At 65.6% G+C, this 113,395-nt stretch carries 102 protein-coding genes and 1 tRNA gene (2 of these 103 only partly in view); 55 read left to right on the top strand and 48 right to left on the bottom strand.

Features of this window, described 5'->3' with window-relative positions; genetic code table 11:
* Together LK539_RS15245 and LK539_RS15240 are read right to left on the bottom strand one after the other, a co-directional pair.
* On the bottom strand, positions 1–587 hold the 5' portion of the coding sequence (locus LK539_RS15245; protein WP_227801872.1) for a cation diffusion facilitator family transporter. The gene continues 418 nt to the left of window position 1, outside the view; the window shows 587 of its 1,005 coding nt (coding positions 1–587); it begins with the start codon at positions 585–587; its stop codon lies off the left edge, out of view.
* Entirely contained in the window at positions 584–904 is a 321-nt protein-coding gene (locus LK539_RS15240; RefSeq protein WP_227801871.1) for a helix-turn-helix transcriptional regulator, read from the bottom strand. Before LK539_RS15240 ends, LK539_RS15245 begins: the two co-directional genes overlap by 4 nt.
* A gap of 149 nt (positions 905–1,053) precedes the next feature.
* Here LK539_RS15240 and LK539_RS15235 point away from each other — a divergent pair, with 149 nt between their 5' ends.
* Positions 1,054–1,749, top strand: a complete 696-nt coding sequence (locus LK539_RS15235; protein WP_227801870.1) for a DUF1349 domain-containing protein — start codon at positions 1,054–1,056, stop codon at positions 1,747–1,749.
* A 10-nt stretch (positions 1,750–1,759) separates the two neighbouring features.
* Here the strand turns inward: LK539_RS15235 and LK539_RS15230 are convergent, their stop codons facing one another.
* From LK539_RS15230 to LK539_RS15220, 3 genes are read right to left on the bottom strand one after another with little or no spacing between them, the layout of a single operon-like run.
* A complete protein-coding gene (locus LK539_RS15230; RefSeq protein WP_227801869.1) occupies positions 1,760–4,567 on the bottom strand; it encodes a pitrilysin family protein in 2,808 nt (935 codons plus the stop codon).
* A 12-nt stretch (positions 4,568–4,579) separates the two neighbouring features.
* Positions 4,580–5,470 carry a metallophosphoesterase gene (locus LK539_RS15225; RefSeq protein ID WP_227801868.1) on the bottom strand — a complete coding sequence of 297 codons (891 nt, stop codon included), beginning with the start codon at positions 5,468–5,470 and terminating at the stop codon, positions 4,580–4,582.
* 16 nt (positions 5,471–5,486) lie between these two features.
* Positions 5,487–5,969, bottom strand: coding sequence for a nicotinamide-nucleotide amidohydrolase family protein (locus LK539_RS15220; protein WP_227801867.1), 483 nt, complete (start codon positions 5,967–5,969; stop codon positions 5,487–5,489).
* Positions 5,970–6,394: 425 nt separating this feature from the next.
* On the opposite strand from LK539_RS15220, the gene LK539_RS15215 reads away from it, so the two are divergent.
* Positions 6,395–8,440 carry an ATP-binding protein gene (locus LK539_RS15215; protein WP_227801865.1) on the top strand — a complete coding sequence of 682 codons (2,046 nt, stop codon included), beginning with the start codon at positions 6,395–6,397 and terminating at the stop codon, positions 8,438–8,440.
* A complete protein-coding gene (locus LK539_RS15210; protein ID WP_227801864.1) occupies positions 8,437–11,067 on the top strand; it encodes an EAL domain-containing protein in 2,631 nt (876 codons plus the stop codon). Before LK539_RS15215 ends, LK539_RS15210 begins: the two co-directional genes overlap by 4 nt.
* 75 nt (positions 11,068–11,142) lie before the next feature.
* On the opposite strand, the gene thiL is transcribed toward LK539_RS15210, so the two are convergent.
* On the bottom strand, positions 11,143–12,105 hold the full coding sequence (gene thiL / locus LK539_RS15205) for a thiamine-phosphate kinase (protein ID WP_227801863.1): 963 nt from the start codon (positions 12,103–12,105) through the stop codon (positions 11,143–11,145).
* A gap of 169 nt (positions 12,106–12,274) precedes the next feature.
* Between thiL and LK539_RS15200 the strand changes: the two genes are divergently transcribed.
* From LK539_RS15200 to LK539_RS15180, 5 genes are all read left to right on the top strand, one after another.
* Positions 12,275–14,602: an NADP-dependent malic enzyme gene (locus LK539_RS15200; RefSeq protein ID WP_307729108.1), complete on the top strand. Its 2,328-nt coding sequence runs from the start codon at positions 12,275–12,277 to the stop codon at positions 14,600–14,602.
* Positions 14,603–14,909: 307 nt separating this feature from the next.
* Complete coding sequence (gene gmd / locus LK539_RS15195) at positions 14,910–15,953, top strand: GDP-mannose 4,6-dehydratase (RefSeq protein WP_227801862.1); 1,044 nt, start codon at positions 14,910–14,912, stop codon at positions 15,951–15,953.
* Between the two features lie 12 nt (positions 15,954–15,965).
* Positions 15,966–16,898, top strand: coding sequence for a GDP-mannose 4,6-dehydratase (locus LK539_RS15190; RefSeq protein ID WP_227802093.1), 933 nt, complete (start codon positions 15,966–15,968; stop codon positions 16,896–16,898).
* A gap of 35 nt (positions 16,899–16,933) precedes the next feature.
* The gene (locus tag LK539_RS15185) at positions 16,934–18,034 is read left to right on the top strand and encodes a glycosyltransferase family 1 protein (RefSeq protein ID WP_227801861.1); all 1,101 of its coding nucleotides are present in this window, start codon (positions 16,934–16,936) and stop codon (positions 18,032–18,034) included.
* 9 nt (positions 18,035–18,043) lie between these two features.
* On the top strand, positions 18,044–19,213 hold the full coding sequence (locus LK539_RS15180) for a glycosyltransferase family 4 protein (RefSeq protein ID WP_227801860.1): 1,170 nt from the start codon (positions 18,044–18,046) through the stop codon (positions 19,211–19,213).
* A gap of 43 nt (positions 19,214–19,256) precedes the next feature.
* Here the strand turns inward: LK539_RS15180 and LK539_RS15175 are convergent, their stop codons facing one another.
* Complete coding sequence (locus tag LK539_RS15175) at positions 19,257–20,249, bottom strand: two-component system response regulator (protein WP_227801859.1); 993 nt, start codon at positions 20,247–20,249, stop codon at positions 19,257–19,259.
* Positions 20,246–23,599, bottom strand: a complete 3,354-nt coding sequence (locus LK539_RS15170) for an MHYT domain-containing protein (protein ID WP_227801858.1) — start codon at positions 23,597–23,599, stop codon at positions 20,246–20,248. The genes LK539_RS15175 and LK539_RS15170 overlap by 4 nt, the downstream gene beginning before the upstream one ends.
* Before the next feature lie 206 nt (positions 23,600–23,805).
* On the opposite strand from LK539_RS15170, the gene LK539_RS15165 reads away from it, so the two are divergent.
* On the top strand, positions 23,806–24,573 hold the full coding sequence (locus LK539_RS15165; RefSeq protein WP_267877679.1) for an ABC transporter substrate-binding protein: 768 nt from the start codon (positions 23,806–23,808) through the stop codon (positions 24,571–24,573).
* 1,975 nt (positions 24,574–26,548) lie between these two features.
* Here LK539_RS15165 and LK539_RS15160 read toward each other — a convergent pair.
* From LK539_RS15160 to hutC, 12 genes are all read right to left on the bottom strand, one after another.
* Complete coding sequence (locus LK539_RS15160) at positions 26,549–27,412, bottom strand: serine protease (RefSeq protein WP_227801855.1); 864 nt, start codon at positions 27,410–27,412, stop codon at positions 26,549–26,551.
* Between the two features lie 99 nt (positions 27,413–27,511).
* Positions 27,512–27,784 (bottom strand): hypothetical protein, encoded by a 273-nt coding sequence (locus LK539_RS15155; protein WP_227801854.1) that lies wholly within the window; start codon positions 27,782–27,784, stop codon positions 27,512–27,514.
* Positions 27,785–28,146: 362 nt separating this feature from the next.
* On the bottom strand, positions 28,147–29,472 hold the full coding sequence (locus LK539_RS15150) for a hypothetical protein (RefSeq protein WP_227801853.1): 1,326 nt from the start codon (positions 29,470–29,472) through the stop codon (positions 28,147–28,149).
* Between the two features lie 146 nt (positions 29,473–29,618).
* On the bottom strand, positions 29,619–30,629 hold the full coding sequence (locus tag LK539_RS24440; protein ID WP_227801852.1) for a tyrosine-type recombinase/integrase: 1,011 nt from the start codon (positions 30,627–30,629) through the stop codon (positions 29,619–29,621).
* Between the two features lie 180 nt (positions 30,630–30,809).
* Positions 30,810–30,894, bottom strand: a tRNA-Leu gene (locus tag LK539_RS15140).
* A gap of 77 nt (positions 30,895–30,971) precedes the next feature.
* Positions 30,972–31,439: a hypothetical protein gene (locus tag LK539_RS15135; RefSeq protein ID WP_227801851.1), complete on the bottom strand. Its 468-nt coding sequence runs from the start codon at positions 31,437–31,439 to the stop codon at positions 30,972–30,974.
* 240 nt (positions 31,440–31,679) lie between these two features.
* Positions 31,680–33,410 (bottom strand): glycosyltransferase family 39 protein, encoded by a 1,731-nt coding sequence (locus tag LK539_RS15130; protein ID WP_227801850.1) that lies wholly within the window; start codon positions 33,408–33,410, stop codon positions 31,680–31,682.
* 124 nt (positions 33,411–33,534) lie between these two features.
* Complete coding sequence (locus tag LK539_RS15125) at positions 33,535–33,804, bottom strand: type B 50S ribosomal protein L31 (RefSeq protein ID WP_227801849.1); 270 nt, start codon at positions 33,802–33,804, stop codon at positions 33,535–33,537.
* Positions 33,805–34,180: 376 nt separating this feature from the next.
* Positions 34,181–35,443, bottom strand: a complete 1,263-nt coding sequence (rho, locus tag LK539_RS15120; protein ID WP_005665081.1) for a transcription termination factor Rho — start codon at positions 35,441–35,443, stop codon at positions 34,181–34,183.
* A 144-nt stretch (positions 35,444–35,587) separates the two neighbouring features.
* On the bottom strand, positions 35,588–35,914 hold the full coding sequence (gene trxA / locus LK539_RS15115) for a thioredoxin TrxA (RefSeq protein ID WP_227801848.1): 327 nt from the start codon (positions 35,912–35,914) through the stop codon (positions 35,588–35,590).
* 224 nt (positions 35,915–36,138) lie between these two features.
* A complete protein-coding gene (locus tag LK539_RS15110) occupies positions 36,139–36,558 on the bottom strand; it encodes a response regulator (RefSeq protein WP_227801847.1) in 420 nt (139 codons plus the stop codon).
* Positions 36,559–36,641: 83 nt separating this feature from the next.
* Positions 36,642–37,361, bottom strand: a complete 720-nt coding sequence (gene hutC, locus LK539_RS15105; RefSeq protein WP_227801846.1) for a histidine utilization repressor — start codon at positions 37,359–37,361, stop codon at positions 36,642–36,644.
* 141 nt (positions 37,362–37,502) lie between these two features.
* Between hutC and ada the strand changes: the two genes are divergently transcribed.
* From ada to hutI, 9 genes are all read left to right on the top strand, one after another.
* Entirely contained in the window at positions 37,503–38,567 is a 1,065-nt protein-coding gene (ada, locus tag LK539_RS15100) for a bifunctional DNA-binding transcriptional regulator/O6-methylguanine-DNA methyltransferase Ada (protein ID WP_373889547.1), read from the top strand.
* The gene (locus tag LK539_RS15095; RefSeq protein ID WP_229520757.1) at positions 38,516–39,247 is read left to right on the top strand and encodes a 2OG-Fe(II) oxygenase; all 732 of its coding nucleotides are present in this window, start codon (positions 38,516–38,518) and stop codon (positions 39,245–39,247) included. The genes ada and LK539_RS15095 overlap by 52 nt, the downstream gene beginning before the upstream one ends.
* Before the next feature lie 95 nt (positions 39,248–39,342).
* Entirely contained in the window at positions 39,343–41,013 is a 1,671-nt protein-coding gene (locus LK539_RS15090) for an amidohydrolase (protein ID WP_227801844.1), read from the top strand.
* Positions 41,014–41,226: 213 nt separating this feature from the next.
* On the top strand, positions 41,227–42,930 hold the full coding sequence (gene hutU, locus LK539_RS15085) for a urocanate hydratase (RefSeq protein ID WP_227801842.1): 1,704 nt from the start codon (positions 41,227–41,229) through the stop codon (positions 42,928–42,930).
* A 9-nt stretch (positions 42,931–42,939) separates the two neighbouring features.
* Positions 42,940–44,487: a histidine ammonia-lyase gene (gene hutH / locus LK539_RS15080; protein ID WP_227801841.1), complete on the top strand. Its 1,548-nt coding sequence runs from the start codon at positions 42,940–42,942 to the stop codon at positions 44,485–44,487.
* Between the two features lie 19 nt (positions 44,488–44,506).
* On the top strand, positions 44,507–45,295 hold the full coding sequence (gene hutG / locus LK539_RS15075; RefSeq protein ID WP_227801840.1) for an N-formylglutamate deformylase: 789 nt from the start codon (positions 44,507–44,509) through the stop codon (positions 45,293–45,295).
* Positions 45,292–46,659 (top strand): formimidoylglutamate deiminase, encoded by a 1,368-nt coding sequence (locus LK539_RS15070; protein WP_227801839.1) that lies wholly within the window; start codon positions 45,292–45,294, stop codon positions 46,657–46,659. The genes hutG and LK539_RS15070 overlap by 4 nt, the downstream gene beginning before the upstream one ends.
* A complete protein-coding gene (locus tag LK539_RS15065) occupies positions 46,656–47,273 on the top strand; it encodes a HutD family protein (protein WP_227801837.1) in 618 nt (205 codons plus the stop codon). The genes LK539_RS15070 and LK539_RS15065 overlap by 4 nt, the downstream gene beginning before the upstream one ends.
* Entirely contained in the window at positions 47,266–48,486 is a 1,221-nt protein-coding gene (gene hutI, locus LK539_RS15060; RefSeq protein WP_227801836.1) for an imidazolonepropionase, read from the top strand. Before LK539_RS15065 ends, hutI begins: the two co-directional genes overlap by 8 nt.
* 268 nt (positions 48,487–48,754) lie before the next feature.
* Here hutI and LK539_RS15055 read toward each other — a convergent pair whose 3' ends face one another.
* The 4 genes from LK539_RS15055 to LK539_RS15040 all read right to left on the bottom strand — a co-directional run bounded on the left by LK539_RS15055 (position 48,755) and on the right by LK539_RS15040 (position 51,755).
* Complete coding sequence (locus LK539_RS15055; RefSeq protein ID WP_227801835.1) at positions 48,755–49,243, bottom strand: GNAT family N-acetyltransferase; 489 nt, start codon at positions 49,241–49,243, stop codon at positions 48,755–48,757.
* Positions 49,240–50,178, bottom strand: a complete 939-nt coding sequence (locus LK539_RS15050; RefSeq protein WP_227801834.1) for a DMT family transporter — start codon at positions 50,176–50,178, stop codon at positions 49,240–49,242. Before LK539_RS15050 ends, LK539_RS15055 begins: the two co-directional genes overlap by 4 nt.
* A gap of 144 nt (positions 50,179–50,322) precedes the next feature.
* Positions 50,323–50,769, bottom strand: a complete 447-nt coding sequence (locus tag LK539_RS15045; protein WP_227801833.1) for a DUF962 domain-containing protein — start codon at positions 50,767–50,769, stop codon at positions 50,323–50,325.
* 35 nt (positions 50,770–50,804) lie between these two features.
* Positions 50,805–51,755 carry a LysR family transcriptional regulator gene (locus LK539_RS15040; protein WP_227802091.1) on the bottom strand — a complete coding sequence of 317 codons (951 nt, stop codon included), beginning with the start codon at positions 51,753–51,755 and terminating at the stop codon, positions 50,805–50,807.
* Positions 51,756–51,895: 140 nt separating this feature from the next.
* Here LK539_RS15040 and LK539_RS15035 point away from each other — a divergent pair, with 140 nt between their 5' ends.
* The 6 genes from LK539_RS15035 to LK539_RS15010 all read left to right on the top strand — a co-directional run bounded on the left by LK539_RS15035 (position 51,896) and on the right by LK539_RS15010 (position 59,796).
* A complete protein-coding gene (locus LK539_RS15035) occupies positions 51,896–52,111 on the top strand; it encodes a hypothetical protein (protein ID WP_227801832.1) in 216 nt (71 codons plus the stop codon).
* The gene (locus tag LK539_RS15030; protein WP_227801831.1) at positions 52,108–52,944 is read left to right on the top strand and encodes an alpha/beta hydrolase; all 837 of its coding nucleotides are present in this window, start codon (positions 52,108–52,110) and stop codon (positions 52,942–52,944) included. The genes LK539_RS15035 and LK539_RS15030 overlap by 4 nt, the downstream gene beginning before the upstream one ends.
* A 342-nt stretch (positions 52,945–53,286) precedes the next feature.
* The gene (locus tag LK539_RS15025) at positions 53,287–54,474 is read left to right on the top strand and encodes an efflux RND transporter periplasmic adaptor subunit (RefSeq protein ID WP_227801830.1); all 1,188 of its coding nucleotides are present in this window, start codon (positions 53,287–53,289) and stop codon (positions 54,472–54,474) included.
* A 4-nt stretch (positions 54,475–54,478) separates the two neighbouring features.
* A complete protein-coding gene (locus tag LK539_RS15020; protein WP_227801829.1) occupies positions 54,479–57,670 on the top strand; it encodes an efflux RND transporter permease subunit in 3,192 nt (1,063 codons plus the stop codon).
* Between the two features lies 1 nt (position 57,671).
* On the top strand, positions 57,672–59,162 hold the full coding sequence (locus tag LK539_RS15015; RefSeq protein WP_227801827.1) for an efflux transporter outer membrane subunit: 1,491 nt from the start codon (positions 57,672–57,674) through the stop codon (positions 59,160–59,162).
* Positions 59,163–59,250: 88 nt separating this feature from the next.
* Positions 59,251–59,796, top strand: coding sequence for a DNA-deoxyinosine glycosylase (locus LK539_RS15010; protein ID WP_227801826.1), 546 nt, complete (start codon positions 59,251–59,253; stop codon positions 59,794–59,796).
* Here the strand turns inward: LK539_RS15010 and LK539_RS15005 are convergent.
* From LK539_RS15005 to LK539_RS14990, 4 genes are all read right to left on the bottom strand, one after another.
* Entirely contained in the window at positions 59,779–61,014 is a 1,236-nt protein-coding gene (locus LK539_RS15005; RefSeq protein ID WP_227801824.1) for an acyl-CoA desaturase, read from the bottom strand. The two genes, LK539_RS15010 and LK539_RS15005, sit on opposite strands and share 18 nt — an antisense overlap.
* Before the next feature lie 15 nt (positions 61,015–61,029).
* Positions 61,030–61,356 carry a helix-turn-helix transcriptional regulator gene (locus LK539_RS15000; RefSeq protein ID WP_227801823.1) on the bottom strand — a complete coding sequence of 109 codons (327 nt, stop codon included), beginning with the start codon at positions 61,354–61,356 and terminating at the stop codon, positions 61,030–61,032.
* Positions 61,357–61,431: 75 nt separating this feature from the next.
* Complete coding sequence (locus LK539_RS14995) at positions 61,432–62,604, bottom strand: tetratricopeptide repeat protein (RefSeq protein WP_227801821.1); 1,173 nt, start codon at positions 62,602–62,604, stop codon at positions 61,432–61,434.
* 72 nt (positions 62,605–62,676) lie between these two features.
* Positions 62,677–63,534 (bottom strand): HDOD domain-containing protein, encoded by an 858-nt coding sequence (locus LK539_RS14990; RefSeq protein WP_227801820.1) that lies wholly within the window; start codon positions 63,532–63,534, stop codon positions 62,677–62,679.
* A 167-nt stretch (positions 63,535–63,701) separates the two neighbouring features.
* Here LK539_RS14990 and LK539_RS14985 point away from each other — a divergent pair, with 167 nt between their 5' ends.
* On the top strand, positions 63,702–64,271 hold the full coding sequence (locus LK539_RS14985) for a DNA-3-methyladenine glycosylase (protein WP_227801818.1): 570 nt from the start codon (positions 63,702–63,704) through the stop codon (positions 64,269–64,271).
* On the opposite strand, the gene LK539_RS14980 is transcribed toward LK539_RS14985, so the two are convergent.
* Together LK539_RS14980 and LK539_RS14975 are read right to left on the bottom strand one after the other, a co-directional pair.
* Complete coding sequence (locus tag LK539_RS14980) at positions 64,272–65,984, bottom strand: methyl-accepting chemotaxis protein (protein WP_227801817.1); 1,713 nt, start codon at positions 65,982–65,984, stop codon at positions 64,272–64,274.
* 27 nt (positions 65,985–66,011) lie between these two features.
* On the bottom strand, positions 66,012–66,461 hold the full coding sequence (locus LK539_RS14975) for a cache domain-containing protein (RefSeq protein ID WP_227801816.1): 450 nt from the start codon (positions 66,459–66,461) through the stop codon (positions 66,012–66,014).
* Positions 66,462–66,713: 252 nt separating this feature from the next.
* On the opposite strand from LK539_RS14975, the gene LK539_RS14970 reads away from it, so the two are divergent.
* On the top strand, positions 66,714–68,693 hold the full coding sequence (locus tag LK539_RS14970; RefSeq protein WP_227801815.1) for an acyltransferase family protein: 1,980 nt from the start codon (positions 66,714–66,716) through the stop codon (positions 68,691–68,693).
* Positions 68,694–68,739: 46 nt separating this feature from the next.
* Here the strand turns inward: LK539_RS14970 and LK539_RS14965 are convergent, their stop codons facing one another.
* Positions 68,740–69,939 (bottom strand): transposase, encoded by a 1,200-nt coding sequence (locus LK539_RS14965; RefSeq protein WP_227801813.1) that lies wholly within the window; start codon positions 69,937–69,939, stop codon positions 68,740–68,742.
* Complete coding sequence (locus tag LK539_RS24550; protein ID WP_227801812.1) at positions 69,930–70,121, bottom strand: MerR family DNA-binding transcriptional regulator; 192 nt, start codon at positions 70,119–70,121, stop codon at positions 69,930–69,932. Before LK539_RS24550 ends, LK539_RS14965 begins: the two co-directional genes overlap by 10 nt.
* Before the next feature lie 224 nt (positions 70,122–70,345).
* On the opposite strand from LK539_RS24550, the gene LK539_RS14955 reads away from it, so the two are divergent.
* From LK539_RS14955 to LK539_RS14945, 3 genes are all read left to right on the top strand, one after another.
* On the top strand, positions 70,346–71,746 hold the full coding sequence (locus LK539_RS14955) for a KamA family radical SAM protein (RefSeq protein WP_227802090.1): 1,401 nt from the start codon (positions 70,346–70,348) through the stop codon (positions 71,744–71,746).
* 31 nt (positions 71,747–71,777) lie between these two features.
* Positions 71,778–73,061, top strand: a complete 1,284-nt coding sequence (locus tag LK539_RS14950; protein WP_227801811.1) for an MFS transporter — start codon at positions 71,778–71,780, stop codon at positions 73,059–73,061.
* Positions 73,062–73,155: 94 nt separating this feature from the next.
* Positions 73,156–74,457 (top strand): sorbosone dehydrogenase family protein, encoded by a 1,302-nt coding sequence (locus tag LK539_RS14945; protein ID WP_227801810.1) that lies wholly within the window; start codon positions 73,156–73,158, stop codon positions 74,455–74,457.
* 1 nt (position 74,458) lies between these two features.
* On the opposite strand, the gene LK539_RS14940 is transcribed toward LK539_RS14945, so the two are convergent.
* The 4 genes from LK539_RS14940 to LK539_RS14925 are packed head-to-tail and all read right to left on the bottom strand — an operon-like array spanning position 74,459 to position 78,621.
* The gene (locus LK539_RS14940; protein ID WP_227801809.1) at positions 74,459–74,788 is read right to left on the bottom strand and encodes a hypothetical protein; all 330 of its coding nucleotides are present in this window, start codon (positions 74,786–74,788) and stop codon (positions 74,459–74,461) included.
* A 2-nt stretch (positions 74,789–74,790) separates the two neighbouring features.
* On the bottom strand, positions 74,791–77,289 hold the full coding sequence (ctaD, locus tag LK539_RS14935) for a cytochrome c oxidase subunit I (RefSeq protein WP_227801807.1): 2,499 nt from the start codon (positions 77,287–77,289) through the stop codon (positions 74,791–74,793).
* Positions 77,286–78,215, bottom strand: coding sequence for a c-type cytochrome (locus LK539_RS14930; protein WP_227801806.1), 930 nt, complete (start codon positions 78,213–78,215; stop codon positions 77,286–77,288). The genes ctaD and LK539_RS14930 overlap by 4 nt, the downstream gene beginning before the upstream one ends.
* 7 nt (positions 78,216–78,222) lie before the next feature.
* Entirely contained in the window at positions 78,223–78,621 is a 399-nt protein-coding gene (locus tag LK539_RS14925) for a c-type cytochrome (protein ID WP_227801805.1), read from the bottom strand.
* Positions 78,622–78,710: 89 nt separating this feature from the next.
* Between LK539_RS14925 and LK539_RS14920 the strand changes: the two genes are divergently transcribed.
* The 3 genes from LK539_RS14920 (at position 78,711) to LK539_RS14910 (ending at position 80,525) form a co-directional block, all read left to right on the top strand.
* A complete protein-coding gene (locus tag LK539_RS14920) occupies positions 78,711–79,253 on the top strand; it encodes a cytochrome c (RefSeq protein ID WP_227801804.1) in 543 nt (180 codons plus the stop codon).
* Positions 79,250–79,603 carry a c-type cytochrome gene (locus tag LK539_RS14915; RefSeq protein WP_227801803.1) on the top strand — a complete coding sequence of 118 codons (354 nt, stop codon included), beginning with the start codon at positions 79,250–79,252 and terminating at the stop codon, positions 79,601–79,603. The genes LK539_RS14920 and LK539_RS14915 overlap by 4 nt, the downstream gene beginning before the upstream one ends.
* A 73-nt stretch (positions 79,604–79,676) precedes the next feature.
* Positions 79,677–80,525, top strand: a complete 849-nt coding sequence (locus LK539_RS14910) for a fumarylacetoacetate hydrolase family protein (RefSeq protein WP_227801802.1) — start codon at positions 79,677–79,679, stop codon at positions 80,523–80,525.
* Between the two features lie 3 nt (positions 80,526–80,528).
* Here LK539_RS14910 and LK539_RS14905 read toward each other — a convergent pair whose 3' ends face one another.
* Entirely contained in the window at positions 80,529–81,083 is a 555-nt protein-coding gene (locus LK539_RS14905; protein WP_227801801.1) for a carboxymuconolactone decarboxylase family protein, read from the bottom strand.
* A gap of 116 nt (positions 81,084–81,199) precedes the next feature.
* Here LK539_RS14905 and LK539_RS14900 point away from each other — a divergent pair, with 116 nt between their 5' ends.
* Positions 81,200–82,525 carry an aspartate aminotransferase family protein gene (locus LK539_RS14900; RefSeq protein WP_227801799.1) on the top strand — a complete coding sequence of 442 codons (1,326 nt, stop codon included), beginning with the start codon at positions 81,200–81,202 and terminating at the stop codon, positions 82,523–82,525.
* A gap of 194 nt (positions 82,526–82,719) precedes the next feature.
* Here LK539_RS14900 and LK539_RS14895 read toward each other — a convergent pair whose 3' ends face one another.
* The 3 genes from LK539_RS14895 to yjgA are packed head-to-tail and all read right to left on the bottom strand — an operon-like array spanning position 82,720 to position 84,599.
* Positions 82,720–83,388: an alpha/beta hydrolase gene (locus LK539_RS14895; RefSeq protein ID WP_227801798.1), complete on the bottom strand. Its 669-nt coding sequence runs from the start codon at positions 83,386–83,388 to the stop codon at positions 82,720–82,722.
* A gap of 10 nt (positions 83,389–83,398) precedes the next feature.
* Positions 83,399–84,016 carry a molybdopterin adenylyltransferase gene (gene mog / locus LK539_RS14890; RefSeq protein WP_227801796.1) on the bottom strand — a complete coding sequence of 206 codons (618 nt, stop codon included), beginning with the start codon at positions 84,014–84,016 and terminating at the stop codon, positions 83,399–83,401.
* Complete coding sequence (yjgA, locus tag LK539_RS14885; protein WP_227801795.1) at positions 83,997–84,599, bottom strand: ribosome biogenesis factor YjgA; 603 nt, start codon at positions 84,597–84,599, stop codon at positions 83,997–83,999. Before yjgA ends, mog begins: the two co-directional genes overlap by 20 nt.
* A gap of 107 nt (positions 84,600–84,706) precedes the next feature.
* On the opposite strand from yjgA, the gene pmbA reads away from it, so the two are divergent.
* From pmbA to LK539_RS14870, 3 genes are read left to right on the top strand one after another with little or no spacing between them, the layout of a single operon-like run.
* Positions 84,707–86,071, top strand: coding sequence for a metalloprotease PmbA (gene pmbA, locus LK539_RS14880; protein ID WP_227801794.1), 1,365 nt, complete (start codon positions 84,707–84,709; stop codon positions 86,069–86,071).
* Positions 86,072–86,092: 21 nt separating this feature from the next.
* Entirely contained in the window at positions 86,093–86,332 is a 240-nt protein-coding gene (locus LK539_RS14875) for a hypothetical protein (protein WP_227801793.1), read from the top strand.
* A gap of 6 nt (positions 86,333–86,338) precedes the next feature.
* Positions 86,339–86,767, top strand: a complete 429-nt coding sequence (locus LK539_RS14870; RefSeq protein WP_227801791.1) for a DUF1801 domain-containing protein — start codon at positions 86,339–86,341, stop codon at positions 86,765–86,767.
* A 12-nt stretch (positions 86,768–86,779) separates the two neighbouring features.
* Here the strand turns inward: LK539_RS14870 and LK539_RS14865 are convergent, their stop codons facing one another.
* From LK539_RS14865 to paaX, 3 genes are all read right to left on the bottom strand, one after another.
* The gene (locus LK539_RS14865) at positions 86,780–87,016 is read right to left on the bottom strand and encodes a hypothetical protein (protein ID WP_227801789.1); all 237 of its coding nucleotides are present in this window, start codon (positions 87,014–87,016) and stop codon (positions 86,780–86,782) included.
* Positions 87,013–88,149: a M14-type cytosolic carboxypeptidase gene (locus tag LK539_RS14860; RefSeq protein WP_227801787.1), complete on the bottom strand. Its 1,137-nt coding sequence runs from the start codon at positions 88,147–88,149 to the stop codon at positions 87,013–87,015. The genes LK539_RS14865 and LK539_RS14860 overlap by 4 nt, the downstream gene beginning before the upstream one ends.
* A 64-nt stretch (positions 88,150–88,213) precedes the next feature.
* The gene (gene paaX / locus LK539_RS14855) at positions 88,214–89,140 is read right to left on the bottom strand and encodes a phenylacetic acid degradation operon negative regulatory protein PaaX (protein WP_227801785.1); all 927 of its coding nucleotides are present in this window, start codon (positions 89,138–89,140) and stop codon (positions 88,214–88,216) included.
* Between the two features lie 93 nt (positions 89,141–89,233).
* Between paaX and paaA the strand changes: the two genes are divergently transcribed.
* The 13 genes from paaA to LK539_RS14790 all read left to right on the top strand — a co-directional run bounded on the left by paaA (position 89,234) and on the right by LK539_RS14790 (position 101,838).
* A complete protein-coding gene (paaA, locus tag LK539_RS14850) occupies positions 89,234–90,223 on the top strand; it encodes a 1,2-phenylacetyl-CoA epoxidase subunit PaaA (protein ID WP_227801783.1) in 990 nt (329 codons plus the stop codon).
* 100 nt (positions 90,224–90,323) lie between these two features.
* A complete protein-coding gene (paaB, locus tag LK539_RS14845) occupies positions 90,324–90,608 on the top strand; it encodes a 1,2-phenylacetyl-CoA epoxidase subunit PaaB (protein WP_159701094.1) in 285 nt (94 codons plus the stop codon).
* An 8-nt stretch (positions 90,609–90,616) separates the two neighbouring features.
* Entirely contained in the window at positions 90,617–91,369 is a 753-nt protein-coding gene (gene paaC / locus LK539_RS14840; protein ID WP_227801782.1) for a 1,2-phenylacetyl-CoA epoxidase subunit PaaC, read from the top strand.
* Positions 91,369–91,881, top strand: a complete 513-nt coding sequence (paaD, locus tag LK539_RS14835; RefSeq protein WP_227801781.1) for a 1,2-phenylacetyl-CoA epoxidase subunit PaaD — start codon at positions 91,369–91,371, stop codon at positions 91,879–91,881. Before paaC ends, paaD begins: the two co-directional genes overlap by 1 nt.
* A 1-nt stretch (position 91,882) precedes the next feature.
* Entirely contained in the window at positions 91,883–92,959 is a 1,077-nt protein-coding gene (gene paaE / locus LK539_RS14830; protein WP_227801780.1) for a 1,2-phenylacetyl-CoA epoxidase subunit PaaE, read from the top strand.
* A 179-nt stretch (positions 92,960–93,138) separates the two neighbouring features.
* Positions 93,139–93,930: a 2-(1,2-epoxy-1,2-dihydrophenyl)acetyl-CoA isomerase PaaG gene (gene paaG, locus LK539_RS14825; RefSeq protein WP_227801779.1), complete on the top strand. Its 792-nt coding sequence runs from the start codon at positions 93,139–93,141 to the stop codon at positions 93,928–93,930.
* A 1-nt stretch (position 93,931) separates the two neighbouring features.
* Complete coding sequence (gene paaH, locus LK539_RS14820) at positions 93,932–95,470, top strand: 3-hydroxyacyl-CoA dehydrogenase PaaH (protein WP_227801778.1); 1,539 nt, start codon at positions 93,932–93,934, stop codon at positions 95,468–95,470.
* Positions 95,463–95,900, top strand: a complete 438-nt coding sequence (gene paaI / locus LK539_RS14815; RefSeq protein WP_227801777.1) for a hydroxyphenylacetyl-CoA thioesterase PaaI — start codon at positions 95,463–95,465, stop codon at positions 95,898–95,900. The genes paaH and paaI overlap by 8 nt, the downstream gene beginning before the upstream one ends.
* Before the next feature lie 29 nt (positions 95,901–95,929).
* Positions 95,930–97,243 carry a phenylacetate--CoA ligase PaaK gene (gene paaK / locus LK539_RS14810; RefSeq protein ID WP_227801776.1) on the top strand — a complete coding sequence of 438 codons (1,314 nt, stop codon included), beginning with the start codon at positions 95,930–95,932 and terminating at the stop codon, positions 97,241–97,243.
* Between the two features lie 16 nt (positions 97,244–97,259).
* A complete protein-coding gene (gene pcaF / locus LK539_RS14805) occupies positions 97,260–98,465 on the top strand; it encodes a 3-oxoadipyl-CoA thiolase (protein WP_227801774.1) in 1,206 nt (401 codons plus the stop codon).
* 2 nt (positions 98,466–98,467) lie between these two features.
* Complete coding sequence (gene paaY, locus LK539_RS14800; RefSeq protein ID WP_227801773.1) at positions 98,468–99,067, top strand: phenylacetic acid degradation protein PaaY; 600 nt, start codon at positions 98,468–98,470, stop codon at positions 99,065–99,067.
* Positions 99,068–99,270: 203 nt separating this feature from the next.
* Positions 99,271–101,322 carry a phenylacetic acid degradation bifunctional protein PaaZ gene (gene paaZ, locus LK539_RS14795; protein ID WP_227801772.1) on the top strand — a complete coding sequence of 684 codons (2,052 nt, stop codon included), beginning with the start codon at positions 99,271–99,273 and terminating at the stop codon, positions 101,320–101,322.
* Positions 101,323–101,373: 51 nt separating this feature from the next.
* The gene (locus LK539_RS14790; protein ID WP_227801771.1) at positions 101,374–101,838 is read left to right on the top strand and encodes a cupin domain-containing protein; all 465 of its coding nucleotides are present in this window, start codon (positions 101,374–101,376) and stop codon (positions 101,836–101,838) included.
* Positions 101,839–101,844: 6 nt separating this feature from the next.
* Here LK539_RS14790 and LK539_RS14785 read toward each other — a convergent pair whose 3' ends face one another.
* A complete protein-coding gene (locus LK539_RS14785; protein WP_227801770.1) occupies positions 101,845–102,072 on the bottom strand; it encodes a hypothetical protein in 228 nt (75 codons plus the stop codon).
* A gap of 70 nt (positions 102,073–102,142) precedes the next feature.
* Entirely contained in the window at positions 102,143–102,826 is a 684-nt protein-coding gene (locus tag LK539_RS14780; protein ID WP_227801769.1) for an HAD-IA family hydrolase, read from the bottom strand.
* A gap of 267 nt (positions 102,827–103,093) precedes the next feature.
* Here LK539_RS14780 and rsgA point away from each other — a divergent pair, with 267 nt between their 5' ends.
* Positions 103,094–104,158 (top strand): ribosome small subunit-dependent GTPase A, encoded by a 1,065-nt coding sequence (gene rsgA / locus LK539_RS14775; protein WP_227801768.1) that lies wholly within the window; start codon positions 103,094–103,096, stop codon positions 104,156–104,158.
* Positions 104,159–104,302: 144 nt separating this feature from the next.
* Here rsgA and argH read toward each other — a convergent pair whose 3' ends face one another.
* Positions 104,303–105,700, bottom strand: coding sequence for an argininosuccinate lyase (argH, locus tag LK539_RS14770; RefSeq protein WP_227801767.1), 1,398 nt, complete (start codon positions 105,698–105,700; stop codon positions 104,303–104,305).
* A 140-nt stretch (positions 105,701–105,840) separates the two neighbouring features.
* On the opposite strand from argH, the gene LK539_RS14765 reads away from it, so the two are divergent.
* From LK539_RS14765 to LK539_RS14745, 5 genes are all read left to right on the top strand, one after another.
* Positions 105,841–106,446, top strand: a complete 606-nt coding sequence (locus tag LK539_RS14765; RefSeq protein ID WP_227801766.1) for a hypothetical protein — start codon at positions 105,841–105,843, stop codon at positions 106,444–106,446.
* A gap of 98 nt (positions 106,447–106,544) precedes the next feature.
* The gene (locus LK539_RS14760; protein ID WP_227801765.1) at positions 106,545–106,982 is read left to right on the top strand and encodes a GNAT family N-acetyltransferase; all 438 of its coding nucleotides are present in this window, start codon (positions 106,545–106,547) and stop codon (positions 106,980–106,982) included.
* A 67-nt stretch (positions 106,983–107,049) separates the two neighbouring features.
* A complete protein-coding gene (locus LK539_RS14755) occupies positions 107,050–108,351 on the top strand; it encodes a cyanophycinase (protein WP_227801764.1) in 1,302 nt (433 codons plus the stop codon).
* A 70-nt stretch (positions 108,352–108,421) separates the two neighbouring features.
* Positions 108,422–109,837 carry an IgA Peptidase M64 gene (locus tag LK539_RS14750; protein ID WP_227801763.1) on the top strand — a complete coding sequence of 472 codons (1,416 nt, stop codon included), beginning with the start codon at positions 108,422–108,424 and terminating at the stop codon, positions 109,835–109,837.
* A gap of 144 nt (positions 109,838–109,981) precedes the next feature.
* On the top strand, positions 109,982–110,470 hold the full coding sequence (locus tag LK539_RS14745) for a hypothetical protein (protein WP_227801762.1): 489 nt from the start codon (positions 109,982–109,984) through the stop codon (positions 110,468–110,470).
* Between the two features lie 175 nt (positions 110,471–110,645).
* Here LK539_RS14745 and parC read toward each other — a convergent pair whose 3' ends face one another.
* Both parC and LK539_RS14735 read right to left on the bottom strand, forming a co-directional pair.
* The gene (gene parC / locus LK539_RS14740; protein WP_227801761.1) at positions 110,646–112,991 is read right to left on the bottom strand and encodes a DNA topoisomerase IV subunit A; all 2,346 of its coding nucleotides are present in this window, start codon (positions 112,989–112,991) and stop codon (positions 110,646–110,648) included.
* 11 nt (positions 112,992–113,002) lie between these two features.
* Positions 113,003–113,395 carry the 3' portion of a DNA topoisomerase IV subunit B gene (locus LK539_RS14735; RefSeq protein ID WP_227801760.1) on the bottom strand. 1,605 nt of this gene lie beyond the right edge of the window, so 393 of the gene's 1,998 nt are visible here — the last part of the coding sequence; its start codon lies off the right edge, out of view; it ends in the stop codon at positions 113,003–113,005.

The raw sequence follows: 113,395 nt of genomic DNA, 5'->3' as shown, positions 1-113,395 counted from the left end.
ATGACCAGGCCCGAGATCACCACGCCCAGCGACAGCGCGGCGTCGGCCGCCATGTGCAGGTAGGCGCCGCGCACGTTCAGGTCGCCCTTGCTGCCGGCCAGGAACAGCCAGGCCGAGAAGCCGTTGATCGCCACGCCGATCGCCGCGATGATCGACACCGTCATGCCCTCGACCGGCGCCGGTTCCGCGAAGCGTTGCACCGCTTCCCAAGCGATGGCGCCGCAGGCCACCATCAGCAGCAGGCCGTTGGCCAGCGCCGCCAGGATCGACGAGCCGCGCAGGCCGTAGGTGTAGCGCCCCTTCGGCGCGCTCTTGGCCAGCACCGCGGCGCCCCAGGCCAGGATCAGGCCCAGCACGTCGGACAGGTTATGGCCGGCGTCCGCCATCAGCGCGGTGGAGTGGGCGATGAAGCCGTAGATGAATTCGATCGCCACGAACAGCGTGTTGACCCCGATCGCCAGCGCAAAGGCGCGTCCGTTGCCGGCCGGGTCGGGCATGTGGTGATGGTGGTGGCCGAAGCCGTGGTGGTGGTCGTGACCGTGGTCGTGGTGATCGTGAGCGTGGTCGTGCTTGTGCGTGGTACTCATGCGTCCATTCCGGTTGCTGGTTCGGCGATGTGCTCGAACATGTTGGCGAGCAGGCTGCTGATGTGGGCATCGGCAGCCGAATAGAAGACCTGCTTGCCCTGGCGCTCGGCCTTGACGATGCGGGCGGCGCGCAGCAGGCGCAGGTGGTGGCTGACCAGGGAACTGGACAGGTCGAGGGAAGCGGCAATGTCGCCCACCGCGGTCGGCTGCGCCAGGCAGGCGAGCACGATGCGCAGGCGGGTGGCGTCGCCGAGCAGGTGGAACAGGTCGGCCAGCTCTTCGACAGCGCCGGCTTGATATTCAGGATGATTAGTCATGTTTAACATGTGAATAGTTGTTCACATGTTAGGCGAAATCGGCGTGGAGAGCAAGGGCGGCATTTCTTGCTGAGCCTACCCAGCCAGTATTGACGCCACCGATCGATGCGATTACTTTGCAATCGATTCCACCACCCAGGGAACCGACTGTGAAACTGCCTGCCTTTGTTTTCTGTTCAATATGGGCGGCCTTGACGCCGCTGACCGCGGTCGCACAGGCCGGCGTGGGTGCTTCCACGCCGGCACAGCCCAGGGCGTCGATCGCGGCGATTCCCTATCCCTTGACCATTGCGGCACCTAGCGGTGCGGCGTCGATTGCCGCGGGTGAGTTGACCCTCAGCGCGGCAAAGGGCACTGACATGTATGCCAATGTCGACGGCAGCAAGCTCATCGACGATACCCCGCGTGTACTGTTCGCGCCGCGCGATGATTTTATTTTCTCGGCCAGGATCCAGGCCGACTTCCACAGCGCTTTCGATGGCGCTGCGCTGCTGGTGTATGCCGGTAAGGCCACGTGGGGCAAAGTGCTGTTCGAGCGTATGCCGGACGGCAGCAATGCGGTCACGACGACCATCACCAAGGGCACGGGGGACGACGCCCTCCATCAGCAGGTGGAAGGCAGCGTGGCGTATCTGAAGATCGCGCGCAAAGGCGGTGTGTACGTGTTCTACCTGTCAACCGACGGCGCCACGTGGCGCATGCTGCGCACCTTCGCGCTGCCGACGGATCAGCCGGTGCAGGTCGGCTTTTCGGCGCAGTCGCCCAAAGGCGAGCGCTTTACAGTGCGCTTCTCCGACCTGAAATGGCGCGCGCGCGGTTTCGACAACTACTGGCAGGGCGAGTAGCACGCATGCGCTAGGGCCGCGCGGGCGGCAGTTGCCCGTCGCTGTCGCGCACCTCGACACTCCCCAGCCCGAGCGGCTGCAGTTGCGGCAGGATGCGCTTGCGGTCGCCGACCGCGACCACCGTCATTCGTTCCGGCACCAGATGCTTGCGCGCCGCCGCCTGCACCTGGCCTGCAGTGACGGCGGACAGCTGGCCGGGCAGGCGCGCGTAATAGTCGAGCGGCAGGCCGTAGACGAAGATCTCGGCCAGGCTGGCGCCGATGTCGGCATTGGTCTCGAAGGCTCCCGGCAGCGACAGCACCTGCGCATCGCGCGCAGCCGTCAGCTCGGCGGACGACAGCGGCGCATTGCGCATCGCGTTCACCTCCTTGAAGATCTCGCGCACCGAGTCGCCGGTAGCGTCACGCTGCACACTGCCGGCGATGACGAAGGGACCCGGCGTGCGGTCGTAGCGGAAGTGCGAGGAGATGCCGTAAGTGTAGCCCTTGGTTTCGCGCAGGTTGTTGTTGAGGCGGCTGGAGAACATGCCGCCCAGCGCGCCGTTCATGACCTGCAGCGCCGCGAAGTCGTCGGTGTCGCGCGCCACGCCGATGCTGCCGACACGCAGCGCGGTCTGGGCCGCACCCGGCTGGTCGACCAGCACCAGGCGCGCCCGCGTGCCCGCCGGCTCTGCGCTGCCGGCGGCCGGCGCCTCGCCGCGCGGCCAGGCCGCGAAGCGCGCTTCCACCAGCGCCTTCAGCTCGGCGCGCCCGATGTCGCCCGAGACCACCAGCGCGGCGTTTTCCGGCACGTAGTGGCGGCGCCAGAAGGCCACCAGGTCGTCGCGCGTCACGGCGCGGATCGCCGGCTCGGTGCCGAGCTGGCCGTAGCCCTTCGGATGGGCGCTGCCGTACAGCGCACCCAGCGCGGCGACGGCCGCCACGGCTTCCGGATCGTCGCGCTGCTGGATCAGGTCTCCGACCCGGTCGGCGCGCTGGCGCTCGACTTCCGCAGTGGGGAAGGCGGGACGCAGCACCACGTCGGCCAGGATGTCGAGCGCCGGGGCGAAGGTCGAGCGCAGCGACAGCAGGGCCACGGTGGAGGCGTCGGCGCCGCTGCCGGTGTCGAGGAAAGCGCCGAGCTGCGCGATCTCGTCGGCGATCTGCGGCGCGCTGCGGGTGGCCGTGCCTTCTTCCAGCATCTGGGCCGTGAAGCCGGCCAGGCCGGGCATGTCGCCCGGGTTGGCGGCGCTGCCGCTGCGCACCACCAGCTCGGCCGACACCAGTGGAATGCCAGGCTTGTGGTGGTGGATCACGGTCAGGCCGTTGGCCAGCTTGAAGCTGTCGCCCTGCGGCAGCGTGAAGCGCGGCGCCGGGCCGGGCTTGGGTTGTTGCGCGCGCCAGGATTCGGGCGTGTTGATCGCCTCGATGGCGGCCGGCTTGGCTTTCGGCGCCTTTGCTTTGGACACGCGTGGGTCGTCGATGACCGGCTTGCCCGGCAGGCCGGTGACCACGGCGCGCGCCTGCCTGGCCAGGTAAGTGCGGACCGCGCGCTGCACGTCGGCCGGGGTGATGCGGCGCAGGCGCTCGACGTCCTTGCTGAGGTAGCCGGGGTCGCCCGTGTATTGGTTGTAGTGGTTGAGCTGGTCCGCCAGGCCGTCGCCGCCCAGCTTTTCGATGGTGCTCAGGAGCGCGGTCTCGAGGCTGTTGCGGGCGCGTTCGACTTCGCGCTGCGAGGGACCGTGCTCGCGCAGCTCGGCCAGCTCAAGGTCGATCGCCGCCTCGATCTCGCGCGCCTCGTGCCCAGGGCGCGCGGTGACGTCGATCACGAAGGTCGAGGTGAGGCCCTGGGAATTCTGGCTGGCGTCCACGTCTTGCGCGATCTGGCGCTCGTAGACCAGCTTCTTGTACAGGCGGCTCGACTTGCCGCCGCCGAGGATTTCCGCCGCCACCGCCAGCTCGGCGTCGCCCGGCTGGTAGGCCGGGGGCGTGAGCCAGCCCATGAACACGCGCGGCAGCTCGATGCGGTCGTGCACGACCACCCGGCGCTCGCTGGTGATCGGCGGGGTGACGACCTTCGGGCGTGCAACGGGCGGGCTGCGCCGGAAGCTGCCGAAGTAGCGCTCGACCAGGGCGCGCGTCTTCGCCTTGTCGATGTCGCCGGCGATCACGATGCTGGCGTTGTTCGGGCCGTAGTAGCTGGCGAAGAACTGGCGCACGTCCTCCAGCTTCGCGTTCTGGATGTCGGCGTGCGAACCGATGATCGAGGCATAGTAGGGGTGGCCCTTGGGGAACAGGGCATGGGCCAGCGCCTCGTGCACCAGGCCGTAGGGTTCCTCCTCGACCGTCTGGCGGCGCTCGTTGCGCACCACGTCCTGCTGGTTCTTGAGCGCCTTGTGGTCGATCACGTCGAGCAGGTAGCCCATGCGGTCGGCGTGCACCCACAGCGCCAGTTCCAGCTGGTTCGAGGGCACGGTGTCGTAGTAGGCGGTCTGGTCGTAGCCGGTGCCGCCGTTGCTGTCGGTGGCGCCGGCGCCTTCCAGCAGGCGGTCGGCCATGCCGCGCGGGATGTGGCGGGTCTGCGCGAACATCAGGTGCTCGAACAGGTGGGCGAAACCGGTCAGGCCCGGCGCTTCGTTGGCGGGGCCGACGTGGTACCAGATGTTGACCGCCACGATCGGCAGGCGCCGGTCTTCGACCAGGATCACCTGCAGGCCGTTGGGCAGGGTGGTTTTTTCAAAGGCGACGGTGGGCAGCGGCGCCGGCGCGGGTTCGGCGCCGGTAGTTGGTGTAGAGGTTGTCAGCATCAAAATAGCAAAGAGCAGCCAGAGGAGTTTCATCTCGTGCTCCGGTCAGTGGCAGGTGGCACGTCCATGGTCGAGCGTGGCGCCCGCCGGCACGCGGCCGGGGTCGGTCGGCAGGAAGCGCCACTCGTAGGCGCCGTCCAGCAGGCGCAGCGCGAGGACGCCATCATAACTGGCTTCGCGCACTTCGCTGTGCGCGGTGAGCTGGAGGAAGGGCGTGGCGTAGGCGCCGCCGGTGCCGACCACGAACTGGCGCAGCCCGTGCGCACGGTCCAGCCGGCCGTCGGCATCCTGGGGCGCGAAGCGCTCATAGTCGTGGTCGTGGCCGGACAGGACGACTTCGGCGCCGGCCTGGTGGAGCAGGGCAAAGGCGTCGCGCATGCGGCCGGGGCCCAGGTGTCCGCCCGAGGTGTACAGCGGGTGGTGCCAGAAGGCGAGGGTGCAGGCAGCGCTCTGGCGCGCCAGCTCGGCGCGCAGCCAGTCCATCTGGGCGGCGTGGGCCGCACCGGTCAGGTTGCTGTCGAGCGAGATCACCAGCCAGCTGCCCAGCCGCAGGCTGTAGTAGCCCTTGCCGGCGCGTGCGCCGAAATAGGCGAAATAGGGTTTGGCCCCTGGCGTCAAGTATTCGTGGTTGCCGGGCGTGGGCCAGGTGCGCTCGCGAAAGCGCCCCCAGGTCGGGCCGTAGCAGCGTTCGAATTCGGCTGCCGTGCCCTTCGGGTAGGTGTGGTCGCCCAGGCTCAGCACCGCGGCCTGCGGGTCGGTGCGCAGCAGGCCTTCCACCAGCGTGGCGGTGGCGGCGGCGCCCGACCAGCGCGGGTCGGGATGCTTGCAGCGGGCGATGTCGCCGGCCGCGTAGACCGTATAGACCGCGGCCGGCGCCCCGGCGGACGCTGCGAGCAGCGCCAGGGCGCCCAGCAGGCGCGGCGCCATCCGGATCATGGCCGGCGCCCGGCTGTTATTCAATGAAGCGCAGCAGCCCCTGCAGCGCATGCGCCACGGTCTGTTCGCGCACCGCCTGGCGGTCGCCCTGGAACACCAGGCGTTCGGTATAGGTCGTGTCGCCGCGCGCCCAGCCGAAGCAGACCGTGCCCACGGGTTTGCCCGGCACCGCGCCGGTCGGGCCGGCGATGCCGGTGGTCGACACCGAGACGTCGGCCGTGCTGTTGGAGAGCGCCCCTTCGGCCATCTTGCCGGCCACTTCCTCGCTCACCGAGCCGAATTGCGCGATGAGCGCGGCCGGCACGTCCAGCAGCTCGGTCTTGGAATGGTTGGAGTAGGTGACGAAGCCGCAGTCGAACCAGCCGGTGGAGCCCGGGATTTCGGTGATCGCCTGGGACACCCCACCCCCGGTGCAGGACTCGGCGGTGGCCAGCACCAGGCGCTTGGCCTCGAGCGCCCGGCCGACTTTGCTTGCAAGTTCTAGAATATCGTTCGTCACGTGAGGCTCCTTTGGATGCGGATTGGCGATGCCGGGTTGGCGCACGCGGGCGCGCTTTCATTCTAGCGCGGTCGTGCCGTACTGACGCATAAAGCGTGCACGAAAAGCCTCAGGCGCCTGTACCCGCCTTGCATGATGTATTGACGGTGATCGTGAATAGTTCCGTGCGACATGACACGAAGCGGTCGGCTATGCTGTCAGCGCCGCCGCATGCGACCGGTGCGCACCGACCCCGGTCGGTCTTCCTTATTTCTGTTTTCTGTAGGACCCTGGATGCCGCTCGAACGACATGCGCGTGACCGGATGGGGCCGGCGCAGGTGGGCGGCACCGCCGCCACGGCGCTCCCTGCTTTTTTCCGGCCGATGGACCGGCATTGCCGCGCCAGCGGCGCCCGCTCGCCCATCCGGCCCGCGCCGGAGGCCGCATGATCCGGGGCCGTTCGATCCGAAGCAAGCTGGTCAGGGCGGTGATGGCGACCACGCTGGTCGCGCTGCTGGTGTCGGTGGCGATCATCATCTTCTACGACCTGCGCAGCTACCACCGCAGCCTGCTCAACGACCTCGCCACCCAGGCCGAGCTGGTCGGGCACATGACCTCGGCCGCGCTGACCTTCGACGATCCGCGCCTGGCCAACGAGAACCTGGCGCTGCTGCGCACCCGTCCGCAGGTGCGCGCGGCCGCCATCTACGACGCCAACGGCGAACTGTTCGCCTCCTACCGTGCGGCGGGCGAAACGCGGGTGCTGCCGCAGACCCTGTCCGGGGCGCCCTCGACCAATGGCGACGACCTGGTCATCCTCCAGCGCATCGTCGAAAACGGCGATACCCTCGGCACCGTCTACCTGCGCGCCGAGAACCGCCTGCTGCAGCGCACCCTGGACTATCTCAGCATCGCGGCCCTGGTGACCCTGCTGGCGATGGGCGTGGCCTACCTGGTGATGCGCCGCATGGGACGGGCGCTGACGGCGCCGATCGTGGCCATCACCGAGATCGCGCGCGACGTCGTCGCCACCCGCGACTATTCGCGCCGCGCGCCGCGCATCAGCAACGACGAGGCGGGGGAGCTGGTCGATTCCTTCAATGCCATGCTGCTCGAGATCGAGGGCCGCACCCGCGAGCTGGAAACCTCGAGCAGCGAGATCGCGCGCGAGGTGGCCGAGCGCTCGCGCGCCCAGCAGGAAGTCATGCGCCTGAACGAACAGCTCGAGCAGCGCGTCGACGAACGCACCCTGCAGCTGGCGCTGGCCAACGCCGAACTGGCGAATGCGATCGAGGAGGCGCGTAGCGCCAACCAGGCGAAATCCGCTTTCCTCTCCTCGATGAGCCACGAATTGCGCACACCGCTCAACGCCATCCTGGGGTTCGCCCAGATCCTGACCTCCGATACCCTGCCGTCGACGCTGGAGCAGAAGAAGGAATTCGCCAACCACATATTGAAGAGCGGCCGCCACCTGCTCACCCTGATCAACGAGATCCTCGACCTGGCCAAGGTGGAGTCGGGCACCGTGACGCTGTCGATGGAGCCGGTGGCCCTGAGCGACACGCTGATGGAGACCCGCACCATGGTCGAGCCGATCGCGGCCGCCCGCGGCGTGCGCGTGCTGTTCCCCGAGACGCCGGGGGCGGTGGTGCTGGCCGACCGCACGCGCCTGAAGCAGGTCTTGCTCAACCTGCTGTCGAATGCGGTCAAGTACAACCGCGAGTCCGGCGCCGTGGTGGTGAGTTGCGAGCAGGTGGCGCCGACCCGGCTGCGCCTGTCGGTGCAGGACACCGGCGCGGGCCTCTCCGCCGAGCAGGTGGCGGCCCTGTTCCAGCCCTTCAACCGGCTCGGCCAGGAGGGCGGCAGCCAGGAAGGCACCGGCATCGGCCTGGTGGTGACCAAGCGCCTGGTGGAGCTGATGGGCGGCGAGATCGGCGTGTCCAGCAGCCCGGGCGTGGGCAGCGTGTTCTGGATCGAGCTGGCCACCACGGCGCCGCTGGCCGCGCCGGCGGCGGACAGCGCGCCGGGCGACACGCCTGACGTGCAGACCGTGCCGGAAGACGGGGCGCCGCATTTGATACTCTATGTGGAAGACAACCCGGCCAACCTGCGCCTGGTGGAAGAGATCGTGCGCTTCCGCGCCGACCTGCGCCTGCTGTCGGCGCTCGACGGCCACGTCGGCCTGTCGCTGGCGCGCGCCCACCTGCCGGAGATCATCCTGATGGACCTGAACCTGCCGGGCATGAGCGGGATCGAGGTGCTCAAGCAGCTGCGCGCCGATCCGGCAACAAGCCCCATTCCGGTCATCGCCCTGACCGCCAATGCCATGCCGCGCGACATCGAGCGCGGCATGGCCGCGGGTTTCACCCGCTACCTGACCAAACCGATCGACATCGACAAGTTCACCGAAGCGATCAACAGTACGCTGGCCCAGCTCCGCGCCCAGGCGGGTGCAGGACACATGGCGCCGGCCGAAAGGAAGGCCGAATGATTTCACTGAACGACATCCGCCGCGCGCGCATCCTCGTCGTGGACGACGAACCCGTCAACGTCCAGCTGCTCGAATACCTCCTGAAAACCACGGGGTACGAGAACGTGTCGAGTACCTATGACCCGCGCCAGGTGGTGTCGATGCACCTGAAGCACCGCTACGACCTGATCATCCTCGACCTGCACATGCCGGGCATGGATGGCTTCGACGTGATGGAGGCCCTGAAGCCGCTCGAAAGCGATTCCTGGCTGCCGGTGCTGGTGGTGACGGCCGAGCCGGACAAGAAGCTGGCCGCGCTGGAAGCCGGCGCGCGCGACTTCATCGGCAAGCCCTTCGATACCGTCGAGGTGATGACGCGCATCCGCAACCTGCTCGAAGTACGCCTGCTGCACCGCGAATCGCAGGACTACGGCGTGCAGCTGGAACGCGAGGTGCGCGAGCGCACCGCCGAGCTGGCGCGCTTCCGTGGGGCGATGGACGCCACGCCCGACGCGATCTTCCTGATCGACACCGCCAGCATGGCGATGGTCGACGTGTCCGACGGCGCCTGCCGCATGCTGGGCTTTTCGCGTGACGCGCTGCTGCGCATCGATCCGGTGGCCCTGGGCCTGGCCACGCGCGAACTGCTCGAGCGCCACCTGGCGGCCGACCTGCCGCTCCGGCTGTCCACGGAGGAGGGGGAGGACGGCAAGGTGGAATTCGGCGCGCTGCCGGGCGACATCGTCGAGACCGAACTGCTGCGCGCCGGCGGCGCCGGTGCGGTAGCGGTGGAAATCAGCTGGAAGCTGCAGGACCTGGGCAAGAGCCGCATGCTGATCGCGGTGGCGCGCGACATCAGCGAACGCCTGCATGCGCAGGAACGGATGCGCCATATGGCCAGCTACGACGCGCTGACCGGCCTGCCGAACCGCACCCTGTTCTTCCAGAACCTGCGCGAAGCCATCGAGCTGGCGCGCGACAAGAACTGGCGCGTGGCGGTCATGTGCATCACGCTCGACCGTTTCAAGATCATCAACGATTCGCTCGGCACCGCGCGCGGCGACGAGCTGCTGGGCCAGTTCAGCACGCGCCTGGTGCGGGTGGTGCGCCTGCGCGACACGGTGGGGCGCCTGGGCGGCGACGAATTCGCCCTGTTCCTGACCATGACCCGCGACCAGCAGGAAGCGGTGAGCGTGGCCAACGAGATCCGCGAGACCCTGCGCGCGCCCTTCGACCTGCACGGCCAGCAGGCGGCGCTGACGGCCAGCATCGGCATCGCCATGTATCCGGAGGATTCGACCGAACCGGGCGCCCTGGTCAAGTATGCCGACACGGCGATGGTACGCGCCAAGGAAGCGGGGCGCGACGGCTACCGCTTCTTCACGGCCGGCATGAACGTGCAGGTGCTGGCGCGCCTCGACCTCGAGCTGGCGCTGCGCGGCGCGCTGGAAGGCGGACAGTTCGTGCTGTACTACCAGCCCAAGCTGGAACTGAACACCGGCCGCGTCTCGGGGGTGGAAGCGCTGCTGCGCTGGAACAGGCCCGGCTTCGGCCTGGTCTACCCCGCCGAGTTCGTCCCGATCATGGAGGAGACCGGGCTGGTGGTGCGGGTTGGCGAGTGGATCGTGGACGAGGCCTGCAGGCAGATCGCGGATTGGCATGCACAAGGTGTGCGCGACGTGCGGGTGGCGGTGAACGTGTCGAGCCGCCAGTTCGTCGAGGGCGACCTGGAAGGCGTGATCCGCGCCGCGCTGGACAAGCATGGCGTGGAGCCGGGGCTGCTGGAGCTGGAGCTGACCGAGAGCGCGCTGATGTCGAACGCCGAACACACCATCGACGTGCTGGGGCGCCTGAAGGAACTCGGCATCCGCATCGCGATCGACGACTTCGGCACCGGCTATTCGTCGCTGGCCTACCTCAAGCGCTTCCCGATCGACAAACTGAAGATCGACATCGCGTTCGTGCGCGACATCGTGACCACGCCGGACGACGCGGCCATCGCGCTGGCCATCATCAGCATGGCGCACAGCCTGCACATGCAGGTGATCGCCGAGGGCGTCGAGACGCGCGCCCAGATGGCCTATTTGCGGCGCCACCGCTGCGACGAGATCCAGGGCTTCCACTTCTCGCGCGCCCTGCCGGCCGACGAACTGGCGCGCCTGGTGCAGGACAACCGCGCCCAGCCGGATCAACCGCCGGCCCAGGACGACAAGGTGCAGACCCTGCTCATCGTGGACGACGACGTCAACGTGCTGACGTCGCTGCACCGCCTGTTCAGGCGCGACAACTACCGGGTGCTGACGGCGTCTTCACCGGCCGAGGGCTTCGAGCTGCTGGCGCTGTACCGGGTGCAGGTGATCGTGTGCGACCAGCGCATGCCGGTGATGAGCGGGACCGAATTCCTCAGCAAGGTCAAGGAGATGTATCCGGAGACGATCCGCATCATCCTGTCGGGTTACACCGGGGTGGAGTCGGTGCTCGATTCGATCAACCGCGGGGCGATCTACCGTTTCTATACCAAGCCCTGGCACGACCTGCAGCTGCGGGAGAATATCCGGCTGGCGTTCCGCCATTACTGGCTGACGTATGGGCCCTATGATGACCGCAAGACGCCGCGGGAAGAGGGGGAGAGTGCGAACGCTGGCTGACCGCGTGGGCAAGAAACTTGCCCACCCTACGGCGAGGCGATATTCGTAGGGTGGGCGGCTCGTCCGCCCACGCGGTCAGCTGAAGTGATCCCACCCGCTCAGTTTGAGATCGAGCGGTGAACCATCCGCACCGACCAGGCGCAATCCCGGCTCCGCCTCGATCCGCCCGACCCGGCTGACGGCCGTGCCACTCACCCGTCCCGCCTTCAGCACCGCCTCGCGCTGCGCAGCCGGCGCCGTGAAGCACAACTCGTAATCGTCCCCGCCCGCCGCCGTGAACCTGCGCCGCAGCGCAAGCGGCTGGCGCGCCAGCACCGGCCCGGCCGGCAGTGCGTCCACGTCCAGCGTCGCGCCCACCTTCGAGGCAGCCAGGATATGCCCCAGGTCGCCCACCAGCCCATCCGAGATGTCGAGCGCCGCGCGGGCAACCGGCAGCTCGGCCAGCGCCAGACCCAGCGCCACGCGCGGCGTCGGCATGTGCATGCGCTGCGCCGCCCCGACATGGTCGTCGTCGGAAAGCGCCACTTCCTTCCAGTACCCCGCCAGCGCCAGGCGCGCATCGCCCAGCGTCCCCGAGATCCAGATGTCGTCGCCGACCTGCGCGGCGTCGCGCCGCAGCGCATGGCCGGGGGCCAGTTCGCCGAACACGGCAATGCAGATGTTCAGCGGCCCCTTGGTGGTGTCGCCGCCCACCAGTTCGCAGCCGTGTTCGTCGGCCAGCGCGAACAGGCCGCGCGAAAAGCCCTCGAGCCAGACCGGGTCGGCCGCGGGCAGGCTGAGCGCCAGCGTGAAGCCGACCGGGCGCGCGCCCATCGCCGCCAGGTCGGACAGGTTCACGGCCAGGCTTTTGTAGCCCAGCATGAAGGGATCGGCGCCGGCGAAGAAGTGACGGTCCTCGACCAGCATGTCGCTCGAGATCGCCAGCTGGCGGCCAGGCGCCGGGGTGAGCAGGGCGCAGTCGTCGCCGATGCCGAGGTCGGCCCGGCCGGGGCGGTCGCGCTTGAAGAACTGTTTGATGAGATCGAATTCGGAAAGCATGGAGCGATTGTAAACGTGGTGTTTAATTATTAGCTCAACATATTTTTGGGGTGTATTTATTAGTAAATCTTATAAATGAACCGCTGCTTGTTGAAAATACGTAGCCTTTGTCAACTGCTCGTCTGATAAAATTGGAGGTTCCCCTCTAGTTTCAGGAAGGCTGCCAGGCATGGACTCGTCATCGGACAAGAAAGAAGAATTGCGTCAACAACTGCGTGCTGCAGCACTCGAATATCACCAGATTCCCCGCCCCGGCAAGATCAGCGTGACCCCGACCAAGGGCCTGCTGAACCAGCGCGACCTGGCGCTGGCCTACTCGCCGGGCGTCGCCGCGCCTTGCGAAGAGATCGTCAAGGACCCGGCCAACTCGTACAAGTACACTGCGCGCGGCAACCTGGTCGCCGTGATCTCGAACGGCACCGCCGTCCTCGGCCTGGGCAACATCGGCCCGCTGGCCTCGAAGCCGGTCATGGAAGGCAAGGGCGTGCTGTTCAAGAAGTTCGCCGCGATCGACGTGTTCGACATCGAGATCAACGAAAACGACCCGGACAAGCTGGTCGACATCATCGCTTCGCTCGAGCCTACCTTTGGGGGCATCAACCTCGAGGACATCAAGGCGCCCGAGTGCTTCTACATCGAGCGCAAGCTGCGCGAGCGCATGAAGATCCCGGTCTTCCACGATGACCAGCACGGTACCGCGATCATCGTCGGCGCCGCGATCCTGAACGGCCTGAAAGTCGTCAACAAGGACATCAAGAACTGCAAGCTGGTGGTCTCGGGCGCCGGTGCGGCCGCGCTGGCCTGCCTCGACCTGATCGTCGACCTCGGCTTCCCGATCGAGAACATCTTCGTCACCGACCTGGCCGGCGTGGTCTACAAGGGCCGCGCCGAGCTGATGGACCCGGACAAGGAGCGCTTCGCCCAGGAGACCGAGCACCGTTCCCTGGCCGACGTGATCCCGGGCGCCGACATCTTCCTCGGCCTGTCCGCCGGCGGCGTGCTGAAGCAGGACATGGTCAAGACCATGGCCGCCAACCCGCTGATCCTGGCGCTGGCCAACCCGAATCCGGAAATCCTGCCGGAAGACGTCAAGGCGGTGCGCGGCGACGCCATCATCGCGACCGGCCGTTCGGACTACCCGAACCAGGTCAACAACGTCCTGTGCTTCCCCTACATGTTCCGCGGCGCCCTGGACTGCGGCGCGACTACCATCACCCGTGAGATGGAAATCGCGGTGGTGCATGCGATCGCCGACCTGGCCCACGCCGAGCAGTCGGACATCGTGGCCTCGGCCTACGGCATCGCCAACCTTTCCTTCGGTCCGGAATACCTGATCCCGATGCCTTTCGATCCGCGCCTGCTGACCCACATCGCTCCGGCGGTGGCCAGGGCCGCGCAGGAAGGCGGCGTCGCCACCCGCCCGATCGCGGACATGGAAGCCTACGCCGAGAGCCTGCAGCAGTTCGTGTACCGCAGCGGCACCTTCATGAAGCCGCTGTTCTCGGTGGCCAAACAGGCGCCCATGGAAGCCAAGCGCATCGTCTACGCGGAAGGCGAAGACGAGCGCGTGCTGCGCGCGGTGCAGGTGGTGGTCGACGAGAAGCTGGCGCGCCCGATCCTGGTCGGCCGCCCGGCGGTGCTGGAAAAGCGCATCGAGAAGTTCGGCCTGCGCCTGAAACTGGGCCAGCACGTCGACGTGATCAACCCCGACTTCGACGAGCGCTATCGCGAATACTGGCAGGCCTACTACGACCTGGGCATGCGCAAGGGCGTGACGGTCGACATGGCCAAGCTCGAGATGCGCCGCCGCCACACCCTGATCGGCGCCATGATGGTCAGGAAGGGCGATGCCGATGGCCTGATCTGCGGCACCTACGGCACCACCCAGATGCACCTGCACTACATCGACCAGGTGCTGGGCAAGCGCGAAGGCAGCAACGTGTATGCGGCGATGAACTTCCTGATCACCCCGGACCGCCAGCTGGCCCTCGTCGACACCCACGTCAACGAGAATCCGAATGCGCAGGAACTGGCCGAGATCACGGTCATGGCGGCCGAGGAGATGGAACGCTTCGGCATCCAGCCGCGCGCGGCCCTGCTGTCGCATTCGAACTTCGGCACCTACAACAGCGAATCGGCGCGCAAGATGCGCTCGGTGCTGCCCCTGGTGCAGGCGGCCAAGCCGGACCTGGAGATCGACGGCGAAATGCATGGCGACACCGCGATCGAAGCCAAGGTGCGCATGAAGATCATGCCGAATTCGGCGCTGAAGGGCGACGCCAACCTGCTGGTGATGCCGAACATCGACGCCGCCAACATCTCCTACAACCTGGTCAAGAGCGCCGCCGGCAACGGCATCGCGATCGGCCCGGTGCTGCTGGGCTGCGCACGCCCGGTGCATATCCTGACGCCGTCTTCGACGGTGCGCCGCATCGTCAACATGACCGCGCTGTGCGTGGTGGACGCGGTGTCACAAAGGAACCAGGAAGCGAAGTAAATACGTTGGTGTAAGTAAGCACTGACATGTTGTGAAAACCACGCCTGATGCGGAAGTTTGATCTGCATCAGGCGTGTTTGTCTCGGAGTTTCCCCATTTGTCGTCGCCCAAGTACAACGGTAACAAACCGTAAGCGGGCGACGTACCCCATCCGTTTCAGGGCATAATGTCGGGATAATATGTTGCTTTTATTGCAGCTATTTCTATTGTGCAAGGTGCACGACTTTCCCGCTCTGATACAATCCCGGCTGTCCTGAATATGCTAGCCCTCGGCGGCCGGTGAGACCATCTTCTAGAACCCAAGAATATGCAAACAACAAAAAGAGCCCTGATCACTGGCATTACCGGCCAGGATGGCGCCTATCTGGCGCAGATCCTCCTGGAAAAGGGTTACCACGTGACCGGCACCTTCCGCCGCTCCAGCTCGGTCAACTTCTGGCGCATCGAAGAGCTCGGCATCGACAAGCACCCGAACCTGGCGCTGGTCGAGTATGACCTGACCGACCTGTCCTCGAGCATCCGCCTGGTGGAAAGCAGCCAGCCGGACGAGGTCTACAACCTGGCGGCGCAGAGCTTCGTGGGCGTGTCCTTCGAGCAGCCGGTCACCACCGCCTCGATCACGGGCCTGGGCGCAGTCAACCTGCTGGAAGCGATCCGCATCGTCAACCCGAAGATCCGCTTCTACCAGGCCTCGACCTCGGAGATGTTCGGCAAGGTGCAGGCGATCCCGCAGGTGGAAGACACCCCGTTCTATCCGCGCAGCCCCTACGGCGTCGCCAAGCTGTACGCGCACTGGATGACCGTCAACTACCGCGAGTCCTACGGCATCTTCGGTTCCTCGGGCATCCTGTTCAACCACGAATCGCCCCTGCGCGGCCGCGAATTCGTCACCCGCAAGATCACCGATTCGGTCGCCAAGATCGTCCTGAACAAGCTCGACGTGCTCGAGCTGGGCAACCTCGACGCCAAGCGCGACTGGGGCTTCGCCAAGGAATATGTCGAGGGCATGTGGCGCATCCTGCAGGCCAATGATCCCGACACCTTCGTGCTGGCCACCAACCGCACCGAGACCGTGCGCGACTTCGTCACCATGGCCTTCAAGGGCGCCGGCATCAACGTCGAATTCACCGGCGAAGGCGAGAACGAAGTGGGTCACTGCGCCCGCACCGGCAAGGCCCTGGTGCGCGTGTCGCCCAAGTTCTACCGTCCTGCCGAAGTCGATCTCCTGATCGGCAACCCGGAAAAGGCCAAGCGCGTGCTCGGCTGGGAGCCGAAGACCTCGCTCGAAGAACTGTGCCAGATGATGGTCGACGCCGACCTGCGTCGCAACGAAATCGGATTCTCGTTCTAAATCATGGAACGTATGGCCACGGATGACATCCCGGCGTTCATCGGCGGGAGGGAAGGCGAAGGACGCCGCGCGCTCATCACGGGCCTGCGCGGTTTCACCGGTTACTACATGGCGCAGGAGCTCACGGCTGCCGGCTACCGTGTCTACGGCACCGTCATGCCGGGCGAGGAACTGGGACCGGACATCCATGCCGTCGACCTGTGCGACCGCGATGCGGTGGCGCGCATGGTCGACGAGGTGCAGCCCGACGTGGTCGCGCACCTGGCCGGCATCGCCTTCGTGGCCCACACCAATGCCGAACTGATCTACCGCGTCAACGTGGTCGGCACGCGCAACCTGCTGGAGGCGCTGGCCAACGGCAAGCACCGCCCCACCAGCGTGCTGCTGGCCTCCTCGGCCAATATCTACGGCAACGCGAGCGTGCCCGTCATCGACGAGAACGTCCCGCCCGCGCCGGCCAACGATTACGCCGTCAGCAAGCTGGCCATGGAATACATGGCGCGCCTGTGGATGGACAAGCTGCCGATCGTCATCGCGCGCCCCTTCAACTACACGGGCATCGGCCAGGCCGAGAACTTCCTGCTGCCGAAGATCGTCTCCCACTTCCGCCGCAACGAGAAACGCATCGAGCTGGGCAACCTGGCGATCGCGCGCGACTTCTCCGACGTGCGCATGGTGGCGCGCGCCTACCGCCGCCTGATGGCCGTGGCCCCAAGCGGCGAAGCCTTCAACGTCTGCTCGGGCAGCTCGCACTCGCTGGCGAATCTCATCGACATGATGAGCGAGATCGCCGGCTACCACATCGACGTGCACGTCAACCCGGCCTTTGTCCGCGCCAACGACGTGCTCACGCTGTCGGGCAGCAACAGCAAGCTCACCGCCGTCATCGGCCAACTCGACCCGACGCCGCTGTCCGAGACGCTGCGCTGGATGTACCTGGCGTGAGTGGCGGCGGTCTCACCGTCGGACTCGGAACGACCATGATCGAACCGGGCCTGACCGGCGGCCGCCTTGACGGCATCGGCGTCTACACCCGCGCACTGCTGCGCCACCTGCCGCGCACCGGCTGCACCGTGCTTCCGTACTCCTGGCCGCGCATGCGCTCAAGCGGGGAGGGCATCAGCATCGGCCAGCCCATGCCGCAATCCTTCGAACGCGCTTCGCTGGTCGACCTGGCCACACCCGGTGCCCACCGCGTCCACATGCCGGCCGACCTGTTCCATGTCACCGATTACCGCATCGTGCGCATGGATTGTCCGGTGGTGGCGACCTTGCACGACGCGCTCCCCATCAAGTATCCCGAGTGGTGCAACCCACGCCTGCGCAGCGTCAAGAACTGGCTGCAGCGCAAGGCCACCGCCAAGGCCGACCACGTCATCGCGCTCTCACACTTTGCGATCGATGAACTGGTCGAATGCTTCGGCGTGAACCCGAACCGCGTCTCCGTGGTCTACTGTGGCGTGGACGACGAATGGCTCGCGCCGCCCGACGCGGAGGGCGTGGCCGCCACGCTCGCTGAATACAAACTGCATCCTGGCTATTTCCTCACGGTCGGTACGCTACAGCCCCGCAAGAACGTCGAGCGCCTGCTCGACGCCTGGCTGCTGCTCTCCAAGCCATTGCGTGACGAGCGCGCCCTGGTCGTGGTCGGCGCGCGCGGCTGGCGCTGCGAGGCCCTGGTGGCCCGCCTGCAGGCCGCGCAGGCGGACGGCGAGAACGTGGTCTGGCTCGACAAGCTGACCGATTCGCAGGCGCTGCGCCACCTGTACGCGGGCGCCGGCGTGTTCGCCTTTCCTTCGCTGTACGAAGGCTTCGGCATTCCCGTCGTCGAAGCGTTTGCTTCGCGCGTGCCGGTGGTGGCCTCGAACGCCAGCTCGCTGCCGGAAGTTACGCAGGGCGCGGCGCTCGAGGTCGACCCGCTCGACACCACCCTGCTGGCCGAGGCGCTCGCGACCCTGGCCACCAACGCCGCCGAACGCGCGCGCTGCATTGCCGCCGGGCGCGCCCGGGCCGAACAACTGACCTGGCACGCCACCGCACGGCAGACCGCCGACGTGTACCGCGCCGTCCTTTCGCAGTAAGCTTCCAACATGCGTGTCCTTCATTTCTACAAGACGTATTATCCGGATTCGGTCGGCGGCATCGAGCAGGTGATCCGCCAGCTGTGCGTCGGCACGACGCGCCTGGGCGTGACCAATACCGTGCTGTCGCTGTCGCGCCAGAAGGACCTGGCGCCGATCCAGTTCGACGGCCACACGGTGCACCGCGTGCCGCTGAATTTCGAGATCGCTTCGAATGCCTGTTCCTGGCAGGCGCTGGGCGCGCTGGCGCGCATGGCCGAAGAAGCCGACGTGGTGCACTACCACTTCCCGTGGCCCTTCATGGACCTGGCCCACTTCATGGCGCGCGTGAACAAGCCGAGCGTGGTCAGCTATCACTCCGACATCGTGCGCCAGAAGCGCTGGCTGCGCCTGTACCAGCCGCTCAAGTTCCGCTTCCTCGACAGCGTCGACGCCATCGTCGCGGCCTCGCCCAACTACCTCGAATCCTCGGCGGTGCTGGAGCGCTACCGCGACAAGGCCCGCGTCATCACCTATGGCCTCGATAAAGCCACCTACCCAAGCGTGGAACCCTGCCGCCTGGCGCACTGGCGCGCAAAGCTGGGGCCGAAGTTCTTCCTGTTCGTGGGCGTGCTGCGCTACTACAAGGGCCTGCACATCCTGCTGGAAGCGGCCCAGGGCCTGGACTATCCGATCGTGATCGTCGGCACCGGGCCGGAAGAGCAGGCGCTGAAGGAGCAGGCGGCGCGCCTGGGCCTGAAGCACGTGGTGTTCACGGGGGCGCTCGACGAAGCTGATAAAGCTGCCCTGCTGACACTGTGCTACGCGCTGGCCTTCCCCTCGCACCTGCGCTCGGAAGCCTTCGGCATCTCGCTGCTGGAAGGGGCGATGTACGGTAAACCCATGATCTCCTGCGAGATTGGCACCGGGACCACCTACATCAACCGCGCGAACGAGACCGGACTGGTGGTGCCGCCGTCCGATCCTGCCGCGCTGCGTGGCGCGATGCGTGCCCTGTGGGATGACCCGGAGCTGGCGCGCCGCATGGGCGTGCGCGCGGAACAGCGCTACCACGAGCTGTTCACCTCGGAACAGATGGCGGCGAGCTATACGGACCTGTATAGGGAGCTGGTGGCGCGCGGTGCGACCGCGAATGCCAGCGCCGGCGTGGGATTGGCGGGCCTGCCGCCGACCCGATAAAACACATGGCGCGGGCGGGCATTGCGCCCACCCGTGAAAAACCTCAAGCCTCGGCCCAGCGCTGCTGCACCGCCCGCACGGCCGGCATCTGTTCCAGGAACAGGTCGACCAGGGCCGGGTCGAAGTGGCGGCCCTTCTGCTCGCGCAGGAAATTCAGCGCTTCTTCTTCCGTCCACGCCTTCTTGTACGGCCGCTTCGAGGTCAGGGCGTCGAACACGTCGGCGATCGCCACGATGCGTCCCACCAGCGGGATCCCGTCGCCGCGCAGGCCGTGCGGGTAGCCGCTGCCGTCGTACTTCTCGTGGTGGGTCAGCGCGATCTGCGAGGCCAGCGCCAGCATGCCGCCCTCGTGCTCGCCAATGATCTCGGCGCCGATCGTCACGTGGCTCTGCATGATCTTCCATTCGTCCGGGTCCAGCGGTCCCGGTTTCTGCAGGATGCGGTCGGGAATGCCGATCTTGCCGACGTCGTGCATCGGCGCCGCGTGCAGCAGGTCGTCCGCTTCCGCCTCGCTCATGCCGGCGGCGATGCCGAGGATGCGCGAGAAGTGGCTCATGCGGATCACGTGCAGGCCGGTCTCGTTGTCCTTGTATTCGGCCGCCAGGCCGAGGCGCTGGACGATTTCCAGGCGCGTCGCGCGCAGCTCTTCCATACGCACCAGCGACAGGTGGGTGCGCACGCGCGCACGCACGATCGGCGGGCTGACCGGCTTGGTGATGTAGTCCACCGCGCCGGCCTCGAAGCCTTCCAGCTCGTCGGCGGTGTCGGTCAGGGCGGTCACGAAGATCACCGGAATCGCCGCGGTGGCAGGATTGGCCTTGAGCGCCGCGCATACTTCGTAGCCGGACATCCCCGGCATCATCACGTCGAGCAGCACCAGGTCGGGACTTTCCTGGCGCGCCAGCTCGAGCGCGCGCGCGCCGTCCTTGGCGAACAGCAGGCGGAAATGGTCTTGCAGGATCTGGCGCAGCAGTTGCAGGTTGCTGGCCTCGTCGTCGACCGCCAGGATCAGCGGCCGGTTGTTCGGTTGGGTCATGCCGATGTGCTTCCTAATACGTCCTGTGAAACATCCTCGCCCAGCGTGGCCATCACGGCTTCCAGCTGTTCGAGGGCGGAGTCGAATTCGAAGTCGCCGATCGCGCCCTGGATCTGGGCGACGCGCGGCGCGACCGGGTGGCCGGCCAGCGCCGCCGCCAGGCCGGCCAGGGCGGCGTCGTCGAGGGCGCCGCGGCGCAGGGCCTGCAGCAGCACGCCGCCGGCGCGGCGCGCGCGCGCCAGGTCATACGGAGCCGCTTGCGGCGCGGCGGTCGGCTGCGGACTGCTGGCGCGGATCGCGCCCAGGGCCTCGGCCAGGGCGGCGGTGGAGGCTTCCAGCGCGCCCGCGGCTTCCCGTTCGTCGGTCGGCACGGTGTTCGCGGCCTGTTCCAGCCTGGACAGCGCGTCCGACAGCTGTTCCAGGCCGACGTTGGCGGCCACGCCGCGCACCTTGTGCGCCAGCATGCGCAGTTCCTGGTGCGCGCCGCCGGCCGCATGCATCTGCAGCGTGGCGGCAAGGTCGGCGTACTGGCGGCCGAAGTGCTCGAGAGCCTCGGCGTAGACGTCGGTCTTGTCGGCCCAGCGGTGCAGGCCAACGCGGCGGTTCAGCACCTCGCGCGGTGCGACCGGCGCGGCGATTGCATCCTTGTCGCCCTGCTGCTGGTCCAGGCCCAGCACGCGCGCGATCTCATGCGACAGGCTGAACCAGTCGACCGGCTTGGTCGCGAAGCCGTCCATGCCCACTTCCACGCTGGCGCGGCGGTGTTCGGCCAGCACGCTGGCGGTCATCGCGATCACCGGCGTACGGCGTTTGCCGGTGGCCGCTTCGTGCGCGCGGATCGCGCGCGTGGCGGACAGGCCGTCCAGCTGCGGCATCTGGAAGTCCATCAGGATCAGGTCGAACTCGCCCCTGGTGGCCTGTTCCAGCACGGCGGCGCCGTCCGGCACCGCGATCAGGCTGTGGCCGCGACGCGCCAGCAGCAGCTGCAGCAGTTCCAGGTTCTGCGGCACGTCGTCGGCCGCCAGCACCCGCAGCGGCGGCAGCACGGCGGCGCTGCGCACGCGCGGCGCCTGGCTGGCGAAGCGCGCCAGCACCAGCGGCAGGCGCACGTGGAAGGTGGTGCCCTTGCCCAGTTCGCTTTCGGCCCAGATCTTCCCACCCATCAGCTCGACCAGCTGCTTGCTGATCGTGGTGCCCAGGCCCGTGCCGCCGAAGCGGCGCGTCATCGAGGCGTCGGCCTGGGTGAACGGATCGAAGATCGCCTCCAGGCGCTCGGGCGCGATGCCGATGCCGGTGTCGCTCACGGCGATGCACAGCTGGTCGCCGTCGGCACTCACGCGCAGCGTCACCGTGCCCTGCGGGGTGAACTTGATCGCGTTGTCGAGCAGGTTGGTCAGCACCTGGCGCACGCGCAGCTCGTCGCCGCGCAGGCCGGTCGGCAGGGCCGGGTCGTAGTGGATATCGAGATGCAGGCCCTTGGCGCGCGCATTCGCCGCCAGGGTCGAGGACAGTTCGTCGATCAGCGACAGCAGGTTGTAGTCGTTCTGTTCCAGCTCCACCGCGCCCTTTTCCAGCTTGGCGGTGTCGAGGATCTCGTTCAGCAGGCGCAGCAGGGCGCGGCCGGCGTTGCGGATGGTGTCGAGGTGGCGCCGCTGTTCCTTGTTCAGTTCACCGTCGAGCAGGACGTCGGTGAAGCCGAGGATCGAGTTCATCGGCGTGCGGATCTCGTGGCTCATGTTGGCCACGAAGGTAGCGCGCGCGGCGGCGGCCTGCTCCGCCTTGTCCTTGGCTTCGCGCAGCGCTTCTTCCATCATGCGGCGCTCGGTGATATCGAGGATGACGCCGTCCAGCCAGACGACCTCGCCGGCATCGTTGCGCGCGCCGCTGCCGTTCTCCCACATCCAGCGCACGCTGCCGTCACGGTGCAGCAGGCGGTATTCGATCAGGTAAGGGCGGTCCTCGCGCAGCGCCTCCGCGATCTTCGCGTTGATCTCGACGCGGTCGGTGGCGTGGATCAGGTTGCCGAAGGCGCGGCGCGGCGGGTCGCCCACGAAGTCGGCGGCCGGATAGCCGGTGACGCGTTCGACCGCATCGCTGATGAAGACCATCGGCCAGTCGCCCGCCAGGGTACTGCGGAAGGAAATGCCGGGGATGTTGCCGATCAGGGAGCGGAACTGCGCTTCGCTCGCGTGCAGTGCCTGCATGATGGCGCGGCGTTCGCTGATGTCGGTGATGAAGCACACGAACAGGTCCTGCTGGCCCAGGCGCGCGTGGCCGATCGCGCGCCGGATCGGCACCAGGCTGCCGTCCTTGCGCTTGCCCATGATCTCGCTGCTGCCGGACAGCGCCGGCGTGTAGCCATCGGTGATCAGGCCGAGCAGGCCGTCGTGCGAGGCGCTGTCGTCATCGGCGATCAGGAGGCTGGCGCTGCGGCCGACGATCTCGTTGCGCTGCCAGCCGAAGATGCGCTCGGCCGAGGCGTTGAATTCGGAGATGGTGCCGTCGCGCGCGATGGTGATCACGCCGTCCACCGTGGTGGTGAGCAGGGCGCGCATCCAGGCTTCGCTGCGCTGCAGGTCGAGGAACATCTGGCGGTAGCGCAGCAGGCCGTTGGCGCCGACGACCAGGCCGGTGAAGATGACGGTGATGAGCGAGATCGCGATGGCGAGGAAGGCGCTGTTCGAGGAACCGACCCCGCCCGGCTCGACCTGGCCGACGAAGCGGGCGGCGGCCATGCCGGTGTAGTGCATGCCGGCGATGGCGCAGCCCATCACGACCGCCGCCAGCAGCAGTCGGCGCGACTCGCTCATCGAGGAAAAGCGCCTCAATCCGTAGCGCACGCCGAGCGCCAGCGTGGCCAGCACCACCGCGACCACGATCGACAGCGCGAACATGGCCGGGTCGTAGCGCAGTTGCAGGCTCATCTGCATGCCGGCCATGCCCGAGTAGTGCATGACGCCGATGCCGGCGCCGACCACGACGCCGCCCACCAGCAGGCCCGCCGGGCCGAGGCGCTGGCGCGAAATCAGAGCCAGCGCCACCGCCGAGGCGCCGATGCTGGGCAGGGCCGACAGGATGGTGACGAAGGGATCGTAGGTGATCGGCGTGCACAGGTTAAAGGCGAGCATGCCGATGAAGTGCATGGCCCAGACGCCGGCGCCGAGCGCCAGGCTACCGCTGGCGAGCACGATCGCGCGATGGGTACGGCTGGCGGCCGCCTGGCCCGCGATCTGCAGGCCCATCCAGGACGAGAAGATGGCGATCAGGACCGACAGCAGCACGAAGCGCGGTTCATAGACGCCAAAGGTGAGCAGCGACGGATTGTCCGGAACCGAAAATAATTGCAGCATGGGCAGCTTTACGCGGTAATGGGCTGGAAGCGCCCAGGGAAGGTCTCGGCAGTATCGCATTTCCGCTAGGGAAAGTCTCGTTGATCACAGGCATCACCCGGGTTTGTCACGCAAATGTGTCGCGCATAAACCACCGCTAACTGACATGCATTGCAGAAAAAATACCGGTGGTGCTAACCTGCATCCAAAGAGTAGCTTTACCAAGCATGTCATTCATTCGATATCTCGCATTTGCCATCGCTGTTACCAGCGGATTTGCCAGCGCCGCTGTGCAGTCCGTGCCGGTAGCCAGGCCGCGTCTTTACATCACGACAGAAACCTCGGCGCCTTCCAGCATGCAGGAAGGGACGAGGGTGATCGGCATCGCCACCGACAAGGTGCGCGAAGCGATGCAGCGCGCCGGCGTCGACTACAGCATCGAACTGCTGCCCTGGAAGCGCGCCTACCTGGCCGCGCTGCAGCGTCCGGATGCCTGCGTGTATTCGACCTCGCGCACGCCGGAGCGCGAGAAATCGTTCAAGTGGGTCGGCCCGACGGATATCGGCCAGTGGGTCATGATGGCGCGCGCCGACCACAAGCTGACACTTCGCAGCCTCGACGATGCCCGCGGCCTGCGCATCGGCACCTATAACGGCGACGCCCGCGATGCCTATCTGCGCTCACGCGGCTTCCGGGTCGACGCCGCCAATGAAGATATCGCCAACGCGGGCAAGCTGTTGCTCGACCGGATCGACCTGTGGGCGGCCAGCCTGCGCACCGGCAGCACCATCCTGACCCGCTACGGTTACGACAAGAAGATCGTACCGGTGCTGGTGTTCAATCGCATCGAGCTCTACCTGGCTTGCAACCCGGGCGTGCCGGACAGCGTCGTCGACCGCCTGAACGCAGCCTTCGCCGCCATCGCGCGCGACGGTACCGGGCGCCGCATCGAACGCAGTTACGAGAATTGGGGACAGCCGATGCGCCTGCCGTGAGCAGGACTGGCAGCAGCTGGGCAGCGGCCTTGCTGCAAGGTGTAAATTTTTCCGACGGTCAAACTAGAGTCAAACGATGGACAGGCGGGAGCGCGTCAGGCTGCGCCGTCAATATGCGATCGCCGCTAGCGATGCGTTGCTTGGGGATGGTGCCTCCAGCCGGAATCAAAAACTCAATTAAATCATGTAGTTGGCTAGGAGATGCGTAATTCGTGCGTAGCTATTTTTGCTTTTAAAAAAGTTTCAACCGGGCAGGCGGTTGCAGAAAGTTCTGCTAAGTACGTCCGCTTTCGACCCGTTGCAGACATTGGAAGAGCGGTGCAGCCGCTGGTCAGGTCACCACTTCGAGCTCAATATCTTCAGGCGCGAATGAACGAAGCCAAATGGTTATGCCGTCGTTGCCGACGCACTCGAGCTCATAGCCAGGAGGGTTGCTGTACACCTCGACAACTGCTGCCACATCGCCAATGCTTGGCGCGCGAACGCTAGTACCGTCGGGCTGGAAATCCACTGGCTTACACAATTCTTTGATTCGGACCGTATCGTAGATTCTGATGGCTGACATACATACCGCTGACGAAGAAAAGTGATGAGACTGCTCCTGGCCGGTTAGGGACTTTTGACTGGGTCTGCTACCGACCCAATGCAGACCTCCGAAATCGAAGCCAAGATCAACGTTGACGATCCGTGTGGTTAGGACGCTTATGCAGTTTGATGCCTACCTCTCGTGAGCCTTTTGAAGGACGGCTAGAGCTGCGTGATTGTCTTTGTAGCGGTTACGTAGAACTGCTTCGTCTGTATCGATTCTGTCACAGCGATATTTTTTCATGGCAGAGGCGATTTCCTTCCGGCGCGCAGCGTCGTATGGCTCCTCGCCTGCAAAGTGCGTGCACATGGCAATGCGTTCCGCGATAGCTGCAACATCTTTAGGTTGCCCCCTCGTGAGATCAGTCAGGGGATCTGTTTCGGCGTGACCAATCGACGCGAGAAGAACGAAATAAATGGACAGAAGACTGCGTAGCATTTCCACTCCCAACGTGTTCGATAACCGATCATTAGCTCCTCGACATGCAGTCAGCAACGACTGCTTCTGGCCGAGTGCAGACCTATTGTAGCGTCTGCTTACGACCCAAAGCAGACCTTCACGCGTTCGCACCTATCCTTGCTTCGTTATCTACTTTAGCGATGAGATATGCGCCGTTATGCCTTCTCTCTCACATCGCAGGCTATGCAACTTCTGCACAAGAAGGTGTTCGGTACTGGGGTCAAAGGTGGATAACCGACGTTTGCCGTATCGAGCATCGATGACCGCTAACGCTCGAATAACTGGATTGCTGTGTTCCGACATCTCGTCCACTGTCAGGCTGAGACTGCCGAACAAATCCTTGTTCATCTGCTCGAGTAGAAACATCTCGCTAGAGTCCATAACAGGCCATGCCGATTCGTATGCCTGTGCAGGGGTAGATCCGTCGGCACGACTCTTCGTTGTCAAGGCCCAAGCGAAAACAAATAACTTAGCGATCCAGCACTAAAGATTCGACTACCGCGCAAACTGATCCAAAATTCGCCTTCTTGGTCATGCGAATGGCGATATCGTGTCTGGTTGAAATCAATGCTCCCTGCAACGCTCTTAGCAAAGCGATCCTGTAGCTGTTTCTTAAGCTGTGAACCATCGCATTGTGTCTCGATCCTTTCGTTTTCAAACGGGACTCATCTACCACGAAGGTCCGCTTCTGGCCGATTGCGGACACTAGCATATGGCTCAGTGTAGGACACTGTTGCACCTACGGCAACCGAACAGCGAGCGTCACTTTGGAAAGCGGTCTTATATTCTGTGTGGATGTTGGTGGGGGGGCATCGGCCCGAATCCCTAAGCGTTTAGAATCAATCGCTTACAGGTTGAGCGCGTAAATTATGGGTAAGCAGCCTGAGGTGAGAATCGACGTCTTACGATGAATTCGGTGACGCCAATGAATCAAAGTTGTCTGTCGCTCCCGATCTCGTCAGAAACGAATCTAACCTCCAATTCACGGCCATTAGGAGTGTCGATCCACTTCACAGGTAGTTTGGCCACGTTGGTAGTGCCGCATTTCGCTTGATCATACTTTGTCTCGACATCATCCTCGAAATCCGAGCTGAGGAGACCACAAGCTGCCGGCGCGTTTGCACTTCCGATCTTCAAGACAGGTCCGCCACTCATTCCACCGAAGATGGGGAATGTCGCGGTAAAGCAAGGCACCTTTAGACGCATGTTGCCAGCTGGATGCACTTCACTGACGGTCCCGGTCCGACGCGTAAGGCATGCTGCAAATTTGATTTTGAGGGAGCCCCCATCCATGTGAGGTGCAAAAATCATATGTTTAAACCCGATTCCCTCGATAGCAGTCCCGATGGTTGGAAGCTCATCGTCCACTCCGATGTTGTGCGTAAAGATTGGTTGAGGGTTTGCGTCGATGCTCATAGCTTCGAACATGGCAAAGTCGGAACGAAGCTCATAGTGTAGGTTGAGGAACTTTAGGCGATGAGCTTGTCCATTCCGAAAAACGAAGCCGAACACCTTCTCAGGGTCTAAGTCTAATTTCTGCGGCGACGGATGCAGAGTGTTAAAAACAGTATGCTTCTCAACATCACGAGGGTTTTGCCGACGGTGAATCTGTTCAAAGACATGGGCGGCACTAACCACGAGAGCGACAGTGCCTCCAGCGCCGACTACGAACCCTGTGCCTACCGCCTCATACCAGTTCGCATCCCGCTCAATACAGATTGCGATAAGCGCATTAAAGACAGCCTCGTCGGGTTCGGGAATAACTTCGGACCAACAGTTCTTCTGTTCAGACATAAACTCTCCCGATATTATTATTTCACTCTGAAAACTCTGCTCGTGGGCGAGCCAATAAAAAAGCCACTCTATGGTGGCTTAAAAATGGTATCAGGTTGATCAATGCTTGTCTTGATACTTCATCATCCACGCCCAAACATCCTTGGCGCGGTATCGAGCGTGTCCTCTGCCGCCACTGGTGGTTGGTAAGCGCACTGCCTTTGGGAAGTCTGGCTGCGGCGCTAGGCGCTCGCGCACTTGGGCCTCGCTGAGCTTCATGCAGGCCGCGATCGTGGCGATGTCCCACATCTCGTAATCAAACGGGATCTGTGGCCGGATGCGATCGGCGACAGCTGCAGCTAAACGGTTTATCAGATCGTTGTCGTCAGCCATGGATTTGCTCCATCTCGAGGGTGCCACTGGTGAATCGTTGAAGAGGGCAAGCCGGCAGATGCTTTGAGCCCTGGGGTTGCTTGCAGCGCACGCATACCGCAGGACCTGAAGTAGTGCACTAGGGTCGGCTCGGTCTGGCCTTCGGCCGTGTTGCACTCGATGGTTGGGTGCTGCTGACGTTCGATGAACATGGGGAAATCGCTCCACAAACTCAACAAGCGCCGCATGGATACTGCGCTTTAGCCGGTTAATGAGACGATATTGTGGAGCAAAAAAGGAAGAGCAGGCCGCATGGTTGAGCCATTCTTGGTACGGCTTCCCAAGCTTAAGTTCAGGCAAATATGCTTCGATCCTGAGTATCTTTATTCGTCATCTTTTCCCGAATCAGCTTTGGTTGACTTTTCGCGCGTGTTCTTAGACTTATTCGGAGTAGATGTGAATTTATCCATAAATTCTTTCAAAATTTTGGGGTCAACCGTTTTCGCAATCGCATTTAGTAATTCTTGGACTGGAGTGCCGCCAGTTTCGTGGTCTACAAAGCGCAGCGGTTGCTCATCAAGACGATCAAGTGCGGATGTGAACAACTTTGTTTGGAACTCTTCGCCATATCTGCTTGCTTCAGAGCGATAACCTTCATATGCAGCTGAAACTGCAGCTTTGTAACCGTAGTCCTCAGCAAGCTTGAAGCGCTGCGAAATTTGTTTCGTCGCGACGATAGCAAGCCAAGTTGGCGGGCCCAAACTAAGGATTGCAAGTACCACTTCAACCAGGACGACTCCCCAATTAGGCGCGGCGCCAACGGTGCCAGTCGCGACCGCCGCTGTGCGAGCTGCAAGATCGAGCTTTCCATGGATCTGTCCAGACAGCGCAGCCTGTATCTCCGGAAATCGCAAGTACCCAATAGCTGCCATGAGGAATAAGGACAGCATTAGAATGCCAAGCCAAACGAGCATCGAAGAATTCAGCTTTCTTTCCTTCGCGTGAAAAGCTTGTGCTAATCCTTGAGAAGTAAGCGCGCGATACGAATCCAGTACGCGGGAAGAGACCGTTTCGACCTCCTTAGCTTGGCGTTCAATCTCGAATATTACAGACGTGCCTTTATTCAATAATGCGTCTAACTCTCCTATGCGAGATGCCGAGGCGGTGCGAGATGCAGTTAACTGGGTCTTAGCATCTTCAATGTCTTTCAAAGTAACCGGCAAGTCGACAGCCGCATCGTGAGCCGCTCTAATGGTCTTAAGCTGCTCGCCAATTCCATCTAGCTCCGAAAGAGTATTATCCAAGACGATAGATGCCGAACGAAGCTTGCTCGCGAATTGCTTCGGCGCAGCTAAAGCTTTATTAATGTTGTCCCCACCAATAACATTGTCAAGCTGATATTCGATAGCTACAAGCGTATTGATAAATGAAATGTGAGCGTTGTGGTTTTGATAAAACTGAGGTAGATACTCGCTCTGCATTGAGAGCACAATTCGGTGAAGAGTAGAGGCTAATGGAAGCGATGGGTCAGCAATAGCTGCTGCGATGTTTAGCTTCGTTAGCAGTGGCCCTAGCATGTCAGCCATATCGGCGGGGGTCGTGCGCATCGCAGCAATGCCCCAAATATCGTAAAAACTACGCTGGTCTGTCCCAGCCCTCATGACAGCTTGAAGGGCTTCTACTTCGTCGATAACTTTAGACCAAAGCATAGCTATTCCATAGATGTAAAAATTGCATCTTGTTACTTCGGATGCAAAAAGTCAACTAGGACAGCAGTGTAGTTTCGGCGTAGGTTTTACGGCATGAGCATTTTCTCTAGAGAAAAACATCTCCATGCATCATGAGAGTCTGCACCTCAGTCGAGCCGAGTAGCAATTTCTTCGGCAGTCTCATTGTAATACGCCTGTAACTGCTTCAGGTCGCGATGCCCGACCATTCGCGCCAGGTCGAGCACGTGCAGTCTCTTTGCGAGCCTTGTGATGGCCAAGTGGCGTGCATCGTGGAAGGTTGCGTCTTGGATCCCGGCTCTTGTCTTCGCCTTGCGGAACAGGGTATCGAGCGACTTGGTCGTGATCCCGAATATGGTTGTGTCATCTGGGGGCTTGGGGAGCAATTCGAGCAACTCTACCGCACGCTTCGATAGCGGCACCTTCCTCTTTGTTCCGTTCTTCGTCTCGCTCAGCGTGGCAACGCGGCCGACAATGTCGCGTGGCAGAAGACCGCAGATCTCGCCGGCCCGCATAGCAGTCTCGATCGCAAACAGGAACGCGACGGCGACTCGTTGGCTGACCGTGACGGCCTGCGACTCATTGTCCACGTCGAAGCCCAACGCGAGGCAGATGCGTTCGATCTCCTCATCGGTGTACAAGCGGTCGCGTGCTTCCGATTCCTTTGGGCGCCGGACGTCAGTCGTTGGGCTTGAAGAGATCCACTTCCATTCCCTTGTTGCTACTGTAAAAATGTCCGACAGTAAATTCAGCTCACGATTCACCGTCGAACCGCTGACCTTGTCTATATTTAACCGATGGTCACGCCACTTCCCGAGCACCTCGGACGTCGTGTCAGCTAGCTTCAACTCGCGGAAGGGCTTCCCGTTGATCCCCCACCTGCCGATCGCAGCAAGCCGGAGCTGCTCGAAGCGTTGGCCGCGTTTTGTGGCTGACACCTCTTTCTCATAGCGGTCGAAGGCATCGCCGACCGTTCGCCCCGCCTGCATTCCAGTGGCCTTGCCAGAGCGGATTTCCGCCTCGCGTGCCGTAGCCAATGCGACTGCCTCGGCCTTGGTTAAAAATATTTTTGATTCTCTGACCCCTTGGATCGCTACCTGGGCGCGCCATCCTGTTGGCCGCTTTGCATATGAAGCCACGCTCTAAACTCCTGCTGAGTAGTCTCGTGCGTAATTACTGCGTAAAACGTGCGTAATGAGTGGGGAGATAAAGCGAGAGAATGCGGGAAGATGTGGAAAGCCTCTCGGCCCGCCGCGCATCCTAAGTGACTGTTTTCGCTTAGGAAACGGAAGAATGCGGTATGTTGCGTCGGGTTTTGTTGGTGCCTCCGGCCGGAATCGAACCGGCACGCCTTTCGGCGCTTGATTTTGAGTCAAGTGCGTCTACCAATTCCGCCACAGAGGCCCGATAGCAGGCGCGCATCTTAGCACATCGATTGTACGGCTGACCAGTATTGTGCTTCCCTGCGCGCCGTGCGCGGCTCAGCAGGCCATGCGCTGCTGCAGCAGGCGCAGGCTGCCCACCGGGCCGACCACCTGCAGCTGGTGCTCCTGCACCGCCACTTCGATCGAGCCTTCGCGCCCGCGCAGCCAGGGCTGGGGCCGGAAATAGCTGATGCGATCCGGGTTGGAGTCGGTGCGGCGGTAGCCGAGCGAAACGAGGGCTTCGTCGAGCGTGCCGATCATGTGGTGGGCATCGAAACGGGTGCGCATTTCGAAGCGGCCCGGGCCCATCATGGCCACGGGCATCAGCCCGCCGACCAGGGCCGGCAGCACGATGAAGGGCAGCGGCGTCTCCGGATCGATGGCGTGCAGCACCAGCATCAGGAGCGGCAGGCCGAGGGCCACGGTAAGGGCCCAGGGGAACAACTGACGCCAGGTGGCGGGACGGCGCAGGAAAGAGGGCCGTTCGCGAATCCGTACAATTTCCGAAAAGGTAACGCTTTTCATGGTATCTCCTCGCAGCGCTGCTTGATCGGTCGAGCTCATGGGACGACAAAAAACGACCTGTTTTATTGTGACGACCAGCCCATGAGTGAAATTGACTCCGCTCAAACCACACTGACTTGCAGGCGTAGATTCTCACATCGGGCTGCCCCACCGCGCACTGATGAAAGATATGCAGGAATCGTGCCAGAAAAAAAAAGCCGCTGGTGGAGAGCCAGCGGCTTGCCATGGAGCGGAGGGCAGTCAGGGTTTGCGGAACAGGCGGAAGCGCTCCTCGCGGTCCGACACGCGCTTGCCTTCCCACAGGACGGCGGCGCCGCGCACGCCGTAGCGCCGTTCCAGGCGCGTGCTGTCCTGGTTGCCTGCGCGTCCCGGCGCGCTGTCCTGCAGCAGCACGTAGCGGCAGTCGCCGCCGGCCAGGCCGGCGAAGGGCAGGCGCCCGAAGAAGGCGAAGGAGGCGCGCTGGGCCGGGCCGACGTTGGTCTCGATGCAGTCGGCGTCGGCCGGCAGGCTGGCCGCGATCTGCTGCGCCACGCCGGCATAGCTCTTGCGGTAGTTCAGGTCCGGCAGGAACAGGGTCATCAGCAGGACCCACAGCAGGATCAGGCCGCTCGAGGACAGCACCACCGCGCGCCACAGCACCGAGGGCTGGCGCGACAGGCGCCAGTGGACCAGCATGATCCAGCCGACACTGGTCGCAGCCGCCACCAGGAAGGCAATGATGCCGACTTCCGGCCTGAAGCCGGGGACCAGCTTGAGCGCGTTCTTGGCCAGCTGGGCCGGCCAGCCGGTCAGCTTGGCGATCCAGAACAGCCAGACCAGCGCGCCCAGAATGGTCAGCACCATCACCGAGAACCAGTCGATGGCATTGATGGCGCCGCGCTTCATGGTCGGCAGGCCGAAGGCCGCCATCAGCGCCAGCGGCGCCAGCATCTTGAGGAAATCGCCGTCTTCCAGCGCCGGGTCGCACAGCAGGAGCGCGGCCAGGGCCACGAAGAACATCACCGGCATCACGATGTGCAGCAGGTGCTGCTGGCGGCGCCAGGCCCAGATCGCCCACACGGCGAAGGGCCAGGCCGGCCAGAAGAACCACACGCCGATGCGGAAGAAGGCGCCCAGCGAGCTCAGGGTGGGCAGGCCGATCTGGTGCGCATTCCAGTCCAGCCATTCGCCGACCGGCGACAGGCCGTAGGGCTGCAGCAGGGCGGCGGGCAGCAGCCAGGCCAGGGTGATAAGAAATCCGACACCGGCGGCAATGGCCAGGTGGCGCAGGGTCTCGGTGGTGGCCAGCTTCAGGTAGCGGGTGCAGGCGTACAGCGCCACCACCAGCACGGCCGGCGCCACCATGCCGCGCGTGAGCGCAAGCAGGCCCAGCGACAGGCCGACCAGCACCGCATTGCGGGTCGAGGCGCTCTCGACGTAGCGCACGGCGCGGTACAAGAAAAAGGACAGCAGGGCGCCCTGCAGGGTCGCGGCCAGGGTCAGGTGGCTCTGCACCAGCAGGCCCAGGCAGCCGAGGTAGATCAGGACCGCGGTATCGCCCAGTGTGCGGCCGTAGTCGTCCGGCTCCGGCTGGCCGCCGAAGGCCAGGCGCAGCGGCTGCGCTTCGGCGCGGCGGCCCAGGTGGAAGGCGGTGTACCAGAGGGACATGGCGCCCATCACGAAGATGCCGATGGTCGACACGCGCGACGCCAGCACGTCGCCCAGGATCCAGCCGAACAGCTTGATGCAAATGGCGCCCAGCCAGAAGGCCAGCGGGCCTTCCGCGGCGCTCGCCAGGCCGGCGATGTTCGGGTACAGCCAGTCGTCCAGGCCGCCGTGCGCCATCGTCCACATGATGCCGAAGGAGCCGGCGTCTTCCTTCCAGGGATGGCGGCCGATCAGGCCCGGCAGGATGTACAGCATGCCCAGCGCGAGCAGGGCCCATCTGGGCAGTGCGAGAGTGGCGGCGGCGGGAAGGCGGACGGGTTTCATTGTTCAGTGAAGCGGGTAAGAATAGTCGCGTAGTATAGCCGCGAAAAAAAAAGAAGCCGGAGAACCGGCTTCTTTTTGGCAACTCCGGGCGCTCTGCCCGGGGCTTGCGTGGTGCTTGGGCGAATTAGCCGTTGGCGACCGAGGTCTTCGAACCGACCGAACCGAACTTCTGGCGGAACTTCTCGACGCGGCCAGCGGTGTCGACGATCTTGTGCTTGCCGGTGTAGAACGGGTGCGATTCAGCCGAGACTTCGATCTTGACCAGCGGGTAGTCTTTGCCTTCGAAGTTGATGGTGTCGCGGGTAGCGATGGTCGAGCGGGTGATGAACTTGAAATCGCAGGACAGGTCGTGGAACACCACTTCGCGGTAATCTGGATGGGTATCGGTCTTCATGGTTTTGCTTTCAATAAGTTGGTAGCCAAACGGCACTTCGTCGGTCGTCTTGCTTCTTGACCCGATTGCCGATCACTTGCCAGGGGGTTGGACTGAACCGGAGATTATAGAGGGGTTTGGGGTGGGTGGCAACCGGTGTGGTTCAGGGACACAAAGAGGTGCGCGGGCAAAATTGGGTTCCGGCCTTCGCCGGAACGACGGTTTTACGTGTAACGAAGGACCCGCAGTGCCAATACTCAGGCGCTCTTAAACAACGTCATCCCGGCGAAGGCCGGGATCCAAGTCCCCTGCGCACCGACTCGCATCCTTTCACGACACACCAAAACAAAAAGGCGGCCCGCAGGCCGCCCCATTTGCGCAACTCGCTGCGTCGGTTTTAACCGCCGCGGCGCATCATGTCAAAAAACTCGACATTGTTCTTGGTCGCGCGCATCTTGTCGAGGATGAACTCCATCGCTTCGATCTCGTCCATCGAGTACAGCAGCTTACGCAGGATCCAGATCTTCTGCAGCTGGTCCGGCTTGATCAGGAGTTCTTCGCGGCGGGTGCCCGACTTGTTCAGGTTGATCGCAGGGTAGACGCGCTTCTCGGCCAGGCGGCGCTCGAGGTGCACTTCCATGTTGCCGGTGCCCTTGAATTCTTCGTAGATCACGTCGTCCATGCGCGAGCCGGTCTCGATCAGCGCGGTCGCGACGATGGTCAGCGAGCCGCCTTCCTCGACGTTACGGGCGGCGCCGAAGAAGCGCTTCGGACGCTGCAGGGCGTTGGCGTCGACACCGCCGGTCAGCACCTTGCCCGATGCCGGGATCACGGTGTTGTAGGCGCGCGCCAGGCGGGTGATCGAGTCCAGCAGGATCACGACGTCCTTCTTCATCTCGACCAGGCGCTTGGCCTTTTCCAGCACCATCTCGGCGACCTGCACGTGGCGGGTGGCCGGTTCGTCGAAGGTCGAGGCGACCACTTCGCCGCGCACCGAACGCTGCATCTCGGTCACTTCTTCCGGACGTTCGTCGATCAGCAGGACGATCAGGGTCACGTCGGGGTGGTTGGCGGTGATCGCGTGGGCGATGTGCTGCAGCATGACCGACTTGCCCGACTTCGGCGAGGCCACCAGCAGGCCGCGCTGGCCCTTGCCGATCGGCGAAATCAGGTCGACGATACGGCCGGTGATGTTCTCGGCGCCGTTCATGTCGCGCTCCAGGCGCAGCGGCTCGTTCGGGTGCAGCGGGGTCAGGTTTTCGAACAGGATGCGGTGCTTCGAGGCTTCCGGCGATTCGCCGTTGACCTTGTCCACCTTGACCAGTGCGAAGTAGCGCTCGCCATCCTTCGGCGTACGCACTTCCCCTTCGATCGAGTCACCCGTATGCAAGTTGAACCGGCGGATCTGCGACGGCGAGATGTAGATGTCGTCGGTCGAAGCCATGTAGCTCGCGTCCGGCGAGCGCAGGAAGCCGAAGCCGTCCGGCAGGACTTCGAGGGCGCCGTCGCCGAAGATCTGTTCGCCCTGCTTGGCGCGTTTCTTCAGGATGGCGAACATCAGTTCCTGTTTGCGCAGGCGGGCTGCGTTGTCGATGTCGAGGCCGATGGCCATCTCCAGCAGCGCGGAGACGTGCATTGCCTTCAGTTCAGATAAATGCATGTTTGTGTGGGTGTCCCGTGACGGGAAAGTAAAGGTAGGGGAGGGAACTACGTGGGTTATTTAAATATTGGAAGCACCGGAGCCGGTCCGCTTCCCGACGATGACGACAGCGCGGGCGCGCTGCCGTCGCTCATGGTATCAGTCTCAGATATTGCTGTCGATAAACTGAACCAGCTGGCCCTTGGCCATGGCGCCGACCTTTTGCGCGGCCGGGGCACCGTTCTTGAACAGGATCAGGGTCGGGATGCCGCGGATGCCGAACTGGGCCGGCACGGCCTGGTTGGCGTCGACGTCGACCTTGGCCACCACCAGCTTGCCTTCGTATTGCTGGGCCACTTCTTCCAGGATCGGTGCAATCATCTTGCACGGACCGCACCACTCGGCCCAGAAGTCGACCAGGACCGGGCGCTCGGACTTGAGCACTTCGGTATCGAAGTTTGCATCGGTGATGTGTTTGATATTTTCGCTCATATGTTCCTCAAAAGAGGTAAGGATCAATTAACGCCTGGCGGCCTGGGCCGAACCTGCGTGGTCCCGGCCGTCGCGTACTGCTAATTGAATAACTAGCTGCTACACAATGGTGGAGGCACTGTGTGCAAAATTCAATATGGAAAAACAGCAAGGGGGTGTCAGGCGGGGATGTGCCGAATAATACCCCATTTTTTCAAAAAGTGTGGGTCGGTTTGTACAAAATCTCAACATTGCACCGCAAGGCGCAATTGTTCGATCGCGAGCGGCTTGCGGAAGGCTCCCGCCACCTGCAATCCAAGGGCGCGCGCCAGCTCGGTGGCGGCATCGCGCACCCCGTCTTCCAGGGCCGACAGCACGATCACCCGGCCGCTGAAGCCTTGCACGGCGGCGGCCTGCAGGAACTCGATGCCGTCCATGTCCGGCATGGCCAGGTCGCAGATCACGAGTTCGGGCGCGTGCCGCGGCAGCAGGTCGAGCGCGCGGCGGGCGTCGATCTCGGCCAGCACGTCGAAAGGACCGCCGGCGCCACCCTTGTCGAGCATGTCCAGCATGTCGCACAGCACGTTGAGCATGAAGCGGTCGTCGTCGAGCAGCAGCACGCGCCTGGGTGCGCTGTGCGGTGCGGACGGGTCGGGTGGCTTCATGCGGGAAAACTTGGCGGCGTCTGGAAGGAAGCCATTATGGCGAAGTTTTCCGGTCAGGTGGCGTTATTGAACGACTGTCGGTGTCAAACGCTGCCCGTAAAGCGCGCCAAGTGGCCTGGATGCCACATCGTGGCCACCGAGGCAATCCGTCCGCCCGAGGTGGTAAGGCGGTGCAGCACCAGGCAGGGCAGGCCTTCGCCGATGCCGAGCATCGCTGCGACTTCCGGTGGCGCCGGCTGGGCTTCGATGCCATACGTGGCGCCCTGCAGCGGCGCGGCCGCCATCAGGTGCTCGTTGGGCGTGATGCTGCCGAAGTCCTGCTCGAGGTAATGCGGTGCGCAGGCCGGGTTGACCCAGCGGTCTTCGACCTGGATCGGCACGTCGTTCTCGAAGTGGACGATGACCGAGTGGTAGAGCCGGCTGCCTGCCGCCAGCTCGAATTCGGCGGCCAGTTCCTCGCTCGGCGCCGGCTCCTCGCGCAGCAGGCGCAAATGGCTGCGGTGGGCGCGGCCGCGGGCGCGGATCTCGTCGGCGATGTTGCGGATCTCGACCAGCGTTGCCTGGTACTTCTGCGGCGCCACGTAGGTGCCCGAGCCCTGGCGCCGCACCAGCACCTGCTCGGCGGTGAGCTCGCGCACGGCGCGGTTGACGGTCATGCGCGAGACGCCGAACTGGCGCACCAGCGCCTGCTCGGACGGCACCAGGTCGCCTTCCTTCCAGCGGCCGGAGGCGATCTCCCCGACCAGGTAATCCTTGATGCGCTGGAAAATGGGGGTGCTGTCTTGCGCGATGGGTTCTTCCAAACTACTCTCCGGGGAAGCGTGAAGCGGCACGTGGCCGCGGACACCGGATTTTATCATCGCAATTTGAAAGCAAGACCCGGAGTTCCCTGCGGCGGACAGGCGCTTAGGCTACGCACATTCCGACCGAACCGGGAGTTCGCCATGACAGCCATGACCACCATCTACAACACCGACGAGGCGCGCTGGGCCGCCGTGCAGCGCCGCGACCGCGACGCCGACGGCCAGTTTTATTATTCCGTGCGCAGCACAGGCGTCTACTGCCGCCCGTCCTGCCCCTCGCGCGGGGCGCTGCGCGCCAACGTCGCCTTCCACGCCAGCCCGCTCGAGGCGCAGGCGGCCGGCTTTCGCGCCTGCCTGCGCTGCAAACCGGACCAGCCTTCGCTGGCCGAACGCCAGGCCGCCGTGGTGGCCCAGGCCTGCCGCCTGATCGAGGACAGCGAGGACGCGCCGGACCTCGACAGCCTGGCCCAGGCCGTGGGCATGAGCCGCTTCCACTTCCACCGCATCTTCAAGGCGCACACCGGCATCACGCCCAAGGCCTATGCCAGCGCGCGCCGCGCCGCGCGCCTGCAGCAGGGCCTGGCGCAAGCGCCCAGCGTGACCGACGCGCTGTACGACGCCGGCTTCGGCTCGAGCGGGCGCTTCTACGACGCCAGTACCGGACTGCTGGGCATGACGCCGGGGCGCTACCGCGCGGGCGGGCAGGGCGAGACCATCCGTTTCGCGGTGGCCGGCTGTTCGCTGGGCGCGATCCTGGTGGCCAGCACCGACAAGGGGATCTGTGCGATCCTGATCGGCGACGAACCGGAACCGCTGGTGCAGGATTTACAGGAACGCTTCCCGCAGGCCGAGCTGGTGGGCGCCGAGCCGGAGTACGAGCGCACGGTGGCGCAGGTGATCGGTTTCGTCGAGGCGCCTGGCCTGGGCCTGGACCTGCCGCTCGACGTGCGCGGCACCGCCTTCCAGCGCCGCGTGTGGGAAGCGCTGCGCGCGATTCCCGCCGGCAGGACGGTCAGCTACAGCGAACTGGCCGAACGGCTCGGCATGCCGAGCGCTGCGCGCGCAGTGGCCGGTGCCTGCGCGGCCAATCCGGTGGCGGTGGCGATTCCCTGCCACCGCGTGGTGCGCACGGACGGGGCGCTGTCCGGCTACCGCTGGGGCATCGAGAGAAAGCGCACGCTGCTGGATCGCGAGGCCGGGCAGTGATCGACTGGGAAGGTGTTAGCGCGGACCTCGACGCCTATGGCTGCGCCCTCATCCGGGGCCTGCTGGCGCCGCAGGACTGCGCAGCCGCGGCCGCGCTGTACGACCGGCCGGCGCTGTTTCGCAGCCGCGTGGTCATGGAACGGCACGGCTTCGGGCGCGGCGAGTACCAGTACTTCGCCTATCCGCTGCCGGCGCCGCTGGCGGCGCTGCGCGCCAGCCTGTATCCACCGCTGGCCCGGATTGCCAATCGCTGGCAGGCCGCGCTGGGCAGCGACACGCGCTTCCCCGATGCGCATGCGGACTACCTGGCGCGCTGCCATGCGGCCGGCCAGCTCAAGCCGACGCCGCTGCTGCTGCGCTACCGCGAGGGCGACTACAACTGCCTGCACCAGGATTTGTACGGCGAGCTGGTGTTCCCGCTGCAGGTGGCGGTGCTGCTGTCGCGGCCCGGCGAGGATTTCGAAGGCGGCGAATTCGTCCTGACCGAGCAGCGCCCGCGCATGCAGTCGCGCGCCGAAGTCGTGCCCCTGCAGCAGGGCGATGCGGTCGTCTTCGCCGTCAACCAGCGGCCGGTGCAGGGCACGCGCGGCGTCTACCGCGTCGCGATGCGCCATGGCGTGAGCCGGCTGCGGCGCGGCACCCGCCACACCCTCGGCATCATCTTCCACGACGCGGGGTAGAACGGCTGGCTATGCCCGCACCTTGATTTTCTATACACTGCTCCGTGCTGCGCCCACAAGGCGCAGACGTCTATACAACACGGAGAATAGAACACATGCGTGCGCGCCAGATCCCCCTGTCTTCATTGATCGTCCTCGCCGGTCTCGGCGTCCTGTCGTCGGCCCATGCCGACACCGTCATTACCAATGCCAACGGCTACACCCTGAACGCCAAGGGCGACCTGGTGCAGTTCAGCGCATTGGCTTTCGACGACCGCGGACGCATCACCGCTGTCGGCAGCAATGCGGAGGTGACGGCCAAGGCCAAGGGCGCACGCCAGGTGGACATGGGTGGCCGCACCGTGCTGCCGGGCCTGATCGACGCGCACGGCCACGTGTTCGGCCTGGGCCAGCAGCTGACCCAGCTCGACCTCTCCGGCACCACCTCGCTGCTTGACGCGACCAAGGCCATCGCCAGCTACGCCAAGGCCAACGCCAATCACGCCTGGATCCGCGGCCGCGGCTGGAACCAAGAGAACTGGAAGCTGGGCCGCTTCCCGACCGCGCAGGAACTGGACGCTGTCGTTTCCGATCGCCCGGTCTGGCTGGAACGCGTCGATGGCCACGCCGGCTGGGCGAACAGCCGCACGCTGGCGCTGGCCGGCATCACCAAGTCGACGCCTGACCCGGCCGGCGGCAAGATCATGCGCGATGCGAACGGCGACGCCACCGGCGTACTGGTCGACGCGGCGCAGGAACTGGTGACCAAGGTGATGCCGGCGCAGACGGAAGCGGAGGGCCGCATGGTGCTCGACCGCTCGCTGCAGGAACTGGCGCGCGTCGGCCTCACCGCCGTGCACGACGCCGGCATCGGCGTGGCGGAGGACCGCCTGTACCGCGACTACGCGGATAAAAAGAAGCTGAGCGCGCGCGTCTACGCCATGATCGGCGGCACCGGCGAAGACTTCGACCAGCTGGCCAAGAACGGCCCGCTGAAGGACTACGGCGACGGCATGTACGCGCTGCGCGCGGTGAAGCTGTACTCGGACGGCGCCCTGGGCAGCCGCGGCGCCGCCCTGATCAAGCCCTACAGCGACGAGCCGCACTCGCACGGCCTGCTGTTCTTCAAGAGCGCGCAGATGGACACGATGATGACCAAGGCCATGCGCAAGGGCTACCAGGTCAACGTGCACGCGATCGGCGACGCCGGCAACAAGCAGATCCTCGACATCTACCAGAAGGAGCTGAAAGCGACCAGGAGCGAAGCCCAGCGCCACCGCATCGAGCACGCCCAGGTGGTGACGCCGCAGGACATCCCGCGCTTCAAGACGCTCGGCATCATCCCCTCGATGCAGCCGACCCATGCCACCTCGGACAAGAACATGGCCGAGACCCGCGTCGGCCCGGAACGCATCAAGGGCGCCTACGCCTGGCGCAGCTTCCTGCACCAGGGTTCGCGCATCGCCTGCGGCTCGGACTTCCCGGTGGAGTCGCCGAATCCCTTCTTCGGCATCCACGCCGCCGTGACCCGCATGGACCACGCCGGCCAGCCGGTGGCGGGCTGGTACCCGAACCAGGCGATGTCGCTGAAAGAAGCCTTCCGCTGCTTCACCCTGGACGCCGCCTACAGCGGCCACCAGGAAAACAGCCTTGGTTCGCTGGAGCCGGGCAAGCACGCCGACTTCATCGTGATCGACCGCGACCTGTTCCGCATGCCGACCTACGACATCTTCAAGACCGGCGTGCTGGAGACCTGGGTGGGCGGCAAGCAGGTGTTCAAGAAGTAAAAGATGAGCTGAGGTATACCGTAGGATGGGCGGCTTTGCCGCCCACGCGTTCAACTTCCTTATAAGCAGATGCAGCGTCTGTTTCCCTACTGGCTGAACGCGTAGGCGGGAGATCCGCCCACCCTACAAGGGCATCAAGGTTATCGAATAAATGGATTGACTTGGTTGTATAGACAACCTAGACTCATCGCTGATTCCAACCCAGGAGCCGCCATGAATTCTCCGATGCCCCACGACCCCCGTTTCGACCCTTCGCGCGTCATCCGCGCCCCGCGCGGCAGCCAGCTTAGTTGCAAGAGCTGGCTGACCGAAGCGGCCTACCGCATGATCCAGAATAACCTCGACAATGAGGTGGCCGAGAACCCGCAGGCGCTGGTGGTCTACGGCGGCATCGGGCGTGCCGCGCGCAACTGGGAATGCTTCGACCAGATCCTCGCCTCGCTGCGCGAGCTGGAAGACGACCAGACCCTGCTCATCCAGTCCGGCAAGCCGGTCGGCGTGTTCCAGACCCATGCCGACGCGCCTCGCGTGCTGCTGGCGAACTCCAACCTGGTGCCCAAGTGGGCCAACTGGGAACACTTCAATGAACTCGACCGCAAGGGCCTGTTCATGTACGGCCAGATGACCGCCGGCAGCTGGATCTATATCGGCACCCAGGGCATCGTGCAGGGCACCTACGAGACCTTCGCCGAAGCCGGCCGCCAGCACTTCGGCGGCGACATGGCTGGCCGCTGGATCCTCACCGCCGGCCTGGGCGGCATGGGCGGCGCCCAGCCGCTGGCCGCGACCTTTGCCGGCGCGGTGTCGCTGAACATCGAGTGCCAGCAGAGCAGCATCGACTTCCGCCTGCGCACCCGCTACCTCGACAAGCAGGCGAAAGACATCGACGAAGCGCTGGCCATGATCAAGGAACACACCGCCAAGCGCGAAGCCGTCTCCATCGGCCTGCTCGGCAATGCGGCCGACGTGCTGCCGGAGCTGGTGCGCCGCGCCCAGGCGGGCGGCCTGGTGCCGGACCTGGTGACCGACCAGACCTCCGCCCACGACCTGATCAACGGCTACCTGCCTTCCGGCTGGACCGTGGAAGAGTGGAAGGCCGCCCAGCAGGACCCTTCGCAACATGCACGCCTGAAGGCTGCAGCCGCCGCTTCCTGCGCCGTGCACGTACGCGCCATCCTCGACTTCAAGGCCATGGGATCGTATGCCGTCGACTACGGCAACAATATCCGCCAGGTGGCCAAGGACGAGGGCGTCGACAACGCCTTCGACTTCCCCGGCTTCGTGCCGGCTTACATCCGTCCCCAGTTCTGCGAGGGCCGCGGCCCGTTCCGCTGGGTGGCGCTGTCGGGCGATCCGGAAGACATCTATAAAACCGACGCCAAGATCAAGGAGCTGTTCCCGCAGCACGCGCGGGTGCACCGCTGGCTCGACATGGCGCGCGACCGCATTGCCTTCCAGGGCCTGCCGGCGCGCATCTGCTGGCTGGGCCTGGGCGAGCGCCACCTGGCGGGCCTGGCCTTCAACGAGATGGTGCGCACGGGCGAGCTGAAAGCGCCGATCGTGATCGGACGCGACCACCTCGACACCGGCTCGGTGGCGAGCCCGAACCGCGAGACCGAAGCGATGCGCGACGGTACCGACGCGGTCTCGGACTGGCCGCTCCTGAACGCCCTGCTGAACACCGCCGGCGGCGCCACCTGGGTCTCGCTGCACCATGGCGGCGGCGTGGGCATGGGCTATTCGCAGCACTCGGGCGTGGTCATCGTGGCCGACGGTACCGAGGCTGCGGCCAAGCGCCTGGCGCGCGTGCTGGTCAATGACAGCGGCTCGGGCGTGATGCGTCACGCCGATGCCGGCTATGAAAGCGCAATCGAGACGGCCAAACGCAATGGCCTGAACCTCCCGATGATCAAGTAAGGCAACACAATGAACGACTCGCACCATACTCTCACCCTGCAACCAGGCGAATTGCGTCTGGCCGACCTGCGCGCCGTCTGGGCCGCCCACGTGCCCCTGCAGCTGGCGCCGGAAGCCTGGCAGGCCGTGCAAGCTTCCTGCGCCCTGGTCCAGGACATCACTGCCAAGGGTGATCCGGCCTACGGCATCAACACCGGCTTCGGCATCCTGGCCAAGGCCCACATCCCGAACGACCAGCTGGAAGCGCTGCAGCGCAACCTGATCCTGTCGCATGCGGTGGGCACTGGTGAACTCATCGCGGACAACATCGTGCGCCTGATCGTGCTGACCAAGATCGGCAGCCTGGCACGCGGCTACTCGGGCGTGCGCCCCCTGATCATCGAGACCCTGATCGCCCTGTACAACGCAGGCATCATGCCGGCGATCCCGTCGCAGGGTTCGGTCGGCGCCTCGGGCGACCTGGCGCCGCTGGCCCACATGACCCTGGCCATGCTGGGCGTGGGTCCGGTGCGTTATCGTGGAGAGCTGATGGACGCGAAGCAGGCCCTGGGCGCCGCCGGCATCGAGCCTGTGACCCTGGCCGCCAAGGAAGGCCTGGCCCTGATCAACGGCACCCAGGTCTCGACCGCCCTGGCGCTGCACGGCCTGTTCATGGCCGAGCGCGTGCTGGAAGCGGGCATGGTGGCGGGTTCGCTGTCGGTCGACGCCGCGCGCGGCAGCGATGCGCCGTTCGATGCGCGCATCCACGCGGTGCGCGGCCAGCCGGGCCAGATCGCGGCCGCGAAGATCTACCGCGAACTGGTGGCGGGCAGCGCCATCCGCGCCTCGCACCTGGTGGGCGACGAGCGCGTGCAGGACCCGTACAGCCTGCGCTGCCAGCCGCAGGTGATGGGCGCGGCGATGGACCTGATCGCCAATGCCGGCCGCACCCTGCTGATCGAAGCGAACGCCGTCACCGACAACCCGCTGCTGTTCCCCGAGGATGGAGCGATCATCTCGGGCGGTAACTTCCACGCCGAGCCGGTTGCCTTTGCCGCCGACACCCTGGCCCTGGCCATCGCCGAGGTCGGCGCGCTGTCGGAACGCCGCATCGCGCTGCTGATCGACGCCAACCTGTCCGGCCTGCCGGCCTTCCTGGTCAAGGAGCCGGGCCTGAATTCGGGCTTCATGATCGCCCACGTCACCGCTGCCGCGCTGGCTTCGGAGAATAAATCGCTGGCCCATCCCGCCAGTGTCGACAGCCTGCCGACCTCGGCGAACCAGGAGGACCACGTCAGCATGGCGACCTTCGCGGCGCGCCGTCTGGATCAGATGGCGCACAATACGTCCGTGATCGTGGGCATCGAACTGCTGGCGGCGGCGCAGGGCATCGAGTTCCACCGTCCCTTGACGAGTTCCGACCATCTCGAGCACGTGCATGCCCAACTGCGTGCGCGGGTAGCGCCCTACGACGCCGACCGCTTCTTCGCTCCCGACATCGAGGCCGCGCGCCTGATGGTCGTGAACGGCGAACTGTCGGCCTCGTGCAAGGAACTGTTCACCGTACTGCACCCGTAAGCAATCAACAGGAGAGGACATGGATTTCCGGTTCAAGGCAGGCAGTCTCCCCATCCTCGTGTCGATGCCCCACGCGGGCACCGACATCCCGGACGAGGTGGCAAGCGCGATGGCACCCTGCGCCAGTGCGCGCGCCGACACCGACTGGCACCTGCCCGAACTGTACGGCTTCCTGGAAGAGATGGGAGTATCGACCATCTCGGCACGCTGGTCGCGCTACCTGATCGACCTGAACCGCCCGCCGGAAAACACCAACCTGTATCCGGGCATGGACACCACCGGCCTGTGCCCGGTCGATACCTTCGGCCGCGAAAGCCTCTACCTGCCCGGCAAGATCCCTGACGAGGCGGAAGTGCGGCGCCGCCTGGAGCGTTACTGGATGCCCTATCACGAGCAGCTGCGCGCGGAGCTGGACCGCCTGAAGCGGCAGTATGGCCGCGTGGTGCTGTGGGACGCGCACTCCATCGCTTCGATCGTGCCGCGCTTCTTCGAAGGCCGCCTGCCGGACCTGAACTTCGGCACCGCCGACGGCAAGTCCTGTGCGCCTGGACTCGAAGAGGCGGTGGTCGGCGTGGCCCGCGCCCAGGACCGCTTCAGCATCGCCGTCAACGGCCGGTTCAAGGGCGGCCACATCACGCGCAAGTACGGCCAGCCGGAGCAGGGCGTGCACGCGATCCAGCTCGAGATGTGCCAGTGCCTGTACATGAACGAACAGCCGCCCTTCGAATACCGGCCGGAGGTCGCGGCGGAGGTCCAGCCGCTGCTGGAGCGGATGATCGGCGCCGCCGCAGACTGGGTGCGGACATGAGAGCCCTGTTCGCCCGCCATGCGCTCCTGCCGGACGGCTGGCAGCGCGACGTGCTGCTCGAATGGGATGCGCACGGCGACCTGACCCGGGTGCAGGCGCAGGCCGCGCCGCCGCTGACCGTTCCGCGCACCGACTACGTGCTGCCGGGGATGGTCAACCTGCACTCGCACGCGTTCCAGCGCGCGCTTGGCGGCTTGACCGAACGCGCCGGCGATGGACCGGACAGCTTCTGGACCTGGCGCGACCTGATGTACCGCTTCGCCGCGCGCATCACGCCGGAGCAGATCGAGGCCATTGCGGCCCAGCTGTTCGCGGAATGCCTGCGCCACGGCTATACCTCGCTGTGCGAATTCCATTACCTGCAGCGCGGCCCCGATGGTGAAACCTATGCGCGCCCGGCCGAAACCGCCGAGCGGGTCGCCGCTGCCGGCCACGCCACCGGCATGGGCCTGACCCTGCTGCCGGTGCTGTACAGCCATGCCGGCTTCGGCGAGCAGCCCCTGCGCCCCGAGCAGCGGCGCTTCCGCACCGGCGTCGACGACATCCTCGGCATCGTCGAGGCGCTGTCGCCCCTGCGCGGCGGCCAGCTGGAAGTGGGCGCCGCCCCGCATTCGCTGCGCGCGGCCACCATCGGCCAGGTGCGCGAGCTGGCGGCCAGCCTGCCGGCTGGGCGGCCGCTGCATATCCACATCGCCGAGCAGCAGGCCGAGGTCGAGCAGAGCATCAAGTTTTCTAGCCGGCGCCCGGTCGAATACCTGATGGAACAGCTCAGCGTGGACGAACGCTGGTGCCTGGTGCATGCGACTCACCTGAACGACGAGGAAGTGCAGGCGCTCGCGCGCAGCGGCGCCGTCGCCGGCCTGTGCCCGACCACTGAGGCGAACCTGGGAGACGGCCTGTTCCCGCTGCAGCCCTTCATCGCGGCGGGCGGGAGCTTTGGCGTCGGCAGCGACAGCCACGTATCGCAAAGCCCGGTCGAGGAATTGCGCTGGCTGGAGTACGGCCAGCGCCTGCTGCACCAGCGCCGCAACGTGGCATTCACGCCGGCGCAGCGCGAAGTCGGCCAGTACTTGTGGCAGGCCGCCCTGCGTGGCGGCGCCCAGGCGACCGGGCGCAAGGTGGGTCTCCTTGCGGAAGGCATGCGCGCCGACCTGCTGGTGCTGGACGGGAGCCATCCGAACCTGGACGGCGCGCAGGATGCGGATGTCCTAAGCCGCTTCCTGTTCTGCGGTAACGACAACCTGGTGCGCGACGTGCTGTGCGGCGGGCGCTGGGTGGTGCAGGGTGGACGCCACGTGGCGCAGGACGCGATCACGCAGCGCTACCGCCAGGCCATGACCCAATTACGTGAGGTGAGCCAATGACCGTACTGATCCCGTTCGCAAGCCTGTCGCCGGTGCCCTGGAAGAACGGCGGCGGCAGCACGACCGAAATCGCCATCGGACCGCCGGACGCCGGCTTCGAGGACTTCGAGTGGCGCGTCAGCCTGGCCACCATCGAAAAGGATGGCGCCTTCTCGCTGTTCCCCGGTGTCGACCGCACGCTGGCGCTGGTCGAGGGGCATGGCATGACACTCGACATCGACGGCGACCCGATTCTCATTACCGACGGCGATCCGGTGGTGGCCTTCGACGGCAGCTCGACCGTGACAGCAAAGCTCAGCCGCGGCGGCAGCACCGACTTCAATGTCATGACCCGCAGCGACATCTGCTACCACACCTTCGGTCGCCGCCGGCTGTCGGGCGATTCCACCGCAGTTGCCACATTCGTCGCGCGCGCCGACATCACCGTGCTGTTCCTGGCGGAAGGCGACACCCTCGAGCTGTCCAACGAAAAGGAGCGCATCGGCATGGTGCGCTACGACGCCGTGGTGCTGGAATCCGGCTCGCGCTGGAAGCTGGAAGCGGGGCAGGGCATGATCTACATCGTGGACGTCTGGTACCACGGGGACGAAGAGGATGAAGAATCCTATGAGTGACACGGCCGACCTGCTGTTCACCAACCTGCACCTGGCGACCATGGTGAACGGCTACGGTGAGATACGGGATGCCGCGCTGGCCGTGAAGGATGGCCGCATCGCCTGGCTCGGCCCCCGTGCCGATGCGCCGCCGGCCATGGCGCAGCACGACTGCGGCGGCGCCTGGATGACGCCTGGCCTGGTCGACTGCCACACCCACATCGTCCACGCCGGCAACCGCAGCAACGAATGGGAAGCGCGACTGAACGGCGCCAGCTACGAGGACATCGCGCGCCAGGGCGGCGGCATCATGTCCACCGTGCGCGCCACGCGCGAGGCCGACGTCGACACGCTCTTGGCGCAAAGCCTGCCGCGCGTGGCGCGTCTCTTGTCTGAGGGTGTGACCACGCTCGAGATCAAGTCGGGCTATGGACTGGACCTGGCGTCCGAGGCACGCATGCTGCGCGCGGCGCGCCAGGTCGGGCAGCGCCTGCCGGTGCGGGTCGCCACCACCTTCCTCGGCGCCCATGCGCTGCCGCCGGAATTCGCGGGCCGCGCCGACGACTATGTCGATGCCCTGTGCGAGGACATGCTGCCGCGGCTTGCGCAAGAAGGTCTGGTCGATGCGGTCGACGCTTTCTGCGAACGGATCGGCTTTAGCAATGCGCAGACCGAACGGATGTTCCTGGCCGCGCGCAGGCTTGGCCTGCCCGTCAAGCTGCATGCCGAGCAGCTGTCGGACCAGCAGGGCGCGCAACTGGTGGCGCGTTTTGGCGGCCTGTCGGCCGACCATCTGGAACACCTGAGCCAGGCCAGCATCGACGCGATGGCGCGCGCCGGCACGGTGGCCGTGCTGCTGCCCGGCGCCTATTACTTTTTGCGCGAGACCGTGCAGCCGCCGATCGCCGCGCTGCGCGAGGCCAAGGTCGCGATGGCGGTAGCAACCGACTGCAATCCCGGCACCTCGCCGATGACTTCCCTGCTGCTGGCCATGAACATGGCTTGCACCCTGTGGCGTCTGACGCCGCAGGAAGCCTTGCTGGGCGCCACAGCGCACGCTGCGCGCGCACTCGGTCTGCAGGAGGAAATCGGCACCCTGGAAGTGGGCAAGTGCGCCGACCTGGCGCTGTGGGACATCGCGCGGCCGGCCGACCTGGCCTATGCCATCGGTTTCAATCCCTGCCGCAGTGTCGTCAACGGCGGCATCGTGCGTGCCGCCCATCTCTCCGTGTGACGCCTACGCAACCAGCTCCGGCCTGAATCGGTTCAGCTTGACTCGCGTCAAACCGCGAAATTCCAACTCGGGAATGATGACCCCAAGGACAGGCGAAACAAGCTTCGTAACAAGGGTAACCGAATGTAAGGCTTAATTGATCATTAAGAATCCACACCTATAGTGTAAGCGTGTGATTCACCATCTCCCCTCCCCATTTGACAAAATGGGTTCGCCCACGGCGCCTCCAGGCCCCGTGGGTTTTTCTTTGTCTGCTGCGGCGGTTCGTTCAGGCGCGGCGTTCGGCCAGTGCCGTGAGCGTATCGCCGGTGACGCGGCAGATGCGCCAGTCGGGCAGGATCTCCGCACCCATCTGCTTGTAGAAACCGATGGCCGGTTCGTTCCAGTCCAGCACCGACCACTCGAAGCGGCCGCAATTGCGCTCGACTGCGATTTGCGCGAGGCGGGTCAGCATCTTCGTGCCATAGCCCTTGCCGCGGTGCGACTGGCGCACGTACAGGTCTTCCAGGTACAGGCCCTTCTTCGTCAGGAAGGTCGAGAAGTTATGGAAGAACAGCGCGAAGCAGACCACTTCACCGTCTTCCTCGCCGATGATGGCTTCGCACGAAGGGCGCTCGCCGAACAGGCCTTCATGCAGCAGGGCTTCGGTGGCCACCACCAGGTGCTCGAGTTTTTCGAACACGGCCAGCTCCACGATCATGGAGTGGATGTGGGCGACGTCGAGAGGAGTGGCGGGGCGGATCGAGAAAGTGGTCATGGTGTTTCGAGTGGATTGTTCAGGTTTGCGGATTGCACGGGTTTGGCTGCGGGCGCGCGCAGGGCCCAGGCCACGCTGGCCAGGCACAGGACCATGCCGGCGAATTCGATCGCGCCGGGACGGTAGCCTTCGAGCTTGATCGACAGGAGCACCGACAGCACCGGCGTGATGACGCCGATGTACACGGTCTTCTGCGCGCCGATGCGGCCGATCAGGGTGAAGTAGGCGAAGAAGGCGATCACCGAGCCGAAGATCGACAGGTAGACCAGGCCGGCCCAGTAGGTGGGGCTGGACGGCAGCACGAAACGGTCGCCGTGGGCCAGCGACCAGACCGTGACGAGCGAGGCGCCCCACAGCATCGACCAGGCCATGGTGAGCGGCAGGTTCTCGCATTGTTCCTTGACCTTGCTGACCACGATGCTGCCGGCCGAGCTGGCGATGGTCGCGGCCAGCGCCAGCACCACGCCGGCGATGAAGGTGGGGCTGCCGCCCGCCTGGAAGTCGCGCCAGGCGGTGCCGATCGAATGCCAGAACAGCAGGGCGACACCAGCGATCGCCACCACGCCGCAGCCGACCGTGCGGCGGCTGATGGTGGTGCCGAAGAACAGGCTGCTGAGCAGCGGCGTCCAGAACACCATCAGCGCGAACACCACCGCCACCAGGCCCGAGACCACATACTGCTCGGATTGATAGGTGCACAGGTAGGAGATGCAGAATGTCAGTATGCCCTGCAGCGCCATCCAGCCATGGGTGCGCAGCGGCAGGCGCAGGCGGTCGCGCCGCAGCAGGCAGATGAGGAACAGGGTGGCGGCGGCCAGGAAGAAACGGTACGCGACCGAGACGGCGGGCGGCACGTCACCGAGCTGCAGGGTGATCGCGAAGAAGGTCGAACCCCAGATCAGCGAGGCGACGGTGAACAGGACGGAAGAGGGCATCGCGCGAGTATACGTGCTTCGCGCGTTTGTTGCAGGGTAGGATGGTCGGCTTCGCCGACCGCGCGTTCGACTGTCGCCAGAGCAGCCGAAGCGGCGTTTCATTCGCTAACTATCACCGCGCGGTCGGCAGAGCCGACCACCCTACTAGTAAGCGACATTCATGCGGCGGTACAGGAAGGACAGCACGAACAGCGGGCCAATCAGCAGGAAGCGCAGGTCCTCGAAGAAGGAGGGCTTCTTGCCTTCGATCTTGTGGCCGATGAACTGGCCGATCCAGGCCACCACGAAGATCGCGATCGACACCGGCAGTACCGTCATCTCCGGCAGCAGGGCCAGGATCCCCAGCATCACGGCGCTCATCACGCCCATGCCGAGCGCAAAGCCGCGCGACAGCTTCGCGTAGTAGTAGAGCGAAGCAAGCGTCACGGCAATCGCCACCACCGGATGCAGCGCCCACAGGATGCCCAGCAGGCTCAGGACGATCAGCGGGATGCACACGAAGTGGATGATCTCGTTGGTGTGGTTGCGGTGGCTTTCGGCGTAGCGCGCCAAGAGGATGTCGATGTTGCGCGGCTGCGAGCTGTGGTCCATGTTTGTCTCCGGTGGCTCTGTCGTTTTGGCCGATTCTACACCGTCTCCAGCTCCGGTTGAACTGCCAGGCGCGGCGCTTGCAGGCGCAGGTTCGGGTGCCCGGCGAACAGCTCCGAGATCCATTCGACGAACACGCGCACCTTGGCCGACAGGTGGCGGTTCTGCGGATACACGATGTGCACCGGCAGCTGGTCGATGCTCCACTCGGGCAGGATCTGCACCATGCGTCTCGTCTTGAGGTGCTCCACCAGCAGGTAGTCCGTCATCATGATGACGCCCAGGCCCGCCAGCCCGGCCTGCACGTAGGCGGTGGAATCGTTCAGTGCGATCGCGCCGGGCAGGTCGACCTCGATGCGTTCGCCGTCGCGCGTGAAATCCCATTTGTAGACCTTGCCGGTCTTGGCCGAGAAGTAGTTCACGCAGCGGTGCCGCACCAGGTCGCGCGGGTGCTCGGGAACGCCGTGGCGCTCCAGGTAGGCGGGCGAGGCGCAGGTAACGAAGTTGATCACGCCGATGCGGCGCGCGATCAGGTTCGGGTCGATCAGCTCCCCGCCGCGTACCGCGCAGTCGACCCCTTCCTCGACCAGGTCGACCGGGCGGTCGGTGCTGCCCAGTTCCAGGGTGATGTCGGGATAGCGTTCGAAAAAGGCGGGCAGGGCGGGGATCAGGATCTCGGTCGCCAGGCCGGTGGGCGTATCCACGCGCAGCCGGCCGCTGGGACTCAGGCGGTGGCGCGACAGCGATTCCTCGGCGTCGCGCACGTCCGACAGGATCTGTACGCAGCGCTCGTAATACGCGGCGCCGTCCGAGGTGATCATCACCTGGCGCGTCGTGCGGTGCAGCAGCTTGACCGAGAGCGTCGACTCGAGCGTCTGGACCAGGGTCGAGACGGTCGCTTTCGGCAGGTTGAGCATCTCGGCCGCCTTGGTGAAGCTGCCGCAGTCGACGACCTGGATGAAAACTTCCATGGCCTGGAGCTTGTTCATCATGGTCCTTTCATTCTGGATTCTTCGATTGTTCGGTGTTCTGAACAATCAATTCGTTATTGACATCTTTATCTGATTGTAGTCCATGGCTATAGTGTGTGCATCGCAACAAAAAGTAAACACACTTCACGGAGCTGGCCATGAGTATTCGGGACGGAATCTTCACCACGGTAGCAGTCGCCCTGAGCGGGGTAGCGCTTGCAGGCCTGCTGGGGACCGACGCCTATTCGCAGGCTGCCGGCGCGGAAGCGCGCGGCCTGAAGGCGCTCTCGATGGAGGTCGAAATGCGTTGCGAGGAATGCGCGGACGCGCAAGCGAGCCGTTGGGCTGCCATGCCCGAAGGAGGCCGCCAATGAGCGCGGTGCTGGAACAGGTGGTCGACGCCGGCGTCGAGGTGCGCGAGCTGGAAGTCGCCGGCGCGCAGGGCGCCTTGGCCGCACGCCTGTACACCTCGGGAGACGTCGCAAAACGCGACACCCTGATCGTGTTCTTCCATGGCGGCGGCTTCGTCTCGGGCGACCTGCAGGAAGCGGACGAATTCCTGCGCCACCTGGCCCAGTGCAACACGGAGCGCGCCGTGCTGGCCTCGAACTACACCCTGGCGACGGTCAGCCCGTTCCCCGCCGCGGTGGAGGACGCGCACGCCGTGGTGCTGTGGGCCACCAAGCACAAGGCGAAGCTGGGCTGGTCCGGCAAGAAGCTGGTGGTGATGGGAATCGAAGCCGGCGCCAACCTGGCGGCCGTGTGCGCCCTGATGGCGCGCGACCGCGCCGCCCCCAAGCTGGCCGGCCAGATCCTGATCATGCCGATGCTGGACCCGGGCCTGTCGACCTGCTCGATGCGCCAGATGAACCAGTGTCCGGACCGCGAAAAGGTCACCAGCGACTGCGCCGCCGCCTACCGCGGCTACCTGCCGCACGCGGCCGACCGCTCGCACCCGTACGCCTCGCCGCTGCGCTCGACCCGGCTGAAGAACCTGCCGCCGGCCCTGATCCTCTCCGCCGAGGACGACCCATTGTGCGACGAGGCCGAACAATACGGCGCAAAACTGATCAACGCCGGCGTGCGCACCACGGTGCGGCGCATGCCGCCGGCTCCCCTGCAGGACCCGGACGGGCGCAATGAATGTGCATGCAAGGCGCACGCCCTGTCCGAGATTTCCAGCTTCCTTGCACTACTGGACCGCTGACCGGCCAGCACCAGTACCCGATACCGTTCCTCCCTGAACACCGTGCCCGCGAAGGCGCGGGGAGGCCCTGTTTTTCCCAAAATCCGTCGCCCCGGGCGACGTGAGGGACCGTCTACGAAAGAGGTGAGCCATGAAGATGCACCACCTGCGCCCGATGCGCTGTTGACGCCGGCGCCCTGACCGCAACAAAGCGGTCTCCTTACCTGTAACGAATCGGCCATCCGCCCCCAGGGCGCGGACAGGGCCCCCTTTTTCCTCGCATTCGGCTCGTACCCGGCTGCGGTAGGGATGTTTTTGTCTCCTCAATAAGAAAGGTTGATCATGACTAACCAACAAAGAAGCATGGGCAAAGTGAAATCGCTCGTCGGCCTGCTGGCCGCCGCCGGCCTGGCAGGCGCCGTCCTCGCCGGCTGCTCCGACGCCAATAGCAAGACCGAGGCGGCAGCAGCCGCGCCGGCCGGACCGCCGGTCTCCGCCGCCGTGGTCATCGAAAAGCCGGTGCTTGAATCCCAGGAATTCTCGGGCCGCCTGGAAGCCGTGGAAACCGTCGAGATCCGTCCGCGTGTGAGCGGCTACATCACCGCCGTCAACTTCAAGCCGGGCGCCGAAGTGAAGAAGGGCGAGGTGCTGTTCGTGATCGATCCGCGTCCCTACCAGGCCGAAGCCGACCGCGCCGGCGCCAGCGCCAACGCGGCCAGAGCCCGCGCCGACCTGGCGCGCCTGGAGCTGCAGCGCGCCGAGCGCCTGCTGGCGGACAAAGCCATCGCCCAGCGCGAATTCGACGAAAAGGCCGCGGCCCAGAAGGAACTGGACGCCAGCGCCCGCGCCGCCCAGGCCCAGTATGAAGCGGCGCGCCTGAACCTGTCTTACACCCGCATCACCGCGCCGATCGACGGCCGCGTCTCGAAAGCGGAGATCACCCTCGGCAACCTGGTCGACGCCAGCGCCGTGCTGACCTCGGTGGTGTCGACGGACCGCATCTACGCCAGCTTCGACGGCGACGAACAGACCTACCTGCGCGTCGGCGCCCGTGCCCAGCGCGCCCAGCCGGCGGTGGTGAAGGTGGGCCTGGCCAACGAAGAAGGCTTCCCGCACGAGGGCAAGCTGGAATTCGTCGACAACCAGTTAGACGCCCGTACCGGCAGCGTGCGCATGCGCGCCACCCTGGCCAATCCGGACCGTTCGCTGGCCCCCGGCCTGTTCGCCCGTGTGCAGGTGGGCAGCGGCGTGGCCAACCAGGCGATCGTGATCAACGACCGCGCGGTGGGCACCGACCAGAGCCGCAAGTACGTGGTGGTGGTGGGCGCCGACGGCAAGGCCGAATACCGGCAGGTACAACTGGGCCCGGTGGTGGATGGCATGCGTGTGGTGCGCAGCGGCCTGAAGGCCGGTGAAAAGATCGTCGTCAATGGCCTGCAGCGCGTGCGTCCGGGCGCCCCGGTCACGCCGCAGATCGTGCCGATGGACTCCCCGGCTGTGGCGGCCAAGGACGGCGCCAAGCTGGCGCTGAATACTGCTGGCAAGGAGTAAGAACATGAATTTCTCCCGCTTCTTCGTCGACAAGCCGATCTTCGCGGTCGTGCTGTCGGTGATCGTCTTCGTCGGCGGCCTGATCTCGATCTTCAAGCTGCCGGTGTCCGAGTACCCGGAGGTGGTGCCGCCGTCAGTCGTGGTGCGCGCCCAGTATCCGGGCGCGAACCCGAAGGTGATCGCCGAAACCGTGGCCGCGCCGCTGGAAGAGCAGATCAACGGCATCGAGGACATGCTCTACATGAGCTCCCAGAACACCTCGGACGGCGCCCTGGCACTGACCCTGACCTTCGCGATCGGTACCGATATCGACCGCGCCGAGAGCCAGGTGCAGAACCGGGTGCAGCGCGCGCTGCCGCGCCTGCCCGAGGAGGTGCGCCAGATCGGCGTCACCACGGTGAAAAGCTCGCCGAACCTGACCATGGTGGTGCACCTGAATTCGCCGGACGGCCGCTATGACGACCTGTACCTGCGCAACTACGCGGTGCTGAACATCAAGGACCAGCTGGCGCGCCTGAACGGCATGGGCGAAGTCCAGCTGTTCGGCTCGGGCGACTACGCCATGCGGGTCTGGCTCGATCCGCAAAAGGTCGCCGCACGCAACCTGACCGCGGGCGACGTGGTATCCAGCATCCGCGAGCAGAACGTGCAGGTCGCGGCCGGCGTCGTCGGCCAGGGTCCTTCCAAGGACGCCGAGTTCCAGCTGACCGTCAACACCCAGGGGCGCCTGTCGAGCGTCGAAGAGTTCGGCGAGATCGTGGTCAAGGCCGGCGAGGACGGCGCCGTCACGCGCCTGAAGGACGTGGCGCGCCTGGAGATGGGTTCCAGCTCCTACGCGCTGCGCTCGCTGCTGAACAACAAGTCGGCGGTCGCGATCCCGATCTTCGAGGCGCCCAACGCCAACGCATTGCAGCTGTCGAGCGACGTGCGCGCCAAGATGGAAGAGCTTTCGAAGGACTTCCCGGAAGGCGTCGAGTACAGCATCGTGTATGACCCGACCCAGTTCGTGCGCGAGTCGATCGATTCGGTGATCAAGACCCTGCTGGAAGCCGTGGTGCTGGTGGCCCTGGTCGTGATCGTGTTCCTGCAGACCTGGCGCGCCTCGATCATCCCGCTGCTGGCGGTGCCGGTGTCGGTGGTGGGCACCTTCGCCGTGATGCTGATGTTCGGCTTCTCGATCAACACGCTGTCGCTGTTCGGCCTGGTGCTGGCGATCGGTATCGTGGTCGACGACGCCATCGTGGTGGTGGAAAACGTCGAGCGCAACATCGGCAATGGCCTGTCGCCGCATGACGCGACCATCCAGGCCATGAAGGAAGTCTCGGGACCGATCATCGCGATCGCCCTGGTGCTGTGCGCCGTGTTCGTGCCGATCGCCTTCGTCTCGGGCCTGACCGGACAGTTCTACCGCCAGTTCGCCCTGACCATCGCGATCTCGACCGTGATCTCGGCCTTCGTTTCCTTGACGCTGGCCCCGGCCATGTCGGCCGCGCTCCTGAAAGCGCACGACGCGCCGAAGGATGCGCTGACCCGCGCCATGGACAAGGTGCTGGGCCGCTTCTTCGCCGGCTTCAACCGCTTCTTCGGCCGTGCCTCACACAGCTACGAAGGCGGCGTGAAGACGGTGCTGCGCCGCAAAGCTGCGACGCTGGGCGTCTACCTGGCGCTGGGCATTGCTGCGGTCTTCATGTTCAAGGTGGTGCCGCCGGGCTTCGTGCCGGCCCAGGACAAGGGCTACCTGATCGGTTTCGCCCAGCTGCCGGACGCCGCCTCGCTCGACCGCACCGATGAAGTGATCCGCAAGATGTCGACCATTGCCAAGGAAATCCCGGGCGTGGAATCCTCGATCGCCTTCCCGGGCCTGTCGATCAACGGCTTCACCAATGCGCCGAACGCCGGCATCGTGTTCACCGGACTGAAACCCTTCAGCGAGCGCAAGGGCCACCCGGAGCAGTCGGCCGAAGCCATCGCCGCCGAAATCAACAAGCGCATGGGCGAAGTCAAGGACGCCTTCGTAATGGTGCTGCCGCCACCCCCGGTGAACGGCCTGGGCACCACCGGCGGCTTCAAGCTCATGCTGGAAGACCGCGGCAACCTCGGCTACGACGAACTGTATAAAGCCACGCAGGCGCTGCAGGCCAAGGCCTGGGGCACGCCGCAACTGGCGGGCGTGTTCTCGAGCTACCAGATCAACGTGCCGCAGCTGTTCGCGGACGTCGACCGGGTGAAAGCCAAGCAGCTCGGCGTGCCGCTGTCGACCATCTACCAGACCTTGCAGGTGAACCTGGGTTCGCTGTACGTGAACGACTTCAACCAGTTCGGCCGCACCTACCAGGTGCGGGTGCAGGCCGACGCGCAGTTCCGCTCGCAGCCCGAGCAGATCGCGCAGCTGAAGGTCCGCAACGACAAGGGCGAGATGATCCCGCTGTCGTCCCTGATGCAGGTGAAGGACAGCTATGGTCCGGACCGCGTCCAGCGCTACAACAACTACGTGGCGGCCGACCTGAATGGCGGCGCGGCGCCGGGCGTGTCCTCGGGCCAGGCCCAGGCCATCATGGAGCAGCTGGCCAAGGAAACCCTGCCGAAAGGGATCGCCTATGAATGGACCGAGCTGACTTACCAGGAGATCCTGGCCGGTAACACCATGATCTACGTGTTCCCGCTGTGCGTGCTGCTGGTGTTCCTGGTGCTGGCCGCCCAGTACGAGAGCTGGACCCTGCCGCTGGCGGTGATCCTGATCGTGCCGATGTCGATCCTGTGCGCGCTGGTGGGCGTCAAGCTCTCGGGTGGCGACAACAACATCTTCACCCAGATTGCCCTGTTCGTGCTGGTCGGCCTGGCCTCCAAGAACGCGATCCTGATCGTGGAATTCGCCCGCGAGCTGGAAGACCACGGCCGCAGCATCGTCGAGGCTGCGCTGGAAGCTTCCCGTCTGCGCCTGCGTCCGATCCTGATGACCTCGATCGCCTTCATCATGGGTGTGCTGCCGCTGGTGTTCTCGACCGGCGCCGGCGCCGAGATGCGCCACGCGATGGGTGTGGCCGTGTTCGCCGGCATGCTGGGCGTGACCTTCTTCGGCCTGTTCCTGACGCCGCTGTTCTACGTGTTGCTGCGCAGCCTGGCCAAGCGTTTCGAGAAAAAAGCACCGGTAGCCAAAGCAAAGGCCCCGGTCCTGGACCTGGAAGGAGTGCACTGAGATGAAGAGCATGATCGCAAGGGGCGTGGCCCCGCTGTTGGCAGCCTTGCTGCTGACCGCCTGCGCCACCCCGGACTTCAAACAGCCGGCGGTCGAGACCCCGACCGCCTTCCGTAACCTGCAGGTGGCGCCTGCGACTGAAGTCGCGGGCATCGAAGGCTCGCGCTGGAAGCCGGCGCAACCGGCCGAGCAGCAGCCACGCGGCCAGTGGTGGCTCGCCTTCCAGGACCCGGCGCTCACCGCCCTGGTCGAAGAAGCGAGCGCCAACAACGCCAACCTGTCGGTGGCGGCCGCCCGCGTCAAGCAGGCGAGGGCGATCGCCGGCATCGCCGCCGCCGACCGCGTGCCGCAAATCGGCGTCGGCATCGGCGCGCAGCGCGCCCGCCCGTCGGCGCTGGAATCCGGCCTGCCGCAGGGGGCGCCGACCCAGGCGGTAACGAGCTACACAGCCAACCTCACCGCCAGCTACGAGGTCGACCTGTTCGGCCGCGTGGCGGCCGGCGTGTCGGCGGCGCGCAGCGATGCGGCGACGTCCGAGGCGAACTACCGCTCGGTGCTGCTGGCCCTGCAGGCGGACGTGGCGCAAACCTACTTCCGCCTGCGCGCCCTGGACGCCGAGCTGGATACCGTGGGCCAGACCGTGCGCCTGCGCGAGGAAAGCGTGAAAGTGACCCAGCGCCGCTTCGACCTTGGGGACATCGGCGAATTCGACCTGTCGCGCGCCCGTACCGAGCTGGCGACGGCGCGTGCGGAAGCCATCGGCCTGCAGCGTCAGCGCGCGACCGCCGAGCATGCGCTCGCGGTCCTGCTGGGCGAACCGGCCGCCAACTACGTGGCCGGCCCCAGCCCGCTGCTGGATGCGACCTTGCTGCCGGCCATCCCGGCCGGCCTGCCGTCTTCGCTGCTGGAACGCCGCCCGGATATTGTCGCCGCGCAGCGTGCGATGGAAGCCTCGAATGCCCGTATCGGCGTGGCGCGTGGCGCGATGTTCCCGGCCTTGACCATCAGCGCGGCCGGCGGCGGCGTCGGCGGCGCCTTCTCGGAAGTGTTCAAGTGGAGCAGCCGGTCATGGGTCCTGGGCCTGCTCACCTCGATGCCGCTGATCGACGGCGGCCGCAACCGCGCCAATGTCGAACGCAGCGAAGCGGTGCTGGAAGAATCGGTGGGCAGCTACCGCCAGAGCGTGCTGACGGCCTTTGCCGAGGTCGAGGACAACCTGGCCGGCCTGCGCATCCTGTCCGGCCAGGCCGAGCAGATCGACGCGGCGCTGGTAGCGGCGCGCCGCTCGGCCGACCTGGCGCAGAAGCTGTATGACGCCGGCCGCTCCAGCTATCTCGAACTGCTCGACGCGCAGCGCAACCTGGCCGCGGTCGAACGCACCGCGGTCCAGCTGCGCGGCAACCGCGCGGTGACGACCGTGGCCCTGATCCGCTCTCTGGGCGGGGGCTGGGACGCGGGCCGCATCGACAGCAACACCGTCGCCATGAAGTAGTACCTGTAGTTCACCTCTCCAGGCGTTTTGCCCTTTGCGGCGGGTACTATGTGCTCGCCGCTTTTTTTCGCCCGGCTACAATCGCGTCATGGCGACTTCCACACCTTCCCTGACCGGCCTGGCGCCGGTGATCGCACCAGGCACCCGCGTGCTCGTCCTCGGCAGCTTTCCCGGTGCAGCCTCGCTGGCGGCGCAGCGCTACTATGCGCATCCCCGCAACCAGTTCTGGCCGCTGATATCGGCCGTGATCGGGGAAGACCTGGCCAGCCTGCCGTATGAGGAGCGCCTGCCGCGCCTACTGGCGCACCGCTTCGGCCTGTGGGATGTACTGGCCGGCTGCGAGCGCGAAGGCAGCCTGGACTCCGCCATCCGCAACCCGGCCGCCAACGATTTCGAGCGCTTACGCGCGCTGTGCCCGCAACTGGAGACGGTCGGTTTCAACGGCCAGGCATCCGGCAAGTTCGCGCCGCAGTTCGCGGCGGCCGGCTATCGCACCGTCGTGCTGCCGTCGAGCTCTCCGGCGCACATGGCGATGAGCTTCGAGCAGAAGCTCGCCGTCTGGCGCCAGCTGTCCGAGCCTGCACCGGCGGGCAACTCGGCGCCGGCCCAGTCCTCCTTATTCGGACCAGGCTAGCTGGCCGCGCAGGGATTCCGCCAGCAGCGCAGCGGGCAGGAGCAAGACCGCCACGACCGCGGAACAGGCGTTGCGGCTACCGATGGCCAGCAGGAACGCGGGCAGGCCGACCACGCTGGCGAAGCCGAGCCTCAGCCGCAGTCTCGGTTGCGCCGGGTTGCGCGTCACCACGGCCCTGGGCCCGGCCAGCCTGCGCATGCAGGACACTGACATGGTCGCGCATGGTCCATCCAAGCTTACGGGAGCAGCCTGCGTGAACAGTGCAGCAGCGACAGCCACGCTGTTGCGAACCATGTCGGCCAGGGATTGCGGCACCGGCGCCGCCGCGCAGGGTACATCGTCCAGCCGACGTAATTCGGGCCTATCCGGGCAGCCATGCGGCAGCCGGATGCGCCACACCAGGCCGAGCCGGCGCAGCAGCACCAGCACCCACCAGCCGGGATCCCATTCGCCCGGATACAGGCCGAGGCGCGCCGAGCCGGGAAACGCATGGTGGTTGTTGTGCCAGGATTCGCCCATGGTCAGCAGCGAAGCCAGCCTGACGTTGCGTCCCTGTACCGCCGCGCCGTCTACGCTGTGGTGCATGGCGCCGTGGTTATGGGCGAAGTGGCCGATCAGCCAGTGGCCGGTGACACCGGCCGCGATGCGGGCGCAGCCGCCCCAGATCACGAAGGCCCAGCCGCCTGCAAGATACAGCAGCAGCGCCGGCGGGACCTGCTGCAGCATCCAGCTACGTTCCAGGAAACGGTAGAAGCGGTCGGCGGCAATGCCTGGTGCCGGTTCCAGCTGCGGCGGGTCGTCCAGTTCGAGGCGGCAGTGCAGCTGCCACCAGGCGTCCTGCCAGAATGAGGCGCCGTGGCGCAGGAAGGGATGGCAGTCCGGCTGGCGCTGCGCATGATCGCGCAGGTCGTGCTGGCGCACCAGTCCCAGCGGCCCGGACAGGCCGACCTGCACGCCCAGGTAGACCAGCAGATATTCGAGCCAGCGCGGACAGGCGAAGCTGTCGTGGATCAGTTTGCGGTGGCTGCCGAGCGAATGCCCGAACAGCAGCACGGTTGCGGTCGTGGCGAGGAAGACCGCCAGCGCCGTCCAGCTGAAGGTCAGGGCGCCGCCGACGATGGCCACGCCCGTCATCCCGGTCCACCACAGCGAGCGCACCGGCTCCCAGCGCACCCTTCCTGCGAACACGTTACCGCCTGCCGCCTGCCGATCTGCCATTGCCGCCTCCGGATGTCAGTTTGTCTTGCGCTTTGCCGCGATTGCCTTCGATTCGCGCTTCAGGGGCCCGGCTGTCGGGCACAGTTCGAACATGAAGCCGGACAGCTGGTTGACCAGGCTGTCGGGCTTGAGCGTGTAGTACACGAACTGCCCGCGCCGCTCGCTCGTGACCAGGGCCGCGTTTTCCAGCACCGACAGGTGGCGCGAGATGGCCGGCGCGCTGATCCCCAGCCGTTCCGCCAGTTCGGAAGTCGTCAGTTCGACATTCGACAGCAGGGCGAGGATCTTGCGGCGCGGCAGCGAAGCCAGGGCTTCGAACGTCTTGTCCAGGTTTGAGTTCATTCTTTAATTAACTAATTAGTTAATCGTATTCTTGCCCTTTATCCGCCGGCTGTCAAGCGCGGCGGATCGGGTGCCTCAGCGGATCAGGGTGCCGGTCGCCGTGCCGGTGCGCCGCAGGTGCGCCAGCTTGGCCGAATACACCTGGCGCATTTCCTGGCGGGTGCTGGTGTCGAGGGCCTTGGCGATCTGCTCGCGCGCGTCCTTGATGTCGCCCAGCTTCAGGTGCGAGACGCCGAGCCAGAAGCGGAACTCGTCGTTGTAGGGGGCGCGCTTGACCTCGCGCTCGAACAGCTCGCGCGCCTTGCCGTAGTCGCCCTCGCGCAGCGCGACCATGCCCTTGTCGAAGTAGTGGTAGGGCGGGAAGGGCTCGATGGCGGCGATGCGCTGCGCCAGTGCCTGCGCTTCCGCATGCTTGCCCTGGGCGGCCAGCACCGGCTGCAGGTTGCGCAGCACCATCATGTTTTCCGGCTCGCGTTCGAGCGCCGCGCGGTAGGTCTGCTCGGCCAGCGCGCGGTCGCCGTGGCGGTCGTAGATCACGGCCAGGGTGTTCAGGGCCGGGACCATGCCGGGACGCTTGTCGACTGCCGCCCGGGCCCACCAATAGGCGTCGTCGAGGCGCTCGTGCACCAGCATCTCGGCCGCGCGGTTGTTCAGGTAGAGGGCGACGATTTCTTCTTCTTCCAGCTCGCGCGCGCGGATGCGCTGCGCTTCGCTCTGCGGGATGAAGTCGACCAGCAGCATGTCGTCCTGGTCGGTGCTGCGCATGCCGGCCTCGCGGCGGCTGCCGATGCTGATGTTGACGTGGGCGCTGGCCAGGTAGAGACCCGCCGTACGGCTCCAGGTGCTGTCCACGTCGACGCTGCGAAAGCGGATCGGCATGCCCAGTTCCTTGGCAAAGGCGGCGGTCATGATCACCAGCGACAGGCAGTTGCCGGAGCGGTCGGCGAAGGTCTGCGCGGCGGTACGGGTGCGCGCGGATTCGTACTCGAGCATCAGGTCGTTCTTGCTGTACAGCGCATGCACCAGGCCCTGGCGCTGGCCGTGCTGGCGCAGCTGCCGGCCGAAGGCCTGGCTGTTCAGGTAGGAGCGCATTGCCGGGCTGAGCGTGAACAGGTCGTCGGCGCCGATTTTTTCGGAAGGCGGCGCAAAACGCGCATCGGCGAACAGGGGTGTCGGGGCAGCAGGCGGCTGCACGCTGGCGCAGCCGGCCAGCAGGGACAGGGACAACAGGATGGCGATGCGTTTCATGACTCACTCCAGGGGCACTCGTACTTACAGCACGCAGTATCTGCCTCTACCGGAGCGATGTCAAAAATGCTGTCACTCTTCGTGGAAGGCTTCGACCAGTTCGTCCAGCAGCTCGGCCGTTTCTTCGTCAGACAGGCCGAGGTAGGCGCAGGCCCTGGCGCCGCCCTTGTTCCACTCGAGCGACTCGGCATGGCCCTGGTAGCGGCAAATGGCGCTTTCGGCCAGCACCGACAGGGCGACCAGCGAACGCACGGCGCCGGCGGTGGAGGCGTCCTCCAGCACCGCGAAATCGTGGTGGTGCAGGATGGCCCAGCCGACGTCGCCCGACAGGCCCCAGTTGCGCGCCAGCAGGCAGCCGACCGCGGCGTGCGAGGTCGAGTGGCGCTCGTCTTCCAGCGCGGTGAACGGACGCTCGGCTTCCAGCGAAGCGGCTGCGTAGGTGGCGGCGTAGTCGGCGAAGCGGTCCATCAGCAGCGGCACGCCGGTGTCGCAGAACAGGCCGAAGGTGTGGGCCACGTCCGGCTCGCCGATGCGCAGGCGGCGCGACAGGAACACCATGGCCTGGGCGCGCCGGGTACTGATGTCCCAGAAGCTGGCCAGCGCCGCGCTGTTGGTGGGGATCGCCTGGCGCGCCAGCAGGCCGGTCATCAGGGCCGCGACCTGGTTAATGCCGAGGAACAGGATTGCCTGCTCGACCGACTTGGCCTTGCGCCGCCCGCCGTAGATCGAGGAATTGGCCAGCTTCAGCAGGGCGCCGGACATGCCGACGTCGCTCGCCACGATCTTGCCGATCGCTTCCGGCGACGGATCTTCCGAAGCCAGTTCGCGCTGCATGTCGGCGAGCAGGCTCGGCCGGGGCGGGATGCGGATCGACTTGATCAGGGCATCGACCTGGTCGAGTTGCGGAACGGGATCGGCGACGGTATTCATGGGCGCGGGCAGGAGGAATTGCGGGAGGAATGCGAACAACCGTGCCACTATACCTCAGACCCCATTTTATTGCAGCAAGGCAATTCCGAAGCTTTGTCAATCAAATCATTTTTTGTATCTATTTCACCAAAGCGACACCGCAAAACGACCCGCGCTAGAATCCGGCCATGGCCATTTCGACAATAGCAGGTATCGATTTCACTCAGCCGGCGGAGATCGTCGCGCGCCAGCTGATCGGCGTGACAGTCCTGGTGAACGGCGTCGGCGGACGGATCGTCGAGACGGAAGCCTATGACCGCGAGGATCCGGCCTCGCACGCCTTTTCCGGTCCGACCGAGCGCAATGCCTCGATGTTCGGACCGCCCGCCCACGCCTACGTCTACCGCTCCTATGGCATCCACTGGTGCCTGAACTTCGTGTGCCGCGAAGAGGGTCATGGGGCCGGGGTCCTGATCCGCGCACTGGAACCGCTGGCAGGGTTGGATGAGATGCGCCGGCGCCGCGACGCGGACGACGAGTGGCTGCTGTGCTCCGGCCCGGGCAAACTGTGCCAGGCGCTGGGCGTGACCCGCGCCAACAACGGCATGCCGCTGTCGCAGCCACCGTTCGAGCTGCTGCCGGGTAGTCCGGGGCTGGAGGTGGTGGCCGGGCCGCGCATCGGGATCTCGAAGGCGATGGACGTGCCCTGGCGTTTCGGGCTGGCCGGCTCGCGCTTCGTCAGCCGGCCGTTCCGCTGATCAGGCACGCCGCCGGCGTGCGCGTTCAGCCACGGGCAGGGCCGCGATCGGGCGCCCGCGCATCGGGCTTGCGCTTGCGCGCCGTTCCCGCAGGCCGTGGAAGCCCGCATCCTCGCCGTCTTCTTCCGGCGCCGCCTGTTCCTGCTCGATCGCCGGAATCTCCTCGCCCTCCAGCTTGAAGATCGACACGGCCCTGGCCAGGTTGACGGTCTGCTCGTGCAGGCTTTCGGCGGCCGCCGCCGCCTGTTCCACCAGGGCCGCGTTCTGCTGGGTCATGCCGTCCATCTGTCCCACCGCCTGGTTGACTTCGGCGATGCCGTTGGCCTGCTCGGTGCTGGCGATGCTGATGCGGCCGATGATGTCGTTCACCTGGCGTACCGAGGCGACGATGTCGCCCATGCTGGCGCCGGCCTCGCTCACCGAGGCGCTGCCGTCCTCGATGATCTTGACCGAGTCCGCGATCAGGCCCTTGATCTCGCGCGCCGCCGCCGCCGAGCGCTGCGCCAGCGTGCGCACTTCGGCCGCCACCACGGCAAAGCCGCGTCCCTGCTCGCCGGCGCGCGCCGCTTCTACCGCGGCGTTCAGGGCCAGCAGGTTGGTCTGGAACGAGATGCCGTCGATGACCCCGGTGATCTCGACGATCTTGCGCGAGCTGGCCTGGATCGATTCCATGGTCGCCACGGCGCGCCCCACGGCCTGGCCGCCGTTCGAGGCCAGCTGCGCTGCCTCGGCCGCGAGGGTGGACGCCAACTGCGCGTTGTTGGCGTTTTCCTTGACCGCGGTGGTCAGTTCTTCCATCGTGCTGGCGGTCTGCTCGAGCGAGCCGGCCTGCAGCTCGGTGCGGGTCGACAGGTCGAGGTTGCCGCTGGCGATTTCCTGCGAGGCGGTGTCGATCGAGCGCACCGCGCCGAGGATGCTGTGCAGGGCGCCGGTCAGGCGCTTGATGCTGTGGTCGAGCGCGCGCGAGGTGTCCGCGATCTCGTCGCGCCCGCTGCCCGGCGTGCCGGAAGGACGCAGGCGGCCGTCGGCCAGCTCGTTGACGACGGTGGCGATCGAGCGGATGTCGGCCAGCATGGCGCGCCGCACCAGCATCGTCACCACCAGCGACAGCCCGATCGACAGCAGCACCAGGCCGGCCATGGTGATCCCGAGCGAACGGAATTCGGCCTTGGCGGCGGCGTGGGCTTCCACGCTCAGCTTCTTTTCCAGCGCCGCCAGGTTCTGCAGGCCGGTGTCGAGGGCGACGAACTGCTTCTCGGCCTTCTGCATCGAGTTGGTGGCGATCGACTGGTCGACCTGGGCCAGCTCGATGGTTTCGTTCACCATCTTGCGGTAGCTGGACAGGGCCGCCAGCGAGTTCTCGATCGGCGCGCGCTCGCTCGGCTCGGCCAGCCAGGACAGTTCGTCCAGGCGGGTCTTGATGCCGGCATGCTTCTTGTGGATGTCGGCGGTCAGCGCGGCCAGGCGGTTGGCCGCGAAGCTGCCGTTCACCCAGGCCAGCAGCTGGTAGATGTTGGCATGCGCAAAACGCGCCTCGCCCGCCACGTCGGCCACGGCCTGCAGGCGCGCGGCGCGCACCTGCACCATGTGCTCGAGCGAGGCGTTCTGGCGCACCATGCCGTAATAGGCGGCCGCCGACAACAAGGTCAGCAGCACCAGCACCAGGCCCGGGGCCAGCAGGAGTTTCGGGCCGATCCGCAATTTGTTCAGCATGTTGACTCCGGGCGTGGAATAAGGGATTTACTTCTTGTAGATGCCGACTTCCAGCACCACGTCGTCGACGCGCTGGATGAAGGTGGTCTTCGGCTCGATCTTGCCGCTGGTCGGATTCTTGTACTGGTAGTCGACCCAGCCCTTGCCCTTGGCGGCGGCCAGCTCGATGATCTCGCGGCGGTACTTCTTGCCGTTCGCATCCGGCACGTCGGTCAGGTCCTTGCCGACGATCGAGGGGTTGTAGGGATGGGCCAGCACGATGCCGGTCTTCAGGTCGCGGATGTCCATGTAGAGCTCGCCCTGGACGTAATCGGCGTCCTTGGCGTTGATACGCTTCATCATCTCATCCTTGCCCTTGGCCTTGACCAGGGCGACCCCGCGTTCGACCATCGCGATGGCGTCCTTCTCGGTCGGGGCATTGGCGAGGACGGGGGCGGCGGCGATGGCCAGGCACAGGGCTGCGGCAAACAGTTTCATGTTGACTCCTCGAGTGGAATGTTCTGGGACCAATATTGCTAAAGTGCATTGGCAAATGTACCGGGGTGGGGAGGGCGCTAATTGCGATGGCGCAATCGCATTGCGCAGCAGCGTAGGAAGGTTGCGCGTTGGCGTCAGTCGATCCTGACTCGGACACGCATGCACGTCGCATGTGCCGAAGGTTTTTGAACAAAAGCTTTGTTTTGCAGCAAGCCGGTCATTTAGAATTGTCAGCTTTGTTGATGAGCTGGCATGAAGATAGAAAAACCGGTTTCCCTTGGTGATCCGTCGGCACAGGCATCGCCCCACCTGGCCTATCGCCGCGACATCGATGGACTGCGCGCGCTCGCCGTGCTGGCGGTGGTGCTGTTCCACGCCTTTCCGTCGCTGCTGAGGGGCGGCTTCATCGGTGTCGACATCTTCTTCGTCATCTCCGGCTTCCTGATCTCGAGCATCCTCCTGCGCGAGCTGGACGGGGGCAATTTCGGCTTTGCCGCCTTCTACGCGCGCCGGGTGCGCCGCCTGTTCCCGGCGCTGCTGCTGGTGCTGGCGGGCTGCATGGCCTTCGGCTGGTTCGCCCTGTTCCCCGACGAATACGAGCAGCTCGGCAAGCACGTGGTCGGCGGCGCCGGCTTTGCCGCCAATTTCTTCTACTGGGCCCAGGTCGGCTACTTCGATACCGCCGCCCATACCAAGCCGCTGCTGCACCTGTGGTCGCTCGGCATCGAGGAACAGTTCTATATCCTGTGGCCGGTCGTCCTGCTGCTGGGCTGGCGGCTGCGCCTCAACCTGCTCTCGCTGGCCGCCGTGCTGGCGCTGGCCTCCTTCATCGTCAACATCGGCGGCATTGCGCAGTACCCCAGCGCCACCTTCTATTCGCCGGCCAGCCGCGCCTGGGAACTGCTGCTGGGCGCGAGCCTGGCCTGCCTGCAGATGCGCCCGCCGAGCGCCATGCGCCATCCGCTGTGGCCGGGGGCGTGGCCGAACCTGCTGGCCTGGCTTGGGCTTGCCTTGCTGGCCGCCGGGCTGGCGCTGGTCACGCGCGAGCGCCCCTTCCCCGGCTGGCTGGCGCTGCTGCCGGCGGCGGGCGCGCTATGCCTGATCGGCGCCGGGCCGCAGGCCTGGTTCAACCGCGTGGTGCTGTCGAACCGCGTGCTGGTCGGCATTGGCTTGATCAGCTATCCGCTCTACCTGTGGCACTGGCCGCTGCTGTCCTTTGCCCAGATCATCGAGTCGCGCGAACCCGCACTGCAGATCCGCGCCGGCCTGGTGCTGCTCGCGCTGCTGCTGGCCTGGCTGACCTGGCGCGTGGTGGAGCGTCCGCTGCGCGCCGCAGGAAGCAAGGGCGGCGCCTGGGGCCGCGTCGCCGCGCTGTGTGCGCTGATGCTGGCATGCGCCGGCAGCGGCGCCTATATCTACCTGAACGAAGGACTGCCGGCGCGCAGGCCGATCCAGGACAACATCGCCAACCACAAGGCGCTGGTGGTGGTCGAGGACCGCGCCAGCGCCGCGGCCTGCCGCAAGCGCTTTGGTTTCGACACCGACTACGAGTACTGCCAGCTGGCCGACCCGGACCGGGATCCGACCGTGGTGCTGGTCGGCGACAGCCACGCTTTCCACGTGGTGGCCGGCCTGAAGAAGTACTACAGCAGCGTGGGCGAAAACCTGCTGCTGCTGTCGACCCGCCATCCTTACTGGGGCATCCCCACCCGGGGCGACCCCTACCAGGAGGCGACTGGGCCAATGCTCGACCTGGCGCTCGCCATGCCTTCGGTAAAAACCGTGGTGTTCTCGACCCACCTGCGCCTGTGGCGGCATCCGCACCAGCGCTTCGTGCTGGAGGCGGCGCGCGAGACCTTCCGCCGCTTCACCGCGGCCGGCAAGCAGGTCATCTTCATGAGCGACGTGCCAAAAATGGGCTTCGATCCGCGTTCGTGCATCAAGCGTGCCGGGGTGGCATCGTCGGCGACCCGGGTGCCGTGCGCGATCCCGCGCGCCGACTGGGAAGAGCAGGTCGAACACCAGCTCGGCATCCTGGACGACTTCAGCCGCGAATTCCCGCAGCAGTTCTTCTGGTTCGATGCGGCGCAGGCCGTGTGCGACAAGGAGCGCTGCCACGCCATGGTGGACGGGCGCCTGATGTACCGCGACGACAATCACCTGAGTTACGAAGGCGACCTGCTGGTCGGCAGGCATTTTGCCGAGTGGATGCGGCAGCGTACGGCGAAGTAGGGCAGCCGTGACCGGCAATTGTCCGTTCCTCCAAACTTACGCAAAGCTATGCAGAGCAGGCTTTGCCGTTGGATTCCTGCTTCACCGGGGCCGGTTTCGCCCTGTGCTTACGCTCAAGGCCAGCGCCTGCCCCTCCACAGGCAGCGACGGTGGAACTCACCGCCAAGTTCTTCAGGTTGATGGCTGCATTGATGTCGCGGTCGTGTTGCGTCTTGCAGCACGAGCAAGTCCATTGCCTTGTTCCCAAACCGAGCGCTTCGTGCTTGTAGCCGCAGCAAGAGCACAGGCGACTGCTCGCGAACCATCGGTCGGCGACGACCACCTGCCCGCCCCGCCATGCCGACTTGTACTCCAGCTGGCGGCGCAGTTCGTACAAACCCATGTCGGCAATGGCGCGCGCCAGGCGGGAATTGGCCATCATGCCTTTCACGTTGAGATCTTCGATGCCGATCGTGTGAAAGCAGCGCGTGATACTGGTGCTGAGTTGATGCAGGCTGTCACGGCGGATGTTGGCGATTCGCTCGTGCAATCTTGCCAGTTTCAGCCTGGCCCTGGCACGGTTGCGTGAACCTTTCACCTTGCGCGACAGGCTGCGCGAGAGGCGCCGCACACGATCCAGCAGGCTCCGAAGCGCCTTTGGCCCCGTGACCTTTTCTCCCGTCGACAAGGTGGCCAGCGCCGTGATGCCGAGATCCACGCCGACCGCGCCTTGTGTTTCGGCTGGCCGTGAGCAATGCTCTGGCGTGTCCACGGTAATGCTGGCGTACCAGTGGCCGGCAACGCGTGAAATCGATGCCGATACGATATGACCGGCAAAGCGCAGCGTCTCGCACATCCGGACCCAGCCGAGCTTGGGGATGCGGATGCGCTTGTCTTGCATGCGAAACTGATCGTTGGACAGGCTGAAACGGTCATCCCGTCCTTTCCTGCGAAATACTGGGAAACCGGCACGCCGGGCAAAGAAGTTTTCGAAAGCGCGCCCCAGCTGAATGATTGCCATCTGCGGCGCGTTCTTCGTCACCTCGAGCATCCATGGAAACTGCGCGCGCTTGATGGCATTGAGCTGGCGCCGCAAGGCCGCTTCACCCGGCTTTGGCAACGCTGGATCGGCCTTGCAGGCCGCATATTGATTTTTCCATGCGTCCAGCGCCCAGTTGTAGGCGAAACGGGCAACCCCGGCCGCGCGCGCGAAATACGTCGCTTGCACATTGTTCGGATCGAGTCGGATGCGCTGGGCTACGAGCACTGCGCCTCCCGTGGTTGTACTGCTGCGCAAGGCTGGAATTGCTGGCGCGGCGCGGCGTGGTCGTAGCGCCGCTGCCCGCCGTCAGTCCTGCTTGGTCGTAGCCGGCCCCGGGCCTCCCAGCGCCGCAATGTGCTGGTCGAGGCGCCCAAGGCGGCGGTACCGCTTGGAACCAGTTTGTCCATGCACCATGAGACCGTGCAGGTTTAGATAAGTTTCGAACTGACAGCTTGAAACCCGTTCTGCGCTTCCCTTGTGCTAGCTCCCGCTATCGGACCATTCTGATTGATTGACGGCAATTCTCCGGAATTTCCGGAACGTAAGATGAATTCTTCCCGGCAACGTTGCATATGCAAGTTTGTCCTCGCCGGTATCCCCATCTTTCGTTTCCTGGAGAACTCCCGTGATCATGACCGAATCGACGCCCTCCAAGTTCAAGCCCTATACCCGGCAGAGCATCCACCTGGCGCGCCAGTGGCAATGGCTGACGCCGGAGTTGCAGGAAGCGGTGCAAGTGGTTTCCCATGTGCTGCCGTTCCGGGTCAATGCCTATGTGCTGGAGGAGCTGATCGACTGGGACAAGGTGCCGGACGATCCTATCTACCGTCTCACCTTTCCGCACCGCGACATGCTGCCGGCCAGCGAGTACGAGCAGCTGCGCGACCTGGTGCTGTACAAGAAGGACGAGGCGGCGATCGCGAAGCTGGTGCACGGCATCCGGATGCGCATGAACCCGCACCCGGCCGGCCAGATGACGCACAACGTCCCGCGCGTGAACGATGCGCCGCTCAAGGGCCTGCAGCACAAGTACAAGGAAACCGTGCTGTTCTTCCCGAGCTCGGGCCAGACCTGCCACGCTTACTGCACCTTCTGCTTCCGCTGGCCGCAGTTCGTCGGCATGGACGACATGAAGTTCGATGCGCGCGAGTGCGGCGAACTGGTGTCCTACCTGGAGAGCCACACCGACGTCACCGACGTCCTGATCACCGGCGGCGACCCGATGATCATGAACACCCGCTCCCTTAGCGAATTCATCGAGCCGCTGCTCGAGCCGAACCTGGCCCACATCCAGAACATCCGCATCGGCACCAAGTCGGTGGCCTACTGGCCGCAACGCTTCGTGTCGGACAAGGACAGCGACGACCTGCTGCGCCTGTTCGAGAAAGTCGTCCGGTCGGGGAAGAACCTGGCCATCATGGGCCACTACAACCATGCGGTCGAGCTGCGTCATCCGATCGCGCAGCAGGCGGTCAAGCGCATCGTCGGCACCGGCGCCACGCTGCGCATGCAGGGGCCGCTGATCCGCCACATCAACGAAGACCCGAAGAGCTGGGCCGAGCTGTGGACCACGGGCGTGCGCCTGGGCGCCATCCCGTACTACATGTTCGTCGAGCGCGACACCGGCCCGCGCGACTACTTCTCGCTGCCGCTGGCGCGCGCCCACCAGATCTTCCAGGAAGCCTATTCGATGGTGTCGGGCCTGTCGCGCACCGTGCGCGGTCCTTCGATGAGCGCATTCCCGGGCAAGGTGGTGATCGACGGCGTGGTCACGATCAACGGCGAGAAGCTGTTCGCGCTGCAGTTCCTGCAGGCGAGGAATCCCGAATGGGTGCGCCGTCCCTTCTTCGCCAGGTACGATCCGGACGCCACCTGGCTCGACCACCTGAAACCCGCCTTCGGGCGCGACAAGTTCTTCTTCGAGCAGGAGAGCGGCGGCCCGCTCAAGGGACCCGGCGGACGCGTCATCCCGCTGGTGCCGGCCGGCCAGCTGCACGGCGAAGGCGAGGGCGCCGCCCAGGACGCTGCCTGAGCCGGCACTGCGGACCGCTTTTTCCCCTCCTATGCAGGCGCCCGCCACTTCGCCACGCCTGACCGGCGTGGCGGTTTTTTTCTACGTGTTCCTGCCCTTCGCGCTGGGACACTACCTATCCTCGCTGCTGCGCAATGCGAACGCGGTGCTGGCCTCGCACCTGGTCGGCGCGCTCGCGCTCACGCCGGGGGAACTGGGGCTGCTCACCAGCGCCTTCTTCTTCGCCTTCGCCTTGGTCCAGCTGCCGGTCGGGATCGCCCTCGACCGCTGGGGACCGCGCCGGGTGCAGCTGGCAATGATGCTGGTCGGCGCGCTCGGCGCCCTGCTGTTTTCGCGCGGGACCGGCTTCACCCAGCTGCTGGTGGCGCGCGCCGTCATGGGATTCGGCCTGGGCGGCTGCTTCATGGCGGCGGTGAAAGCGGTGTCCACCTGGATCGCGCCCAGCAAGCTGCCTTCGGTGCACGGCTACCTGATCGCTGTCGGCGGGCTGGGGGCGGCCACCGCCACCATGCCGGTGCGCCTGGCGCTCGAGTACACCGACTGGCGCGGCCTGTTCGCGATCCTGGCCGGGCTCACCGCCTGTTCCGGACTCCTGATCGCGCTGCTCTACCCGCGCGATACGGCGGCGACGCCCAGGCGCGGCCCGCTTGGCGAAGCCCTGCGCGGGGTGTTCCGGGCGCCGGTGTTTCGCACCACGGCATCGCTGGTGCTGATCCCGCATGCGGTGTTCTTCGGCATCCAGGGCCTGTGGATCGGGCGCTGGCTGACCGACGTCGCGCGCTTCCCGGACGATGCGGTGGCCTACCTGCTCTACATGGGCATGGCCGCGGTGATCTTCGGCGCCATCGCGGTGGGCACGATCACTGAATGGGCAGGGCGGCGCGGTATCGCTCCGCTCGACGTGGCGGCGGCCGGCATCGGCGTCTTCCTGCTGGTGCAGGCGGCCTTCATCGTCAACTACCAACCGAGCTTCCAGCTGCTGTCGGTGCTGTTCACGCTGGTGGGGACGATCACGGGCATCGAGTACGCCATCATCGCCCAGTCGATGCCGCGCGAATTGACCGGGCGCGCGGCCACCTGCCTGAACCTCCTGATCTTCATCGGCGCCTTCGTGGTGCAGGCGGGCTTCGGCCTGCTGGTCGGGCTGTGGACACCGGATGCGGGCGGCCATGCGCCGGCGATCGCCTACCGCGCCGCGTTCGCCGTGCTGGTGGCGGTGCAGCTGCCCGGGCTGGTCAGCTTCGTGCTGCGGCGCCGGCGCGAGCGCCGTGCGGAAGTTGCCGGCGTGGACGAGGCATTGGCGGCGCCATCTTGAGGCCCGGGTCTTCGCTGCGCTAACGGGCGGCACGCAATGCGCGGATTGGCTAGCATCTGGCGACGCGGACGCCGCCCGCCCACAGGAGAAGACCATGCGCCCTTATCCAATCGGAGCCGTGCTGTTGCTGCTGGCCGCCTGCGGCGATCGTTCCACCCTGTTGCCAGGCGCCGACGTCGGACCCGCGCCGGTCCTCGCGTCCCCGGTCAAACGCATCATCCCCACCGTCGACATTGCTCCCGCCAGGGGCTGGCCGTCCGGCGGCGCGCCAAGCGCAGCAAGCGGCCTCGCGGTAAAAGCCTTTGCCGACGGGCTCGATCACCCGCGCTGGCTACTGGTGCTGCCCAACGGCGACGTGCTGGTGGCCGAGACCAATGCCCCCGAGCGTCCCGAGGACAAGAAGGGGATCCGGGGCTACGTGATGGGCAAGGTGATGGCCAGGGCCGGCGCCGCCGTGCCGAGCGCGAACCGCATCACGCTGCTGCGCGATGCCGACGGCGACGGCGTGGCCGAAACGAAGTCGGTCTTCCTCAAGGGGCTGAATTCGCCCTTCGGCATGGCCCTCGTGGGCGACATGCTGTACGTGGCCAATACCGACGGCATCCTGCGCTTCCCCTATCGTGGCGGCGATACCGCGATCACGGCCAGTGGACAGCCGGTGGCGCCGCTGCCGGCAGGGCCCTTGAACCACCACTGGACCAAGAACATCATCGCCAGCCCGGACGGCCGCCGGCTGTACGCCACGTCGGGCTCGAACAGCAACGTCGCCGAGAACGGCATGGACAAGGAGGTCGACCGCGCCGCCATCCTCGAGGTCGACATCGCCAGCGGCCGCACCCGCACCTATGCTTCCGGCCTGCGCAACCCGAACGGCATGGCATGGAATCCGGAGACCGGCGTGCTGTGGACCGTGGTGAACGAACGCGACGAACTGGGCAGCGACCTGGTGCCGGACTATCTCACGTCGGTAAATGAGGGCGGCTTCTACGGCTGGCCGTACAGCTACTACGGCAGGCATGTGGACGAGCGCGTCACGCCGCCGCGCCCCGACCTGGTCGCCAGGGCGATCGTGCCCGACTACGCCCTCGGCGCGCACGTGGCGGCGCTGGGACTAGCTTTTTACAAGGGCGCGTTGCTGCCCCGGTTCGCGGGCGGCGCCATCATCGGCCAGCACGGCTCCTGGAACCGCAAGCCCCTGTCGGGCTATAACGTCGTCTACGTGCCGTTCAAGGCGGGCCAGCCGGCCGGCAAGCCGGTCGAGATACTGGGCGGCTTCGTGAATAACAAGGGCGAGGCGCTCGGGCGGCCGGTTGGCGTGGCGGTGGACAAGGCCGGGGCCATCCTGGTGGCGGACGATGTCGGCAATGTCATCTGGCGCGTGACGCCGGCGCAGTGAGTCAGGCGCAGCCGGCGACCAGCAGGACCGGCAGCCCGGTCCACAGGATACCCACCAATGCCAGCAGGGCGCCCAGCGCCGCCGACCAGTCCAGCAAGCCGGCGTTACCCGCATTGCGCAGGATGCCGCGCTCGCGCCACAGCAGCCATGCGCACGCCAGCAGCGCCAGCGCGGTGGCAATCCCGAGCAGCACCCGGTCCGGCCCGCCCGCGCGCATCGCGGCCGGCGTGCACTGCGCCGCGGCCAGCAGGTAGCAGAAGGTAAAGTGCGCCGCCCAGACCAGCAAGGGCAGGGTGCCGCGCAGGAGCTGCCGGAAGAAGTGATCTTGCATGACTACTCCATCAACAGCGGAAGGATGCGCACCAGCGCCATGCCGGCGATGCCCTGCAGGGTCGTGTAGTGCCACAGCAGGGCGACGTTATCGAGCGTGGCACGGCTGTGCTCACCCAGGTGACCGCGCCAGGCCCGCAGAACCAGGTAGGGACCGGCGATCGCCAGCACCACCACGTGCAGCCCCTGGTAGCCGAGCAGGCCGCCGATTGCCGCGCCCCAGGCGCTGGCGCTCGGATCGAGGCCCGCGGACTGGTGCCCGCGCAGGTCCAGCAGGAAGGAGGCCGCCATGCAGCCCAGCGCCATCAGCACCAGCCAGGGCAGGCGCCGCTTGCCGAGCGCACGGACGGCCAGCAGCATCAGCACGGAGCTGGCCAGCAGCAGGCCGCCGGAGGCCAGCTGCCATGGCAGTTCCGGCAGCGCGGCGCCGGGCGGCGGGCAGACCATCAGGCGCATCGAAATGTGCACGTAGGCGTAGCCGAAGGAGGCGAAGATGAAGGCGTCGACCACCAGCATCACCATCGTGCCCCACCACGACTGCGAGGAAGTGGTTTTCGCGTTCACCGGCAGCACCAGGTCGTCGGCGACGCGCGCCTCATGGATGGGCGGCTTGCGGTCCGATTGCCACAGCCAGGCGATGGTGCCGCCCACCGCCATCAGCCCGAAGATCCAGGCCAGCAGCATTGCCTTGACCGTCAGCAGCAGGAAGAAACCCGCCGTGCCGAGGGCGGCAATGACGGGCAGCCAGCTGTCGCCCGGCAGCACCATCAGGTAGCGCGGCTCGCCCTTGACCGGGCTGGTGGCGATGGTCTCGCGCAGGCCGGTGGCGGTTTGCGGGAGGTAGTGCTGGCCGCGGTCCACTTCCTCCGACAGGGTAGGCTGGTCCCACAGCGGATTGGTCGAGGTGATGCGGGGGATGCTGCGGTTGCCGTAGGATTCCGAGGTGAGCCATTCCAGGGTCGGCGCATTCCAGGGGTTGCCGACTTCCTTTTCGGGGCGGCGCAGGGTGCGCACGGCATCGACGATGAACAGCAGCACGCCGAAGGCGAAGACGAAAGCGCCGACCGTGGACAGCATGTTCAGGACGTCCCAGCCCATCTGGGCGTCATAGGTATAGACCCGGCGCGGCATGCCGTACAGGCCGGTGATGTGCATCGGGAAGAAGGCCAGGTTGAAGCCCCCGAACATCAGCCAGAAGACCCAGCGCGCCATGCGCTCGGACAGGGCCTGGCCCTTGACCAGCGGCAGCCAGTAATACATCGCGGCGAACACCGGGAATACCATCCCGCCGATCAGCACGTAGTGCAGGTGGGCCACGATGAAGTAGGTGTCATGCGCCTGCCAGTCGAAGGGAATCACGGCCACCATCACCCCGGTCAGCCCGCCCAGCACGAAGATGAACATGAAGCCCATCAGGAACAGCGCCGGCGACGTCATGCGCACGCGCCCGTTCCACAGGGTGGCGATCCAGGCGAACACCTGGATGCCGGTCGGGATCGCGACCGCCATGCTGGCCGCCGAGACGAAGCTCATCTCCAGCACGCCCAGGCCGGACGTGAACATGTGGTGGGCCCACAGCCCGAAGCTGAAGAAGCCGACGCCGACCAGGGCCACGATGATGGCGCGCCGGCCCACCAGCGGGGTGCCGGCGATGGTCGGGATCATGGTCGAAACCATCCCGGCGGCCGGCAGGAAGATGATGTAGACCTCGGGGTGGCCGAAGAACCAGAACAGGTGCTGCCACAGGATCGGGTCGCCGCCGCGCTCGGCGATGAAGAAGGGCCAGTCGAAGGCGCGCTCCAGTTCCAGCAGGGCGGTGCCGGCGATCACGGCCGGGAAGGCAAACACGATCATCACCGCCACCACCAGCATGGCCCAGGCGTAGACCGGCATGCGGCGCAGCGTCATGCCGGGCGCGCGGGTGAACAGGATGCCGACGATCAGCTCGACCGCGCCGGCGATCGCCGAGATCTCGATGAAGCCGATCCCCAGCAGCCAGAAGTCGGCGTTCAGGCCGGGCGAATACGCGTTGCCGGTATAGGGCGGGTACATGAACCAGCCGCCGTCCGGCGCCAGCCCCACGAAGATGGTGCAGAAGAAGGCCAGGCCGCCGAAGGCATAGGCCCAGTAGGCATAGGCCGACAGGCGCGGGAAGGGCAGGTCGCGTGCGCCCAGCATGTTCGGCAGCAGGTAGACCGCGATCGCCTCGACGATCGGGATCGCGAACAGGAACATCATCACCGTGCCGTGCATGGTGAAGACCTGGTTGTAGGTGCTCGGCGAGAGCAGGGTGTTGTCGGGCACGGCCAGCTGGACCCGCATCACCAGCGCCAGGATGCCGGCCAGGATGAAGAACAGCAGGGCGGTGCCGATGTAGAGCAGGCCGATGCTGGTGTTGTTGACCGACTTGAAGAAGCGCCAGCCGGTGGGCGTGCGCCAGACTTCCTGGAGGCGCTCGAATTCGCCTTCCGGGCGCGGCAAGGAGTTGGGGAGCTGCGTCATTTCAGGTGCTCGAGGTAGGTGGACAGCGCGCGCAGCGCTTCGGCGTCGAGGTCGGGGGAGCCCGGCATGAACACGCCTGGTTTGCTTGCTTGCGGGTCGGCGATCCAGCCCTGCAGGGTGGCGCGGTGGGTGCGCAGCAGGCCGGCGCCGATGTACATGCGGCTGCCGACGTGGGTCAGGTCCGGCCCCAGGCGTGCGCCTTCGGCCACGCCGCGGATCGTGTGGCAGGCCTGGCAGCGCTGTTCGAGGAAGGCAGTGCGGCCGCGCTCCAGCACCGGGCTGTTCGCAGGCAGGGCCGGCCGCGCCTGGCGCGCCAGCCAGGCATCGAATTCCTGCGGGGTCGAGGCCACCACGTGCAGTGCCATTTTCGCGTGCTGGGCGCCGCAGTATTCGGCGCACTGGCCGCGGTAGATGCCGGGCTTGTCGGCGCGCAGGGTGAGGCTGGTGACGCGGCCCGGCACCATGTCGCGCTTGCCCGCGAGCGCAGGCACCCACAGGCTGTGGATCACGTCGGCGGAGTTCAGGCCCAGGTGGACCGCGCGCCCGGTCGGGATGTGGATCTCGTTGGCGGTGACGACTTCCAGCCCGCTGGCCGGGTCGCGGTAGCGCACCTCCCACCACCACATCTTCGCCGTCACCGAGATGCTCAGCGCCCCGTGCGAGGACTGCGGCGCCAGCTGGGCGCTGCGCCAGGTGCTCCAGCCCAGCAGCGCGCTCAAGACCACCACCGGGAAGGCGATGCCTCCGCCACCGATCCACAGCAGGGCGCCGGCCGGCCGTTCCTGGCGCCGCAGGCTCAGGTACAGCAGCGCCATCACGGCGAAGAGAATCAGGGCGCCGGCGCCGAACATCACCCAGGCGAACTGGCTGATGATGGCGGCGTCCCAGCCGCCCGGGTGCAATACCGATTGCAGCGTGTTCTCCATGCGCGGCCTACCTGAGCGTGTACAGGAAGGCCGCCATGTGGCGCGCCTCCTGTTCCGTGAGGCCCATCGGCGGCATCTCGGTGCCGGGCTTGACGGCGTGCGGCACGCGCAGCCAGCGCACCATATTGTCGGGCCGGTTGGGGATGCCGCCCGCGATGTAGCTGAGGCGCCCGATGTAGTCGAGCGCCGGACCGGCGTCTCCGGCGGCGCCCTGCACCCCGGGGATCACGTGGCAGGCGCCGCACTGGTACTGGGTCACGAGGCGCAAGCCCTGCCCGGCGTCACCGCCGGGGACGATCGAGCGCGGCGCTTCCTTGCATCCGGCAAGCAGGGCCGCGCAGGCCAGGAGCAGGCCGGCATGTCGTGTGCTTTTGCTGACGGAATCGTAGAGAGGACGGGTGCGCACGCTTGGAAATCGCAATTGTGTAGTGGCTTTTATAATACACAAACAATGATGTAATTTTTTTAACTACTCCAATCGGACGCACCCCTGTCATGCTTTCGAACCGACGCCGGCTGATCGTGAAGACCGCTGTATTGACGCTGGTGGCAGCGGGCGTCACCGCGGGAGCTGCCGGCCTGGCGCTCCTGTACGGCGGCTGGTACAACATCGGCGCCACCGCCCAGCACTTTCCCTTTGTGTACTCGGTGCTGGAAGAGGGGATGAAGCACTCGGTGCGCAATCACGCGCAGGAAGTGCGCGTGCCGCAGCTGGGCGCTGAGCAGCAGCTGCGCCTGGGCGCGCAGGTCTACCGCGACAAGTGCGCCCAATGCCATGGCGGGCCCGGGTTCGCGCAGTCGAGCATCGGCATGAGCATGCAGCCGATCCCCGGTCCGCTGGTGGACGCGACCCAGCGCTGGGAGGCGCGCGAGCTGTACTGGATCACGAAGCACGGCATCAAGATGAGCGGCATGCCGGCCTGGGAATATCACCTGCGCGAAGACGAGATCTGGGCGGTGGTGGCCTTCGTGACGGTGCTGCCGACCATGAGCGCGCAGGATTACCGCGTCGCGACCGCACAGGGAGCTGGCAAATGAAGGCGCTCCCGGTTTTCGTACTCGGACTGGCGCTGGCCGGCTGCGCGCCCAAGCGCCCACCGGCTGGGGCGCAGGGCGACCCGGAGCGCGGCAAGGTCGCCGTGACCCAGTACGCCTGCCAGTCCTGCCACATGATTCCCGGCGTGCCCGGATCGAAGGTCTACGTCGGCCGGCCTTTGGAAGACATGGCGCGGCGCAAGGTGCTGGCCGGTGGGGTGCCGAACGACCAGGCCGGCCTGGTGCGCTGGATCCGCGATCCGCAATCGGTCGACCCGAATACCGCCATGCCGAATATGGGCGTGAGCGAACGCGATGCGCTCGACATCAGCGCCTATCTCCTCACCCGGTGACCTGGGGCGCCGATCCTTGGTATCATCGCCGCCTGCCCACAGCCGGGCATGTTCACAACAGGGAAAGACGACAATGAGATTGGTGCGCTATGGCCGCCCGGGCAAGGAAAAGCCGGGCCTGTTCGACGAAGAGGGCCGCCTGCGCGACCTGTCCGGGATCATCGACGACATCGACGCCTCCCAGCTGGGCGACAAGGCGCTGCGCAAGCTGGCCAAGGTCGACTGGAAGACCCTGCCGCTGGTACGCGGCAATCCGCGCCTGGGCGTGCCGGTCAAGGGCGTTGGCAAGTTCATCGGCATCGGCATGAACTACGCCGACCACGCCGCCGAGACCGGCGCCGCGGTGCCGAAGGAACCGATCTTCTTCACCAAGGCCATCAGCTGCCTGTCCGGTGCGGACGACCCGATCCAGCTGCCGAAGGGCTCGAAGAAGACCGACTGGGAAGTCGAGCTGGGCGTGGTGATCGGCGCGCGCGCGCAGTATGTGAAGGAAGAAGATGCGCTGAAGTACGTGGCGGGCTACTGCGTGGTCAACGACGTCTCCGAGCGCGCCTTCCAGTTCGAGATGGGTTCGCAGTGGGACAAGGGCAAGGGCTGCGACACCTTCGGCCCGATCGGCCCCTTCCTGGTCACGCGCGACGAGATCTATGACGTGCAAGACCTCGACCTCTACCTGGAACTGAACGGCAAGCGCATGCAGACCGGGAATACCTCGAAGATGATCTTCACGGTGGCGCACATCGTCAGCTACGTGTCGCGCTTCATGACGCTCGAACCGGGCGACATCATCACCACCGGCACGCCGCCGGGCGTGGGAATGGGTCGTTCGCCGCAGCGCTTCCTCAAGAAGGGCGACAAGCTGAGGCTGGGGATTGCGGGCCTGGGCGAGCAGCAGCAGGAAGTGCTGGCCTTCCCGAAGTAAGCCCTAGTCAGGCAGCGGTGCCGCGTTTGACGCCGGCACCGCCGTCCTGGCCGTATTCATCACCATGGCCAGGAAGGTGTAATACCCGTTCAGTCCCATCAGGTCGACCACCCCCTGCTCGCCGAACAGCGCGAGCGCATCCGCATACACCCGGTCCGACACCGACTTCCCCTCGTGCAGCTCGATGCAGAAGTCGTGCACCACCGCTTCGTCCACCAGCATGTCCTCCGGCCGGCGCCGCTCGGCGATCGCCTCGATCACCGAGGACGGAATCCCCACCTGCGCTGCGATCGGCGCGTGGATCGCCCATTCCACCTGCTGGTTCCACTGGCGCGCCGTGACCAGGATCGCCAGTTCCGACAGCCTGACCCCGATCGCGCTGCGGTAGCGCAGGTATTCGCCCATGCGCTGCGCGTACTCCATCAGTTCCGGGCTGCGCAGCAGCGGCACGAAGGGCCCGTAGACCGCGCCGCGCGGACCGTCGATAATGGCCTGCGCCGCGGCGCGTTGGGCGGCGCTCATCTCTTCCGGCGCAATCGGTCCTAGTCGGTCGCTCATGGCGGGACAGCATTTGTTGTAATTGGTAAATAATTGCACAGCGTCCATCAAAAATCAAAAGAACCGGCGCGCAGCACGCTTATTGTCAAATCCTTCCACTTCCGAAGGGAGCCGTAATGAGCCACATCCTCCACCGCAACCTGCGCCAGGTGCCGCCGACCGCGGTCTCGGGCGACGGCATCCGCATGCGCGACAAGGCCGGCCGCGTCTATATCGACGCCAGCGGCGGCGCGGCCGTGTCTTCGCTGGGCCATGGCCACCCGGACGTGATCGCGGCCATGCACCGCCAGATCGACCGCTGCGCCTATGCCCACACCGCCTTCTTCACCACCGACGCGGCCGAGGAACTGGCGGACCGCTTGATTGCCGGCGCGCCGCAGGACATCGGCGGCGTCTACCTGGTTTCGGGCGGGTCGGAAGCGATGGAGACGGCGCTGAAGCTGGCGCGCCAGTACTGGGTCGAGGCGGGCGAGCCGCAGCGCCACCTGTTCATGGCGCGCCGCCAGAGCTACCACGGTAACACGCTGGGCGCGCTGGCGGTCGGCGGCAACGAATGGCGCCGCAAGGCCTTCGCGCCGCTGCTGATGGACACGGTGCGGGTGGCGCCCTGCTACGAATACCGCGGCCGCGCTGCCCACCAGAGCGTGGACGACTACACCGCCGGCCTGCTGGACGAACTGGAAACCCGGATCCTCGAGGCGGGGCCGGACAACATCATCGCTTTCGTGGCCGAGCCAGTGGTGGGCGCGACCGGCGGCGCGATCCCGCCCACGCCCGGCTACTTCCAGGGCGTGCGCGACATCTGCGACCGCTACCGCATCCTGTTCATCGCCGACGAAGTGATGTGCGGGATGGGCCGCACCGGCAGCATGTATGCGATCGAGCAGGACGGCGTGGCGCCGGACATCATCGCCATCGCCAAGGGCCTGGGCGCCGGCTACCAGCCGATCGGCGCGGTGCTGGCGCACCAGACCATCATCGACTGCCTGCGCGGCGGCAGCGGCGTGTTCCAGCATGGCCACACCTACATCGGCCACCCGGTGGCGGCAGCCGCGGCGCTGGAAGTGCAGAAGGTGATCGAGCGCGACGATCTACTGGGGCGGGTGCGCAGCCGCGGCGCGACGCTGCGGCGCATGCTGGGCGATGTGTTCGGGACCCACGAGCACGTGGGCGACATCCGCGGCCGCGGACTGTTCCTGGCGCTGGAATTCGTGCAGGACCGCGCCAGCAAGACGCCCTTCGCGCCGGAGCGCAAGCTGCATGCGGCGATCAAGGCCAAGGCGATGGAGAACGGGCTGATGGTCTACCCGATGGGAGGGACGATCGACGGGCAGTATGGCGACCACGTGCTGCTGGCGCCGCCCTTCATTGCGACGGCGGCGGATCTGTCGGAGATCGTGTCGCGGCTGGCGGATGCGGTGGAGGCGGCGTTGAAGCAGTAGTTTTATTCAGCTAGCCGCAAGACCGTCGTTCCGGCGAAGGCCGGAACCCAAGTTTTATGCGTACTACCAAGGCATCGAGCACACGCTAACGCGACGCAACGGAATTGGAGTGAACAATGCCGGTGGTATTGTTCACGCCTTCGCCGGGATGACGGATCAACCTGCGGTGGCTGGAGTATGGGCAGCGTGCCCGCTTACGCCAGCACCTTCCTGATCCACTTCGAGATGTCCTGCACCTCTTCCAGGCACAGCGAATGCTGCATGGCGTACTCGTGCCACTCCACCTTGTAGCCCAGCGACACCAGCACGTCCTTCGACTCGCGTGCGCGCGCAAACGGCACCACGTTGTCGTGGGTGCCGTGGGCCATGAAGATCGGCGTTGCCAGGCTCTCTTCGCTGCGCTCCTGGGCGACCACGGTGGCCAGCGGCAGGTAGCCGGACAGGCACAGCATGCCGGCCAGCTTTTCCGGATGGCGCATGCCGGTCTGCAGGGTCATCGCGCAGCCTTGCGAGAAGCCGGCCAGGATGATGCGCGAGGCCGGGATGCCGCGGGCTTTCTCGCGCGCGATCAGCGCTTCGACGTCGCGCTGCGAGGCGCGCAGGCCGCCTTCGTCTTCGCGGCGGGTCAGCTCGGCGCCGGTGATGTCGTACCAGGCGCGCATCACGTAGCCGCCGTTGATCGTCACCGGCATCGTGTTCGCATGCGGGAACACGAAGCGGATGCCGGGCAGGCCGGAGAGGTCCAGCTCGTTCACGAGCGGCACGAAGTCGTTGCCGTCGGCGCCCAGGCCGTGCAGCCAGATGACCGCCACTTCCGGATTCGGCGCGGTTTCGATCTCGATGTTTTGCAGCAGTTGGGTCATTCGGTTTCCTTTATGCGGCAGGAGGACGCAAGGCCGACTTCGGGCGGAAGGTCTTGCTCACCGCGGGGTTGGTTTCCATGTAAGGGCCGCCGATCAGGTCGATGCAGTAGGGGACCGCGGCGAAGATGCCGCCGACCACCGTGTTGCCCGCGTCGTCCTTCAGGCCTTCCAGCGTTTCCTTGATCGATTTCGGCTGGCCCGGCAGGTTCATGACCAGGGCCGCGTGATCAGGCGTCTCGCGGATCACGGCGGTCTGGCGCGACAGGATCGCGGTCGGCACGAAGCGCAGGCTGATCTGGCGCATCTGTTCGCCGAAGCCTGGCATCTCTTTCGTGCCGATGGCCAGCGTGGCCTCGGGCGTGAGGTCGCGCCGCGCCGGGCCGGTGCCGCCGGTCGTCAAGACGAGATGGCAGCGCACATTGTCGACCAGGTCGACCAGGGTGCGTTCGATCTCCGCGCGCTCGTCGGGGATCAGACGCGTTTCGATACGATATGGCGTGGTGATCGCCGAAGCAAGCCAGTCGGACAACGCCGGGATGCCCTTGTCCTCATAGATCCCGCCGCTGGCGCGGTCCGAGACCGACACCAGGCCAATCACCAGGGTTTGATCACTCGTCGTCGGAGTCATCGTCAACCGGTTCTTCGTCTTCTTCGGCGGCTGCCTGCTTCGACTTCTTGCCCAGGTCCTTCAGGATCTGGAAGATCTCGCGGTAGGCCTTGGGCGGCTTGTTCTCGGCCTGTTCCTTGCGCGCGTTGCGGATCAGGGTGCGCAGGTGCTGCACGTCCAGTTCCGGGTTCTCTTCCAGGAGCTGGGTCAGGGCCTTGTCGTCAGCGAGGAGCTTCTCGCGGCGGCGCTCGAGCGCGTGCAGGGCCGCGGTTTCGGCCTTGGAGGCGCCTTTCCAGCTGTCGATGGTGCGCTTGATGACGTCGACTTCCGCCTCGTCCAGCGTACGCATCTTCTTGCCCACGAACTGCAGCGCGCGGCGGCGGCCTTCGTGGTTGGTGATGGTCTGGCAAGTGAGGATGGCTTCCTTGACGTCTTCCGGCATCTCGACGCGCTTGACGCGGTCGCGGGGCGCCTCCACCAGCTGTTCGCCGAGCTTTTGCAGCTCGTTCGACTGGCGCTTGGCTTCGGACTTGGAAGGACGTTCGTATTCTTGATCGAACTCGTTGGACTGGAAGCCCACGGAGCCGCGGTTTGGATTAGGCATAATCTATGGATTGACTCGGATTGATCCGATTGGCTCGGGGCCTGTCAGTGAAAACTGTAAACGGCTGCTATGATAACTGTTTTAGGGCGAGCTACGAAAAACACGACATGAACGACTCCGCGATCACCTCTGCGTTTTCCCATACCCAGGACCAGCTGAAACAGCTTGCCCGCGACGTATTGGCGTTCGCGAAAGAGCAGGGCGCCACCGATGCCTCGGTCGAAATCAGCGAAGGCAGCGGCCTGTCGGTTTCCGTGCGTAAAGGCAAGATCGAGACGATCGAACAGAACCGCGACAAGGGCATCGGCGTCACCGTCTACTACGGACAGCGGCGCGGCAATGCCAACACCTCGGACTTTTCCACCAAGTCGCTGAAGGACACGGTGGAAGCGGCCTGGAACATCGCCCGCTTCACCGCCGAAGACGATTGCGCCGGCCTGCCGGACGCCGAGCTGCTGGAACTGAACCCGCGCGACCTGCGCCTGTTCTATCCCTGGCAGATCAGCACCGAGGAAGCCGTCGAATTGGCCCAGCGCTGCGAGAACGCCGCGTTCGAGGTCGACCCGCGTATCACCAACAGCGAGGGTTCCAGCGTCTATGTGCAGCAGTCGCACTTCGTCGGCGCCAACTCGCGCGGTTTCATCGGCGGCTACCCGTTCTCGCGCCACACCATCTCGGTGGCGCCGATCGCCGGCAAGGGCAACCGCATGCAGCGCGACGACTGGTACACCTCGGCGCGCGATCCGAAAAAGCTGGGCAAGCCGGAAGCGGTCGGCCGCTACGCCGCCGAGCGCGCGCTGGCGCGCCTGAACGCGCGCAAGCTCGACACCCGTACCTGCCCGGTGCTGTTCGAAGCGCCGCTGGCCGCCGGCCTGCTCGGCTCCTTCGTGCAGGCCGTCTCGGGTGGTGCGCTGTACCGCAAGTCGAGCTTCCTGCTCGACACCCTCGGCAAGCAGGTGTTCCCGGAGCACATCAGCATCGTCGAAGACCCGCACCTGATCGGCGCGGTCGGCTCCGCCCCCTTCGACGAAGAGGGCGTGCGCACCAGCCGCCGCAAGGTGGTCGACGCCGGCGTGCTGCAGGGTTACTTCCTGTCCTCGTACTCGGCGCGCAAGCTGGGTATGCAGACCACGGGTAACGCCGGCGGCTCGCACAACCTCGACATCGTCTCTTCCCAGACCAAGCGCGCCGACGACTTCGAAGGCATGCTGCGCAAGATGGGCACCGGCCTGCTCGTCACCGAGTTGATGGGCCAGGGCGTCAACTACGTCACCGGCGACTATTCGCGCGGCGCGTCCGGCTATTGGGTCGAGAACGGCGTGATCCAGTATCCGGTGGAAGAAATCACCATCGCGGGCAATATGCGCGAGATGTTCACCCAAATCGTGGCAATCGGTAACGATGTCCTTTCTCGTGGCAACAAATCGACCGGCTCGATCCTCATCGAGAAGATGGTCGTTGCCGGAACTTAAGAAACTGAGCCGGAGGAAAGCATGAGCAAGTTCATTCGTATCGACAAGGAAAACAGTCAGAAGAGCGTCCTGCTCAACCTCGACCTCGTGGCCACCGTCGAGCTGTCGCAGCCGTCCGACCTGTTGAGCTCGGGCAGCGACACGCGCAAGGCCTACGTCACCTTCCTGGCAGCCGACAAGACCACCATTGCCACGCTGCATTTCGATTCGCTCGGGGATGCCGGCAACTGGGTGGGCAAGCACCTGGGCGTCGAACTCTGAGCCGTCATGGCTGAGAACAAGACCAAGGCAAACGGCGCCAGCGTGCGCGCCTATCTCGATGCGATTCCCGACGCGGGCCGGCGCGCAGACTGCGAAGCGCTGGCCGCGTTGATGGAACGGGTGACCGGCAAGCCGCCCGTGATGTGGGGCGACAGCATCGTCGGCTTCGACAGCTACCACTACCGGTACGACAGCGGCCGCGAGGGCGATGCCCCGCTCGCCGGCTTCTCGTCGCGCAAGGGCGACATCAGCCTGTATCTCTCCTGTGGGGAGCCGGAACTGGAAGAATTGCTCGGTCGCCTGGGCAGGCACAAGATGGGCAAGGCCTGCCTGTACCTGCGGCGCCTCGATGACGTCGACCTGAACGTGCTCGAGCAGCTGGTCGCGCAATCGGCAACCGCAACGCGGGCGCGCTACCCCGGCGTCGCGGTCTGAGTCTAGGCCGGTTCAGCCGGTCTGCTCGATGCGGCTGAGCCGCTGGCCGTAGATGCCCCAGGTGACGGGCTCGCCGTCGACCGTCGCCTTCAGGACCCAGCCCGTGCCGATCTTCTCGACCGTCACTTCGGTTTCGAGCTCCTTTGCCACCTTTTCGGCCCAGGTCCGTGCCGCGCCCTGGCCCTTGAACAGCTCCTGGCCCTCGAACACGACGGTGGCGTCGAATACGGAAGCGGAAAAGACGCTCATGCCTTCAGTGCGCGGATGGCGTTGAGCACCGGCTGTAGCACCGCGGCGCCGAGGCGCGCGCTGCGGGCGCCGTCCCAGCCCACCTGCGGGTCAGGATCGTTGGCGTTGTCCTTGAACGGCAGTTCCAGCGTCAAGGACAGGCAGCCGAAGGCGTGGGTGATGTGCGAGGAACCCATGGTCAGGGTCTCGTCGGTGAACGGCGTCTTGCCGTAGCCGTGCACGTCCTGGAAGTCCGGGCTCGCGATCTTGAAGTCTTCGATGAACTGCTTCTGCTGGGCTGCCTGGGCTTCGGTCCAGGTCGGGAGCGACTCGCTGCCGGCCACGAACACGTAGGGCAGGCCCTCGTCGCCGTGCACGTCCAGGCACAGGTCGACGCCGGTTTCGTGCATCTTCTTCAGGACCAGGAACACTTCCGGGCTGCGCTCCAGCGAGGGGTTCATCCACTCGCGGTTCAGGTTGGCGCCGGCCGCGTTGGTGCGCAGGTTGCCGCGCACCGAGCCGTCCGGGTTCATGTTCGGGACCACGTAGAACACGGTTTCCTTGAGCAGCTGGCGTCCGAACGGATGCGCCGGGTCGAGCAGGGCATCGAGCATGCCTTCCACGAACCACTCGGCCATGGTTTCGCCCGGGTGCTGGCGTGCGATCACCCATACCTTCTTCTTCTCGGGCGAAGGTTCGCCGATGACCAGCATGTTCAGGTCGCGGCCGTCGACCGTGTTGCCGAGGTCTAGCATGCGCACGTGCTCGGACATCTGGGCGCGGTCGAGCAGCTCCAGGTGGCGTTCCCACGAATACGGTTCGAAGTAGGCGTAGTAGACGCTGTCCATGCCCGGGGTGTGCTCGATGCTCAAGACCTTGCCGTCGTACGAGGTCGGCACGCGGAACCAGTTGATGCGGTCGTAGCTCGCCATTGCCTGGTAGCCGTCCCAGCCGGCCGGATAGGCCGCCTGGCCGGCGTTCAGGAAGCGGATGGTGCAGGCCTGGCCTTGCGCGCCCTGCAGGCGGAAGTAGAACCACTGGATGATGTCGGCGTGCGAATCCTTGCGGATGTTCAGGTCGATGGCGTTCGCGCTGGTGGCGTTCACGACCTCGATGGCGCCAGCGTCGAACTGGCTGCTGATCTTGATAGACATGGTATGTCCTGGTTGAAAGCTGTTTGAAAGCTGTTGGTGAAAGACGCAGATGATACCGCAATGCTCAGGCCAGGCCGCCGAAGCGCTCAAAGAAGCTGGCCTCGGCCGGGGGCGTGCTGTCATCTTCCTTGCCCAGCATGGCCATCACGTGCGCCTCGGCCTGGCGCCAGGTCAGCCGGTAGATGTCGCGCGCCAGCTGGTAGGCATCGGTGCCCGGCCACGGGTCGGGCAGCAGTTCGAGCGGCAGCATCGGGTCGTGCAGCTGCACCCGGCGGTAGGCGTGGATCAGCAGGGTGCGGATGGCAAAGGCATCCTGCGGCGCGACCTCCTGGCCCCCCTTCAGCTGGGCCAGGAGCGGCGTGAAGCGGTCGATGAACTGGCGGTAGGCGCCGACGACAGCGGACAGGTCCCAGGCGTCGCCCACCAGCTCCGGCAGCGGGCGCGAGCCGACGCCGGGCAGTTCGGCCGCATCGCACACAAACACTTTTCCTTCGGCGCCCGCGCGCGCCAGGATCTCGCGCAGGGTGTCCTGCTGCGGCGCCGGGTGCGCCATCACGCCGGTGGCCAGCATCGCAAAGCCTTCCCATTCCAGCTCCTTGCGCAGCAGGGCGCGCAGGTCGCCGTCGATGCTGCCGTTGGGCGCCAGAACAAAGGTCCAGTGCCCGTCCCAGTGCAGACCGGGCGGAGCATAGATGCGGCGGTTGGCCCGTTCGAAGCGGGGCAGGGCCCTGGGCTCGAGCGCGTAGCGGCTGCGCCGGCCCTCGCGGCTGGCCACCAGCCAGCCTTCCTGTACCAGGCGGAACACGCTGGTGCGCACCAGGCGGTCCGACACGCCCAGGGGACCCAGCAGCTCGATCATGCTGCCCAGCCAGAAAGCGCCGCCGTGCGGGGCGATGGCGTCGCCGCACAGGGTCATCACCAGCGATTTATGGCGCGGCGGGTCGTTCGTCAGGAAGTGGTCGATCCACTCGCCGCTGGTGAGTCGTGTCATGTTGATAAGGTCGCAATATGATTCAAAATTTTGATGTACATCCGATTTTTTGTATCGTATTATGGTTTGGAGAGGTTTGCAACGGAGACCAGCATGTACGCACAGATGGTGGAGACCGGACTCAAGAAAGTCCGTACCGAAGAAGACATGAATGCCGAAGAAGCGGCGTTCCAGGCGCGCATCGACGCCGGCATCAAGATCGAGCCGAAGGACTGGATGCCCGAGGCCTACCGCAAGACCCTGATCCGCCAGATCTCGCAGCACGCGCACAGCGAGATCGTCGGCCAGCTCCCGGAAGGGAACTGGGTCACGCGCGCGCCGACGCTGCAGCGCAAGTCGGTCCTGCTGGCCAAGATCCAGGACGAGGCAGGCCACGGCCTGTACCTGTACAGCGCTGCCGAAACGCTCGGCGTGTCGCGTGACGAGCTGCTGCAGGCCCTGCATGCGGGGAAGGCGAAGTACTCGAGCATCTTCAACTACCCGACCCTGAGCTGGGCCGACATGGGCGCGATCGGCTGGCTGGTCGACGGCTCGGCCATCATCAACCAGATCCCGCTCTGCCGCTGCTCCTACGGTCCGTACGCGCGCGCCATGATCCGCGTCTGCAAGGAAGAGTCCTTCCACGCACGCCAGGGCTACGACATCATGATGGCGCTGGCCAAGGGCACGCCGGAGCAGAAGGCGATGGCGCAGGATGCGCTGAACCGCTGGTGGTGGCCGTCCCTGATGATGTTCGGTCCGTCGGACGCCGAGTCCGTGAACAGCGCGCAGTCGACCGCCTGGCGCATCAAGCTGTTCTCGAACGACGAGCTGCGCCAGCGCATGGTCGACCAGACCGTGCCCCAGGCCGAATACCTGGGCCTCACCATTCCCGATCCGGACCTGAAATGGAACGAGGAGCGCGGCTCCTACGACTTCGGCGAGATCGACTGGAGCGAGTTCCACAACGTCCTGAAGGGCAACGGACCCTGCAACCGCGAGCGCCTGCGCACCCGCGTGAAAGCGTATGAGGATGGCGAATGGTTCCGCGACGCGCTGGTTGCCCACGCCGAGAAGAAGGCCGCCCGCAAGGCCGCCGCATAAGACCGTAGGGTGGGCGGCTCGTAATCCTTGCCACTGGCAAGGATTACCCCGCGCGTTCAACCAGCTTTTGCATGACCGCACAAGAATGACGGAGACAAGAATGAGCAAAGAATGGCCGCTGTGGGAAGTCTTCATCCGCAGCCAGCACGGCCTGGCCCACAAGCATGTGGGCAGCCTGCACGCACCCGACGCCGAGATGGCGATCAATAACGCACGCGACGTCTACACCCGCCGCAACGAAGGCGTGTCGATCTGGGTCGTGCGCGCCCAGGACATCGTGGCCAGCAGCCCGAGCGACAAGGAAGCCTTGTTCGAGCCGGCCAACAGCAAGGTCTACCGCCACCCGACCTTCTTCCCGATGCCGGAAGAAGTCAAGAACCTGTGAGCCTCGCCGTGGATGCCAAGATTGAATACCTGCTGCGCCAGGGCGACAACGCCCTGATCCTGTCGCAGCAGCTGTGCCAGCTGTGCGGCAAGGGCCCGGCCCTGGAAGAAGACATGGCGCTGTCGAACGTCGCCCTCGACCTGCTGGGCCAGACCCGCATGTGGCTGACCTATGCCGGCGAGCTGGAAGGCAAGGGCCGCGACGAAGACCGACTGGCCTTCCACCGCGACGCCCACGACTACCGCAACTGCCTGCTGGTGGAGCAGCCGAACGGCAGCTACGCCGAGGTCATGGTGCGCCAGTTCCTGTTCGATACCTGGCACTACTTCCTGATAGACGGCCTGACCCGCTCCACCTATGCGCGCATCGCCGAGATCGCGCAGAAGTCGATCAAGGAAGTCACTTACCACCTGCGCCGCTCGGGCGACCTGGTGGTGCGCCTGGGCGACGGCACCGACGTCAGCCACGCGAAGATGCAGACCGCACTGGACGAGTTGTGGATGTACAGCGGCGAGATGTTCATCTATGACGCGGTCGACAATGCGATGGTGGAGCAGGGCGTGGCGCCGGCCATCGAGCCGCTGCGCCAGATGTGCCTCGACCACATGGCCGAAGTATTCGCTGAGGCGACCCTCACCATGCCGTCGCCAGAAGCGTACATGCAGCGCGGCGGCAAGCAGGGCCGGCATAGCGAGCGCCTCGGCTACATCCTGGCCGAGATGCAGTTCCTGCAGCGCGCCTATCCGGGAGCGCAGTGGTAATGAGCACCGTGGGCGTCAGCCTTGAGCAGGTCTGGAGCTGGCTCGGCGAGGTCGCCGATCCGGAGATCCCGGTCATCTCGGTGGTGGACCTCGGCATCATCCGTGGCGTCGCCTTTGACGGCGACGCCTGCGTGGTGACGATCACGCCCACGTACTCGGGCTGTCCCGCAATGCAGGTCATTGCCGATGCGGTGAAAGAAGCCTTGCTGTCGCACGGCCTGGAAGACGTCCGCATCCTCACTCGCCTGGCGCCTGCCTGGACCACCGACTGGATGAGCGAGACCGGCAAGGCTGCCCTCAAGGGCTACGGCATCGCGCCGCCCGTGCAGCAGGCGATCGACATCAGCGGCCTGCACGCCGGCATCCGCCGCCGCGCCGCGCCGGAAGTCTCTTGCCCGCACTGCGGCTCGCCCCATACCCAACTGACCAGCGAATTCGGCTCGACCCCGTGCAAGGCGCTGTACAAGTGCCTCGACTGCCGCGAGCCTTTCGACTACTTCAAGTGTCACTAAGATGAGCAAATTCTATCCACTGACCGTGGCGAAGGTGAAGCACGAAACCCGCGACGCCATCGCCGTCACCTTCGACGTGCCGCCGGAACTGAAACCGCAGTTCGCCTACCAGCAGGGCCAACATCTGACCTTGCGCGCGATGATCGACGGCGAGGACGTGCGCCGTTCGTATTCAATCTGCTCGGCGGTGCAGGACGAGAGCCTGCGCGTGGCGATCAAGCGGGTCGGCGGCGGCCTGTTCTCGACCTGGGCCAATGAAGCCTTGAAGCCAGGCGCCACGCTGGAAGTGATGCCGCCGATGGGGCACTTCAACGTGCCGCTCGATCCGACGAGCGAACGTCATTACCTGGCGTTTGCGGCCGGTAGCGGCATCACGCCGATCCTGTCGATCGTGAAGACTACGCTCAAGGCCGAGCCGAAGAGCCGCTTCACCATCGTGTACGGCAACCGCGCCTCGTCGAGCGTGATCTTCCGCGACGAACTGAGCGAACTCAAGGACACCTACATGGACCGGCTCAAGCTGGTGTATGTGATGAGCCGCGAGCAGCAGGACATCGAACTGTTCAACGGCCGCATTACGGAAGAAAAGTGCGGTCACTTCCTCAAGCACTGGATCGACATCAGGGATATTGACGTCGCTTTCATCTGCGGTCCGGAAGACATGATGCACGGCGTCTCGCGTTCGCTGCAGGCGGCCGGCCTGGCAAAGGAAAAGATCCGCATCGAGCTGTTCGCCGCCAGCATCCCCAAGCACGAGCACAAGCCGCGCAAGGTGGAAGTGGGACAGCAGCACCAGACCGAAGTCACCGTCATCATGGACGGCAACGCGGCCAGCTTCACGATGGACAAAGATAAGGAGTCCATTCTCGACGCCGGCCTGCGCGCCGGCATCGACATGCGCTACTCGTGCAAGGGCGGCGTGTGCTCGACCTGCCGCTGCAAGGTGCTCGACGGGCAGGTGGAGATGGATGTGAACTACGCGCTCGAAGACTACGAGGTGGCGCGCGGGTTTGTGCTGAGTTGCCAGAGCTTCCCGATTACCGACAGGGTGGTCGTTGACTTCGACATCGCCGAATAGGCACGAGCGCAACGCTGTTAGCACCACCGCACGCAAAACCGTCGTACGCGCCACTGGCGCCTACGACTTCCGGCGTAGGCCGGAACCCAATTTGACTTTCGCGGCTCAGCAACGAACTTGGGTCCCGGCCTGCGCCGGGACGACGACTCAACGGACAACAATAAAAAACGGAGACACCCATGACCTACGAATCCATCCAGTTCAAGATCGACAAGGGCATCGCCCTCCTGACGCTGAACCGCCCCGATCGCCTGAACAGCTTCACCCAGGCCATGCACCTCGAGGTGCGCGACGCCCTGGATAAGCTGCAAGCCGACAAATCCGTGCGCGTGCTGGTGCTGACCGGCGCCGGCCGCGGCTTCTGCGCGGGCCAGGACCTGTCTGACCGCGCCGTCGAACCGGGCGCCCCGGGCGTCGACCTGGGCGAGTCCGTCGAGAAGTTCTACGCGCCCCTGGTCATGACCCTGAAGTCACTGCCGATGCCCGTCATCTGCGCGGTCAACGGCGTGGCCGCCGGCGCCGGCGCCAACCTGGCCCTGGCCTGCGACATCGTGCTGGCCGCGAAATCGGCCAGCTTCATCGAAGCCTTCTGCAAGCTGGGCCTGATCCCGGACACCGGCGGTACCTGGCACCTGCCGCGCCTGATCGGCCACGCACGCGCGACGGGCCTGGCCATGCTGGGAGATAAGCTCAGCGCCGAGAAGGCCGAGCAGTGGGGCCTGATCTGGGCCTGCGTCCCGGACGAAGCCCTGATGGACCAGGCCATGGCCATGGCCGAGCACTTCGCCGCCGCCCCGACCAAGGGTCTCGCCTTCACCAAGAAAGCCCTGCAGGCCAGCTGGGCCAACACGCTGCCGGAGCAGCTGAAGCTGGAAGGCGAGATGATGCGCGAGCTGGGCTACAGCCACGACTACCGCGAAGGCGTCGCCGCCTTCATCGCCAAGCGCCCGGCGCACTTCAAGGGAGAATAAGATGGCGGCACTGGACAAGGGCAGCGTCGTCGCGGTCGTCGGCAGCGGCGCCATGGGCTCGGGCATCGCCCAGGTCGCGGCCAGCGCCGGCCACCAGGTGCTGCTGTTCGATACGCGCACCGAAGCAGCCGACAAGGCCATCACGGAGATCGGCAAGACCTACGCCAAGCTGGTCGAAAAGGGCCGCATGGACGCCACCGCTGCCGACGAGGCACGCGCGCGCCTCAAGCGCATCGCGTCGCTGCAGGAAGCGGCAGGCGCCGCGCTGGTGGTCGAAGCCATCGTCGAGAACCTGGATGCCAAGCGCGCCCTGTTCACCGAACTGGAAGGCATCGTCGATGAGGACTGCATCCTGGCCACCAACACCTCGTCGATCTCGGTCACCGCGATCGCCGCGCCCCTGCGCCATCCGGAACGCCTGGTCGGCATGCACTTCTTCAATCCGGTGCCCCTGATGGCGCTGGTCGAAGTCATCAGTGGCATCGCAACCAGCAAGGAAGTCGCCGACACGGTCTACGCCACCGCCGAAGCCTGGGGCAAGAACCCGGTGCACGCGAAGTCGACGCCAGGCTTCATCGTCAACCGCGTCGCCCGTCCGTACTACGCCGAAGCGCTGCGCCTGCTGCTGGAGCAGGCGGCAGAACCGGCCACCATCGATGCCGTGCTGCGCGACTGCGGGGGCTTTCGCATGGGTCCCTTCGAGCTGATGGACCTGATCGGCCATGACGTCAACTTCTCGGTGACGAACTCGGTCTACAACGCCTACTTCGGCGATCCGCGCTTCACCCCCTCGATCCTGCAGCAGGAACTGGTCAACGCCGGCTTCCTGGGCCGCAAGACCGGCCGCGGCTTCTATCGCTACGGCGAGGGTGTCGAGAAGCCTGCGCCGCAGACGGAAAGCCCGCAGCCGCGTCCCGCATCGGTCGCGCTCATCGGCAGCGAATCCGGGCAGCTCGCACCCCTGGCCGCGCGCATCGCCGCGGCCGGCTTCGACATGGCGCGCGAGGAAACCCTGGATGCCACCCCCGGCTTCCTGTGCGGGGGCGCTGCCGTTTACCTGACCGATGGCCGTACGGCGACCGAGCGCGCGGCTGAAGCCTGGCACGACGACACCGTCGTCTACGACCTGTTGCTGGACGCCGCCGGCGCCACCCGCATTGCGCTGGCCCGTGCCGACCAGTGCAGCATGGATGCCTACAACGCGGTCGTCGGCATGTTCCAGGCCGCCGGCTTTGCCGTCACCCGCCTGGACGATGTGCCCGGCATGGCCGTGATGCGCACCGTTGCCATGCTGGCCAACGAAGCGGCTGACGCGGTCAACCAGGGCGTATGCAGCGCTAGCGCCGTCGATATCGCAATGCAAAAGGGCGTCAACTACCCGCGCGGTCCGCTGGCCTGGGCCGACAGCGTCGGCCTGGAGCACATCGTCGCCGTGCTGGCCAACCTCGCGACGAGCTATGGCGAAGACCGCTATCGGGTGTCGCCGCTGCTGCGCCGGAAGATCGCGGCCAATCCGCACGGAGCGACGTTCCATGCATAGCGATCCGCAGGCGCTGGCCGAGCTGGCCGGGAAGACCATGTACGAACGCGATCCGGCCAGCCAGGCGCTGGGCATGACGCTGGACGAGATCCGTCCCGGCTACGCGCGCATGTCGATGCGGGTGCGCGGCGACATGCTCAACGGGCACGCGACCTGCCATGGCGGCTACATCTTCATGCTGGCCGACAGCGCCTTTGCCTTTGCCTGTAATTCGCACAACTTCAATACGGTGGGCGCCGGCTGCACCATCGACTACCTGGCGCCCGGACGCGAAGGCGACGTGCTGGTGGCGGAAGCGGTGGAGCAGGCGCTGCAGGGTAAAACCGGCGTCTACGATATCAAGGTGAGCAACCAGGAAGGGCGCACGGTGGCGCTGTTCCGCGGGAAGTCGCACCGCGTGAGCGGCATGGTGGCCGAGGTCGGGCAGTAAAGCTTTCAGCAAGACGATAGGAGGTCGAGATGGTACAACGCACACCAGCCCCGGGCGAACTGGAGCCGATCGAACGCGCCAGCCGCGACGAACTGCAGGCCCTGCAACTGGAGCGCCTGAAGTGGTCGCTGCACCACGCCTACGAGAACGTGCCGCACTACCGCGCCGCGTTCGACGCCGCCGGCGTGCATCCGGAAGACCTGAAGTCCCTGAGTGACCTGGCGAAGTTCCCCTTCACCGACAAGAAGACCCTGCGCGACAACTACCCCTTCGGCCTGTTTGCCGTGCCGCGCGAGCAGGTGGTGCGCATCCACGCCTCGAGCGGCACCACCGGCAAGGCGACCGTGGTCGGTTACACCCGGCGCGATATCGACACCTGGGCCGGTGTGGTCGCACGCTCGATCCGCGCCGCCGGCGGCCGTCCCGGCGACATGGTGCACATCTCCTACGGCTACGGCCTGTTCACCGGCGGCCTGGGCGCGCACTATGGCGCCGAGAAGCTCGGCTGCACGGTGATCCCGATGTCCGGCGGCCAGACCGAGAAGCAGGTCCAGCTGATCCAGGACTTCAAGCCCTCGATCATCATGGTCACGCCTTCCTACATGCTGAACATCGTCGAGGAGTTCACGCGCCAGGGGATCGACCCGGCGACGTCCTCGCTGAAGGTTGGCATTTTCGGCGCCGAGCCCTGGACCGACGCCATGCGCCGCGAGATCGAAACCCGCGCCGGCATCGACGCGGTCGACATCTATGGTCTCTCCGAAGTGATGGGACCGGGCGTGGCAAGCGAGTGCATCGAGAGCAAGGATGGCCCGGTGATCTGGGAAGACCATTTCTACCCCGAGATCATCGACCCCGACACCGGGGCAGTCCTGCCGGACGGCGAGGAGGGCGAGCTGGTGTTCACTTCGCTCAGCAAGGAAGCGCTGCCGATCATCCGCTACCGCACGCGCGACCTGACCCGTTTGCTGCCGCCGACCTCGCGCTCGATGCGTCGCATGGGCCGCATCACGGGCCGCTCGGACGACATGCTGATCATCCGCGGCGTGAACGTGTTCCCGAGCCAGATCGAAGAGATCGTCCTGAAGATGCCGGCGCTGGCGCCGCAATACCAGCTGGTGGTGGCGCGCGACGGTCATCTCGACACGCTGGAAGTGCTGGGCGAACTGCGCGACGGCGCGCTGTCCCCAAACGACGTGGACCTGCTCTGCCGCGAGCTCCAGCACAACATCAAGACCCATGTGGGCGTCACCACGCGCGTGACCTTGAACCCGCCCGGCGGGATCGAGCGCACGCTGACCGGCAAGGCCCGGCGCGTGGTCGACAAGCGCCCAAAAAACTGAATACTGAGGAGACAACATGACTGACGCCTTCATCTGCGACGCGATCCGCACCCCCTTCGGCCGCTACGGCGGCTCGCTGTCGAGCGTGCGCGCCGACGACCTGGGCGCACTGCCCATCGCCGCACTGATCGCCCGCAACAAGGACGTGGACTGGGGCGCCGTGGACGACCTGTTCTACGGCTGCGCCAACCAGGCCGGCGAAGACAACCGCAACGTCGGCCGCATGGCCGCGCTGCTGGCCGGGCTGCCGCCGGAAGTGCCGGCCAATACCATCAACCGCCTGTGCGGTTCCGGCATGGACGCTGTCGGTACCGCCGCACGCGCGATCCGCGCCGGCGAAGCGAACCTGATCATCGCCGGCGGCGTCGAGAGCATGACCCGCGCACCGTTCGTGATGGCCAAGGCCGACAGCGCCTTCTCGCGTGCGGCGAAAATCGAAGACACCACGCTCGGCTGGCGTTTCGTTAACCCGCTCATGAAAGCGAAGTACGGCATCGACTCGATGCCGGAGACGGCCGAGAACGTGGCGGTGGAATTCAACATCAAGCGCGCGGACCAGGATGCATTCGCGCTGCGCAGCCAGCAGCGCTGGGCCCGTGCCCATGCCGAAGGCTTCTTCAAAGACGAGATCGTCCCCGTGACCATTCACGGAAAGAAGGGAGACTCGCGCGTGTTCGACACCGACGAGCAGCCACGTGCGGACACCAGCATCGAAGCCCTGGCCAAGCTGAAGGGCGTGGTGCTGCCCGACGGGACGGTCAGCGCCGGTAACGCATCGAGCCTGAACGACGGCGCCTGCGCATTGCTGCTGGCCTCGGAAACCACGGCCGTGCGCAACGGCCTGACCCCGCGCGCCCGTGTGATCGGCATGGCCACGGCCGGCCTGGCGCCGCGCATCATGGGCTTCGGGCCGTCGCCGGCCGTGAAGAAGCTGCTGCTGCAGACCGGCCTGCGCCTGGACCAGATGGACGTTATCGAACTGAACGAAGCCTTCGCCGCCCAGGGCCTGGCCGTGATGCGCGACCTCGGCCTGCCGGACGACGCGGCGCACGTGAACCCGAACGGCGGCGCGATCGCCCTCGGCCACCCGCTGGGCGCGTCCGGTGCGCGACTGGTCACCACTGCCGTCAACCAGCTGCACCGCATCAAGGGCCGCTACGCCCTGTGCACCATGTGCATCGGCGTCGGCCAGGGTATCGCGCTGATCGTCGAGCGGGTATAAGCATGGTCAAGGTGTACGAGATCAACGGCGTGCGGCCGGTGGTGCATCCCTCGGCCTACGTGCACCCGAGCGCGGTCCTGATCGGCGACGTGATCGTCGGCCCGCGCTGCTACATCGGCCCGCTGGCCTCGATGCGCGGCGACTTCGGCCGCCTGATCCTGGAAGAGGGCGCCAACCTGCAGGATACCTGCGTGATGCATGGCTTTCCCGGAGAGGACACCGTGGTCGAAGTCGATGGCCACATCGGTCATGGGGCGGTGCTGCACGGCTGCCGCATCAAGCGCAACGCCATGGTGGGCATGAACGCGGTCGTGATGGACAAGGCCGTGGTCGGAGAAGAATCGATCGTCGCGGCGATGAGCTTCGTGAAGGCGGGGATGATCATCCCGCCGCGCAGCATGGTGATGGGCACGCCGGCCAGGATCATGCGTGAACTCACGGACGAAGACGTGAAATGGAAGAGTTTCGGCACGCGCCAGTATCATGAGCTGAATGTGCGTTCGCTGCAGACGATGCGCGAGGTCGAAGCGCTGACGGAAGTGGAACCGGACCGGAAGGGCATCGAGTTCGATCCGGAAGGCCGGCACAAACCGAGAGTGTGATTGCACCCCTAGCCCGTCGTACCGGCGAAGGCCGGTACCCAATTCTGTGTGCGGACGGATAGCGCTTCGCGGATGCGGTAACAGAGCTCGACGAACTTGGATCCCGGCCTTCGCCGGGATGACGTTGGTAGGCGGTGCGGGGAATCGTCGGCTGCGGATTCCTGAAGAGAGACCTGAAGAGATAACTGAACGGAGACAAGAACATGGGCAACATCGCAACCCTGCAAAGCCTGATCGCCGGCCGTTGGCACGGCGCTGAGGCGCATACCCCGCTGCACAGCGCGCTGAACAACGAACTGATCTTCCACACCCATGCCGAGAAGATCGACTTCGACGAAGCCGTCACCTATGCCCGCAAGACCGGCGTCCCGGCGCTGATGGGGCTGGACTTCCAGAAGCGCGCCCAGCGCCTGAAGGCCCTGGCCCTGTACATGATGGAGCGCAAGGAAGAGCTGTACGAGATCTCGCACCTGACCGGCGCCACCCGCCCGGACAGCTGGGTCGACGTCGAAGGCGGCATCGGCACCCTGTTCGCCTACGCCAGCATGGGTTCGCGCGAGCTGCCTTCGTCGAACGTGCTGCACGAAGGCCCGGCCATGGCGCTGGGCAAGCGTGGCGGCTTTGCCGGCACCCACATCCTGGTGCCGAAGGGCGGTCTGGCGGTGCACATCAATGCCTTCAACTTCCCGATCTGGGGCATGCTGGAAAAATTCGCGCCGAGCTTCCTGGCCGCGATGCCCTGCATCGTCAAGCCGGCCACCGCCACCAGTTACCTGACCCACGCCACCGTCAAGATGATGATGGATTCCGGCCTGGTGCCGGAAGGCGCGCTGCAGCTCGTCATCGGCAGCACCGGCGACCTGCTCGACCGCCTGGGTGGTTTCGATGCCGTCACCTTCACCGGCTCGGCCGACACCGCCGCCAAGCTGAAGGCGAACCAGAACCTGATTCGCGAAGCGGTACCGTTCACCGCCGAAGCGGACTCGCTGAACTGCGCCATCCTGGCGCCGGACGTCACGCCCGACGACCCCGAGTTCGACCTGTTCGTGAAGGAAGTCGCGCGCGAGATGACCGGCAAGGCCGGCCAGAAGTGCACCGCGATCCGCCGCGTCATCGTGCCCGAGCAGCATGCCGAGGCCGTGGGCGCGCGCCTGCGCGAGCGCCTGGCGAAGATCACCGTCGGCAACCCGAAGGTCGAAGGCGTGCGCATGGGGGCGCTGGCCTCGATGGACCAGCACCGCGACGTGAGCGAACGCGTCGAGATGCTCGCGCGCGGCAACGAAGTCTTGTTCAGCGCCCGCGACGGCTTCAATCCGGTCGGCGACGGCTGTGCCAACGGCGCCTTCTTCGCGCCGACCCTGCTTCTGTGCCGCAACGCGATGGTCAACGATGCCGTGCATGACATCGAAGCCTTCGGCCCGGTCAGCACGATGATGACCTACCGCGACATCGACGAAGCCCTGCACCTGGCAGCGCGCGGCAAGGGCAGCCTGGTGACCACGCTGGTGACCAGGGACCCGGCCATCGCCGCCCACGCGGTGCCGATCGCCGCCGCCTCGCACGGGCGCGTCCACATTCTCGAGCGTGAATCGGCGGTCGACTCCACCGGCCACGGCTCGCCGCTGCCGCAGCTGAAGCACGGCGGCCCGGGCCGCGCCGGTGGCGGCGAAGAGCTGGGCGGCATCCGCGCCGTGAAACACTTCCTGCAGCGCGCCGCGGTACAGGGTTCGCCGACCATGCTGACTGCCGTCACCGGCGAATACGTGCGTGGCGGCGCGGTCAAGGAAACGGATATCCACCCGTTCCGCCGCTGGTTCGAAGACCTGGAAGTGGGCCACTCGCTGCTGACCCACCGCCGCACCGTGAGCGAAGCGGACATCGTCAACTTCGGCGGCGTCTCGGGCGACTACTTCTACATGCACTTCGACGAGATCGCGGCCAAGGACACCCAGTTCGGCAAGCGCATCGCGCACGGCTACTTCGTGCTGTCAGCGGCGGCGGGCCTGTTCGTCTCGCCGGCGCCGGGCCCGGTGCTGGCCAACTATGGCCTCGACAACCTGCGCTTCGTGGCGCCGGTCGCGATCGGCGACACCATCCGCGCGCGCCTGACCTGCAAGCGCAAGGTCGACCGCAACCGCACGGACGAGCAGGGCCGCGGCCAGGGCGTGGTGGCGTGGGATGTCCAGGTGACGAATCAAAACGACGAACTCGTGGCGAGTTACGATATCCTGACACTGGTACAGAAACGCGGCTAGCCGCACGGAAACGGCATCGCCGTCTCCGATAATTTCCTTGGAGACTTACGCATGTCGAGACTGGATCTGAGCAGCATTCCCGTGGTGGGTGGCACCCGCTACCCCGAGCAGTTCGCCGAGCTGGTGGATGGACGCACGAAGCAGGCCCTTGGCGATGCCGGCGGCCTGACCCAGTTCGGCGTCAACCTGGTCGAACTGCAGCCGGGCGCGGCCTCGTCGCAGCGCCACTGGCACTCGCACGAGGATGAGTTCGTGATGGTGGTGTCAGGAGAATTAGTACTGATTACTGACGAAGGGGAAACGCTGATGCGCGCAGGCGACTGCGCGACCTTCCCGGGCGGAAAGCCAAACGGCCACCATTTGATCAACCGCAGCTGGGGTCCGGGCGTATTCCTGTGCGTCGGTTCGCGCATCGAGCAGGATACGGCGACCTACCCGGACATCGACCTGCACTACGATGGCGCCACCGATTCGTATTCGCACAAAGACGGTACGCCTTATCCGCCGCGCGACTGATCTTGCTTAGTTCAGCTTGCGCGCATAGCGGCTGCGGATGTGCTGGCTGACGAAGGTCGACAGCCCGCGGCCCTCACGGGCCAGTTCCTGCATCCTGGCAATGTTCTCGGCGCCAGCGCTACGCTCGGTGTAGAGATAGCGGTCACCGCCGGTGAACTGGATGGTGATCGAGTCCTTGTCGATCTCGTAGGCAATCACGCCGGATTCGCCACTCGTGTTGCGATAGCGGTGCATGCGCACCTCCATGGTGTATGTCGATACCTGTCATGTGGGTATCGTCCGGGTCAGTACAAGGCGCCTGCCTTCAGTGCCCGATCTTGCGCTGCACTTTCAATAGCCCACCTTCTGTACGCACGGCAACCAGGTCGAGATAGTCCGCCACCGGGGCCGAGCGCGTTTCGATCGGATGCGCATGCGTGGCCGTCACGACGATGCTGTCCATGCCCGCTGCTTCAGCCGCAGCGAGGCCGATTGTCGTGTCCTCGAACACCAGGCAATCCTGCGGAGAAACCCCAAGCTTTTGCGCACCCAGCAGGAAGGGATCCGGATTCGGCTTGCCGCGCTTGACGTCGTCGGCCGACACCAGCAGCGGCGGCAGGGGCAGGCCGGCGGCTGCGATGCGCGCCGTTGCCAATGCGCGCGACGCGGAAGTTACGATAGCCCAGCGGTCGGTCGGCAGGCTGGCCAGGAAGCGGCCGACGCCGGCAATTTCCTCGATGTCGCCCACGTCCTCGATCTCGGCCAGCGCGATGCCCAGCGCCTCGGCTACCGGGTCGACACCGGGCAGGCCGATAGCACGAATCGTGTCTTCCGTACGCTTGCCGTGCACGGTCGGTACGAAGCTCACCGGATCGAGCCCGTGCCGCGTTGCCCAGGCGCTCCACACCCGCTCGGCGGACTTGATCGAGGTCAGAATAGTGCCGTCCATGTCGAACAGGAAGGCGGCGTATTCGCGCGAGGGCAGGACGGAAGGATTGGTCGGTGTCACGGAAACATTCTCGTAGTCGGAAAGGGGGCATCCAGCATAGCGCAAAAGCCGCAACGGCTTCGCTCACCTTGACGCTGCGACATCCTGCTGCCAGACTACAAGTCCTTTCAACCGATCCGAGGAGACGCCAAATGAACCAGCCTGATACCGCCCTCCGGTCGGTCCCCTAGCGCACCCTTCGTCACGACGATGATCCAGGCGCATTAGTGCGCCGACCTTCCATTCCCTGACCCTGCCGCCATTGCCGCGGCTGCCTGCGCACGCCTGTTGCGTTATTCGAATGGAACACACATCGTCATGATCGACATCGATTTTCCGACCCTCCACGGGATCGGTTTCAAGCAGCATTTCGTTTCACAACTCGCGGCGGCACTGCCGCAACACCGCCTCGCCCGCGTCACCTCCGTCCAGCGCGACGTTATGATGCTGGACGATGGCCGCGAAGCGTTTCCTGCCCGCAGCGCGCGCTTCGTGAACGCCAGCCAACCCGTCGTGGGCGACTGGGTACTGGTCACCCACAGTCTGGGCGAATACTGGATCGACCTCAGCCTCGAGGCCATCACCCAGCTGGCGCGGCGCACGCCGTCCGGCCGGCAAGTCCTGACCAGCAACGTCGACACTGCCTTGCTGCTGATGGGCCTCGATAACGACTTCAATCCGCGCCGCATGGAGCGCTACATCGCCGTGGTGCGGGCGAGCGGGGTGGAACCCGTCATGGTGCTGACCAAACCCGACATCGGTACTGAGGTGGAGGAACGGATCGCCCAGTTGCGCCAGCGCATTCCGGAAGACGTCCCGCTGCTGCAGCTGATTCCTTCCGAACAGATGGACACCGGCGTGCTGGCGCCCTGGCTGGGAAGAGGGCAGACCCTGGTGCTGCTGGGCTCCTCGGGCGTGGGCAAGTCGACCCTCACCAATGCGCTGACCGGCGCCGCTCAGGCCACCGGCGGCACCCGGCATGGCGACGACCGCGGACGTCACACGACGACCTCGCGCTCGCTGCACCGCTGTCCTGGCGGCGCCTGCATCATCGACACGCCAGGGCTGCGCGCCTGGCAGCCGGATGCGGACGAGGAGGAACTCGGGATGTCGTTCAACGACATCGCCGCGCTGGCGGAGGGATGCCAGTTTCGCGATTGCCGCCATGAAAGCGAGCCGGGATGCGCGGTGCGCGGCGTGGTGGATGCGGACCGGCTGCAGAACTACCGCAAGCTCTTGCGCGAGGTGAGAAGGGCGGAGCAGACGGCGCTGGAGCGGATTGCAGAGCGCGGGAAGTGGAAGGTGTTGATGAAGGAGGCAAAGCAGCGCGGCCGCGACAAACGAAGCGGTTGATCACTTCCATACGTAGGGGTGATCTGGTCCAGTGGACCGGATCACGCTTCGCCGCCCACGCGGTGATCGCCGGAATACGATATGTCGCGATCGTGCTGGCGGACGTGGACCGCGTGGGCGGCGAAGCCGCCCACCCTACGGGAATCACCCTGCGAGCTGCTTGCGCACGCGCTCGATCGCCTTGCGCACCTGCTTCGGCGCCGTCCCACCCACGTGATCGCGCGCCGCTACCGAACCTTCCAGGCTCAAGACGGCAAACACATCCTGCTCGATCAGCGGCGAGAACTCGCGCAGCTTTTCCAGCGGCATCTCCGACAGGTCGCAGCCGGCGATATCGCAGGCGCGCACCGCGTGCGCCACCGCTTCGTGCGCGTCGCGGAAGGGCAGGCCCTTCTTGACCAAGTAGTCGGCCAGGTCGGTCGCCGTGGCGTAACCCTGCAGCGCGGCCGCACGCATGTTCTCGGCCTTGACCGTGATGCCGCCCGCCATGTCGGCGAAGATGCGCAGGGTGTCGGTGACGGTGTCGATGGTATCGAACAGCGGTTCCTTGTCTTCCTGGTTGTCCTTGTTGTAGGCCAGCGGCTGGCCTTTCATCAGGGTCAGCAGGCCGTTCAGGTGGCCATAGACGCGGCCGGTCTTGCCGCGCGCCAGTTCCGGCACGTCCGGGTTCTTTTTCTGCGGCATGATCGACGAGCCGGTGCAGAAGCGGTCGGCGATGTCGATGAAGCCGATGCGCGGGCTGATCCACATGACCAGCTCTTCCGAAAAGCGCGAGACGTGCATCATGATCAGGGAAGCCGCTGCGGTGAACTCGATCGCGAAGTCGCGGTCGGACACGGCGTCCAGCGAGTTGTGGCACACGTCCTCGAAGCCCAGGGTTTTCGCTACACGCAGGCGGTCGATCGGGAAGGTGGTGCCGGCCAGGGCGGCAGCGCCCAGCGGCAGGCGGTTCACGCGGCGGCGTGCGTCCTGCATGCGCTCGGCATCGCGGCCGAACATCTCGACGTAGGCCAGCATGTGGTGTCCAAAGGTGATCGGCTGGGCCACCTGCAGGTGGGTAAAGCCCGGCATGATCGTGTCCGCATGGCGCTCGGCCAGATCGGTCAGCGCGCCGCGCAGGCTCGCGAGCAGGCCGAGGATGTCGTCGATCGCCGCGCGCACGTACAGGCGGATGTCGGTCGCGACCTGGTCATTCCTGGAGCGGCCCGTATGCAGGCGTTTGCCGGCGTCGCCCACCAGCTCGGTCAGGCGCTTCTCGATGTTCAGGTGCACGTCTTCCAGGTCGAGCAGCCACTCGAAGCTGCCGGCCTCGATCTCGCCCTTGATTTGCGCCATGCCACGCTCGATCTCGGCACGGTCCTGCTCGCTGATGATGCCTTGCGCCGCCAGCATCTCGGCGTGGGCCAGCGAGCCCTGGATGTCGAAGGGCGCCAGGCGCTTGTCGAAGAACACGGAGGCGGTATAGCGCTTGACGAGGTCGGAGACGGGTTCGGTGAAGCGCGCGGACCAGGCTTCGGCCTTCTTGGAGAATTGATCGGTCATGGTGGGATCCCTTTTGGTATCCCCCGATTATAAAGGACGCGTGCCGACCTCACCCGGCCCCACCCATGGTGGGTGACAAGCGCCGGGAAATGCGTGATGATGTGGCGACTCATTCAACAACAAGAATCTCAGGGGGACGCATGACTCGTTTGGCCCAGCTCGGCCTTGTATTGGCATTCTTGGCGCCGGCGGCAATGGCCCAGCAGGCGGCGCCGGTAGTACCTGCGGCGCAGGCCACGCCTACCGCGATCGCGCCGCCACCCGCACCGGCGGCGCCCAGCATGCCGGCGGCGCGCCCGGCCGACGTCGCCTCGATCGACGCCATCATCGCCGCCCTGTACGACGTGATCTCCGGCCCGGCCGGTGCGCCGCGTGACTGGGACCGCATGCGTTCCCTGTTCGCACCGGAAGGGCGAATGGGCGCGGTCGGCATGCGTCCGGATGGCAGCTACGTCCTGCGCGCCATGAGCCCCGAGGACTACATCGCCCGCAACACCAAGGTCTTCGCCACCATGGGTTTCTTCGAAACGGAGAAGGCGCGCACCCAGGAAGTCTTCGGCCAGATCGCCCACGTGTTCAGCACCTACGAGGCGCGCCATGCCAAGGACGACGCCAAACCCTTCATGCGTGGCATCAACAGCATCCAGCTGATCCACGACGGCAAGCGCTGGTATGTACACAGCCTGATCTGGCGCGCCGAAGACGCGAAGCTGCAGTTGCCGGAGCGCTACCTGCGTAACGGCTGAGCCGCCAACCGCTCCAGCCCTTGCGCCCTGTCCAATTGAAACTAATACATCAATCAAAGGGCGCTAAAATTGGTTTTTAAGCCAGATTCACCGCTTCCATGATTACCAACGATTCAAGCTTCCAGGTCAGTACCGACCAGTCGCGGCTGGACATCCCGATGATCTACCGCTTCCTCAGCGAGCAGTCGACCTGGGCGGTCGGCATTTCGCGGCCGGTGGTCGAGCGCGCCATCGAGAATTCGCTGTGCTTCGGCGGTTACCTCGACGGGCGCCAGATCGCCTTCGCGCGTGTCATCACCGACTTTGCGACCTTCGCCAACCTGGTGGATGTGTTCGTGGTGCCGGAATACCGCGGCCACGGTTATGGCAAGCAGTTGATCGGGGTGGTGCTGCGCCACCCCAGCCTGCAGAAACTGCGCCGTTTCACGCTGGCCACCAGCGATGCGCACAGCCTGTACGAACGCTTCGGATTCACCGCGCCCCAGCAGCCGGCCACCCTGATGGAGCGCTACTTTCCGAACATATATTTGTCCTGAGCAGACTCAACACGGCGACGGGCATCTGGAATCAGGCTTACGATAGTCTCAATCGAGAGGAAGTCGTATGCCGCGCGCCGTCGTCCACCCCGTCGTCCGATTTGCCGCCTGCCTGGCGTTCGCCCTGGCCCTGCTGGCCGGCCATCCGCTGGCAGCTGCGGCTCCCGTGGCGACCCAGCCCAAGGGCTCGCTCGTCATCATCGGCGGCGCCTTGCGTGCCGACAATTCCACGGTATGGGAACGCATGGTCCAGCTGGCGGGCGGCAAGGGTGCGCGCATCGCCGTGTTCGCGTCGGCCTCGGCCAGCCCTGAAAAGACCGGCAAGTTCCTCGTAGACCGATTCAACCAGTACGGCGCCAAGGCTTTCTTCGTGCCGGTCGCGGTGCGCCTGTCCGGCATCGACTACCAGGCCGCGGCCGACGATCCGGCGCTGGCCGCGGCGGTGCGTTCGGCCGGCGGGGCCTTTTTTGCCGGCGGCGACCAGGGCCGCATCACGCGCGCGCTGCGGCGCGCGGACGGCAGCAATACCCGCATGCTCGACGCCCTGTGGGACATGTACCGGCGCGGCGGCATGCTGGCCGGTTCCAGCGCCGGCGCCGCCATCATGAGCAGCACCATGTTCGGCCACCCCAAGCCGGTGCTCGCGACCATGAAGCTCGGCCTCGACGAGGGCAAGGAAATCGCGCCGGGCCTGGGCTTCATCGGCGACGACGTCTTCATCGACCAGCACCTCTTGGTGCGCGGCCGCTTTGCGCGCATGGTGCCGGCGATGCTCAAGAAGGGCTACAAGATCGGCCTCGGCATCGACGAGAACACGGCCATGGTGGTGGGACCGAACCGCGAAGTCGAAGTCATCGGCTACCGCGGCGCGCTGCTGGTCGATCTGTCGAAGGCCGAGCCGCGCGACGGTCCGCTCAACATCAGTAACGTGCGCCTCAGCTACCTGGACAACGGCGACCGCTTCAACCTCCAGACCCAGACCTTCACGCCCGCGCCCGACAAGGCGGAGAATCGCGTCGATCCGGCGCGGCCGTACTACCGCGAGCCGCTGTTCTCGGCCGACATCCTCGGCAATAGCACCGTGGTCGACCTGATGGCCAAGCTGATCGACAGCGACCAGCCGGAAGCCATCGGGCTCTCGCTCGACAGCCCGAACGGCGTACAGCCCGACCTCGGCTTCGAATTCAAGCTCACCCGCACCGGCGACAGCGTCGGCTACCAGTCGATCTTCACCGAGCAGTACTCGGTCTACAACATGCGGCTCGACATCCGGCCGATCGTGGTGCAGCGGCCCTTGTACCAGTACCGGCAGGTCGAGAGCGTGGCCGGCGGTTCGGGCGGCGCCGGCCGCATCGACGCCGCCAACTGAGGAGCTTCGGCTGTTCCGAAACGCCGCCGGCCGGCATTACAATGGATGATCTACCGTACGAGGACCATCCATGATCTTCTTCGCCTTCAGACTGGTTGCCTGCGCGCTGGCGCTGGCCGCAAGCCTTGCCCACGCAGCCCAGCCGGCCACCGTCCGCCTCGACTACGCCCACAGCGGCAATGCGCTGTCCGACGGATACGCGCTGGAGCGCGTCGTGATCGAGCCGCTGCCATGGCCCGGCAGCACCGCGCGCAATCTCGACGAGACCAACCGCGGCCAGAACCGGGTCGAGGTGGTGGATGCGAAGACGGGCGACCTGCTGTACTCGCGCGGCTTCTCGACCGTCTTCGGCGAGTGGCGCACCACCGATGAGGCGAACAGGATCAGCCGCAGCTTCCAGGAGTCGGTGCGCTTTCCCAAGCCCGACCGCCCGGTGCGCGTGCGCATCCTCAAGCGCGACGAGCGGAATCAGTTCTCGGTGGCCTGGAGCGTCGAGATCGATACCGACGCGCCGGAGGTCGTGAAGAAGCAGCCCGACCTGCCGGCGAAACCGATCCCGGTGATTGTGAACGGCGCCTCGCCCGACAAGGTCGACCTGCTGATCCTGGGCGATGGCTATACCGGCGCCGACATGAAGAAGTTCGAAGCGGATGCGCGCCGCCTCACGCAGCACCTGTTCACGGTTTCGCCTTTCAAGGAGCGGGCGAAGGATTTCAATGTGTGGGCGCTGGCGCTACCGACGAACGAATCCGGCATCAGCCGTCCTTCCACCGGGGTGCACCGCGCCTCGCCGCTCGGCACGCGCTACGATATCTTCGGCAGCGAGCGCTACGTGCTCACGCTGGACAACCGCGCGCTGCGCGACATCGCCCAGCACGCGCCCTATGAGTTCATCGAAATCCTGGTCAACAACGAAACCTATGGCGGCGGCGGCATCTTCGGCCAGTTCAGCACCGCGGCGGCCGGCAATGCCTGGGCCAACTACCTGTTCGTGCACGAATTCGGCCACCACTTCGCGGGTCTGGCGGACGAGTACTACACCTCGCCGGTCGCCTATGCGGCGGCGAGCACGCGCATGGAGCCGTGGGAGCCGAACGTGACCGCGCTGCGCGATCCTGCCAACATCAAGTGGAAGCGCCACGTGAAGGCCGGCACGCCGCTGCCGACGCCATGGCCGAAGGCGGAATACGAAGAAGCCTCGCGCGCCTACCAGAAGAAGAGGGCGGCGCTGCGTGCGGCCAACCGGCCGGAGTCGGAGATGAATGCGCTGTTCCGCGACGACCTGAAGGCGACCGAGGCGCTGTTTTCCGGCAAACCGCATCGCCACGACGTCGGCGCTTTCGAAGGTGCGAACTATGAAGCGAGCGGCTACTACCGCCCCACCATGCAATGTCTGATGTTCGACCGCAGCGAAGCATTTTGTCCGGTGTGTCGGGACGGGATCAGCGACATCATCGACCTGTATGCGGGGACAGCTCGACAGTAAAGTTTGCTTACAAAATGTCAAAGGTCTAAGTGGGCTGGCTAACAGACCCGGTGGGGGGAGAGTCCGTATTCTGGACTCACAGCAAGACAACAACATAAAGCAGCAAATTAGGCTGCCATGACCACTCACCGGAAAGGAATCATCATGAACAAACTGATCGCCACCCTCATCGCCGGCCTGTTTGCCACCGCTGCCAGCGCCCAGACCACCACCACCCCGGCCGCCACCAAGGAAGTCGCGAAAGCCGAAGCCAAGGCCGAGAAGGACATCGTCAAGGCCGAAGCCAAGGAAGTGAAGACGGCAGCAAAAGCCGACGAGAAGGTCAACAAGGCGGTGGCCAAGGCCAACGAGAAGAAAGCCGAAGCCCACGCCGACGCCGTGAAAGCCCACGCCAACGCGGCCGAGAAAGTCGCCAAGGCCGATCCGGAAGACCGCGCCAAGGCAGTGGCCAAGGCCGAGAACAAGATCGCCGACGCGAACCTGAAGGCCGACAAGAAGATGATCAAGGCCGACGAGAAGGTGCTCAAGACCCAGGTCGACGCTGCGGCCGACAAGGCGACTGCGGCAGCCAAGACCGAGCAGGTGCGTGCTGAAGCGACTGCCGATGTGCACAAGGCGGCTGCGAAGCACTAAGCGCGGTCTGCTCCAATGAAAAACGCCGGCTCATGAGCCGGCGTTTTTTATGTAGGGTGGCCGGCTTGCCGGCCGCGCGTTCAACTCACGGATGCAGTGTGGCAGAGCATCGTTTAGTCGAACGCGCGGTCGGCAGAGCGTGATCTGGTCCACTGGACCATATCACCCCTACGGCTTACGATGCGCTTTCGGTGGCCCGCATCGCGAGGTCCTGCGCCTTGAGCTTCGCCGACAGCGGCTTGCCCTTGCGCGCCCGCTTGCCGAAGTGCGGCTCCAGGCCCGATGCGAACAGCTCCACCGTGCGCGGCTTGGAACCCGCCCAGGTGCCGATGACATTCACGCCCTTCTGGGTGATCGGCTGCGCCGCCAGCAGGGTTTCCTTCGGATCGAGCTCCATCAGCGTCACGCCGCGGCCACCGTTGGTCAGCACCTTCATTTCGTCGATGCCGAACACCAGCACGCGGCCCTTTTCGGACAGGCAGGCGATTGCGCCGGCGGTGTCGAGCACGACCCGCGGCGGCAGCGGCTCGGCGCCGTCGTCCAGCGTGATGAAGGACTTGCCGCCCTTGAGTCGGCTGATCATGTCGCCGGCCTTGGCGATGAAGCCGAAGCCGTTCGAGGTGCTAAGGAGCAGGCGCGTGTCCGGGTTGCCCGCGAAGTAGTGCAGGATGCGCACGCCGCCCGACAGGTCGACCAGGGTGGTGATCGGCACGCCGTCGCCACGTGCCCCCGGCAGCGCCGCCACCGGCACCGAGAAGGACTTGCCGTTGCTGCCGATGCCGATCAGGGAATCGACCGTGCGGCACTCGAAGGCCTGCAGCAGCGAGTCGCCGGCCTTGAAGGTGAACTGGGCCGGGTCGTGGCCGATGCCGGTGCGCGCGCGCACCCAGCCTTTTTCGGACACGATCACCGTCACCGGCTCGTCGATGATCTTCTGCTCGGCCACCGCGCGCTCGGCTTCCTCGATCAGGGTGCGGCGCTCGTCGCCATACTGCTTGGCGTCCTGCTCGATCTCGCGGATGATCAGGCGCTTCATCGAGGACGGATTCTCGAGGATGTCCTCGAGCTTTTCCTTCTCGCCCCGCAGTTCCGACAGCTCCTGCTGGATCTTGATCGCTTCCAGGCGCGCCAGCTGGCGCAGGCGGATCTCGAGGATGTCCTCGGCCTGGCGGTCCGACAGGCGGAAGCGGTCGATCAGCGCGGCCTTCGGCTCGTCCGAATGACGGATGATGGCGATGACTTCATCGATGTTCAGCAGGACGGTCTCGCGGCCTTCCAGGATGTGGATGCGGTCGTTGACCTTGCCCAGCCTGAATTCGGTACGGCGGCGCACGGTGACGAAGCGGAAGTCGATCCATTCCTGCAGGATGTCGGTCAGGCCCTTCTGGCGTGGGCGGCCGTCGCCGCCGATCATCACCAGGTTCATCGGGCTGGAGGTCTCGAGCGAGGTATGCGCGAGCAGCATCAGCATGAACTCGTTCTGGTCCTGGTTCTTCGACTTCGGCTCGAACACGATGCGCACCGCGGCCTCGCGCCCCGATTCGTCGCGCACGGTGTCGAGCGCACCGAGGATGGTCTGCTTCAGCGCCAGCTGCTCCGGCAGCAGGGCCTTCTTGCCGGCCTTGACCTTCGGGTTGGTCAGTTCTTCGATCTCTTCCAGCACGCGCTGGGCCGAGGTGCCCGGCGGCAGTTCGGTGACCACCGCCTGCCACTGGCCGCGCGCCAGTTCTTCGATCTTCCAGCGCGCACGCACCTTGAGCGAGCCGCGGCCGGTCGCGTACATATCGGCGATGTTCGAGGCCGGGGTGATGATCTGGCCGCCGCCCGGGAAGTCCGGACCGGTGATGATGGTCATCAGCTCGGCGTGGGTCATCTTCGGGTTGCGGATCAGACTGACCGCCGCCGTCGCCACTTCGCGCAGGTTGTGCGAAGGGATCTCGGTGGCCATGCCGACCGCGATGCCGGAGGCGCCGTTGAGCAGCACCATCGGCAGGCGCGCCGGCAGCTGGCGCGGTTCGGTGGTCGAGCCGTCGTAGTTCGGCTGGAAGTCCACCGTGCCCATGTCGATCTCGTCGAGCAGCAGGCGCGACACCGGGGTCAGGCGCGCTTCGGTATAACGCATCGCCGCCGCGCCGTCGCCGTCGCGCGAGCCGAAGTTGCCCTGGCCGTCGATCAGCGGATAGCGCAGCGAGAAGTCCTGGGCCATGCGCACCAGCGCGTCGTACACCGACTGGTCGCCGTGCGGGTGCAGTTTACCCAGCACGTCGCCGACCACGGTCGCGGATTTGCGGGGCTTGGCGGTGTGGCCCAGGCCCAGTTCGTGCATCGAGAACAGGATGCGGCGCTGGACCGGCTTCTGGCCGTCCGAGACGTCGGGCAGGGCGCGGCCCTTGACCACCGAGACGGCGTAGTCGAGGTAGGCGCGCTCGGCGAAGGTGGACAGGGTGAGCTTTTCGACGTCGTCGTCGCCGCCACCGCCGCCCGCTGGGTTGGTTTGTTCAAAAAGGCTTGCTTGAGTCATAGTCGTTCGTATCAGATATCCGCTTCGGTCTCGTTACCGTGTTCTTCGAGCCAGGCGCGACGGGCGGCGGCTTCGCCTTTCCCCATCAGCATGTTGAAACGCGATGCCGATTCGGGCAGGCTGTACTGGCCGAAGGCCACCGGCAGCAGGCGGCGGGTGTCCGGGTTCATGGTGGTTTCCCACAGCTGTTCCGCGTTCATCTCGCCCAGGCCCTTGAAGCGCGAGATGCTCCAGCTGCCTTCCTTCAGGCCTTCCTTCTTCAGCTTGTCCTCGATCGCCAGCAGTTCGCCGTCGTCCAGCGCGTACAGCTTCTGCAGCGGCTTCTTGCCGCGCGCCGGCACGTCGACGCGGTACAGCGGCGGGCGCGCCACGCAGATGTGGCCATTCCTGAACAGGGCAGGGAA

Source organism: Massilia sp. IC2-476 (genome assembly GCF_020707295.1).
GTDB lineage: Bacteria > Pseudomonadota > Gammaproteobacteria > Burkholderiales > Burkholderiaceae_D > Telluria.
Note: the sequence above shows the minus strand (reverse complement) of the source record. Positions and strands in the feature narration are given on the sequence as shown.

Excerpts from the sequence above, each read along its gene's own strand:
- LK539_RS15240 (WP_227801871.1), bottom strand. The coding sequence starts at position 904 with ATGACTAATCATCCTGAATATCAAGCCGGCGCTGTCGAAGAGCTGGCC.
- LK539_RS15230 (WP_227801869.1), bottom strand. The coding sequence starts at position 4,567 with ATGAAACTCCTCTGGCTGCTCTTTGCTATTTTGATGCTGACAACCTCT.
- LK539_RS15225 (WP_227801868.1), bottom strand. The coding sequence starts at position 5,470 with ATGATCCGGATGGCGCCGCGCCTGCTGGGCGCCCTGGCGCTGCTCGCA.
- LK539_RS15215 (WP_227801865.1), top strand. The coding sequence starts at position 6,395 with ATGATCCGGGGCCGTTCGATCCGAAGCAAGCTGGTCAGGGCGGTGATG.
- LK539_RS15210 (WP_227801864.1), top strand. The coding sequence starts at position 8,437 with ATGATTTCACTGAACGACATCCGCCGCGCGCGCATCCTCGTCGTGGAC.
- thiL (WP_227801863.1), bottom strand. The coding sequence starts at position 12,105 with ATGCTTTCCGAATTCGATCTCATCAAACAGTTCTTCAAGCGCGACCGC.
- LK539_RS15200 (WP_307729108.1), top strand. The coding sequence starts at position 12,275 with ATGGACTCGTCATCGGACAAGAAAGAAGAATTGCGTCAACAACTGCGT.
- gmd (WP_227801862.1), top strand. The coding sequence starts at position 14,910 with ATGCAAACAACAAAAAGAGCCCTGATCACTGGCATTACCGGCCAGGAT.
- LK539_RS15190 (WP_227802093.1), top strand. The coding sequence starts at position 15,966 with ATGGCCACGGATGACATCCCGGCGTTCATCGGCGGGAGGGAAGGCGAA.
- LK539_RS15185 (WP_227801861.1), top strand. The coding sequence starts at position 16,934 with ATGATCGAACCGGGCCTGACCGGCGGCCGCCTTGACGGCATCGGCGTC.
- LK539_RS15180 (WP_227801860.1), top strand. The coding sequence starts at position 18,044 with ATGCGTGTCCTTCATTTCTACAAGACGTATTATCCGGATTCGGTCGGC.
- LK539_RS15175 (WP_227801859.1), bottom strand. The coding sequence starts at position 20,249 with ATGACCCAACCGAACAACCGGCCGCTGATCCTGGCGGTCGACGACGAG.
- LK539_RS15170 (WP_227801858.1), bottom strand. The coding sequence starts at position 23,599 with ATGCTGCAATTATTTTCGGTTCCGGACAATCCGTCGCTGCTCACCTTT.
- LK539_RS15165 (WP_267877679.1), top strand. The coding sequence starts at position 23,806 with ATGTCATTCATTCGATATCTCGCATTTGCCATCGCTGTTACCAGCGGA.
- LK539_RS15160 (WP_227801855.1), bottom strand. The coding sequence starts at position 27,412 with ATGTCTGAACAGAAGAACTGTTGGTCCGAAGTTATTCCCGAACCCGAC.
- LK539_RS15155 (WP_227801854.1), bottom strand. The coding sequence starts at position 27,784 with ATGGCTGACGACAACGATCTGATAAACCGTTTAGCTGCAGCTGTCGCC.
- LK539_RS15150 (WP_227801853.1), bottom strand. The coding sequence starts at position 29,472 with ATGCTTTGGTCTAAAGTTATCGACGAAGTAGAAGCCCTTCAAGCTGTC.
- LK539_RS15135 (WP_227801851.1), bottom strand. The coding sequence starts at position 31,439 with ATGAAAAGCGTTACCTTTTCGGAAATTGTACGGATTCGCGAACGGCCC.
- LK539_RS15130 (WP_227801850.1), bottom strand. The coding sequence starts at position 33,410 with ATGAAACCCGTCCGCCTTCCCGCCGCCGCCACTCTCGCACTGCCCAGA.
- LK539_RS15125 (WP_227801849.1), bottom strand. The coding sequence starts at position 33,804 with ATGAAGACCGATACCCATCCAGATTACCGCGAAGTGGTGTTCCACGAC.
- rho (WP_005665081.1), bottom strand. The coding sequence starts at position 35,443 with ATGCATTTATCTGAACTGAAGGCAATGCACGTCTCCGCGCTGCTGGAG.
- trxA (WP_227801848.1), bottom strand. The coding sequence starts at position 35,914 with ATGAGCGAAAATATCAAACACATCACCGATGCAAACTTCGATACCGAA.
- LK539_RS15110 (WP_227801847.1), bottom strand. The coding sequence starts at position 36,558 with ATGAAGCCACCCGACCCGTCCGCACCGCACAGCGCACCCAGGCGCGTG.
- ada (WP_373889547.1), top strand. The coding sequence starts at position 37,503 with ATGACAGCCATGACCACCATCTACAACACCGACGAGGCGCGCTGGGCC.
- LK539_RS15090 (WP_227801844.1), top strand. The coding sequence starts at position 39,343 with ATGCGTGCGCGCCAGATCCCCCTGTCTTCATTGATCGTCCTCGCCGGT.
- hutU (WP_227801842.1), top strand. The coding sequence starts at position 41,227 with ATGAATTCTCCGATGCCCCACGACCCCCGTTTCGACCCTTCGCGCGTC.
- hutH (WP_227801841.1), top strand. The coding sequence starts at position 42,940 with ATGAACGACTCGCACCATACTCTCACCCTGCAACCAGGCGAATTGCGT.
- hutG (WP_227801840.1), top strand. The coding sequence starts at position 44,507 with ATGGATTTCCGGTTCAAGGCAGGCAGTCTCCCCATCCTCGTGTCGATG.
- LK539_RS15070 (WP_227801839.1), top strand. The coding sequence starts at position 45,292 with ATGAGAGCCCTGTTCGCCCGCCATGCGCTCCTGCCGGACGGCTGGCAG.
- LK539_RS15065 (WP_227801837.1), top strand. The coding sequence starts at position 46,656 with ATGACCGTACTGATCCCGTTCGCAAGCCTGTCGCCGGTGCCCTGGAAG.
- hutI (WP_227801836.1), top strand. The coding sequence starts at position 47,266 with ATGAGTGACACGGCCGACCTGCTGTTCACCAACCTGCACCTGGCGACC.
- LK539_RS15055 (WP_227801835.1), bottom strand. The coding sequence starts at position 49,243 with ATGACCACTTTCTCGATCCGCCCCGCCACTCCTCTCGACGTCGCCCAC.
- LK539_RS15050 (WP_227801834.1), bottom strand. The coding sequence starts at position 50,178 with ATGCCCTCTTCCGTCCTGTTCACCGTCGCCTCGCTGATCTGGGGTTCG.
- LK539_RS15045 (WP_227801833.1), bottom strand. The coding sequence starts at position 50,769 with ATGGACCACAGCTCGCAGCCGCGCAACATCGACATCCTCTTGGCGCGC.
- LK539_RS15040 (WP_227802091.1), bottom strand. The coding sequence starts at position 51,755 with ATGAACAAGCTCCAGGCCATGGAAGTTTTCATCCAGGTCGTCGACTGC.
- LK539_RS15035 (WP_227801832.1), top strand. The coding sequence starts at position 51,896 with ATGAGTATTCGGGACGGAATCTTCACCACGGTAGCAGTCGCCCTGAGC.
- LK539_RS15030 (WP_227801831.1), top strand. The coding sequence starts at position 52,108 with ATGAGCGCGGTGCTGGAACAGGTGGTCGACGCCGGCGTCGAGGTGCGC.
- LK539_RS15025 (WP_227801830.1), top strand. The coding sequence starts at position 53,287 with ATGGGCAAAGTGAAATCGCTCGTCGGCCTGCTGGCCGCCGCCGGCCTG.
- LK539_RS15020 (WP_227801829.1), top strand. The coding sequence starts at position 54,479 with ATGAATTTCTCCCGCTTCTTCGTCGACAAGCCGATCTTCGCGGTCGTG.
- LK539_RS15015 (WP_227801827.1), top strand. The coding sequence starts at position 57,672 with ATGAAGAGCATGATCGCAAGGGGCGTGGCCCCGCTGTTGGCAGCCTTG.
- LK539_RS15010 (WP_227801826.1), top strand. The coding sequence starts at position 59,251 with ATGGCGACTTCCACACCTTCCCTGACCGGCCTGGCGCCGGTGATCGCA.
- LK539_RS15005 (WP_227801824.1), bottom strand. The coding sequence starts at position 61,014 with ATGGCAGATCGGCAGGCGGCAGGCGGTAACGTGTTCGCAGGAAGGGTG.
- LK539_RS15000 (WP_227801823.1), bottom strand. The coding sequence starts at position 61,356 with ATGAACTCAAACCTGGACAAGACGTTCGAAGCCCTGGCTTCGCTGCCG.
- LK539_RS14995 (WP_227801821.1), bottom strand. The coding sequence starts at position 62,604 with ATGAAACGCATCGCCATCCTGTTGTCCCTGTCCCTGCTGGCCGGCTGC.
- LK539_RS14990 (WP_227801820.1), bottom strand. The coding sequence starts at position 63,534 with ATGAATACCGTCGCCGATCCCGTTCCGCAACTCGACCAGGTCGATGCC.
- LK539_RS14985 (WP_227801818.1), top strand. The coding sequence starts at position 63,702 with ATGGCCATTTCGACAATAGCAGGTATCGATTTCACTCAGCCGGCGGAG.
- LK539_RS14980 (WP_227801817.1), bottom strand. The coding sequence starts at position 65,984 with ATGCTGAACAAATTGCGGATCGGCCCGAAACTCCTGCTGGCCCCGGGC.
- LK539_RS14975 (WP_227801816.1), bottom strand. The coding sequence starts at position 66,461 with ATGAAACTGTTTGCCGCAGCCCTGTGCCTGGCCATCGCCGCCGCCCCC.
- LK539_RS14970 (WP_227801815.1), top strand. The coding sequence starts at position 66,714 with ATGAAGATAGAAAAACCGGTTTCCCTTGGTGATCCGTCGGCACAGGCA.
- LK539_RS24550 (WP_227801812.1), bottom strand. The coding sequence starts at position 70,121 with ATGGACAAACTGGTTCCAAGCGGTACCGCCGCCTTGGGCGCCTCGACC.
- LK539_RS14955 (WP_227802090.1), top strand. The coding sequence starts at position 70,346 with ATGACCGAATCGACGCCCTCCAAGTTCAAGCCCTATACCCGGCAGAGC.
- LK539_RS14950 (WP_227801811.1), top strand. The coding sequence starts at position 71,778 with ATGCAGGCGCCCGCCACTTCGCCACGCCTGACCGGCGTGGCGGTTTTT.
- LK539_RS14945 (WP_227801810.1), top strand. The coding sequence starts at position 73,156 with ATGCGCCCTTATCCAATCGGAGCCGTGCTGTTGCTGCTGGCCGCCTGC.
- LK539_RS14940 (WP_227801809.1), bottom strand. The coding sequence starts at position 74,788 with ATGCAAGATCACTTCTTCCGGCAGCTCCTGCGCGGCACCCTGCCCTTG.
- ctaD (WP_227801807.1), bottom strand. The coding sequence starts at position 77,289 with ATGACGCAGCTCCCCAACTCCTTGCCGCGCCCGGAAGGCGAATTCGAG.
- LK539_RS14930 (WP_227801806.1), bottom strand. The coding sequence starts at position 78,215 with ATGGAGAACACGCTGCAATCGGTATTGCACCCGGGCGGCTGGGACGCC.
- LK539_RS14920 (WP_227801804.1), top strand. The coding sequence starts at position 78,711 with ATGCTTTCGAACCGACGCCGGCTGATCGTGAAGACCGCTGTATTGACG.
- LK539_RS14915 (WP_227801803.1), top strand. The coding sequence starts at position 79,250 with ATGAAGGCGCTCCCGGTTTTCGTACTCGGACTGGCGCTGGCCGGCTGC.
- LK539_RS14910 (WP_227801802.1), top strand. The coding sequence starts at position 79,677 with ATGAGATTGGTGCGCTATGGCCGCCCGGGCAAGGAAAAGCCGGGCCTG.
- LK539_RS14905 (WP_227801801.1), bottom strand. The coding sequence starts at position 81,083 with ATGAGCGACCGACTAGGACCGATTGCGCCGGAAGAGATGAGCGCCGCC.
- LK539_RS14900 (WP_227801799.1), top strand. The coding sequence starts at position 81,200 with ATGAGCCACATCCTCCACCGCAACCTGCGCCAGGTGCCGCCGACCGCG.
- LK539_RS14895 (WP_227801798.1), bottom strand. The coding sequence starts at position 83,388 with ATGACCCAACTGCTGCAAAACATCGAGATCGAAACCGCGCCGAATCCG.
- mog (WP_227801796.1), bottom strand. The coding sequence starts at position 84,016 with ATGACTCCGACGACGAGTGATCAAACCCTGGTGATTGGCCTGGTGTCG.
- yjgA (WP_227801795.1), bottom strand. The coding sequence starts at position 84,599 with ATGCCTAATCCAAACCGCGGCTCCGTGGGCTTCCAGTCCAACGAGTTC.
- pmbA (WP_227801794.1), top strand. The coding sequence starts at position 84,707 with ATGAACGACTCCGCGATCACCTCTGCGTTTTCCCATACCCAGGACCAG.
- LK539_RS14875 (WP_227801793.1), top strand. The coding sequence starts at position 86,093 with ATGAGCAAGTTCATTCGTATCGACAAGGAAAACAGTCAGAAGAGCGTC.
- LK539_RS14870 (WP_227801791.1), top strand. The coding sequence starts at position 86,339 with ATGGCTGAGAACAAGACCAAGGCAAACGGCGCCAGCGTGCGCGCCTAT.
- LK539_RS14865 (WP_227801789.1), bottom strand. The coding sequence starts at position 87,016 with ATGAGCGTCTTTTCCGCTTCCGTATTCGACGCCACCGTCGTGTTCGAG.
- LK539_RS14860 (WP_227801787.1), bottom strand. The coding sequence starts at position 88,149 with ATGTCTATCAAGATCAGCAGCCAGTTCGACGCTGGCGCCATCGAGGTC.
- paaX (WP_227801785.1), bottom strand. The coding sequence starts at position 89,140 with ATGACACGACTCACCAGCGGCGAGTGGATCGACCACTTCCTGACGAAC.
- paaA (WP_227801783.1), top strand. The coding sequence starts at position 89,234 with ATGTACGCACAGATGGTGGAGACCGGACTCAAGAAAGTCCGTACCGAA.
- paaB (WP_159701094.1), top strand. The coding sequence starts at position 90,324 with ATGAGCAAAGAATGGCCGCTGTGGGAAGTCTTCATCCGCAGCCAGCAC.
- paaD (WP_227801781.1), top strand. The coding sequence starts at position 91,369 with ATGAGCACCGTGGGCGTCAGCCTTGAGCAGGTCTGGAGCTGGCTCGGC.
- paaE (WP_227801780.1), top strand. The coding sequence starts at position 91,883 with ATGAGCAAATTCTATCCACTGACCGTGGCGAAGGTGAAGCACGAAACC.
- paaG (WP_227801779.1), top strand. The coding sequence starts at position 93,139 with ATGACCTACGAATCCATCCAGTTCAAGATCGACAAGGGCATCGCCCTC.
- paaH (WP_227801778.1), top strand. The coding sequence starts at position 93,932 with ATGGCGGCACTGGACAAGGGCAGCGTCGTCGCGGTCGTCGGCAGCGGC.
- paaI (WP_227801777.1), top strand. The coding sequence starts at position 95,463 with ATGCATAGCGATCCGCAGGCGCTGGCCGAGCTGGCCGGGAAGACCATG.
- paaK (WP_227801776.1), top strand. The coding sequence starts at position 95,930 with ATGGTACAACGCACACCAGCCCCGGGCGAACTGGAGCCGATCGAACGC.
- pcaF (WP_227801774.1), top strand. The coding sequence starts at position 97,260 with ATGACTGACGCCTTCATCTGCGACGCGATCCGCACCCCCTTCGGCCGC.
- paaY (WP_227801773.1), top strand. The coding sequence starts at position 98,468 with ATGGTCAAGGTGTACGAGATCAACGGCGTGCGGCCGGTGGTGCATCCC.
- paaZ (WP_227801772.1), top strand. The coding sequence starts at position 99,271 with ATGGGCAACATCGCAACCCTGCAAAGCCTGATCGCCGGCCGTTGGCAC.
- LK539_RS14790 (WP_227801771.1), top strand. The coding sequence starts at position 101,374 with ATGTCGAGACTGGATCTGAGCAGCATTCCCGTGGTGGGTGGCACCCGC.
- LK539_RS14785 (WP_227801770.1), bottom strand. The coding sequence starts at position 102,072 with ATGCACCGCTATCGCAACACGAGTGGCGAATCCGGCGTGATTGCCTAC.
- argH (WP_227801767.1), bottom strand. The coding sequence starts at position 105,700 with ATGACCGATCAATTCTCCAAGAAGGCCGAAGCCTGGTCCGCGCGCTTC.
- LK539_RS14765 (WP_227801766.1), top strand. The coding sequence starts at position 105,841 with ATGACTCGTTTGGCCCAGCTCGGCCTTGTATTGGCATTCTTGGCGCCG.
- LK539_RS14760 (WP_227801765.1), top strand. The coding sequence starts at position 106,545 with ATGATTACCAACGATTCAAGCTTCCAGGTCAGTACCGACCAGTCGCGG.
- LK539_RS14755 (WP_227801764.1), top strand. The coding sequence starts at position 107,050 with ATGCCGCGCGCCGTCGTCCACCCCGTCGTCCGATTTGCCGCCTGCCTG.
- LK539_RS14750 (WP_227801763.1), top strand. The coding sequence starts at position 108,422 with ATGATCTTCTTCGCCTTCAGACTGGTTGCCTGCGCGCTGGCGCTGGCC.
- LK539_RS14745 (WP_227801762.1), top strand. The coding sequence starts at position 109,982 with ATGAACAAACTGATCGCCACCCTCATCGCCGGCCTGTTTGCCACCGCT.
- parC (WP_227801761.1), bottom strand. The coding sequence starts at position 112,991 with ATGACTCAAGCAAGCCTTTTTGAACAAACCAACCCAGCGGGCGGCGGT.